This is a genomic window from uncultured Maribacter sp. (assembly GCF_947495965.1).
Classification (GTDB): Bacteria; Bacteroidota; Bacteroidia; order Flavobacteriales; family Flavobacteriaceae; genus Maribacter_B.
The window spans coordinates 1-115,343 of record NZ_CANMBB010000007.1 but is presented as its reverse complement, the minus strand read 5'-3'; the positions used below and the strand labels follow the sequence as shown (position 1 = coordinate 115,343).

Below are 115,343 nucleotides of genomic sequence, written 5' to 3'. Positions count from 1 at the left end.
AAAAAATTATATATAAACGGGGAGCTTGTAGATGCTTCTAATGGAGAATCTTTTAAACTAATTTCTCCAGCTACAGAAAAAGAGGTTGCAACAATTGCTTCAGGTACTTTAGAAGATACGGAAAGAGCCTTAAAAACAGCACAAGAAGGTTTTGAGTCTTGGTCAAAATTACCTTTAAAAGAAAGATTAGTTTGGATAGATAAACTTAGAAATAAGATAATAGAGAATAGTGATCTTCTTAGAAATAGTATAATGCACGAGATGGGTAAAACTTGGGAGGGCAGTGAAGAAGACCTTACTAGTATAACTAATTCATTACAATACTATTCAGAAGAAATTGTAAAACGTACAGATATAGAAATAGAAGATAAAGAAGGTACTCACGAACATAGAATGGTTTCACAACCTCTTGGTGTTGCAGTAGCTTTTTTAGCGTATAATTTTCCTTTATTAAATCTAGGTTTTAAACTAGGTCCTGCTTTAGCTGCCGGATGTAGTATAATTTTAAAAGCATCAGAGTTTTCTCCTCTTTCTGCACATATAATAGGAGAGTTGTGTCACGAGATTAATTTCCCGAAAGGTGTAGTTACTGTTATTTCAGGTAAAAGAGAAAATGTTGGTATTCCTCTGTGTGAGAGTAAAATTCCAAGATTAATTACTATGATAGGTTCTACAGAAACTGCACAAAAATTAATAGAACAAAGCAGTAGAACTTCTATTAAAAGATATAGTATGGAGTGTGGTGGTAATGCACCTTTTATTGTTAGTGCAGATGCAGATATGGAATTAGCTATAAACATTGGTGCTGCTTTAAAAATTGGAAACACAGGGCAAATATGTGTTGCACCTAATAGATTTTACATTCATGAATCTGTGATGGATGAATTTGTGGATGGTTTAAAAAATAAATTTGAAAATGCTAAGATTGGTTTTGGTAGAGAAAATAAACCAGATATGGGGCCTCTTGCTAACGCAGCATCTGTAATAAAAGTTGATGGTATAGTTAAAGAGGCGCAAAAGCAGGGAGGTAAAGTAATTACAGGTGGTTCTGTTATAGATAGAGTAGGGCATTATTATGAACCAACTTTAATAACGATGGATAATCCAAATGCAGAAATTTTACAACATGAGATTTTTGGACCTGTTGCAATAGTGGTTCCATTTAAAACAAAAGAAGAAGCACTAGAGTTATCTAACAATACAGATGCTGGTTTGGCTTCTTATGTATTCTCAAAAAACGAAGAAACGCTTAATTATTTTGCAACCAATTTAGAGTTTGGTGAAGTGCAACTAAATGGAGTTAAGTATGATATTTATTTGCCGCATGGAGGTGTAAAAAATAGTGGTATTGGGGTAGACTGTTCTACTTATGCATTAGATGATTATTTGGTAAAAAAGAGAGTTACCAAGGCTTTAGTATAAATGATTGATGAAGGTATTAGAATGAGAAAGAATAATTTAAAAGAAGCTTTAGCGCAGGGTAAAACCGTGGTTGGTCCGTTTTGTAAAATGCAAGACCCAGCAATAGTAGAATTAGCTGCATTAGCAGGTTTCGATTTTATAATAATAGACATGGAACATGGCCCTTTTAGTATAGAAGGGGCGCAGCAAATGGTTAGGGCGGCAGAAGCAAAAGGAATAACACCAGTTGTACGAGTTACTGAAAATAGAGAAACCTTAATATTAAGAACTTTAGATATTGGTGTACAATGTATACAAGTACCACAAGTAGGGAAGAAAGAAGATGCAGAAAAAGTTGTAAATGCTACATTATTTCATCCAAAGGGAGAACGAGGAATGTGTAGGTATGTTCGCGCTGCAGAGTATACTAATGTAGAAAAAACTCAGTATTTTGGAAGTTCTAATGACGCCATACTTTCTATTGTTCATATAGAGGGCTTAGAGGGAATTGAAAATCTTTCTGAAATAGTAAAGACGGATATTGATGTGATTTTTTTAGGACCTTATGATTTATCTCAATCTTGTGGAGTGCCTGGACAGGTACATCATGAAAAAGTTGTAAACCGTATGGAAGAAGCAGTGCTTTTAGCAAAGCAAAATGGTAAAGCAATTGGTACCTTTGTAGAAACTCCAGAAGATGCTAAAAAATGGTCAGACATAGGAGTGCAATATCTTTCGTATTCTGTAGATGTGGGTATTGTAATGAATGCTTTTAAAGATATTACTACGGCTTTAGAAACAAACTAAATGTATATTATGAAATTAAGCAAAGGATTCATTTTTGGTTTTATAATTTTAAGTGTTTTGTTTTTTAGTAATTGTGCTGAAAATAAAGAACAGGCAAGTGTTTCTAATAAAGAAGCAACTATCCTTTTTTTAGAAAATAACTTATTAAAAGTATCTGTGAATGATATTACTGGGTGTTTTAATGTGTTAGAAAAAACTACAGGACAAGTATGGGAATCAGATCCTTGGGAAAATGCAGCTGGTTTACTAGAAATTGTAAATTCAGAAGGAAAAAAAGAAACACTTAATATTTCTAATAGTAAAGAGGTAGGGGTAACTAAAAAGAATGATTCTGTAATTTCTATTTCTTTTAAATCTCCAGCTTTTTTAGATAACACGTATGCAGAGGGAGTTGTTGTTGATACGGAACTACGGTTAAGTTCTAAAACATCAAAATTAGATATAGAAGTTGTAAACCATCAAAAAGGAGAGTATAAAATTTCGAGCCTAAGATATCCTGCGCGCCAGTTTAGTTTAAAAACAGATGTGGATAAAGGAGCGGCGGTAATACCACAAAAACAGGGTGTTATATGTCCATCTTATATTTTTCCAATGAATGGAGGGCGTTTTTGTAAATGGGATGATGCTACTTATAATGGTAAGTCTTTTGGTGAATTAGAATTGTTTAATAACGGAACAGGATTAACCATGCCTTGGTGGGGAACTTATAATGAAAAATCTGCAGTAGTTGGTATTGTAGACGTTTCTGCTCGTCCAAGCATGTTGTACAATATTAATAATAACGGTCAATATCTTTTTAATTCAAAAGGTAAAATGTCTACTTATAATCGTGTTGTTTTTTTAGACCCTGTTTGGCAGCTAGATAAGGAGAAGGGTAAAATGCAAATTAGCTATCATTTTATACCTAATGGTACTTATGTAGATATGGCCAAAATATATAAAAAGGAAGCTATAAAAAGAGGTTATTTTGTAACGCTTAAAGATAAAGCTAAAAGAGACCCAAATGTAAATAAACTACCAGGCTCTATTTATATGGGAGTTTATGGTGGTTACCCTCATTATGTAAATATGCCTGGAATGGCCTTTACTTTTGATGAGTTGGCAGAAATAATTAGAGTAACACATGATGATTTAAAAGTAGATAATGCTTTTTTCCATGCATGGGGAACTTTTTCCAATTTTGTGCCTAATAACTGGCCAATAAGTGAAGATTTAGGAGGTGTTTCTAAACTGAAAGCTGCAGTAGATTTAACTAAAAAATATGGGTATTTATATTCTTCATACCATGCTTACTCACCTATGCTAGAAAACGACCCTGATTTTACTACAGATGTAATGGAATTAGATGATGATAATAAGTTATTAAGAACAGGGAGTAGGTGGGCAAGAGTAGACCCAAAATTACAACTAGGACTTGCTAAAAAAAGTATAGAGAAAGAAATTGCAGCTCTTGGCTTACAAGCAGATATTACGGATATAACTTTTGGTAGGTACCCAGAAACTGGAAATGAAGGACGACTTGCTCTAGCAAAATATATTGATTCTTTAAATGTTGTTAATGGAACAGAACATGGTCAAGAACAATGGATTCCTTATTTTGATATGTTTGAAGGGATGACGTATTTAGAGGACCGCCCTCTTTCTCAAATATCGCACCAAGCACCATTATTTAATTTGGTATATCATGAAGCTATTGCAAATTTCGGAAAAATTCAAGATCCAGATAATGAGGTAACTGCAAATGGTGACTTTAGGATTAAAGCCCTTCAAAGTATGCTTTATGGTAGAGGTATTACTATATTCTTTGCTCCATATGAGTTTAACGGTATGCATCCATTAATAAAAATGGCAAATGAGTTAGTTAGCCCAGTACATAGAGAAACTTTCTTTTCAGAATTAAAAAGTCATGAATATTTAAGTGCTGATTTTAAGGTGCAAAGAAGTCGTTTTTCTAGTGGTACAAATGTGCTTGTGAACTTAGGTCCTGTGTCCCAAAAAATTATGGATGGAACTGTAATTCCAGGCTATGGATTTAAGATTACAATGAAAAATGGAGAGGTTAAAAAAGGTAATTTTAATGTAAGCCTTAATTTAAACTAAGATAATTTATATAAATTTTATTTATGAGAAATTATATACTAACCCTATTATTTTTAGTAATAGGGTTAAATGGTATTTATGCCCAAAATGATTGGGAAAACGAGTTAATGTTTGAGCAAAATAAAATGCGTTCTCGTGTTCCTAGCTATTCATACTCTAACCATCAAGATGCATTAAAAGGAGATAGAGATGTATCTAGAATAAAATCTTTGAATGGAGATTGGAAATTTAACTTTGTGGAAAAATCTATAGAAAGACCTCAAGAATTTTTTGCTAAAGATTTTAAAGGGGCGTCTAAAAATTGGAAAAACATTCCAGTACCTTCAAATTGGGAACTAGAAGGGTATGGGCAACCAATTTACTCCAATATAATTTACCCTTTTACACCAGATATTGCTAACGGCGGTAAGCGTAATTTTAATTACATGGGGCCACATCCGCCACAGTTTCCATATATAGAAAAGTATAGAGATAACCCAGTAGGTAGTTATTATAAAGATTTTACAATTCCTGCTAATTGGGAAGAGCAGTCTGTGATACTGCATTTTGGTGGAGTATCATCGGCTTTTTATGTATGGGTAAATGGGAAAAAAGTAGGATATAGTCAAGGAAGTAGGTTAGCTGCAGAGTTTGATGTTACGGATTATCTTTCAGAGGGTAAAAATCGAGTAGCAATACAAGTTTTTAGATGGAGTGATGCCAGTTACCTAGAAGACCAAGATATGTGGCGTTTGAGTGGAATTCATAGAGAAGTTTTACTATTAGCACAGCCAAAAATAGCGTTGAATGATTTTTATGTAAGAACTAAATTTGATAAAGATTTAAAAGATGCAAAGCTAGAAATACGACCATTACTCTGGATGAAAGGAGATGAAGAGCAACTTAAAGGTTGGAAGATTAATGCAGAATTATATGATGCTGATAATAATAAGGTTTTAACCAAAGCAATGTCTTGCTCTATTGAAGATGTTCATTTTGAAAGATGGCCACAGAGAGATATAACAAAGTTTGCTTTTTTAGAAGCTAATATTAATAGTCCTAAAAAATGGTCAGCAGAGCACCCTTATTTGTATAGTCTTGTTTTTGATGTTACAGATCCAAGTGGTAATGTAGTTGAATCTAGAAGTCAAAAAGTAGGTTTTAGACACGTTTCTTTTAGTGAAAAAAATGAATTACTTATAAATGGGAAATCTGTAAAAATTAAAGGAGTAAATAGGCATGATCATAGTCCAACAAAAGGAAAAGCATTAACAAGGCAGGATTTAGAAGAAGATGTTAAGCTTTTAAAAAGATTTAATTTTAATTCTGTTAGAACTTCTCATTATCCAAACGACCCATATTTCTATGATTTGTGTAATAAATATGGTATTTATGTTATGGATGAAGCTAATATAGAAACCCATCATTTGGGAAGTTATGCACCACAACAACCAAGTTTAGCAATTCCTATTTTAAGTAGAATTATGCGTATGGTAGATCGTGATAAAAATCACCCTAGTATAATTTCTTGGTCTATGGGGAATGAAGCTGGTTCAGGACCTGCTTTTGCTGCTGCAGCTGGTTGGATTAAAGATTATGACCCATCTAGATTTATTCATTATGAAGGAGCGCAAGGAGATCCTACAGATCCTAATTATAAAGAAGGAGATGAAGGGCAAAAACTATTTAGAGGGACTGCACATGCTAATCCAGACGATCCAGATTATGTAGATGTTTTAAGTAGAATGTATCCAGAAATTTATCAACTAAAAGCCATGGCTAGCAGCAAGCATATTGATAGGCCTATTGTAATGTGTGAATATGCACATGCTATGGGTAATTCTATAGGAGGATTAGGGGAGTATTGGGACCTAATAAATGATAATACTAATCTTATTGGTGGTTTTATTTGGGATATGATAGATCAAGGTTTAGAGACAACCAATGATAAAGGTGAGAAATATTATGCTTATGGAGGAGATTTTGGCGATGTTCCTAATGATAAAAACTTTTGTATAAATGGCGTATTTGCCCCAGATAGAACACCAAATCCGCATGCGTGGGAGTGTAAGTATATATTTCAGCCTTTTAGTTTTAAAGATGCTGATATTAAAAACGGGAACATTACAGCTATAAACCATTTAAATTTTACCAACCTAAATGCATATGAGGTAAAGTGGACCCTTTCTGAAAATGGAAAACAATTACAATCTGGTATTTTAAAGGATATAGATGTTAGTTCAAATACCTCATCTATAATTAATATACCATTTAAGAAATTTCGTTATAAGGAAAATGCAGAGTATTGGATAAAAGTAAGTGTATATGAAAAAGAAGATCGTTTATGGGCTAAAAAAGGATATGAAGTTGCTAAAGACCAAATTTTATTAAATGGTAGAAAAAAGGCTATAGAGTTTGCATCTAAATCTAAAAATGAAATTTTATCTAAAGAAACTACAGATGCAATTCTAATTACTGGAGAACAATTTTCGGCAAAAATATCTAAAGAGAATGGGGAGCTATTTTCTTTTATGGTTAATAATTTAGAGCAGTTAGCTTCTCCTTTAAAACCTAACTTTTACAGACCACCGGTTGATAATGATATTCGAGGCGCTAGTAGTAAACTTTTTAAGAAATCTAAAGCATATTGGGAGGATTTGGAAAGTAAACTTAAAACGAATTCTGTAAAAATCATATCTGACAAAAAAAACGAGATCATAGTAAAATCAACCAGGAGTTACAAGGAGGATGTAAAATTAGAGGTTTTTTATAAATTTTTAAGTGATGGTAATTTAGTAGTAAGCATGGATATGGAAGCAGAGAAGTCTTTGCCTAGTCTTATTAAATTTGGGGTGACAATGGGGGTTCCAAGTAGCTATGTTAATACCTCTTTTTATGGCAACGGTCCTTGGGAAAATTATATAGATAGAAAGCGAGGAACTGAGGTGGATGAATTTAGCTTTAAAACTGATAATATGTATAATAATTATATTTTTCCTCAAGAAAACGGTAATAGAACAGAGGTAAGATGGTTGCAATTATCTACTGCTAACAACAACAAAATTAATATTACAGGATTGCCAGAGTTTGGGTTTAGCATTTGGCCTTATAGTGCAAAAGATATTGCAAAAGCAAAACATTCTTTTGATTTAAACATACAAGGTTTTTATACTTTAAACTTAAATTTAATTCAAATGAGTGTTGGTGGTACATTATCAGAAACGTTACCTAAATATGTTATCCCTTCAGGTTCATATAGTTTTACATTTGCTTTAAAAGCAAATTAAAAGGGTAATATAATGCTTGTTTATGATAAATAGAGATTATTTAAATATGGTTTAACTATCTAACTTGCATTAAATTAATTTCACAAAATGGATTACGTATTTAGTCATATTGGAATACCAACTACAGAAGAGAAGGATTGGGATGGTTTTTATGAGCCAGGTAAAATACATTATACAGAGTTTGATAAAGACGAATATAAAGTAGAATGGGTCAAATTTGATGAGGATAGTCCTATGCCGGAAATGATGAAGACACTACCGCATGTAGCTTATTTGGTTAACGATATTGAAGAGGCATTAGTTGGAAGGCAAATTTTAGTAGAAACTTTTTCTCCTGGAGAAGGGGTTAAGGTTGCTTTTATAGTACATAAAGGTTCTCCTGTAGAATTTATGGAAATTTCATAATAAAAATTTACTCACTCAAGCATTATTTTAAGTTTATTCACTAAAAGGTTTTTTACTATTGTAAAAGACCTTTTTTTTGTTTTAAGAACTTACTTTCTATATAATTTTATTAAAGTGTAAATAAGCTTATAAATATATCTAAATACTAGATTGTCTAGAATTTGTCTAGTTTGTATAGACTATATTGATATTTAATTATCTGTTAATGAGTGTTCTGTAATTTTTAAAGAATAAAAGCTATTTGGTTAAAATAATGTTAATGTAGGTTAAATTTTGCTAAGAGATACATTAGAAATTACGCTTTATTTGTAGAACTGCTAATTGTGACCTTGACAATTGTAGATATCAAAAATTTTATTTTAAATAATTAAAACACTTTTAAATGAGAAAATGATAATTAATAAAAAACAGGAAAGTACTGGACATACTTCCCTGTAGAAAATTGCAGAGCAAGAACTAACTAAAAATTCTAATAACTCTAACTTATTAAACTTATGAAAAAAAAATGTAAAATAAACGCTTATTCATCAAATTCTTTTGGCTATAGGAAGCCTAAAGGTTTTGTGTCTAGTGTTTTAAAAATGATTAGTTGTGCCCTAGTAATGGGTTTTTCAATTATATCTTACGCTAATGATGCGACAGCTTTAAATGCGTTAGCAATTAGCGTAAATCAAGGACAAACAATTAGTGGTAACGTTTCCGACGCAGAAGGGCCTTTGGCAGGTGTAACAGTAATGATTAAAGGAACTACTTCTGGGACTTCAACAGATTTTGATGGTAACTATTCTATTTCAGTAGATAGTAATGATACTGTATTGGTGTTCTCTTATATAGGGTATGCAACAAAAGAGGTGGTCGTTGGTAGTAATACAACTCTTAATGTAGTGTTAGAAGGGGATACTTCTAAATTAGACGAAGTTGTAGTGGTAGGTTATTCTACAAAGAAAAGAGGAGAACTTACAGGTTCTGTTAGTACTATTAGTAGTGAGGCTATTGCTCAAACATCAAGTAAAGATGTAGCTAAGTCTTTAGCAGGACGAGCTTCAGGACTTATTATTAATGACCGTGGTGGATATCCTGGTGCTGGTAATGGTGCAGGAGGAAATACAAATGATGATGCTACCACTATATTAATTAGAGGTAAATCTACATTAGGAAATAACTCTCCATTAATTTTAATTGATGGTATTCCTTCTGGTTCATTCTCACAATTAGCGCCACAAGATATTGCTTCTTTAACTATTCTTAAGGATGGTGCCGCAGCAATTTATGGTTCACGTGCTGCAAATGGTGTAATTTTAATTACTACGCAAAGAGGTAAATCTGGTAAGCCAAAAATTAACTTTAGTACTTCTTATAATATATCTAGCTTCACAAGACAGCCTAATTTAATGTCGTCAGAACAATGGACAACGTATCAAAACGAAATTGCTGGTTACGCAGGTAATCCATTGCCGTATTCTGATGAAGATATTGCTGCTTATGCAGCGGGTAATGACCCTATTAATTTCCCAAATACAAATTGGGCAGATTTAACTTTTGCAAACTCTTCTCCAGAATCTAGAAATTCTCTTTCAATTTCTGGTGGAAACGAAAAAGTTAAATATTTTGTTAGTGGAGATTTCTTAGACCAAAAAGGTATGTTTAAGTCAGGAGCACTTAAATTTAAACAATACCAAGTGCGTTCTAATATTGATGTAATGTTAACAGATAAAATTAAGTTGGGTGTTGATTTATCTGGAAGATTTGGAAATACACAACAGCCTGGAGTAACTTCTGGTAATATATATAAATTAATATTTAATACAGTTCCTATTGAGGTTGGTGTTTATCCTAATGGTTTACCTGCTAGAGGTTCAGACGAAGGTAACCCTGTGTTAACATCTAGTTTAGAATCTGGTTTTCAAAGAGCAAAAAATACTACTTTACAAAGTAAATTCTCATTTGATTGGGATTTAAGTAAAATTGCTGAAGGATTAAGCATAAAAAGTTATGTGGGTATTAGAAAGTTGAATAGAGATGATAAAGATTGGTATACGCCATGGACGCATTATCAATTAGTGGGAGATGAATATGTTCCTGGAATTGGGTCTAACCAAAGAGGAACTAATAGAATTTTACGTGAGACTTTTTGGAAGTTTGATGAGCAATTGTATAACATACGTTTACACTATGCAAAAGTTTTTGGAGATCATAGTTTAAATGCATTTGTAGGGCATGAAAGATTAAATTCTAATACGCGTGAATTTTTTGCTGAAAAAACAGGTGGTTTTCCTGATCCACGTTCTGGTGAATTATTTCAGGGAAATAATGACGATAGACAATTATCAAGCGGGACAAGTTCTGAATTTAAAAGACAAGATTATTTTGGGTCTTTATCATATGACTACAAGAAACGATATTTTGTAGATTTTACTATTCGTCATGATGGGTCTAGTAATTTTGGAACAGGAAAAAGATTTGGTACTTTTCCAAGTGTAGCAGTTTCATGGTCACTAGCTAATGAGAAGTTCATGGAAAATGTAGATTGGTTAGATGCTTTGAAATTTAGAGCTTCTTGGTCAGAAATGGGTAATGACCGTATTGGTCCAAATCAATTTTTATCCTTATATGATTACGGAAATAATAACTTAAACACAGCCTTTCCTAACTATTATGTAACTGGTGTAGGTGGTAATTTATCTAATTCATATACTTTAAACAGAATTGCAAACCCAGATGTAACTTGGGAAACTGCAGATATGAAAAACGTTGGGGTTAATTTCACCTTATTTAATAATAAATTAAGTGGTGATATTAACTATTTTAATCAAGAAAGATCTGGAATATTAGTAAATAGATCGGGTAATCTTCCAGATTTTATAGGACTTCAAAATTCACAAATTCCTGCTGAAAACATTGGTGCAACCAAAAGTACAGGATGGGAGTTTGAATTGTCTTGGGCAGATAAAATTGGTGAAGTTGGCTATAACATAGGAGCTAATTTCTCTAAAGCTGTTAACGAAGTAGTTTCTTTACCAGAAGGAGATAATATTTCTCCATTGCTAAGACAGCAAGGCTTACCAATAGATTCTTATGTAATGTATGCTACTAATGGTGTATTTAGAGATCAAGCACAAATAGATGCTACAGATGTAAAATGGGGTAATCCACAGCCAGGAGATATTAATTATATAGATTCTAACGAGGATGGTGTAATTGATGCAGAGGACAGAATACGTGTAGGTTCTTCAAATATTCCACAAATACAGTATGGTATTTATGGAGGTATAAATTATAAGGCTTTTAACTTAAACTTTTTGTTACAAGGACAGGCAGAGGCAGAGACTCTAGTTTATTTTGCAGAAAGTCAAGGTGCAGCGCCAGATTTTGTATTTAATCAAAGATGGACTCCTAATAATAGAAATGCAAGTTTCCCAAGAGCTTTTGGTCCTGGAGATGCACAAAACTCACCTATCAGTGAAGGGAATGTAAATACTAATAATAGTGGTTTCCAAGGAGCTGACCTTTGGTATCAAGATGCTTCTTTCGTAAGACTTAAAGAAGTAGAGCTAGGGTATACACTAACTAATGAAAAAACAAAAATTGGTGGTGATATTAAAATATTTGCTAGAGGGTTTAACCTTTTAACTATGTTCTCTGATATTTATGATTTAGGTCTAGATCCAGAGGCTACAGGTTACAATAGTTTTAGAAATGCAACTTATACTCCGTTAAAGACGTATACGATAGGTCTTAATTTTAGCTTTTAATAAAAAAAAATGAGAAATATGAAAAATTTTAAATTAACATATCTATTTGCAGTACTACTATTCTTTTCTGTGAGTAGTTGTGATGACGATTTGGATATTGATGTAACTGGTTCTTTTGCGAGTGATTTAGTTCTTAGTACTCCAGAACAAGTAGAACTGTTATTGTTAACCACATACAATAGTACAGAAAATTGGGGATTAGATAATTCCATTTGGTGGTCTAGAAGGTTTAATATTGAAAATGCTTCATTTGAGTCTAAGTTTAATTTTAATAATTTAGATTTACTACGTGTTAGAGCTGGTTGGACAGCTGGGAACCCTGGTTTTTTTAGAAATCAATGGTCTAAATATTACACTTACATAAGACAGGCTAACTTATTTTTTGATCAAATTCCGGAGTCGCCTGCAATGGAGCAAGACCCAGAAAAGGTCAATCTTCTTTTAGCAGAAATGAGATTTTTAAGAGCTAACTTATATAGCAAACTTATAAGATATTATGGAGGAGTTCCTATATTAGAAACAGCAGCTAGCTTAGATGATGATTTTAATATTCCTAGAAATACGTACGAAGAATGTGTTAATTTTATTGTAAGTGAGTTAGATGCTGCTGCGGCTGTATTACCAGATACTAGACCAGAGGACGAATTTGGAAGAGCAACTAAAATGGCAGCTTTGGCAGTTAAATCTAGAGTATTGTTGTATGCGGCAAGCGATTTGCATGACCCTGCTTTAGCGCCGCAAACAACTAATACAGATTTTTATACATATTCTAAGGCTACAAAATGGCAAGATGCATCAGATGCAGCTAAAGCAGTTATTGACATGGTTGGATCTCGTGATTTAATTTCTGTTGCTGATGCAAAAGGATATCAGGATTTATTTTTATCCGTAAACGAAGATATTATTTTTGCAAGACCATTTGGTAGTACCATATTTGCTTTTGGAACAGATGGTAATTCATTATGGGATAGAACTCAATCTCCAAATGGAGATGATGGATGGGCGTTATCTTCTCCTACGCATAACTATGCATTGCAGTATAATATGAATGATGGTACAACAACCGATGATGGTTTATTTGATCCAGCAGACCCTAATGCTAATAGAGAAATGCGTTATTATGCAAATCTTAATTTTCAAGGAGCAGAGTTTAGAGGGAATCCTATAAATTATGCATTATCCTTAAATCCAGATGAGTATCCTCATGGAGATGATTCTCCTGAAGGTTTAGGTAATGTAAGGCATTCATCTAAGACAGGGTATAATATCCGTAAATTTCAAAACGAATCTTTAGGGAATATTCAAGACCCTACACCTGGAAGACCGTATATACTATACAGGTTAGCTGAGATTTATTTAAACTATGCGGAAGCACAATATCATTTAGGAAATGAAGCAGAGGCTTTAACTTTTGTTAATAAATCTGTTGCAAGAGGACTTCAACCGGCTATTACTGCAGCTGGAACGGATTTGTTAGAAGCTATAAAAAGAGAAAGACGTATTGAGCTTGCTTTTGAAGGACATAATTTCTTTGATGAAAGGCGCTGGATGAATGAAGATCACCTTGGTATGGATATTAAAGGACTTACTTGGACAACGCAAGTAGATGGTACAGTAACCAATGAGGAGTATACTGTTGTTACAAGACCTTGGTTCCAAAGAATGTACTACTTACCAATTCCGCAAGCTGAAATTGATAAGACAGCATCTCTTATCCAAAATGATGGATATTAGTAGCATATAATTTTATTTAATTGAGATTTTTTTGAGTTAGTTAAACCGAGGGGGGAGCCTCTCGGTTTTTTTCTATAACAAAACCAGTAAAGTCTTGCTTTTGAGTAACAATAAAAAGAATATGAATAAAAAACGTTATAACATATTAGCTTTAATTTTTGGAACTGTTGTAGTTAATTATTTGGATCGTACCAATATTTCTGTAGCGGCTTCTGCTATGAGTGAATCTTTAGAACTTACTACTGTTCAAATGGGTTTAATTTTTTCGGCCTTTGGTTGGACGTACGTTGCTTTGCAAATTCCAGGAGGAATTATAGTAGATAAAATTAGATTACGATTCTTATATGCAGCAATGCTTTTTTTATGGTCTATAGCAACCTTATTACAAGGCTTTGTAAATTCTTTTGCTGTTTTATTAGGATTAAGAGCTAGTATAGGTGTTTTTGAAGCACCATCATATCCTGCAAATAATGCAATTGTTACCAAGTGGTTTCCAGAAGAAGAAAGAGCATCTGCAATTGCTATTTATACATCGGGGCAGTTTATAGGATTAGCATTTTTATTTCCAGTGCTAGCTTGGGTGCAAGATAAAGTAGGGTGGAGAGGCTTGTTAATAGTTTCCGGAGTTTTGGGAATAATATGGTCTATTGTTTGGTATTTATTTTATAGGGACCCTGACCAACATAAAACCGTTTCAAAAGAAGAATTAGAGAAAATAGGTGAAGGTGGTGCTTTAATAGTTGATGAAGAAAAACAAAAGCAACCAAAATTTAATTGGGCAGATTTATTAGAAGCTTTTAAGTACCGTAAACTTTGGGGTATATATTTAGGACAGTTTTGTTTAGGCTCTGTTTCTATCTTCTTTTTAACTTGGTTTCCAACATACCTGGTAGAGTATAGAGGTCTAGATTTTATTAAATCTGGATTTTTAGCTTCTATACCTTTTTTAGCTGCGTTTGTTGGGGTTTTATTATCAGGTTTTACATCAGATTATTTGATTAAAAAAGGATATTCCAAAGAGTTTTCCAGAAAAACACCAGTCTTGTGTGGTATGCTATTATCCGTAGCTATTATTGGGGCAAATTTTACAGATAGTACATTTTTTATCATTCTATTCTTAACTATAGCCTTTTTTGGTAATGGTCTGGCTTCTATAACTTGGGTGTTTGTTTCTTTAACAGCTCCTAAGCATATGATAGGCCTTGTTGGTGGGGTGTTTAATCTTATTGGAGGATTATCCGCAGTAGTGGTTCCTGTGGTAATTGGTGTATTAGTTAAAGAAGGAGATTTTAGTCCTGCTCTATATTTTATAGGTGCAATGACAATATTAGGCTTTTTGTCCTTCTTGTTTATAGTAGGTAAAGTAAAAAGGATAGAAATTAATTAAGAAAACAAATAATGAAAATAACAGATATAAAAACCTATCCAGTAAATATAGCAGGAAGAAGTCAGTTAAACATTAAAGTTGAGACTAATACGGGTGTTTATGGTTGGGGAGCTTCTGGAATAACAGGAAGAGAGTTTGCAGTAATAGGGGTAATTGAACATTATAAGCCTTTATTAATAGGGAAGGATCCAAGGCAAATTGGAGCAATATGGCAAGATTTATATAGAGGCCAATATTTTGAAGGTGGCAGAGTACTTACTGCCGCTATTTCTGCAATAGATATTGCATTGTATGATATAAAAGGAAAAGCATTAGGAGTTCCTGTTTATGAGCTTCTGGGCGGAAAACAAAGGGATTATATAGAGTGTTTTGCTTCTTTACGTTTTAGTAGTAAAGCAGAGCTTATAGAAAGAGCGCAAATTTTAATTAAGGAGGGTTGGAGAATGCTGCGACTTGCTCCTGCGGAATATGAAGAAGGTAAATATGCCTCTACTTTTGAGCCTAGAGAATCTATTGCTATTATAGCAGATTGGTTGGTAGAATTACGAAAAGTAATCGGATCGGCTCCAACCATTGGTATAGATTACCATCATAGACTTTCTGTTCCAGAAACAGTTTCTTTTATTCAGCGTATGCCTGTTGGTACATTAGATTTTATAGAAGAACCAATAAGAGACGAATCTCCAAAGGCATATGAAACATTAAGAAGTATGGTTAATGTGCCTTTTGCTATAGGAGAAGAATTTGCTAGTAAATGGCAATTTATGCCCTATTTAGAAAAAGGACTTACACAATTTGCAAGAATAGATGTTTGTAATGTTGGGGGTATTACAGAAGCTATGAAAGTAGCAAGTATGGCAGAGGCTCATTATATAGATTTGTTGCCTCATAACCCAATAGGTCCTATTTGTACAGCAGCAACAATTCATTTGGCGGCAGCATCACCAAATTTTACATGGCTAGAGGAAATGAATACACCTGTAGAAAACCCAGGATTAGATGATGAAAATTATTATACGAAACAGCCAAAGTTAATAGGTTCTCGCTATAAAGTAGATGACGTTCCAGGGTTAGGGGTAGAGTTTAATGAGGAATTAGCAATAAAAGAAGGTTTTAAGCCAGTTGAGACTCCTAGGTTAAAACGTAAAGATGGATCTTTTACAAATTGGTAAGAATATTTGAATAAATTAAATTCATATAGCATGAAAAATTTAAATAAAAGTAAGCTTAATATAAGGGAGATAAATGTTTTATTTATTCTATTATTTTTTTCTTTTGGGAGTAAGATTATTGCTCAAGAGAAAAAACCTAATATTATTATAATGATGACCGATGATCAAGGCTATGGAGATATTGGTGCTCATGGCAATCCGTATTTAAAAACACCGCATATAGAGAGTATTGGTAATGAAGGTATAGAGATGTCTACTTTTATTTCATATCCTAATTGTTCTGCTTCAAGGGCAGCATTATTAACAGGAAGGTATCCTTATAGAACAGGTGTTACGGCGGTAACGCAAGTAGATCATTTTATGAATAGTTCAGAAGTAACTATAGCAGAAATTTTAAAAGATAATGGATATAGAACTGGAATTTTTGGTAAATGGCATGTTGGCGACAATAATCCCATGAGGCCTTCAGATCAAGGGTTTCAAGAAGTTTTAGTGCATAAAGGGGGAGGAATTGGTCAAGCTGCAGGACCTGCTGGAAATACTTATTTTGACCCTATTTTGGAACATAATAATGTCTCTAAAAAATACGAAGGGTATTGTGATGATATTTTTACAGATGCAACATTAGAATTTATTAGTAAAAAAGGAGGTAAACCTTTTTTTGCATATCTAGCAACAAATTTGCCTCATTTTCCACTTCAGGTTCCAGATAAATTAGCAGAACCATATAGGAAAATGGGTTTACATGAAGATAATGCACTTACATATGGAATGATTTCTAGTATAGATTATAATGTAGGAAGAGTTTTAAAAAAGCTAAAAGACTTAGGGATAGAAGAAAACACTATAGTGTTATTCTTGTCAGATAATGGACCTAGAACTAGAAGGTCTAAGAATGATGTATATCCTGGACGCTGGGGGTCTAATTTACGAGGGACAAAAACAAGTGTTTATGAGGCGGGTATACGAGTGCCTTTTTATGTAAAATGGAAAAATAATTTACCCAAAAAAACAACTACAAATATTATGGGTTCTATGATTGATATTTTACCTACCATATTAGAGGCTGCCGATATAGATATTCCAAAGAAAGTTTCTTTAGATGGTAAGTCTTTATGGTCCTTATGGAAAAAAGGAGAAGATTCAGCCCTTGATGATAGGTCTTTTTATGTACAGATGCACTATGGGCCAACACCTTTTAAGTATATGCATTTTGGTGTACGTACTCAAAATTATAAACTAGTAGGCCCACACGATTTTCCGCATGGTATTGTGCATCAACCTACCGATCATGAATTAAAGAATGTTTTAAAAAATTTAGAACTATATGATGTAGAGAAAGATCCTAGTGAACGAATTAATTTAGCGCAAAAGCATCCAGATATAGTAGAGAAACTATTGTTAGATTATGAAAATTGGTTTGATGCGGTAACAGAAGAACGTAATGCTAAAGGCATTCAAAGAATACACCTAGGAACAAAAGAGCAGTTACATGTAAATTTGTCTCGTTTTGATTGGGGAGGACCACGAGTTATATCTCGTTTTGATTATGGAGGACCACACGTTATTGAAGATAATAAGTTGGGATTTTGGCGAGTAAAAACGGAGGCCGGAATTTACAACATTTCATATGACTTACCAGAGTTAAAAAAAGATGCTGTAGCATATTTTAAATATGCAGGTGTTCTATTACAACAGCCTGTTAAAAAGGGTCAAAATAAAGTAATATTTTCTAAAGTTAATTTACCCAAAGGAAAAGGAAATTTTCATGCTTATATAAAAGAAGAGCGTTTGCCAGTAGGACCTTTATTTGTAGATGTTTTAAGAGTAGATTTATAGTATTAAATATCTAATAAAAAGCCGTAATTATAGTCTAATTACGGCTTTTTTTTGGTGTTTATGTATATGTTAAGGTGTTTTTTGAGGTAAAATAGTGTTGATAGTTGGTAAAATTTGTAAAAAAAGTTTTTTAAATAAGTGTTTCTTTTGTTGGATGTTAAACCATTTTTATTTACAATAAATATCAATTTAGTTATATGAAATATATATGTTCTTTTTTGGTAGTAATACTCTTTCAATTTCAAAGTTTTGCACAAAAACAGCCGAATATTGTTTTTTTATTTTCAGATGATGCAGGGTATGCAGATTTTGGATTTCAAGGCAGTAAGGAAATGATAACTCCTAATTTGGATAAGTTAGCTAAGTCGGGAATTACCTTTACGCAAGGTTATGTTACTGATGCCACTTGTGGCCCTTCTAGAGCTGGTTTAATGACAGGGAAGTATCAACAGCGTTTTGGATATGAAGAGATAAACGTTCCTGGTTATATGAGTGAGAATTCAAAATTTCTAGGAGATGATATGGGCTTGCCTTTAGATCAGGTTACAATAGCGGATTATCTTAAAAAATTAGGGTACACATCTGCTATGTACGGTAAATGGCATTTAGGAGATGCGGATCGTTATCATCCTTTAAATAGAGGTTTTGATGAATTTTATGGATTCAGAGGAGGTGCACGTAGTTATTTTGGGTATGAAGAGTCTTCCTCTGCTCATAAAGATACTAGAATGGAAAGAGGCTTTGGTGTTTATGAAGAGCCTAAAGGATATGTTACCGATGTCTTAGCTGATGAAGCTGCTGGTTTTATTGAAAAAAATAAAGAAAAACCTTTCTTTATATATTTAGCTTTTAATGCTGTGCATACTCCAATGGAAGCTACGCAAGAAGATTTAGATAAATTTCCAAAGTTAAAAGGGAAACGTAAAGAATTGGCGGCAATGACATTGGCGTTAGATCGCGCTTGCGGAAGGGTGTTAAATAAACTAAAAGAATTAGGTTTAGATAAAAATACAATTGTAGTTTTTTCTAATGATAATGGAGGTCCTACAGATAAGAATGCATCTGTAAATCTTCCGTTAAGCGGAACAAAATCTAACCATTTAGAAGGGGGTATACGTGTGCCATATCTTATGAGTTGGCCAAATCAAATAAAAAAGAAGCAGAAATATGATTTTCCTGTTAGTACTATGGATTTGTTGCCAACCTTTTATGCTGCTGGCGGAGGTGATGTAAAAGATTTAAAAGAAGTGGATGGTGTAAATCTTCTGCCTTATGTTAAAGGGGATAATTTGGGAAGACCACATCAAACTATGTTTTGGAAAAAAGAAGTCCGTTTAGCCTATAGGAATGGGGATTGGAAGTTAATTCGTTTTGCAGATAGACCAGCAGAATTATATAATTTGGCAGAAGACCTTACGGAAGAAAATGATTTGGTAACAGAACATCCTGATAAAGTGAGAAAAATGTTTAAAGAGATGTTTGTGTGGGAGTCTACTTTGGAACGCCCTCTATGGATGTTAAAAAGAAATTTTGAAAATTACGATATAGAACGTATGGATACTTATAGACGTGGTCCAATTGAAAAAGAATAATAGAGAATAAATAAATAATAGTAAAATGAGAAAAATAATAGTAGGTGTTTTTTTACTTACAACGATGCAACTTGTAAAAGCGCAGAATAAAGGAATTATTAATAATGCAGATAGTGAACATGTTGCTTTTAAAAGTATAAATATAGGAGACTGCCAGTGGACAGATGGTTTTTGGGCAGATAAATTTAAAGTAGCCGAAGAAAGGATGATTCCTTATATGCGCTCTTTGCTTACAGGAGATACAGGGCATGCTTTAAATAACTTTAAGATTGCAGCAGGTTTAAAAGAAGGAGAGCATAAAGGTATGCGTTGGCATGATGGGGATTTTTATAAATTTATGGAGGCAGCTATGTATGTATATGCGCAAAATAAAGACCCAAAATTACTTGCAGAATTAGATGAATACATTTCTATTATAGGAAAGGCACAAGAAGCCGATGGGTATCTTCAAACACAGATACAGTTAAATGAAAATGTAGATCGCTACGACAATCGTAAGTATCATGAAATGTATAATTCTGGTCACTTATTAACGAGTGCTTGTATTCATAATAGAATTACAGGGCAAACTAATTTTTTAGATGTAGCAATAAAACATGCTAATTTATTGGTGTCTCTTTTTATGACAGATGATGAGAGATATGGTCGTTTTGGTTTTAATCAAACTCAAATAATGGGATTGGTAGAATTATATAGAACTACAAAGGAGAAAAAATACTTAGATTTAGCAGAGAAATTTATAAATAATAGAGGTGCTTATGAGGTAAAGGAAACTCCAGAAACAAAAGGATACCCAATTGGCGATATGGTGCAGGAAAGAACACCTATTCGTAAAGCAGATGAAGCTGTAGGTCATGCAGTTTTAGCTTTGTATTATTATGCAGGAGCTGCCGATGTAGCAGCAGAAACAGGAGAACAAGAGTTAATAGATGCATTAGATAGACTTTGGATGAATGTTGCTCTAAAAAAAATGTATGTAACTGGGGCAGTTGGGCAAACACATTACGGAGCATCAACTAATAGAGATAAAATAGAAGAAGGATTTATAGATGGGTATATGATGCCTAATTTAACAGCTTACAATGAAACCTGCGCTAATGTTTGTAATTCTATGTTTAGCTATCGTATGCTTGGTTTAAAAGGGGAGTCTAAATATGCAGATATTATGGAGTTGGTTCTTTATAATAGTGCTCTTTCGGGTATTAATTTAGATGGCGACAGGTATTATTATGCAAATCCGTTGCGCGTTTTACATGGTTCTAGAGATTATAAAAAAATGAATACAGAGTTTCCTACGCGTCAAGAATACTTAGATTGTTTTTGTTGTCCACCTAATTTAGTAAGAACTATAGCAAAAGTTTCTGGTTGGGCTTATAGTTTATCTGATAATGGTGTTGCAGTAAATTTATACGGTGGCAATACTTTGAACACAAAATTATTAGATGGTTCTTCTATCCAATTAAAACAAGAAACTGCTTATCCTTGGGATGGGGATGTTAAAATTACTATTCAGAAAAGTAAAAGAAAACCTTTTGATATTTTATTAAGAATTCCGGAATGGGCAGAAGGATCTAAAATATTAGTTAATGATCAAGATGCAGGCGTTAGTGTTAAAGCAGGAACTTTTGCTACAATTAATCGCAAATGGAAAAAAGGAGACGTTATCCGATTAGATATGCCAATGGATATAAATTTTGTGGAAGGTCACTCTCGTATAGAGGAAGTTCGTAATCAAGTTGCGGTTAAAAGAGGTCCTGTAGTTTATTGTGTAGAATCTGCAGATCTGCCAAAAGAAGCTAGCGTAATAGATGTTTATATTAAAGGAGATGCAAAAAAATTGACAGCAGAATATCGTTCTGATTTTTTAGGTGGTGTTTCTGCTATTACAGGAGAAGTTTTACTTCGTAAAACACAAGATGGGGAAAGCATGTATCATAAAGTAAATAGCCCTTCATGGGAAGCGTACAAAACAACTTTTGTGCCTTACTATGCTTGGTCGAACAGAAATGGCGGAAAAGAAAGTGAGATGACTGTTTTCTTACCTGTAATTTGGGAGTAATTTTTTTAGCCCCTAATTTATGTAAACTGTTATTTTCATTTTGTAGATTGGTAGGGAAAGAATAAATCACCAACTTAATTTTATAGTATGAGCTTACACAAAAAAAATGCATTTATTTATGCTACCATTGTTGCAATGGGAGGTTTTATTTTTGGGCTAGATGCTGCACTAATTTCAGGTACAGTTAATTTTATATCTCAAGAATTTTCTTTAAATGCAATACAATTAGGAATTGTTGTGGGAGCTCCTAGTGTTGGTGTTTTATTAGCTTTGTTTTTTGCAGGATATGCTTGTAATAAATTTGGAAGAAAAAGAACATTACAAATAGTAGCTGCACTTTACCTTATTTCGGCAATAGGTTCTGCTTTATCCCCCAATTATTGGTCTTTATTATCTTTTCGTTTTTTAGGAGGATTGGCATTTAGCTCTATTTCATTGGCTTCTATGTATATTGGTGAAATTGCTCCTCCGAAGCTTAGAGGAAAATTGGTAACTATGATTCAGATAAACATTGTTCTAGGGTTATCAGGAGCTTATTTTATAAACTATTTAATACTTCAGTTAGGAAGCTCAGATGTTTCTTGGGTTAGTAGTTTAGGGATTGATAAAAATACTTGGAGATGGATGTTAGGTTCTGAAATTCTTCCTGCATTATTGTGGTTGGCATTGTTGTATTTTGTTCCTCGTAGTCCGGCTTGGTTATTTTATAACCAAAAGAAAGAGGAAGCAAAGGAGACATTGTTAAAGTTATTGCCAGTTAAAGATGTTGATGCACAATTACTAGCAATGGGAAAAAGCCTTGAAAAAAGTACAGATAGTCGTTCTACTATTGCGCAAGTGAAAGAAATTTTTGGTAAATCTATGCGTGTTACTACAATTATAGCAATGACTTTAGCTATAGCACAACAGGCAACTGGTATAAATGCTATCTTGTTTTATGCTCCAACTGTTTTTGAGCAATTAGGAATGGGTACAGATGCTGCTTTTGTGCAAGCTATTTGGATAGGAGTAACAGCGCTAATTTTTACAATTTTGGGACTTTTGCTTGTAGATAAAATTGGTAGAAAACCATTAATAATTGGCGGAATGCTGTGGATTGTAATTAGTCTTGGAATTTCTTTTTATGGTTTTCAAACAGCACGTTATACGCTTACTGAAAATGCAATTTCAGAAATTGTTGATATATCTAATAAAGAACGTTTGCATAGTATTATTGATATTGAATATGATAGTGATTTAGCATTTAAAGGAGCACTTGTAAAATCTTTAGGAGAAGAAGATGCTAGAAATTATTCTAGCATATTAATTCAAAAATCTGCGGATATGAATGCAGTTTTAATTTTAATAGGAATATTAAGTTTTATTGCAGCTTTTCATTTTTCTATAGGGCCTATAATGTGGGTATTATTTTCAGAAATTTTTCCTATAGGAATACGAGGAATAGCTATTCCTTTTTTTACGCTTATTACGAGTACCGTTAGTTCCTTTGTTCAAATATTATTCCCAACACAGTTAGAAGCTATGGGTATTAGTTACACCTTGCTTTTTTATGCTATTACGGTATTTTTAGGAATGCTAATTCTATACCGTTACTTGGTGGAAACGAAGAATTTAAGTATCGAGCAAATTCAATTTGCACTTCAGGAAAAAAAGTAAGAATAAAAAAAGAAATTAAATAAACTAAATAGTTGTTAAAATTAATGAAAACTAAATATCATCATAAAAAAGCTATTACAAATACTTCAGAAAGTCCGTATGTAAAGTTAAAAAGTATAAATTTTGGGGATTGTAGATGGAGCAATGGATTTTGGGCAGATAAAGAAAACGCCGCAGCACAAATCATGGTGCCTTATATGGGGGATGTTTTATGTGGTGATATAGGGCATGGGTTAAACAATTTTAAAATAGCAGCAGGAGAAAAAGAAGGAGAACACAAAGGTTTTTACTGGCATGATGGAGATTTCTTTAAATACATGGAAGCATGTATGTATATTTATTCTTTAACTAAAGATGAAAAGTTATTACAAAAATTAGATGAATATATTGAGTGGATTGGAAAAGCTCAGGAAGAAGATGGATATATTCATACACACATTCAGATTACAGAAGGTGCTGAACGTTTTTCTAACAGAAAGTATCATGAGATGTACAACTACGGGCATTTGTTTATTGCTGCAAGTGTGCACTACCGTTTAACAGGTCAACATAACTTTTTAGATATTGCTATTAAACAAGCAGATTTGTTATGCGTATACTTTATGCCAGAGATGCAACACTACCAACGCTTTGGGTTTAACCAAACTCAGATAATGGGATTAGTTGAATTATATAGGACTGTTAGAGATGAAAAATATTTAAAATTAGCGGAGAAGTTTATTAATAGAAGAGGAACATTTAAAATAGAAGACCACTCTACAACAAAAGATTACCCAATTGGAGATATGGTGCAAGAACGCACACCATTAAGAGAATCTAAAGAAGCTGTAGGGCATGCGGTATTAGCTTTGTATTATTATGCGGGAGCAGCTGATGTATATGCCGAAACTGGGGAAAAGTCATTGATTGATGCATTGGATAGGTTGTGGGAAAATGTGACAGGTAAAAAAATGTATGTTACAGGAGCCGTAGGGCAAGCACATTATGGGGCGTCTACAAGTTTAGATATGATTGAAGAAGGCTTTATTGATGCGTATATGATGCCAAATATGACAGCTTATAACGAAACTTGCGCAAACCTATGTAATGCCATGTTTAGTAATAGAATGATGGCATTAAAAGAGGAATCTCGTTATGCAGATATAATAGAGTTAGTATTGTTTAATAGTGGTTTATCTGGTATTAGTGTAGATGGAACAGAGTACTTCTATTCTAATCCATTAAGAATGGTAAACGGCTCTAGAGATTATGAAGCTCATGCAGATGTTACAGAAAGTCCAGTAAGGCAAGCTTATTTAGAATGTTTTTGTTGTCCACCCAACTTAGTAAGAACAATTTGTAAGAGTTCGGGTTGGGCTTATACTTTGTCAGAAAATGGAGTTGCAGTAGTATTATTTGGGGGTAATACTTTAGATACAAATTTATTAGATGGATCTGCAATTAAGCTAACGCAAGATACGGATTACCCTTGGAAAGGAATTGTGAAAATTACTGTAGACGAGTGTAAAAACGAATCTTTTGATATAAAAGTAAGAATCCCAAAATGGGCAGAAGGGAGTGTGTTAAATGTTAATGGAGAAGATGCTGGTATTAAAGTTGTGCCAGGAACTTTTGCTGTTATTAATAGAGAGTGGAAGGCTGGTGATACAATTGTATTAGATATGCCAATGGAAATTAAATTAATTGAAGGAAATAATAGAATAGAGGAAGTAAGAAACCAAGTAGCTGTTAAAAGAGGGCCAATTGTTTACTGTATTGAGAGCCCAGACCTACCAGAAGACACTTCTATTTTAGATGTATACATTAAAGGAGATTCGAAATTAAAAGCAGAGCATAGAACAGAATTCTTGGGCGGAGTAACAGTTATAAATACAGAGTTGCTGTTGCGTAAAGATAAAGCTAACAATGAAATGTATGAAACGGTTACAAAACCTGTTTTGGAGACATATAAGACGCAACTGGTGCCGTATTTTGCATGGAGTAATAGGGGGCAAGCCGAAATGACTGTGTTTATGCCTGTTATTTGGTCTTAAAATTTTATGAAATTATAGTTATATGGTACTTCTATTAAAGTTTTTTCTTTTATAGAAGGAAATAGTATTGTTTTAACTTTAAAAGAATAGTATGGTTACTTTGCAAATTAATGGAGAAAAACATAGCGTAGATGTGGAATCAGATATGCCGTTGTTGTGGGTCTTACGAGATGTTATTGGTTATACTGGGACAAAATTTGGTTGTGGAAAAGGCCTTTGTGGAGCTTGTATGGTTTTAGTAGATGGTAATGCTGTAAATTCATGTTTATTGCAAGTCTCTTTAGTAGAAGGAAAAGATATTGTAACTATAGAAGGAACTACAGAAAACTTACGAAAATTACAAAATTCTTGGGAAAAATTAAATGTTCCACAATGTGGTTTTTGTCAATCAGGACAGTTAATTACGGCAACAGCACTTTTAAATACTAATGATGCACCATCCGAAGTAGATATTAATAATGCAATGGTAAGAAATATATGTAGGTGTGGAACATATACCAGAATTAAAGAAGCAATTAATAATACTCTAGAATCTTCAAAATAAATACGGTTATGGGAGATATAAAGAACATAAGCCGTAGAGGTTTTATAAAAGGAATTGGTTTGGCTTCTGGGGGTTTAGTGTTGGCGTCTACAACAGTAATTTTAGAGAGTTGTACATCAAAAGAAATAGTAGCCTTTAATCCTAATTTGTTTGTTCAGTTAAATTCAGATGGGAGTTTAATTTTGTTGGCTTCTCGTTCTGAAATGGGACAAGGAGTAAGAACTTCTTTAACTTCTGTAATTGCAGATGAAATGGAGGCAGATTGGAGTAGAGTAAGCGTAAAACAAGCTGTTGGTGATGTAAAGTATGGAGACCAAAATACGGATGGTTCAAAAAGTATAAGGTTAATGTATGAAACCATGCGCCAATTAGGTGCAGCGACCAAAGCAATGTTAATTTCGGCAGCGGCTCAAATATGGGAAGTGCCAGAATCGGAATGTGAAGCAGAAAATCATTTTGTGGTTCACTCTAGTGGAAAAAAGAAAGCTTTTGGATCTTTAGTAGAAATTGCAAAAACATTAGAAGTACCAAAAGAAGTATTATTAAAAGACCCCAAAGATTTTAAATATATAGGTAAAAAATTACCGAGTATAGATGTTCGGAATTTTACAAATGGAACAGCTGTTTTTGGCTTAGATTTTAGGCTTCCTAACATGAAATTTGCAGCAATAAAACGCTGTCCTGTAGCATTTGGGACAGTTGTTAAAATTGATAAGGAAGAAGCATTAAAGATAAAAGGAGTTATACGTGTTGTTGAGGTGCCTAGGGTAGAAGGACCTTTTGGAGCTTTAGGAGGTGTTGCTGTGGTTGCTGAAAATACTTGGGCAGCGTTTAAAGGTAGAGATGCTTTAAAGGTTACATGGGATAAAGGAGGTAATGAAATTTATAATTCAGATAAATTTATGTCTGCAATGACAGAAGCTGTTCATAAATCTGGAAAAGTTAGGAAAAGTATTGGTACTATTGATAATGCTTTTAATAAAGCAAGTAAAATAGTAGAAAGTACATATCAATTGCCACATTTAGCACATGCACCAATGGAAGTTCCTAACGCTGTGGCATGGTGTAATAAAGAGGGCTGCGAAATTTGGGCACCTACACAAGAACCACAAAGAACAAGAAAAGTAGTTTCTAATTTTCTTAAAATAGCTGAAGAGAATATAACGGTAAATGTTACTTTTTTAGGAGGAGGCTTTGGAAGAAAGTCTAAACCAGATTATATAATGGAAGCTGTGATTGTGTCTAAAGCAATAAATGAACCTGTTCAGGTTGTGTGGTCTAGAGAAGACGATGTGCAGCATGGGTATTATCATACGGTATCCGCGCAATACATGAAAGGTTCTTTAGATGAAAAAGGAAATGTTACGGGCTGGTTGCATAGGTTTGCATTACCATCTATAACATCTACTTTTCAACCAGGAGCAAAAGAACCAGCAAGATGGGAGGCAGCAAGTGCGGCTGATGTTCCTTTTGAGGTTCCTAATATGCAAATAGAAACGGCTGAAGCTGAGGCGCATGTAAGAATAGGATGGTTGCGTTCTGTAATTAATATTCCACATGGTTTTGCAATTAATGTATTTGCAGATGAGCTGGCTCATAAAGCTAGAAAAGATGCTTTGCAGTTTAGGTTAGATTTAATAGGTAGTGATAGAATAGAGGAAACTAAAAATCCTTATAAATATAATACTGCACGTTTAAAACATGTGTTAAAGTCTGTGGCGAAGAATGCAGGTTGGGGCCAGGATTTACCAGAAGGTCATGCATTAGGACTTGCGGTTCATTATAGTTTTCTGTCCTATGTAGCTTGTGTAGCAGAGGTTTCAGTGGCAGCAAATAAAGTTAAAGTTCATAATGTGTATATGGTTATAGATTGCGGTACAGCTGTAAATCAAGATACTATAAAAGCGCAGATGGAAGGTTCTGTTATTTTTGGAATGTCTCATACTTTTTATGGGAAAATAACTGCTAAAGATGGAGCTATAGAACAAAGCAATTTTCATGATTATAGTATGTTAAGAATGCCAGACGCGCCTAAAATTCATGTAGAAATAGTTCAAAATAACGAGAAACCAACTGGTGTTGGTGAGCCAGGGGTTCCCGTAGTAGCGCCAGCGATTGTAAATGCAATTTTTAAAGCGTCAGGCAAAAGATATAAAAGCTTGCCGTTGAAAGATTTTAACTTAGTATAGGGTTTTGTATATTAAGTTATTTATAGGTAATGCGTTTAAATTGGCTTATAAAAGTTATAGTTAAAATACTGTAATAATAAGGTAATTTTAATGAAGCCTAGATAAGCTAAAGTTTGGAAATTTGGGGGTGCTTGTTGCAAATTTTTTGTAATCAAATAAACATCAAAAGAAATTATAATCATGCATGATATATTGAGATTAAAATTTAGAGCGATACTACTTTTTTGTATGGTAGTTACAGTGATTGGGTGTAAAGAAACTAAAGAAGCGATAGAGGTAAAGAATAGTAGGTCTAATATTCTTTTTTTAGCTGTTGATGATTTAAGACCTGAAATTGGTGCATATGGTTCTGATATAGCCGTAACACCTAATTTAGATAAGTTAGCGGCAGATGGTTTGTTATTTAATAATGCATATTGTCAAGAACCTATTTGTAGTCCTTCACGAGCAAGTTTAATGACCGGAGCAAGGCCAGAAACTATAAACGTAATTGAAAATTTTACGTATTTCAGAGATAAAAATCCAGATATTTTAACCCTACCACAACATTTTTGGGCCAATGGTTACGAAACGGTTAGTACAGGAAAAATATACCATAACACTAAATTTGGAGATGCTAAACTTTCATGGAGCAGAAAACCTGCTTATGATAAGATGACCATAGAAAAAAGTAAGGCTCCAGGAGGATATGCACTTAAGGAAAATCAAGAATTTTCAAAAAAGAGTACAGCAGAGGTAATTGCAAAATACGGAGAAAATGCACCAAGAAACGGATTAGGGAAGGGTCCTGCTTATGAAAAAGCAGATGTTCCAGATTCATTTTATGAAGATGGGTATAATGCAGAATTAGCCATAGCAACCCTTAAAGATATGTTAGAAAAGAATCCAGATAAACCTTTCTTTTTGGGTATGGGGATGAAAAAACCACATTTAAACTGGATGGCTCCTAAAAAATATTGGGATATGTATGATGCATCTCAAATACCACTAGCAACACAAACCGAAGGGCCAAAAGATGGTGCAGCAATGGGTTTACACCCTTCTTTTGAATTACGTGCTAGATATGGAATTCCTAAAAAAGGCCCTATTGATGATGAAATGGCAAGAACCCTTAAACATGCGTATTTGGCCTGTGTAAGTTATATTGATGCGCAAATAGGTGTCATGATAGATGCTTTAGAGGATGCAGGTGTAAGAGATAACACTATTATAATTGTTTGGAGTGACCACGGATGGCATTTAGGAGATATGGGTATTTGGGGAAAGGCTACTAATTATGAAATAGGAACGCGAGTGCCATTAATGATTTGGACTCCAGATATGGCTAAAGAAAATAGAGGAAAAAAAACAAATGCTTTAGTAGAGCTGGTAGATATGTACCCTACATTATGTGATTTAGCGGGAATACAGTTGCCAAATCATTTAGAAGGACAAAGTTTTGCTCCATTATTAGAGAATCCAAAAATGAATTGGAAATCTGCAGTATTTACCCAATTCCCTACACCAGCACTTAGAGAGTGGGCTGCAAATCCATTGTCTCAGGGTATGCGAGAAACTTATTTTGGACCTTTAATTGAAGAGGTGGAGGCTAAAATTAAAGACCAACAAAAAGAGAAATGGGATAGGGATTTGTTTGAAAATAGACTTATGGGGTATGCTATGCGTACAGAACAGTATAGACTAATTGTTTGGAAGGATTATACACAACCAGAAAAAGAACCATTGTTTGTAGAATTATATGACCATAAAACAGACCCTAAAGAAACCGTTAATGTTGCCAAAGAAAATCCAGAATTAGTAAAAAAGTTATTAATTCAATTTAATAAAGGTTGGAAAGGTAATAAGGCAACAGGAACAAAATAACATGATAAGAATGAAGCTATTTAAAAATATTAACAGAGCTCTATTAATTGTAATATTACTAACTGTTAGTAGTTGTAAGGCACAATCAAGTTTTAAGAATGAAACTAAAAACCCAAATATTTTACTTGTTTTATGTGATGATTTAGGGTATGCAGATGTAGGTTTTAATGGATCTAAGGATATTACTACTCCAGAGCTAGATAATTTAGCAAATAATGGAATCGTATTTACATCGGCCTATGTTGCGCATCCTTTTTGTGGGCCAAGTAGGGCTTCTTTGCTAACAGGGCGTTATTCACAAGTGATAGGAACACCATTTAATTTACATAGTAATTCTAGTAAAAATAATGATGACAATATGGGAGTTCCCTTAAAGGAAATCTTTATGTCTAAAGTTTTACAGAATTCTGGTTACTATACAAGTGCAATAGGAAAATGGCATTTAGGAGCTGCTCCTAAGTTTCATCCTAATAACAGAGGTTTTGATAATTATTATGGTTTTTTAGGAGGAGGTCATAATTACTTTCCAGAGCAATATCAAAAAATATATGAGAAACAGCTTAAAGAAGGTAATAAAAATATTAGAGATTATTATTTGCCCTTAGAACATAATAACAAGGAAGTTAAGGAAACAGAATATATAACAGATGCTTTGTCTAGAGAAGCTGTAAATGATATAAAATTGGCAGCAAAAAAAGAAAAACCTTTTTTTATGTATTTGGCCTATAATGCGCCACATGTGCCATTAGAAGCCAAAGAGGAAGATTTAAAGAAGTTTGCTCATATAAAGGATAAGGACAGGAGAACCTATGCCGCTATGGTTTATGCTGTGGATAGAGGTATGGGAAATATTGTAAAAGCTTTAAAAGAAACAAATCAATATGATAATACACTAATTGTTTTCTTAAGTGATAACGGAGGTAATTTTGACCATGGAGCTAATAATTATCCGTTAAAAGGAACAAAAGGCGATGCTTGGGAAGGTGGTTATCGTGTACCAATGTTTTTTCATTGGCCAAATAAAATTGCAAAAGGAAAAAAGTTTGATTATCCAGTATCCTCTTTAGATTTATATCCAACCTTTGCAGCTTTGGCAAAATCAAAACTGCCAAATGGTAAAATACTTGATGGTAAAGATATTATGCCTAATGTTTTAGAAGATACGGAACCATATAAAGATGAAATGATTTATTGTTTGCGATACCGTCACGGGCATTGTGATGTAGGAGCTAGACAAGGCGATTGGAAAATTACACGTGTTGGTAATGAACCATGGAAATTAACCAATATTACTACAGATATTGGAGAGAAGAGAAATATGGGAGGTAGGTACCCTGAACGCCTTGAAGCTATGGTTTCTAAAACAAAAGAGTGGACACAAAGTTTTATTACCCCATTATGGTTTTATTCTGCTCAAGATGAAGAAATGTGGAATGATGGTAGAATGCCTAGTTACAACGAGACTTTTGAAATTTCTAAATTGATTCAAAAAGCATCTAAGCAATAAGTTTATACAATATAACATTTTAGTCTCTTCCAGAGAACTTGATCATGGTTTTTAAATCTGTTTAGCTATTTTTACAATTAATTGTAAGCAAATAGTTCGTTTATGTTTTTGGTAAAAAAAGCTTTTTTTTGTTTTATTTGGTTAGTGCTACTTAGTTTTAATTATGTAACACCTCAGGAAGAAACAAGTTTAAAGTTTGATAAAAATTACACCCTTACAGATGGTTTAGAACACAATGGTGTAACTTCTATTCTAGAAGATTCTAGGGGATACTTATGGTTTGGAACTTATGAGGGGCTTAATAAATTTGATGGTTATGCCTTTAAAGTATATAAAAATTCTGTAGGTCAAGAAGTTTTGGCTAGTAATAGAGTAAGAACTATTACAGAAGATGTAAATAAAAAGATTTGGATTGGTACAGATAATGGTATATCTGTATACAATTATTTGGAAGAAAAATTCACTACAATTTATTCTAATAGGAATATTAACAAAGGAGTTAAGGGACCTATTATTAGGAAAATATTAGTTAATAAAGAAGAAAAATTAGTTTATTGTTTAACTGAAGGGAGTGGCGTATTAGTTTTTACAGAGGATTATAAATTTTCTGGGCATTATAAAATACCTAAGGAAGATAAAAATATTAGGATAGACTTTTATGATGGATTAAAAATAAATAAAAGAACCTATTTACTTACAACTTCCAACGGCTTGTACTCCTTTAATATAAAAACTAATGTATTTACTAAGGTTTTAGAAAATAAAATAAAATATTGTAATTCAATAGTAAAAGTAAGTAGTAGTAATTTAATTGTTACCACTAACATAGGTGTAGTTCATTTAACTTTTGATAGAAATATAAAAGGAGAGGTTAGTTATAAATTTAAGAAGCGAAAATTTAAAAACGAAAACTTTAATAGTTCATCTTTAGACCCTTTAGGAAATTTGTGGTTAGGAACCTTAACTAACGGAATTATTCACATTACTAATGTAGAAAAGTTTCTAAATAATAAGCCATATAAGATAGCTACTTATAAAGAAAAGGATAACGTTATAAGAACAAGCGCAATAGCATCTAATATTAAAAGTGGTTGTTGGGTTAGTACATTTAATAATGGTATTTATAAATTTAATCTAAGAGAAACACCTTTTAAAAAATATCACACCAAGCTTAATTACCCTTTTGGGCCTTTATCTAATAACGTTACATCTATTGCAAAATTAGAGGATAATAAAGTATTGTTAACTGCTAATAGGGGAGGTATAGTTCTCTTTAATTTAGAAAAACAAGAATTTGAACCAACTCCTTTTTATATTCCTAAAAATTATTTATTAAAAACTTCACATGCTTATGTAGATTCTAAAAAAAATATATGGATTAAAATTGCTGGCACTGGTTTATTTAGAGTTGAAAATGGTAAACTAGTTAAGTTAAAAAGTAGTCTTATTGATAGTAATACATCTGGAAACATAAGGTTAATTAAAGAGGATGAAGAAGGTAATATTTGGATTGTAAACACAGAGAATATTTATAAAATACATCTGGATAGTAATAGAGATATCTTAAAAATTGAGTCCCTTTTTGAGAATCCTTTTTTTACTAAAAATAAACCCTCTCTCTTTAGAACATTATTTATAGATACGGTAGAAAATTTTTTGTGGATTGGCACAGATGCAGATGGTCTTTATAGAGTTCATTTTAAAAATGATAAAACCCTTAAAAATGCAGATGTAAAACAGTATATTAATGTAAAAGGAGATGAAAATTCTATCTCTAGTAATTTTGTTACTTCTATTTTAAGATTGCCAAATAAGGAATTATGGTTGGGAACAGAAGGTGGTGGCATATGTAGGTTAGAGAATGAAACAACGGATATAAAATTTATTCCTTTTACAGAAAAAGATGGCTTGTCTAATAATGTGGTAAAAGCACTAGTTGCAGATAATGAAAACTTATGGATAGCAACAAATAAAGGGCTCAATAAATTAGATGTAACTAATCGTGTGGTTAGAAATTTTAGCATGTCTGATGGTTTACCTTTTGAAGATTTTTGGTATGTAGCATCAAGTGTAAATAGTAATTCTCTATTCTTTTCAGGAGTAAACGGTTTTTGTTACTTTAATAAAGATGAGCTTCCTAAGAAAGAAAGCTTACCAATTTTACAATTAGAATCTTTAAAAGTTTTTAATAAAAAAATAATTCCAGGAGATACTATAAATGGTAGGATTTTATTAAATAAAAGATTAAATGAACAAGAGGAAATAAATTTAAATCATGATGAAAATGTTTTTTCTATAGAATTAGCAAGTCTACATTTTTTAAACCCTAAAAATCATCACTTAAAATATAAATTACTACCTACAAATAAGGAGTGGATAGAAACAACATCGGATCAAAAATCGTTATATTTTAATGGCCTTCAGCCAGGAGAGTATGAGCTTAGTGTAATGGCATCTAATTCTTTAAATGACTGGACAACTCCTAAGAATATTAAAATAAATATTGCGCCACCATTTTGGAAAACATTATGGGCGTATTTACTATATCTACTAGGGATACTTTTAGTTTCATATATAGTAGTATTAACTCTATTAAAAATACAATCTCTAAATCATAAAGTTGAAATTGAGCACTTAGAAATAGAGAATGTAAAAGAAATTAATAAAGCAAAACTTCGTTTTTTTTCTAATATTTCTCATGAATTAAAAACACCATTAACATTAATAGCTAGTCCTGTAAATATTTTATTAGAAAGGTATAAAGGGAATAAAGATGTTAGTGATAAACTTCAGCTAGTTTTAAGGCAATCTAGAAAGATTAGACAGTTGGTAACTCAAGTTCATGATTTTCAAAAATCTGAAGCTAATCTTTTAAAAATGAATTATTCTAGATTTAATTTTAATGAGTTTATAGAAAAATTAGCAGGAGATTTTAAGTTCATGGCAGATAGTGATAAAAAGAAGTTCACAATCATTAGTCCGGGCAATGAAATATTTATTTCTGCAGATAAAAACAAATTAGAAAAGGTTTTAAATAACCTACTTAGTAACGCATTTAAATATACAGAACCAAACGATTCTATAACCATAGATTTTAAAAGTGATGATAAAGATTTAATACTAAGTGTAAAAGATACCGGGAGAGGTATTGATAAAGAAGATTTAGGACACGTGTTTGAAAGATTTTATCAAACAAAAAGGCAAAAAAATATAAACCTCGGTGGATCTGGAATTGGTTTAGCTTTTACAAAGAGATTGGTAGAAATGCATTATGGTTATATATCTGTAGAAAGTGAAATAGATAAAGGAACAGACATGAAATTGGTTCTTCCAGTAGTTAAACAAGATGGTGGATTAGAACAAAAGGAAAAAGTAGAAATAATTTTATCCGAAGAAAAAAAATTTGAATTTAATAATCAACTAGTAAAAACCAATTCTCATGAAAAGGTTATTTTAAAAGAAGATTACTCTTCTGTTGTGGTTTATTTTGTAGAAGATAATTTAGATATGCGTGTTTTTGTAACCGATGTTTTAACTCCTTATTTTAAAGTAAAACCATTTAATAATGGAAAAGAATGTTTAAATGCAATGGAAGATGAGTGGCCAGATATTATTCTTAGTGATGTACATATGCCAGAAATGAATGGATTGCAACTTTGTAATAAGATAAAGTCGGATATGAAAACCAGTCATATTCCGGTAATTCTTTTAACAGCATTTACAAAAATAGAAGGTCATATACAAGGATTAAGAGATGGTGCAGATGCTTATATTACAAAACCTTTTAGTGTGCCATTTTTAATAACACAAATTGCAATGTTATTAGAAAATAGAAAGCAATTAAGAGAGCGTTACCAAATAGGAATTCCCTTAAATAAAGAGAATAATAAGAATAATAGAAATGACAATGCTTTTTTAGAAAAACTATATAACTTAATGGCAGAAAATTTAGATAATCAAAATTTAGATATTAATACTTTTGCTAAAGAGCTTTATCTTAATAGAACTCATTTTTTCCAGAAAGTAAAATCTTTAACAAACCAAACTCCTTTTGAATTATTAAAAGCCTACAGACTTAAAAAAGCTGGGGAATTAATATTGAATAAAAATGTTTCGATTAATGAAGTTTATGTAATGACGGGCTTTAAGAGTAGAACACATTTTAGTAAACTTTTTAAGGAAAAATACGGGGTTTCTCCAGGGAAATATTCCAGTTCTATTGCTATTAATTAAAAATAAGATATACTCTATTGCTTTATAAAAGGAGCTCGTAAATTCTTAGTCTATTTTATTTATAGAAGAGTTATTTTGTAAAAGAACGTATTTTAAACTATATATATGCTATATATGTACGGTTAGATACATAAACTGTACTGTTAAACACGCTTTTTACATTAAAAATTTGGTATTTTATGGTGGTATAAAATATCAAACTACACTAAATGAAAATATTTAATTTAAACCACCTTATTTTTTCACTTTTAATACTAGTTTTTTATAGTTGTGAAAATACATCGAAGCCAAATAAAATTGAAGAAAACACAGCATTAAAACCAAATGTAATTTTATTTGTTGCAGATGACCACGGAACAGATGCTCTTGGTTGTTATGGGAACACTGTAATAAAAACTCCTAATCTAGATAAGTTAGCTACAGAAGGAACACTTTTTAATAATGCCTATTGTACTAGCGCTAGCTGTGCTGCAAGTAGATCTGTTATTCTTTCAGGTAAATTTGGTCATGCAACAGGTTCTTATGGACATGTGCATGATTATCATCATTTTAGTACTTATGACACGGAGACTTCTTTGCCAGTAATAATGGAAAAGGCGGGTTATGAAACCGCTAGAATAGGAAAATACCATGTTGCTCCAGAAAAAGTGTACCACTTTAATACAGTTTTGGAAGCGGATCCTAGAAATACTGTAGAGATGGCAAATAAATGTAAAGATGTTTTAGCATCAGAAAAACCATTTTTCTTGTATTTCTGTACAGATGACCCACATAGAGGACATCCTTTTGAGCCAGAGCAATGGTATACTCCAAATAGTTTTGGCAATAAAAAAGAAGGGTATGTTGGGGTAGAAACTATAGAGTACAATCCTAAAGATGTTTTAGTTCCTAGTTTTTTGCCAGACACAAAAGAGAGTAGAGAAGAGATTGCTCAATACTACCAAAGTGTATCTAGAATAGATCAAGGTTTTGGTAAGTTAATGAAGATGCTAAAAGATACTGGTAAAGATAAAAATACAATAGTAATATATATATCGGATAACGGTATGGCTTTTCCTGGAGCAAAAACTACAGTTAGTGAACCAGGTATAAAATTGCCTTGTATTATAAAAAATCCAACCAATACTGCAAAAGGAATAAGTAACGAAGCAATGATCTCTTGGGTAGATTTAACTCCAACTATTTTAGATATGGCAAATATAAGTTTTGAAAAAGAACAATTTCATGGAAAATCTTTTAATGCAATTATAAACAAAACAAACCCAGAAGGTTGGAATGAGATTTATGCGTCTCATACATTTCATGAAATTACAATGTATTACCCAATGCGTGTTGTTCGTAGTGGCGATTATAAGTTAATATGGAATATTGCTTGGAGGTTAGAATATCCTTTTGCGTCAGACTTGTGGGCATCTTCTACATGGCAAGGAATTTACAGAAATAAGATAGAATATTTTGGACCAAGAAAAGTACAGGATTATTTATTTAGACCAGAGTTTGAGTTGTATGATTTATCTAAAGACCCAGAAGAAAGAAACAATTTAGTCGGAAATAAGGATTTTGAAGAAAAATTAGAATCTCTAAAAACCAAACTCAAAGGTTTTCAAACAAAAACAAAAGACCCATGGATGATAATGTGGAATCATGATTCTTCTATTCAGGGAACTGGGGTAAACCTTTAATATAATAATAGATAACAAAGTATGAAAATGAAAACGATAGCAACCTTATTTCTTATTCTTAGTAGTTCAATTAGTGTTTTTGCAACTGAAATTATTGAGATTAAACATGCCGAAGGAGATATGACAATGGTTGTGCGCAAAGCAATAAAAAATGCTAAAGAAAAAGATGTAAAAATAGTTTTTGAAAAAGGAAAATATACCTTTCTAACGGACTATGCCATTGGGAGGTATTTATATGTTACCAATCATGGAAACGGATTTAAAAAAATAATTTTTTCTTTAAAAGATTTTAATTCGGTAGAAATAGAAGGTAATGGTTCTGAGTTTATTTTTAGAGGGCAAACTGCTCCTTTTGTTTTTGAAGGTTGTAATAACATAAACATTCATAACCTAACCTTGGATTGGGATATTCCTTTTAGTTTTCAAGGAGATGTTATTGCAACAAATAAGAAAGAAGGATGGTATGATTTAAAGCCTTATACTAAAGGTTTTTCATGGAAATTATCTAACGGAGAGATTCTCTTTCCTGGAATTAATCATTTTAATTTTACTTCTTTAGGAAGTTCTTTATCACATAATAAAGAAACAAAAGCAGTAGATTATGGTGCTTGGGACGCATCATTAAAGCCAAATTATGTAGAAAAACTTTCTAATGGTAATCTTCGTTTTTACGATAAAAATTTAAAACATTTTCCAAGAGTAGGTTCTGTTTTACAATCTAAAGGAGACAAAAAGAATAATCGTTATGCTCCTGCTTTTTTAGTGCGTAATTCTAAAGATATAATTTTTGATAACGTTATAATTCATCATGCTTTAGGGATGGGTTTTTTATGTGAAAGGTCAGAAAATATTAAGATTCTAAATAGCGGAATATATATTAGAGAAGGGTCCGACAGGGTTATTTCTATTATTGCAGATGCTACCCATTTTGCAAATTGTAAAGGAGATATTTTAATAGAAAAATGTCGTTTTGAAGGAATGTATGATGATGGTACTAATGTACATGGCACCTATGTATTGGTAGATAAAATTATAGACTCTAAAACGGTACGTGTAAAATTAGGGCATGACCAGCAAATGGGTTTTGAGTTCGCTGGTGTAAAGGATGAAATTTGGTTTATAAAAAATCCGGACCCAAGGAGAAAAGAAACAAATGTAGTAGAGAAGGTTAAGGTAATTAACGATTATTACTCAGATTTAACTTTTGTACATGAAATCCCAAAGGACCTAAAGAAGGATGATATTTTAGAAAACAAAACATGGAACCCTAATTTTACTATGCGTAGCAATATTATTAGGGACCATAGGGCAAGAAATATAATCATAAAAACTCCAAAGAAAATCATAATTGAGGATAACGATTTGTCTTCTATGATGTCTTCAATCATGTTACGAGGCGAAACATTTTATTGGTTCGAGTCTGGTAATGTAGAAGATGTAATAATCCGAAACAATAGATTTAAGCATTGCGCTTACGGAGGAATGGAGCATGCTATATTAAAAGTGTCTCCAAGATTGGCTAAAACTTTTGATGTTACTATTCCTTATGATAGAAACATTGTTTTTGAAAATAATAGTATTGAAACTTTTGATAATAGAATTATCTGGGCAGATAGGTTAGATGGTTTAATTGTTAGAGGAAACACAATTAAACAAACAAACACAGAAAAACCGCAGTACCCTAACGCTTATATGTTCGATTTAATTAACTGTAAAAATATAGAGATAAGTAAAAATACTTATGAAGGTACTAATGAAAATGCTATTAAAGTAGATGAAGTTTCTGCAGAAACATTAAAAGTAAAAAGAAATAAAGGGTTTAATCAAAAATTTTAATAATGATAAATAAAGTTACTTTTATAGTAGTACTCGGATTTTTAATATTACAAAGTTGTAAGGTTAAAAAAGCACAAGTGCCTAATACAAAAGCAGACGTGCAAGTAGTATTGTTAGCAGGCCAATCTAATATGGCAGGTGCAGGAAATTATGAGGAGCTAAGTGAAGATGTAAAAGAAAGAATATCCAAAGTAGCACATAGAGTTAAGATTAGCCAATCTAATACATTGCAAAAACCATTAAGTTATTATAATAATAAACCTAGCGAAAAGTATAATTTTAAAAAGAGGTTTGGACCAGAATTATTTATTGGGCTAACCTTAGCAGAGGCTTACCCTAATCAAGAATTTTTATTAATAAAAGAAGCTAAAGGAGGTACTGCTCTATATGGAGCATGGAACCCAGATTGGAGTCTAGAAAATTCTAAATTAATTGAAAAAGGAGAAAAAAAACAAAGCTGGAACTTAAGTGAGGTACATATAAAAAGCACAAAAGAAAATTTAGAGATACTTACCAAAAAAAATAAAAACTACCAGTTTTTTGGAATGGCTTGGATGCAAGGAGAAAACGATGCTATTCTAGAAGTTGCTGTAAATAGTTATGCTGAAAATTTAAAAAAATTAATTCATAAGTATAGAAGTGTTTTTGAAACTAAAAAAATGCCTTTTGTGGCTGGTCAGATAAATTCTCATTATGGTAAACCCGGAGGAGCAAGTTTAATTAGAGAAGCTTTTTTAGAAGTTGAAACTACAGATAAGCAAGTTTTAGTAATAAAAACAAAAGAGAACGCTCCGTATTCAGATTATCCAAAACATACAGACAATGTGCATTATAATACTATTGGCCAATTACGATTAGGAACTGCTTTTGCTAAAAAACTGATAGAATTACAAAAATAAGAGAATAAAGAGTAAATAGAATGAAAAAAAAGATGTCGTTTTTATGCGTAGTAGTTTTCCTTATTATGCTTTTAGGATGTAAAACAAAAGAAAAAATTAAAGCCAAAAAGCCTAATATTCTTTGGATAATTGCAGAAGATTTATCTCCTTTTATGGGATGTTACGGCGATTCTATTAATACAGGGCATACACCCATAATAGATAAATTGGCAAAGGATGGAATTTTATTCACCAGAGCCTACGCCACAGCACCAGTTTGTTCCGCAAGTCGGTCGGCCTTAATTACGGGGGTAATGCAGACCACCACAGGCACGCATAATCATAGGTCTAGTAGAACCACAGATGGGGTTGTTGTACCAGAAGAACTTAGAATACACCTTCCTGAGGGTATAAAAACTATTCCAGAACTAATGAAAGATGCGGGGTATTTTGTTTTTAATTCTGGTAAAGACGATTATAATTTTCATTATAATCGCGAGGCTTTGTATGAAGTAGGAAATGAAAAAAATTATACACCCGGAATGAATGGTTGGCAGGGAAATAAAGCAGCTAATTATATGTCCGTTACTAATGGTGTTTGGAGCTCTAGAAAAAATAAAGACCAACCATGGTTTGGACAAGTACAAATAATGGGAGGAAAAAAAGATGCTAAATATGTTCGTGATGGTGAAAAGTTGGCAGATAATGATGTACCTCTACCACCTTATTTTCCAGACATTCCATCGCAAAGACAAGCTTGGACAGAGCATTATAATGCCAACAGGGGTTCTGATGTTACTGTAGAAAAGATTTTAAAACAACTTAAGGCAGATGGAGAGTTAGAGAATACTATTATATTTTTCTTCTCCGATCATGGAAGCAATTCTTCTTTACGCCATAAACAATTTTGTTATGAAGGCGGAATGCTAGTTCCTTTAATGATTAAAGGAAACCATCCTGCAATACAAGAAGGTACAGTAAGTAGTAATTTGGTTTCTCTTTTAGATGTTTCAGCAACTACCCTTGCTATGGGAGGTGTTCCATTACCAAAATATTTAGATGGGCAAGATTTGTTAGCAAACAACTATAAGGCTCCTAAATATATGGTAGGAGCTAGAGATAGATGCGATTATACAATTGATAGAATACGAACAGTAGTCTCTAAAGATTTTAGATACATACGTAACTATTTTCCAGAAAGACCAATGTTACAAGCGGGATATAGAGATAATAAACCAATTGTAAAAGATTTTAAAAAGTTACACGTAGAAGGAAAGCTAACTCCTTACCAAGAAGAACATTGGTTTGGTTTACGACCAAAAGAAGAACTTTATAATTTAAAAGAAGACCCGCACCAGATGCATAATTTGGCAGAAGATTCAGAATATGCTACTATTCTTTTAGAATACAGAAATGAATTAGAAAGTTGGATAGAGAGAACAGATGATAAAGGGCAATATAAAGAAGATGCAACGCAATTAAAAGCAACGTATGATTTATGGAAAGACAGGCCAAGATTCCGTGATGCCAAAATTAATCCAGAGTATAACCAATTTAAAAAGAAATAAGATTTAGTGTATGAAATATCTAATTTCCAAAAATCAATTTATATATTTTATTATAGGAGCAGTGATACTAACTTCTTGTAAAACAACTTCAAAACAAGTGAAAGTTGCGCAAGAAAAAAAACCAAATATTATATTTATTTTGGTAGATGATTTGGGATATGCAGATGTTGGTTTTAATGGTTCTACTTATTTTGAGACTCCTGCTTTAGATTCTTTAGCTAAAGAAAGTTTGGTGTTTAATAATGCCTATATGTACCCAACTTGTTCGCCTTCTAGAACTGCAATTTTTACAGGAAAGCAATCTTTTAGAACAGGAATTTATACGGTTCCTGTTTTAGAAAAAGGAAGCGCAGAGGAAAATATTTTTTCTCGTTGGACAGTAGAAAAAAAACACCCTATTTATGCAGAACCACTAGCCGAAGCCGGTTATAAAGCCATACATATTGGTAAATGGCATATTGTAGGGCCATACCCTAAAGAGGAATTAAAAATGGAATTTCCTTTAAAACAAAAATTAACACAACCAGATCCTGGAACTTATGATTGGGCAGCGGTGCATAAAACACCAGAAGTTCAAAAATATTATCCAGAAGGTCGTGGATTTATAAAAAATGTGGCCGGAACTTATAGAGGAGATCCTGCATTAGAGGTTGGTGGTTATAAAAGTGTAAGTGGTGGTTATTGGGCTCCTTTTAGTAATCCTTTTATAGAGCAAAAACCAACAGACAATTGGTTAACAGATAGGTTGACCGATGAAGCAATTGAATTTATAGATATACATAAAGAAGAACCCTTTTTTATTAACCTTAATTATTACGCAGTACACGCTCCTGTTAGAGCTCGTAGTGCAAAATTACTAGAGAAATATCTTAATAAACCTGTAGATTCTATAACAGGACAAGGTATAGCTACTAATGAAAAAAGAAGAGAACATTATGCTGGTTACGCCTCTATGGTAGAGTCTGTAGATGATAATATTAAGCGTATTGTTTCTTATTTAGATACAAACAATTTAAGGGAAAATACCATGATAATTGTAACATCGGATAATGGGTATAACGGCGGACAAAGTAAAAACGATTTATTAAGAGGTTCTAAAGGATATATTTATGAAGGAGGAATCCGAGTGCCAATGTTGGTTAACTGGCCTGGAAAAGTAAGAGCCAGAAGAACCAATACCGCTGTAAGTTGTTTAGATTTTTTTCCAACCTATTTGGATGTGAGTGGAATTAATGATTATGAAGGAACTTTAGACGGAAATTCTATTGCACCTTTATTTCAAGAAGATACTTCGGACTTAAACGCAAGGCCTTTATTTTGGCATATAGCTAGCCAATGGAAACACGGTACTTGTTCTGTAATTAGAAAAGGAGATTACAAGTTAATTCAGTTTTTAGCAACGGGTAAAGTAGAACTTTATAATCTGGTTAAGGATCCAAAGGAAGCTAGTAATTTAGCAGGACAAGAGGAAGAGGTTACAAAGAATATGTTAGATGAACTTTTAGCTTGGCGTGGTGAAAATGAAGTGCCGTTACCACCAAATTCTCCTTTAGACCAATAAGCTTTAGCATATTTAATTTTAGAGTAGTAGTGTTTAAAAGGTTTTAAGCATGTTAACTTTCTTTTTTTTGAAAAAGGGAAAGTTGTATATTTCTACATCAATATTGATTATTGGATTATATGAGTAAAAGTGTGAATTTTAAAAAAATGCAAAAAAAAAGACTTTTCGTATTTTTTTTCAAATTCGCACTTTTGTTTTTGTTGTATCCTATTACTGGCTCTGCACAATATAATTACACCTCTCTTTTTGAAACAACAGATTTACCTACTACAACAGTATCTAGAGTAAGACAAGATAAACAAGGATTTATATGGTTTACATCTGAAGACGGGTTATTTAAATTTGACGGTTATAAGTATGAGCAACATGCTTTTTTAAATAACAATCCAGATTTCCCACTCCGAGGTATAAAAAAAATAGAGTTTGATGATTATGGTAGAATTTGGCTAGTAACCAAAGACAATACTTTGCATTGTTATATTATAGCGAGTAAAAAGCTCCATAACATTACTTTTAAAGGGGATAATACAGCTTCTTTTGTTAATAGTATGACCATAAATAATTCTAAGTTATTTGTTGGTAGAGGAGCCCCTTTTTATTTTTCTGTTAAAAATCTGGACATTAATAATATTACACCAATACCAATAACTAATAAAAATGGCGGCTCTAGGTTGGGATATAGTAGATCTAATTTTATTTGGTTTGTGACGGGTGAGTACATGGTTTTTTTTGATTCTAAAGCAGAGAAACTCCTAAAAACTGTAGATATGCCAGTAAAGGCAACTAGCATATGTGTAGACCCAGAAAATAATGTTTGGATAGGAGATGGTAGAGATAAATTATATAAATATAATAATGAAACTAATGAATGGGAAGTTCCGTTTACCATAGAAGGAGGAGTTCGTTGGTTAGAGTATGATGAAAAAAGAGATAGAATTTGGGTAACCAGCCATCTTAAGTTAAGTTATATAGAATTAAGTTCTTCAGAAAAAGAAGTAATTAAACTACCAGTCTCAAGAAAATTTATACGTAATGCAGAATCCTTTGTAGATAAGCAAGGTAATTTATGGATGGTAACCTCAAATGATTTAATAAAAATAAACTTTAGAGGAAATTTAGCACACGATTCTAATTTTCAAGAATTATTTAATTCTAAAAATAAAAATACTATTTCTCAAGATTTTACTGGAGCGGTGTTATTAGGAACATCAGATTCTGGTTTAATTAGAAAGAATTTTGAAACTGGAGAAACCAAAACATATTTAAAAGAAAAAAATATTTTTTGTATTACTAGTGTAACAGATTCTCTTTTTTTAATAGGAGCAAATAAAGGCCTATATGAATTTAAATATAACAATTCATTAAAAGATTATACGTTAAAACAATTTCAATTAGATATTACAATTGGAGATGTGTTTTCTGTTGTTAAAAGTAAGGAGAATGTTTGTTGGATTGGGTATTATGGTGGGTTATCTAGAATAGATTATTCTACCAATACACCAAAGATAGAAAGAGTTGCTCGTTGGAGTAATGTTGGTTTTGTGATATATGATGAAGCTAATAATGCTATTGTTACTAATGCTATTAATAAAGGAATTTTTCAGGTTTTATTAGATAATAATCATGAGGTTGTAGATGTTAAAAATATAAATCAGTCTAAAAACTTAGGAAGTAACTCTGTGCAAATGATTTACAAAACTAAAGACAACTTATGGGCAGCAACAGCATTAGGGTTAAGTAAATTAAAGTTTAATAAAGAGAAGAGAGAATATATTGTTAGTAATAACTATACAACACATGATGGTTTGTCCAATAATTATGTGTCTAGTTTGGTTTCCGAAAATGATAGTGTTTTATGGATAGGTACACACAATGGATTAAATAAATTTAATCACATTAAAGAAAAGTTTACAAATTATTATAAAGGTTTTGGGTATTTTTCTAATCGGTTTTCAGATAAAATAGCCTATTATACTAAAGAGAAAAAAATGCTTTTTGGGGTAAATAAAGGAATAATTGCTTTTGATCCAGAAAAGTTTTCTCCAAGTAAAAACGAGTATACTGTTTTTATTAAAGATGTTCAAATTAATGGTATTTCTGGTAATACGGTAAATGAACTTAATTCTCTAAATCATTACCAAAATAATTTAACTTTTCAAGTTTCTGTTCCAAATTATATTTCTCCTAGTGCTATAAAATATCGTTATAAAATTCATGAAGAAGGCAGCAAATGGAATATTAAATTTGCTAAAGATAATTTGTTTACTCTAAATAATTTATCTCAAGGAGATTATAAAATTTGGTTGCAATGTACCAATGAAGATGGTAAGTGGAACTCAGAAATACAATCCATAAAATTCACTATTTACCCTCCTTTTTGGTTAACCTGGTGGTTTATTGCTTTTTGGACGGTAATTGGTATAGGGGCATTAATTTTATTTACACGATTTTCTATTATTAAACAAACTAGGAAAAAGACATTAAATCTGGAGTTAAGTTTAGAAAAGAAACTAAGAGAAACAGATTTAGAAAAAATTAAATTTTTTACAAATGTTTCTCATGATTTAAAAACACCTTTAACAATGGTGAAAGAGCCATTAGAAAAAATTTTAAAAACTACTTTACCAGAAGAGGAGAAGCAATTTTTGTTAGAAACGGCATCCAATAATGCTAATAGATTGGTTAAATTAATAAACCAAGTTCTTAATTTTAGTACCATACATACAGGAGAATTAACCTTAAATATTCAAAAAATTGAAAGTATTAGTTTTTTTAAATCACTTTTAGATAATTTTAAATACCAAGCTGAAGAAAAAAATATAAACTTAATTTTTTATTCAGATAGTTCCACTTTGCCATTATATATAGATAAAGAAAAAATAGAACGTGTTTTTTATAATATAGTATCCAATGCTTTTAAAAACACACCTAAAGGTGGTGAAATTATATTAAAAGTAATGCATGATGAGGAAAATCAACTAGTAAGAGTAAGTGTAAAAGATACTGGTAAAGGGATAAGTAAAGAAAAATTAAAGGATATATTTTCTAGATTTTTTCAATCAAATTCAGATACTAAAGGGCAAGGAATAGGTTTGTCTATTGTAAAAGAATACATAGAAGCACATGAAGGAACCGTTAAAATAGAAAGTGAATATAAAAAAGGAACTACAGTACTTTTAAACTTTCCGAGCGAAGAGGAAAAAATTGAAAATTCTATGGAAGAAAATACTGAAAAACAAGAGTTTGAATACAGTATATTAATTGCAGAAGATGATGATGAGCTTAGAAAATATTTAACCTACGAACTAGCATCAAAATACAAGCTTTTTGTTGCAAATAATGGAAAAAGAGCATTGGAAATAGTTTTAAATAAAATGCCAGATATTGTTTTAACAGATTTAATGATGCCAGAGTTAAATGGAATAGAACTTTGTAAAAAAATTAAAGAAGATATTAGAACATCGCACATTCCAACCATTATTATTACTGCATCTGGGAAAAAAGAAATTGAAGTTTTAGATAGTGGGGTTAATGATTATATCACAAAACCATTCAAGACGGAGAGTTTACTGTTAAAAATCAAAAATCAATTAACTATTATTAAACAAACTAAGGATTGGTTTCAAAGAGAAATTAATTTAAAACCTCAAGAGGAAAAAATAGAATCTTCTGGTACAATTTTTTTAAAGAATTTAATGCAAGTAATTGAAGAGAATTTTATTGAAAATAAATTAGATATTTCAGTACTTACTTCTAAAATGAACATGTCTAAAAGTTCTCTTTATAAGAAAACGTCTCAGCTAACAGGAATGTCAATTAATGAATTAATAACTTCTATTAAGTTAGCAAAAGCAGCCGAATTATTATGCAATAGTAGTTATTCTTTTAACGAAATAACATTTATGTTAGGGTATAATGATGTTAAATATTTTAGAGAATTATTTAAGAAGAAATACGAGCTTACCCCTACAGAATATCGTAAAAAACGTATGTAAATAGGCATTTTGTACTATACTCCCCTTAATGTTGGATAATTACCCCCCTATTAAATTATTAAGGAAAATTAACTTTGGAATATAGTTATAAATTTAAGCTTATTTATGAAAGTAACTTTTTATGTTGCATCCTTTTTTACTCTAGTTTTAGTAGGGTTGCTATTTATTCCAATGCAAATAAATGAAGAAGGTGGTGTTTTTGCATTTCTAGGTAATTTTCATCCTTTATTATTACATGTTCCAATAGGTACGCTTATAGTATTAGCTGTTTTAGAAATAGTAGATTATTTTAAGCCCAAACTAAAGATAACTAATGCAAGTCCTATTGTACTATGGTTTTCTATATTGAGTATTATTCCAACAGTGTATCTAGGTTTTTTTCTTGCTGCATCTGGAGGGTATAATGCAGATAAACTTTTTTTGCATAAGTGGTTGGGGTGGAGTACTGCTTTACTTAGTATATGGCTAGCGGTATATCAAACTTGGGTGCAAGAAAAATCCAAGCAATTTAAATTAAGCTATAAAGTATTTGTAATACTTGTTGTAACACTATTATCTGTTGCAGGACATTATGGAGGCTCTTTAACGCATGGTTCAGATTATTTAACTAAAGATATGCCAGTAGTAATGAAAAACTTCTTTGGTGTTAAAAAAACAGAATCTGAGATTATTCTCTCTCAAATAAAAGAACAAGCAAAAGATACCGTAAACCATACGGCTCTTGCTTTTGCAAATACGGTGCATCCTATAATGGATGCTAACTGTTTTGAATGTCATAATGCAGATAAACAAAAAGGAGATTTACGACTAGATAATATTAATTGGAAAGTTAGTACACCTGAAGATGTAGAAAAGTGGCAAACAATACTAGAAGAAGTTACAGAAGGTAATATGCCTCCAGAAGAAGAAGAACCACTAACCACAGAAGAACGTAATGGGCTATTAACATGGATAGAACAAACTTTGAGTAAACCAGAAGTTTTAGATAGTATAGTTAAAAAAATGCCAAAAAAGCAAATTGCTATGGCAATGCCAATAACAAATACATCTAACTTATCTCCAAAAGCATCAGAATATGTAAATAATATAAGACCTATTCTAAATAAATATTGTTTTAGCTGTCATGGCGAAAAAAAACAAAAGGGAAGTATGCGTTTAGATGTTCTTAATTGGGATATGGTTAATGGTAGTGATGCCCAAAAATGGCATTCTGCCTTAAATGAAATTAATGCAGGAGAAATGCCTCCTAAGAAAAAGCAACAACTTACTACTAGGGAGCGAAGAATGTTAGTAGATTGGCTTACAAATTCTTTAGAAGAGGCCTCGGAAGCAAAAAGAGGAGTAAACAAGAAAGTTACACGTAGGTTAACTAAATCTCAATATACCAATTCGTTAAATCAGCTTTTACAATTACCCGTTAACTTCGGGAGCGTATTACCAGATGATGGCAAATCTAAAATGGGTTTTACAAATAATGGAAATGTATTACAAATATCTTCTTTACATATAGACTATTATCAAAAAATAGCCAGAGAGGCCTTAGATAAGGCTATTGTGTTTGGAGCAAAGCCAGAACCAAAGAAGTACAAAGTTACTTTTGGAGAAAATATAGGAGTTAATAGTATAGCAGCAGAATTTGGAGGGTTCCAATCGGCACCAATTAAAAAAGATAATTTTTTAGTAGAAGTATTAACCCCTGATGGGCAAGTAAAAGAAAATGCAGAGAACATTAAAAAAAATATTGGAATTGGAATGCGTGGCTCTATGAGCGACCGTTATGAGGTAACAGAAGGGGGAATGCTCCTTTACTCTGCTTTACCGCATAAAGATGTACCTCCAAGATCTTGGCAAGGACCTTCTCCTAATTTAAAAATGTTAATTAAAAATGATTTTCCAACAGAGGGACCATTTATTTTTAGAGTAGAGGCGTCTAAAGGAAATGCAATTAAGAATAAAGAGGGACTTATTAGTCTTAGAGAAAATATACCTGCTGAGGTTTCTTCTAAAACAGTTATAGTAAAGGCAATAGAGAATGTAAAAGCTAATAGAACTATTGTTAAAGATGATAAATGGTTGCTGGCTGAAGCGGCAGATGCATATGCAAATGTAGAACTACAATTAGATATTCCTGAAGATGGTTTTTATCAAGTAGATTTTGTACATCCGTACTCTTCCGAAGAAAATATGCCTTCTTTTTTAATGCAGATAGGAAACTTTAAAAGATTACAAGAGCGATTAAAGTTAGGGAAAGAGTTAAAAGATAAAGAAGAAATAGTAACGCCAGTAACGTTGGCCTCTTTTAAAAAAGGAACGTATAACATCACTATTGGAGGAAAGTTTTTTGTAGGCTTTAGTGAAATAAGAGTTACGCCTCTTTCAGAGAATGACCCGCTGCCTGAGAAATTAAGAAAAGAAGTAGAGGTGAATCAAGAGAAATTTAAAAATTCAATTCCTTCAATTCGTGCTTTTATTGGCTCTAGAACAGATGATGGTTTAGATTATGATACCTATGATGTTAGTAAAGAAGTAAAATCGGAAATAGGGAACTTTTCTACCTATGAATTTCAAGGAAGATTAGAGAATTTACCACTTCCAGTGTATAATCCTAGTGAAAAATCGGAATTAGCAAGTACTATGATTGTGGGCCTTTGGAATGATAACCTAGTGAAGAGTAAAGGGGATACAGGACCTCCTTTATTAATTAAAACAATAGAGTTAGAGGCTCCGTATCATCCTGTATGGCCACCAAAAAGCCATACGAATATCTTTTTTGATTCCCCGAACAAGAATAATAAAGAAGTATACACTGCAGAAGTGCTTCGTAAGTTTATAGAAAATGCATTTAGAAGACCTCTTTTAGAAGGCGAGTTAGAAAGGTACTTAAGTTTTTGGAAAGAAACTAAAGATAATTTTGATAGATATGAAGATGGTGTAAAGGAAGTATTAGTTGCTATTTTGTGCTCACCAAATTTTTTATATTTATTAGAAACAGAAAAAGCTACTCCAGATACTAAAACAGATGAATATTACCTAGCATCTAAAATGTCTTACTTTTTGTGGAACTCTCCACCAGATGAAAAATTAGTAACACTTGCTGATCAAGGAAAGTTAAAAGAAGAATTATCTAAAGAGCTGCCTAGGATGGTTAAAAGTCCAAAAATTTGGAAAATGATAGAGGCGTTTACCTATGATTGGTTACGAATAGATAGGTTAAAGGGAATGAGCGCTAATATGTCTTTATATCCAGATTTTACAAGGTTTGTTAAAGAAGATATGGCGCAAGAAACCTATAGCTTTGTACATCATATTTTAGAAGATAATTTAAGTATATTAAACTTTGTAGATTCAGATTTTGCTATGTTAAATCAGAATTTGGCAGAATTTTATGGCATTAAAGGCATAAAAGGAAACGAATTTAGGGTAGTTGCATTACCTTCTAAAGAAAATAGAGGAGGCTTATTATCGCAAGGAGCATTTTTAACAGGACATTCAGATGGTGTGCATGCACACCCAATTAAAAGAGCTGTTTGGTTAAAGGAAAAAATTCTTGGTGATCCACCGCCACCGCCACCGCCAAATGTTCCTGAGTTGGATCCAGAAACTCCTGGGTTTGATAAGTTAACACTTAAAGAGCAATTAGATTTACATAGAAATAAAGCTTCTTGTATAGATTGTCATTTAAAAATAGACCCTTACGGAGTAGTATTTGAAAATTATGATGCTGTAGGTAGGTATCAAAAATTAGCAAAAAATAGGCCAATAGATTCTAAATCTATATTACCAGACGGTACAGAAGTAAATGGTGTAAAGGGTATTAAAGAATATATTCTAAATGAAAAGAAATTAGAATTCACAAAATCTTTGGTAGAGCATTTATATGCCTATGCTTTAGGCAGAGATATAGGTTTTTCAGATGAAAAAGAACTAGACGGGATTGTTCAAAATGTAATTGCGGAAGATTATAAATTTCAATCTGTTTTAGAACAAATTATAGTATCAGAATCGTTTTTAAAAAATTAATTGTTTAGAACTAAATAACAATATTATGAGTAGAAAACCATGGCATTTAGATCGTAGAACATTTATTAAAGGATTAGGAGCAGCTTGTATGCTTCCGTATATGGAAGCAATGGGCATGCCAAAACTTGTAGATTATGGAGGCAATAGTAACGCCCCTAAAAGACTCTGTTTTTTATATTTTCCAAATGGTGTGAGCATGCCTAGTATGAATAATATAAAAGAAAAAGACTGGAGTTGGTTTCCGCATGCAACAGGAAAAGATTATAAGTTTACTAAGCCATTGTCTGTTTTGGAACCTTACAAAAAGGAAATTTCTATTTTAGGAGGACTAAGTCATCCAAATAGTAGGAGTGTTTTAGGACACATGGCAGGAGATACCTTTTTAACAGGAGGAGATTTAAGAGGAGATAAGTACAATAATTCTATTTCTGCAGATCAAGTAGCGGCTCATAAATTAAGTAAACATACTCGTATTCCTTCATTAACTATTTCTACAGATGGTGGTGTTGGTTACAAGTCTAGAGCAAGTACACTTTCTTTTGATAATACAGGAAAAGCAATACCTTCAGAACATAGGCAAAGAGAAATTTTTGAAAGATATTTTTCTCCAAACGGAGGAGCTACAACTTTAGAAAGACGTAAAAGTCTACAGCAAGGAAAAAAAATTGTGGATTTAGTTTTAGAAGATAGTAAACGTTTAAAAAAGCGCCTTGGTTATAATGATAAGTCTAAGTTAGATGAATACATGACTTCTTTAAATAGGGTAGAAGAGCAAGTAACCCGTAATGAAAAATGGTTAGATGTTCCTATGAAAGAGTTTGATGCTTCTAGAATTAATTTAAGTGTAGATGCCACTATAGATCCAGAATCTTATTTAAGGTCTACTTTGGATTTAATGGTGCTAGGTTTTCAAACAGATTTAACTCGTGTTATGACGTATATGATGGCACGTGAAGACGGTATGGGATTTGGAGATGCATTTCCAAAACTTGCGTTAGGACTTAGTGGGCATCATGGAATGACACATGATAAAAGAGAAGGACACTTTGAAAGACAGGGCAAGTATGACCAATGGTTAACAAAACAATACGCTTACTTCTTAGAACAAATGAAAAATACGCAAGATGAGTATGGTTCTTTATTAGACAATACACTAGTACTATATGGAAGTGCTTGTAGCTCTACACATAATGCAACTAATTGCCCATTAGTATTAGCGGGAGGTTCCAATTTAGGAGCAAAACATGGTTCTTACACTGTTTTTGATGAAAAAAAAGAACACTTATCTAATTTATATGTAAGTATGCTTAATAAAGTAGGAGTGCCAGTAGAGAGTTTTGCAGATAGTACAGGGCCTTTATCATCCATTTTGTAATGCAAAAAATAATAAGCAACCAATAACAATTATAGATTAATAGTAAATGAACAAAGAAAACCAACCAGCCATTGTAAGCAAAAAATTACTTTTCCCTTTTATAATAATTACCTCCTTATTTGCTCTTTGGGGAATAGCTAATGATTTAACTAACCCAATGGTTTCTGCTTTTAAGAAAGTAATGCCAGAGTTATCTAATTTACAGGCATCCTTAGTACAATCTGCTTTTTATTTTGGTTACTTTTTTATGGCATTGCCAGCTGCTTTGTTTATTAGAAAATATAGTTATAAATCAGGAATAATTTTAGGACTTATTTTATATGCGATAGGAGCCTTTATGTTTTACCCTGCAGCAGCTTATGAAGATTTTATTTTTTTTTTAATCTCTTTGTGGGTAATTACCTGTGGGTTATCTTTTTTAGAAACTACAGCAAATCCATTAATACTTGCTCTAGGAGATAAAAGAACTTCTACACAAAGATTAAATTTAGCACAAGCTTTTAATCCTGTGGGCTCTTTAACGGGTATGGTTATTGCACAAGTATTTGTTTTAAGCGCAATTAGGTCTGATGATTATACAACGGAGGCTTATAATGCACTATCATCTGATGAATTGGCGGTTGTGCGTGAAAACGACTTAGGAATAATTAGTTTGCCATATATAGCGTTAGGCGTTTTGGTTTTAATAATTATGGCAATTATAATTTTTACAAAAATTCCTAAAACACCAGAAGAGGATAAGATGAGTCTATCAGAATCTTTTAAAAAATTATTTGCTAATAAAAATTATTTAGGAGGTGTTGTAGCACAAGCAGCTTGTGTTGGTTCACAAATTATGTGTTGGACATTTATTTTTCAATATGTAGATAATTTAAATGCTACATATAACATGAATATTACAGCTACTAACTTTAATATTGCTGCCATGTGTTTGTTCTTAACTGGGAGGTGGATAGGTACTGGTTTAATGAAAAAAATAAATCCGTCTAAAGTTTTAATGATATTTGGTTTTTCTGGAGCCATTTGTGCTATTGGAGCGGTTGTTTTACCTGGAATGTCTGGATTAATTTCTCTTGTGGCTATTTCTATATTCATGTCTATAATGTTTCCTACTATTTATGGTATTGCACTAAAAGATATGGGAGACGAAGCCAAAATTGGTTCTGCAGGTTTAGTAATGGCAATTGTTGGCGGAGCTTTTATGCCACCAATACAAGCGGCTATTTTAGATATAGGTGGCGATGGTTTTAATGATGTTTCTTTTTTAGGATATATACCAGAAGTTAATTTTTCTTTTCTATTGCCTATGCTATGTTTAGCGGTGGTGGGCTTTTACGGATTTAGAACAATGAAGAAAATAATTACTCTCTAGTAGTAAAAAACTCATTTAATACATAAGGTCTAAAAAAATAAAAATATGAATGCGCATATTTTAAAATGTTTACTACTGTTGTTTACTGCAACTAAAATTTTGTTTGCTCAAGACAATACGGAAGCTCTAATAAGTAGTTCTAATGAATGGCCCATGTCTGGAGGACCAAACGGCAATTATAAAATAAAAACTACTCAAAAAGTTCCTATAAAATGGTCTGTTAGGACAGGAGAAAATATTAAATGGAGAAAAACATTACCAGAAGGTGGGCAAAGTGGGATTGCAGTTTGGGGAGAGAAACTCTTTTTAACCATTAACCCTCCAAATGAAAATCCCAAACATGAAGACGTTCTTAAAAAATATGATGTAATAAAAAACAAGTACAAATTACTTTTTAAGAAGGAAGAAGAAAAACTAAGTAACAATAAGGATCTTACTTATATTCAACTAAAAGAAAATTTAGCAGAACCATTGAAGAAATGGCAGAATTCACTGAAGAATAATTCGCATTACCAAAAAGCATCGCATCTAGAAAAAAAAGATATTGAGAAAAACCTAATGCATAAAGATGAGATAGGTAAGAACTATGCTGTTTTTAATAATAAGCTTAAAGAATATATACATTCTAAATCAAAAAAGCTAAAAGAAGTTTATACTTCATTTTTAGAAATTGAAAAAGAAAAAAGTGGAGGTGCTATCAGTAAAGATATTGTATTGTTATGCTTAAATGCGGATACAGGTGAAACGTTTTGGGAGAAGACTGTAAAAGGAACTTTTAGTAGTCAGTATAATTATGGTTTTAGTGACGCTACCACACCTTGCCCTATAACAGATGGGAATAATGTATGGGCAATTAATGCAAGTGGAGGTATGGCTTGTTTCTCTATGAAAGGGGAATTAGTATGGCAAAGAACATGGGAGCCTAGCTCTGGAGGAAAACCTTTTAATAAACAGTTTGATTCTGTTCTTTTTGAAGATTTAATTTTAAATGTAGAACCACCTGAAGATAAAGATACCGAAAGAAATAAAGAATGGAATTATGTGCACGCTTTTAATAAAAATACCGGGAAAAGAGTATGGGTCACAAAAGAAGCTATTACACATTACAATACTCCAATTTTAGGAAAAACAAAAGAAGGAACACCAGCTTTGTTAATTGGTAGAGGCGGACCACATGGAGTACCAGAAAGACCAATAGGTCTTAGTTTAATAAGTTTAGAGAAAAATAACGCAGGTAATGCTTTATGGAACTGGGAGCCAAAAGAAAGTAATGCATTGGCAGGTTGGGGAGCACTTAGCACGCAACATTGGGATATGAATAAAGCATCTTGGTTTTATAAAGGAAATGAGCATATTACTGTAAATTCACAAACAGGTAAACTAATTTCAGAAAAAAAACTGAATACTGTGAACCAGTATAATTATGATATAAAAAAGGGTAAATATATACTATCTGAGTCTGTAAAAATAAAAGAACTTCAAAACCAAAGACACTGTAATATTTCAGATGGAGATTATTTATTTTATATGGTTCGTTATAATCCATTTATAGCTCGTCATAATGTAGTTGCAGGTAAAAATGAACATTTAGAAGTTCCTAGAGATTTAGATTCTCAGAATGACTTTATATGGAAAAATGAGCATACTAATGATGGACTAAATTCTAAAGGGCAATTAAATGCTTTTGATGCTAGGACTAGAGGAAATGGTTTTCAAAAATGTTTTTTAGGTTCCCCTACTATTATTAATAATTATGTGTTTTTTACAAATGCTGTTGGTATGGTGTATGTGATTGATGCCAATGCAAAGAATTTTGATGCATCTGCATTAGTAGCAGTTAATGATTTAGGAAAAAGCGGCGAAACTTGGACTGTTAATTCTTTAAGTTATGCCAATGGTAAAATTTACCATAGAACTATGAAAGAAGTTGTTTGTATTTCAGAATAAGTGAGTTTATTCCATTTTTAAACTGTAGCATACAAAGTATGTATTAATAGCAACATAAAAGACTGCAGTTTATACGAATTTTGTTCATGGAAAAACAATACGATGAGCAATAGAAGGAACTTTATTAAGAAAAGCGGTTTAGGATTAGTAGGAGCAGGGCTAGTAAGTTGCAGAACTTCTAAAATAGAAAAATCGGAAGATGGGTATAGTTCAGGGACAACTATAAACAGAAGTAGAACAGTTGAGCAAGTTTCTATAAAAGTAAAAACTCCATTATTTTGTCCATACCATAGTATTTCTACTCCAGAAGAAAAAGGAGGAGGGGCTCATTATTATAAAAGCCAAGCTTTTGTTCATAACCCCTTTACGATACAAGCTTCTGGTATGTCTGGCTCTCCTATAATAATAGATGCAAATGGGATTTTTGTTGGGTTTATGACTTCCTATGGTTTTGAAAATTCGACTTTTAATTTTGATGGAAAAGAAACCTTAACAGTTTCCGTACCCCAAGGGCAAGAGTTGTTTATAGATGAAAAAGGAAATGGAGACGAAGCATGGAAAGCCTATAATACGGTAATGATGCAAAGGCTTAATTTTAAGCCCATGACTACAACACCAGATTTTTGGTCAGATGTGGAATATTGTACTTGGGTAGAGCAAAAATATAGGTCTAAAGTGAGAAGAGGACACTTTAATTTATTAACGCATGATTTTGTTGCTTCTTATTTAGATAAAATTATAGAATATGGGTATCCAAAAGGTAAAATGACCTTAGATCATGGTTGGGGGCAATTTCCAGACGGAACAATTAATTCTGGGTTTGGAACTTGGCATGCAGATCCTAAGAAGTTTCCAGATTTTAAGAAGACCATGGATATGATTTCTGAAAAAGGGTTTACTCCAGGGCTGTGGATAGCGTTTCCTAAAATACACCATGCCAGTAGTATTGCCAAGAAGTATCCAGATTTATTGGGAGATTGGAAAGCTACAGGGAACGTAGATAAAAAAACAGCGGAAAGATGGTTAAATCCTAAGGCAGATATTTTTGAATACGCATCAGAAGTAATATATCGTTTTTATACAATTGGAGTAAGAAAGTTTAAGATTGATATGTCTTATAATACTAAATCTGATATGTTACATATTCATAAAGAACTGTACAGAGCAGCAAAGGCTATTAATCCGTATATTGAAATGGAATTTCATGTTCCAGATATTTTCTTTGCCAAATACACCGATGTAACAAGAACTAATGATGTTTGGTTAAATGATAACTATGATTGGCCAGCCAGAGTAAAAACACATTATGAGGTGGCTTATAAATCTTCTCCAGGAAGAGCCATTAATTTAGATCATATAGGAGGTAATGATTCTACAAGAGAGGCGCTTACAGAACAAAAATATTTAAAGCATTTAGAAATGTTTAAAGGAAAAACTGGTTACCCTTTGGTATCTGTATTGCCACATCATATAAGTCAAAAATGTGTAGATAAAACAGGGGAGTATTTATGGGAGTATGAAAAGGGGCCTAAAAATATTTTGTCGAGCTTTTACAATTAAATTAAGAAATAAGTTGCGTATAAATTATATGAAAATAGGAATAGAAAATAGAGCTATATATTTATTATTCTTGGTCTTTAGTGCTGTACTTTTTGTATCATGTCAAAATAATAATACCAAGAGAAATACTAAAATTAAAAAACCAAACATAATCTTTATTCTTGCCGATGATTTGGGGTATGGAGATTTAAGCTCCTACGGGCAAACTAAGTTTAAAACGCCAAATATAGACCAGCTTGTAGCCAATGGCATTAAATTTACAAATCATTATAGTGGTTCTACTGTTTGCGCACCATCTAGGTCTTCTTTAATGACAGGTGAGCATACGGGACATACTCCAATTAGAGGTAATAAAGAATTAAAAGATAAAGAAGGGCAAACCCCCATGCCTGCAAGTTCTGTTACTATTGCAGAAATATTAAAAGAAGGAGGGTATACCACGGGAGCTTTTGGTAAATGGGGGTTAGGGTTTATAGGTTCTGAAGGAGATGCTATAAATCAAGGTTTTGATACGTTTTATGGATATAACTGCCAAAGGCAGGCACATAGATATTATCCTACACATTTATGGAAAAATGATAAAAAAGTAATGTTAGAAGGTAATAATCTAAGTAGCACAGTTACCTATGCCCCAGATTTAATACAAAAAGAAACATTAAAGTTTATAGAGGAAAATAAAGAGGAGCCTTTTTTTGCATATGTTCCTTTAGTTTTACCTCACGCAGAATTAATATCTCCTAAAGATAGTTTGCTGCAAAAATATATAGGGAAATATGATGAGGTTCCTTATAAAGGTGGTTCAGATTATGGAGAAGCTATTATAGAATCTAAATATTGTAATACAGAAACTCCATATGCAGCTTTTGCTTCTATGGTAGATAGGATGGATGTTTATGTAGGTCAAATTGTAGCAAAAGTTAAAGAATTGGGTATTGCAGAAAATACAATAATAATGTTCGCAAGCGATAATGGACCACATGCTGCAGGTGGTGCTAATCCAGAGTATTTTAATAGTGCAGGAGGGTTAAGAGGAATAAAAAGAGATTTATATGAAGGAGGCATACGTTCTCCTTTTATTGCGGTTTGGCCTAATAAAATAAAGGCAGGAACAATCACTAATCATGTTTCTGCTTTTTGGGATATAATGCCAACTTTGGCTGCTGTTGCTGGAGCAAATACACCACTTAAAACAGATGGAATTTCTTTTTTACCAACTCTTTTGGGTAAAGGTGTACAAGAACAACATGCTTATTTATATTGGGAGTATAATCATAAAGGAGGTAGGCAAGCTGTAAGAAAAGGAAAGTGGAAAGGGGTTTTGTATAATACTGTTAAGAATCCTAATGCTAAAATAGAATTATACAATTTATATACAGATGGTATAGAATCTAAAAATGTAGCAGACGAAAACCCAGAAATTGTAGCAGAAATAAGGCAAATTATAAAAGAATCTCATGTAGAATCAAAAATATTTCCTTTTAAATAATTTTTTAGAGTAATAATCTATTTGATTTATAAAAATAAACATATGAGGTAGGGATTGGAATTTTAAATTCCGAATATGCATTACAGAGTTTATTTGACTTTATCACAAGTTTTAAATTAGAAACAAAACAAAAAAATGAATAAATTTTATTTTAACGAAGAACAAGAATCGTACGACGCTATAGTTGTAGGCACAGGAATAAGTGGCGGTTGGGCTGCAAAAGAATTATGTGAGCAAGGTCTAAAAACTTTAGTTTTAGAACGCGGTAGAATGGTAGAGCATATTACGGACTATAAGACTGCTAATTTAGATACTTGGGATTTTCCAAATGGAGGTAAGTTAACTAAAGAACAAAAAGCCAAACAACAAAAGCAAATAAGAACGAATAGAGTAAACAATGCTGATGTTAATGAATGGTTTGTAAATGATTTAGAGCACCCTTATAAAGAAACCAAACCTTTTGACTGGGTTAGAGGTTACCATGTTGGTGGACGTTCTATTATGTGGGGACGCCATAGTTACCGTTGGAGTGAAATAGATTTTGAGGCTAATAAAAAAGACGGACATGGTGTAGATTGGCCGGTACGTTATAAAGATATTGCTCCATGGTATGACAAAGTAGAGACATACATTGGAGTGTCCGGAGAAAAAATGAATCTGCCACAGTTGCCAGATGGTCAGTTTTTGCCAATGATGGAACACAATTGTGTAGAACAACATTTTAGAGATAAAGTTTATGAGAATTTAGATGGTAGAGTTGTTACTGCTGGTAGAATTGCTCATATTACTGGAGATAAACCTTTTGAGGGGCGTACAAAGTGTCAGTTTAGAAATAGGTGCACGCGTGGTTGTCCTTTTGGAGGGTATTTTAGTAGTAACTCATCTACATTACCTGCAGCAGAACGTACGGGAAATTTAACGTTAAGGCCAGACTCTATTGTTTCAGAGGTTATTTATGACCCAAATACTAAAAAGGCTTCAGGTGTTAAAGTTATAGATAGATTAACAAAAGAAGAGTTTGTTTTTAAAGCAAAAGTCATTTTCTTATGCGCATCTTCTATGGCTACTGCGTCTATTCTTTTGCAATCTAAATCGGATAGGTTCCCTAATGGATTAGGTAATGATTCTGATCAGGTGGGTAGAAATGTTATGGACCACCATTTAGGAACAGGTGCAAGCGGAAAGTTTGACGGTTTTCAAGATAAATATTATAAAGGAAGAAGACCAGGAGGTATCTATGTACCAAGGTTTAAAAATTTAGGAGGAAAATCTAACAGTAAAAATTATGTAAGAGGTTTTGGTTTTCAAGGTGGAGCAAGTCGTAAAAACTGGAAAGATGCTATTGCAGAGTTTGGTATGGGAGCTAAATTAAAAGATGAAATTTTAAAACCTGGAGGATGGACAATGGGTATTGGCGGTTTTGGAGAAATATTGCCTTATGAAGATAATAGAATGACATTAGATTATGATACTCTAGATGGTTGGGGCTTACCAACTATAAACTTCAATGCAGATATAAGAGATAATGAGCTTAAAATGAGAGAAGATATTGTTGTACATGCTGCCGAAATGTTAGAAAAGGCAGGTTTTAAAGATGTTAAAGCAAGAAACGGTAGTTACAATATGGGGCATGGTATTCATGAAATGGGAACAGCTCGTATGGGGAGAGACCCTAAAACATCTGTAGTAAATGGTCATAACCAAATACATGCAGTACAAAATGTATATATAACAGATGGTGCTTTTATGGCCTCTTCTAGTTGTGTAAACCCATCATTAACCTATATGGCTTTTACAGCAAGAGCAGCAAACCATGCTGCACAAGAACTTAAAAAAGGAAATATATAATGGATAGAAGAAAAGCATTATTAAAAATGGGAATGTCTATGGGGTATGTTGTTGCTGCTCCTACATTCTTAACTATATTACAAAGTTGTAAAGAAGAGAAAGTAGTATCATGGGTTCCTACTTTTTTTAGTGAAAAACAAGCGGTTGTTCTTATTAATGTTGTAGATGCAATATTGCCAAAAACAGATACGCCTTCTGCTTCTGAAGCAAATGTGCATGTTTTTTTAGACCAGTTTGTTAATGAGGTAATGGAGACTAAACAACAAAAGCAATTTAAAACTACCATAGACAAATTAGCGGAAATTGCTCTTAAATCATCAGGAAAGAATGAAATAAATGAGGTAACACCTGAAGATGTAACGCCTACATTAAAAGCGGCTTTAGAATCTCCAAATGAAAATAAAGAATTAGCATTTGTAAAAAATATTAGAGATTTAACTATCTGGGCGTATAAGTGTAATGAATATATAGGAGAAGAGGTTCTTGCTTATTTGCCAGTGCCTGGGCAATATGTACCATGCGATACAATAGAAAATTTAACTAACGGTAAGGCATGGTCTATTTAAATAAAAATTAGAACTAATGAAAAGAAGAAACTTTATTCAGAAAACAGCTTTATCTGCTGGCGCAGTTACTTTAACTTCAGGAGTAGCTTTTGGAGCTAGAAAAAAAGAGGAGCTTAAAAAGCATAGTTTTAATTTAAAATATGCGCCACATTTAGATATGTTTAAGCATCATGCAGGAGAAGATCCTATAGACCAGCTTAATTTTATGGCGGATCAAGGTTTTACTGCATTTGAAGATAATCTTATGCGAAGAAGAGACGTGGTTCTTCAAGAAAAAATGGCAAAAACAATGCAAAAAAGAGGCTTGGAAATGGGTGTTTTTGTTGCCGTATTTTTAAAAGAAGGGAATATAGCATCTGGAGACTTAAAAAGTAGAGAAGCTTTTTTAAACTATTGTAAAGAATCTGTTGAAGTTGCAAAAAGAGTAAATGCAAAATGGATGACTGTAGTTCCTGGTAATGTAGCAAAAAAGGTTAGAGGTGCTTACCAAACTGCAAATGTTATTGAAACTTTAAAACAGGCTTCTGCAATTTTTGAACCACATAACTTAACAATGGTTTTAGAACCATTAAATTTTTATAATCATCCTGGTGCTTTCTTAACAGAATCTCCACAAGCTTATGAAATATGTAAAGCTGTAGATTCTCCTTCCTGTAAGATTTTGTTTGATATTTATCATCAGCAAATACAAGAAGGAAATCTTATTCCAAATATGGATGCATGTTGGGATGAAATTGCCTATATCCAAATTGGAGATAATCCAGGCCGTAAAGAGCCTACCACAGGAGAAATTAATTATAATAATGTATTAAAGTTTATTCATTCAAAAGGATATAACGGAATATTAGGAATGGAGCACGGTAACTCTAAACCAAATAAAGAAGGAGAGCAAGCAGTAATAGATGCTTATAAAAAAGTAGATGATTTTATGTAATAGTGAGTGTTATTAGTATACTATGTTTTCATGAAAAACTGTACGGAAGAATATTTCTTTTGTGCAGTTTTTTTTATTTAATAAAAACTGAGGAATATTCAGTTTTATTAACTTATAGACACAAATTATTTATTTGCAAAGACGAATAAAAATCAATTCTTAAGGAAGTTTGGAAATAATATATTACAATTTAATTGTATAACTAAACAAAGGGTATTATGAAAAAAAAGTATGGTTATTTTTTACTTATGAGTTGCTTTATTTCTTGTTCTTCTAGTATGTCTAAAAATATAATAGAAGAAGAAGAAGCGAAAGAGAAGGTTGAAATTGAAGAAGAAGTAGAACAGGAGAAAGAAGGAATAGTGGTGTTAGATGAAAAAATATTCTACACAGAACCCAAAACTTTTGCAACAGTAAAGAATTTAAAGGAGGATTATAATATTGATAATGATTTTGATACAGATGATAGTATTATACTACAAAATGCTATTGATGAAATGGAAAGTTTAGGGGGTGGTAAACTTATAATTCCAGCAGGTAATTATTCTTTTGCAGAAGTCTTATTAAAATCTAACATTCATTTAGAAATAGATTCAGGTGTGGTTATTAGACCCGCAGATAGACCTAATAACAGGAATTATGTAATTTTTAAAGTAACAAATGACACCAGTGAAGAACCATTGAGAAACGTTAGTATATGTGGGGTTAACGGAAAGTTTAAAGTAGATTTAAGACACGCAAATAATTTGAATGTTAGAATAATTATGTCTTTTAATGTTTCTAATTTTAAATATTCTAATATGATAGTAGAAGATAAGTATTCTAGATTTTCTTCAGTTACTTTTAATGGGGTTAAAATAGGAGATAAAGTATTAGGGCCTAGAAACGGTGTAGTAAAAGATATTGATTTATATAATTCAGATTATGGTTACGGGGTGGTTCAATTTCAATTAGGAAAGCATATTTATTTTAAAAACTTATATGGAAAAGGAGGAGCTACTTTAAGAATAGAGACCCATAATAAAGTATTAAGAGAAATTGGTACTTATGATGTTGTTGATGAGATTTATGGTACAAATATTATATCTGAAGAAGGTAATGCTGCTCTAATGCTATCGCCACATTTTATAAATAATGGTACTGTAAATGTTAATGGTGTTACAGCAATTGGTAGTGGTTTTGCTGTTAGAATAGGGGCTGGCTTTGTAAATAAAGAAGAGGCAGCTTTAGGGTTAACAGCAGGAACGTTTAATAAGGAGACGGTAATAAAAAATGTAAAGGCAACTTACTCAGACAGTAAAGCGCAAATAAAGCCTAAACATTATAAGTACATGCCTTGTGAATTACGATCTTTAATAAGCAATACTCCAATAAACCCTTTTCCGCATGGAGATAGTTATAATGGCCCGTCTATAGGTGCTGTGGTGTATGATGCTAATTATACAGTGCATATAAAAGAAGAAGATATTACTATTGGAGAGGGTTTTAAAGAAGGGGTAAGCTTATTATTAAAAGAAGATGCAAAAACAGATACGGAATGCGGTTTATAAAATTAACTCTTTTTATTTTGGCTTTTATTTAGTCTATGAGTAAAACTTAAAATAATATACCTGCCAAGACTTTCAGAAGTAGTTTCTTCAAAAAAGTTAATGGTACTATTACGGTATATATCTACATTCTTATCTAGTAAATCTATAAGTACTAATTTAAGGATATCATTTTTTTTATCAGAAAAAGCATAAGATAAAGTAGCATTCCATAAAGGCAATTTTTGATCCGATGTAAATTTATTGTCTTTATAAACAATATAATCAAACTGTGTATTAAAATTTAGTTTTTTGGAAATATCATAATCTACCATTGAAAAATATTGTTGTTTAGAAAATTTTCTATCTAAGTCTTTTTCAATAGAAAAAGTAGTGTTATTAATGCTGTATATAGCTCCAGCTTTTATGTCTATAATTCTTTTGTTATTATTTTCTAATTGTGCTCTAAAGGTATAATCTTTCGTATTTACTTCATTAGACTGTAAGTTAATGATAGAATTAGATGTTGTGAAAAAGTTTCTATTTTTTAAGGTATAACGTAAGCCAATTTTTTTCATTTTTTTACTAAAATTTAATGAGGAAGTGAACTTGCTTTTTTTGCCATTATTGGCATAACTAGTAGTCTTTATAAAATCGTCATCTACTTCAACACTTCTTGTAATGCCGTTATTAGAGTTTTGGTATTGTATCTTACTATTAAAATTTATGCCAGATTTAAAGTTATGAGTAATACCAAGTAATGAGAAAAAATCTATTTTTTCTGGTTCTAAAAATGGGTTCCCTTTACGAATACTAAAAGGATTTAAATCGTTAATTACGGTAGAGCTTTCATAAGAATTAGGGCTGCGTACAGTTTTCTTGTAAGAAACTCTAAAACGTTTCCCTTTTTTTGGTTTGTATTGTAAAAATGTTATAGGGTTAAGGTAAAAGTTGTTTGCTGTAATAAAAGGCTCCTGTTTTACACCAAAGACTCTATCTATATTTTGTAATTCTAAACCTAAGTACGTGTTTAGTTTAGAAATGTTATAAGAGTGTGCTAATCTATTTTGGTAACTATTTAAGATGTGTTTATAGTTGTATTGTAAAATTTCTTCTTCTGGAGTTGTTTTAATTGTTGTTTTAAATTGATTTACATCTTCTTTTCTACGGTCATTTTTAATATAAGATTCAAATTTAAAGGAATGGTTTCCTCCTAAAGGTTCAGTGTACTTAATAGTAACATTGTTAGTAATGTTATTTGTGCTTTCATCTCTTAGGGTGTTTATTTCCCTGCTATTTATTTTATTAGTATTTAGTCCTCTTTCAATAAATGTATTTTGAGTGTTATTTAATTTAGAATTATTTAAAGCAGAATTAAAACCAATATTAAAGTTGCGACCATAATTATTTAGTTTTTGAAAGTAGTTTATGTTTACATCACTAAAAGTTTTATTTTTTTCTATGTTGTTTTTATTAAAATTTGTTGTTGCTAAAATATTCTCAGATAGAAAATATTTTCCATCCCTTTCTAGTTCTGAAATTACATTATCTGCTCTAAATCTTCCTTTAATAAAAAGTCTATAATTTTCATGAGATTTGTTTTTATAATTAAAATTTAAATTATGATTGTTTGTGGAATTACTGTAATTATTGTCTGCTATATAATCAAAGTTGTTGTTACTAGAAAAAGTAATTCTTTTAGATTTTGAGTTACCAATATTCTCAGAAAGGTTATAAAAATAATCTATATTAAAGTCTTCTTTTTTCTTAAACTCATGCCCTAGATTAAAACCAGCAACACCAGTTTTAAGAAAACCACTTAAACTTTTTGTTCTTTTCGCAGAATTAGAATCTTCTTCTTCAGATTCATCTATGCCATTCGTGTTTTTTAAGAAACCTTGAATATTAGAACCAGTAATATTAATATTATTAAATTTTCCAATAACTGCAAATTGGGTTTTACTTGTAAATTTATTGTAATTAAGATTTGTAAAATAACGCTTGTCTAAGCCTACTCCTGCAGATGCTTTTCCAAACCCTTTACTTTTTTTAGTCTTTTTTAGGGTAAAATTTATGACAACCTCTTTGTTACCATCTGCCACACCAGTAAGTTGTGTTTCTTCACTTTTTTGATCAATGATTTCAATTTTATATATATCATCGGCAGATAAATTTTTTAAAACTACAGCAGGGTCTCCACCAAAAAACTCTTTACCATCTACCATTATTTTAGCAACTTCATCTCCTTGCGCATTCACTTTTCCATCAGAATCTATATCTACACCAGGTAATTTATTAAGTAATTCTTCTAAATTGTCATCTGGATTAGTTTTAAAAGAACTAGCGTTAAAAGAAACTGTGTCTTGTTTAATTTGCATGGGAACAACAGCGGTTAAGGTAATCCCATCTAACTCCATTAAATCTTCTTCAAGAATAATGTTTTTTAAATTTATTTGCTCTTTGGTGTATGTAATTTCTTTGTAAATAGATTTATAACCAAGAGAAGATAATTGTAGTAAATAACTATTAGGTGTTAATTCTTCAAATTTAAATAAACCTTTACTATCTGTTATTGTGTATTTTATATAGGTAGAATCTTTAGGGTGTAATACTGTTATTGCAACAGCTTCTAGGGGGGCATTAGTAGTGTTAATTACTGTTCCAATAACAGCATCGGAAGAGAGTTGTGCATTAGAAAAATTAGTGTAAAATAAACAGCTAAAAAGTAATAAGCTAATCGTATGTTTTAATTTCATTTAAGTTTTAAAAAGAGTTTGTTTTATAGGTGTTAAAAATAATTACTCAATGCAGTTACTATGTATTAACTAATAAATAAGTTGTACTTGTTTGTAAAAGTATAGAGATAACATTTTTTAAACCCTAAAGCATTGCCTAAATAAGATAACATATGGTTTTAAGCCCTTTTTTAGCTTCTTTGAACTCATACATACATTTTCTATACCTATAGCCACATAGAACAAGCGTAAAAAAGGCATATTTGTATAAATAATTCTATGTAGAGTAGTAGCTTTTTTTCTCTGTATAGTAATTGTATATTAAAAACAATAGCGGTAATGATTAAATTAATGAGAGTAGCACTAGTTTTATTATTTATACTTATAGTTGGGTGTAAAGAAAAAACTAAAGAAAAAGAAATAATTGAGGAAAAGAAAAAACCAAATATTGTACTTCTTTTTATTGATGATTATGGATGGTCTGATATAGGGTATAGAAATCCAGTTTTTAATACTCCTAATTTAAATAAGTTAAAAGAAGACGGATTAGATTTTTCTAGAGCCTATGTGCCAACTCCTACCTGTAGTCCTAGTAGGCTTTCTATTTTAACAGGAATAGAGGCTATACGTCTTGGAATGCCAAGACACATTGCAATAGACCCCAAGGATCCAGATGCCGAATATAATTTATGGCCAACAGATCCAGTGCAAAGGCCATCTAGGAATTATTTGCCATTAGAAGAAGTTACTTATGCAGAGCGGTTAAAAGAATATGGTTATTATAATTATTTTGTAGGAAAATGGCATTTAGGGCATAAAGGTCGTTATCCTGTAAATCAAGGTTTCGATGCTGAGTTTGGAACCACAGATCATGGTCATCCTAAAAGTTATTATTTTCCATTTTTTAAAGAAGGGGACCCTAATGGTTTTATGAAAAACTATAAGGAAGGAGATTATTTGACCGATGTTCTTACTGATGGTGCAGTAGATTTTATTAAAGAATATGATAAGGACAATCCGTTTATGCTTTCTTTTTGGTATTACTCTGTTCATGGCCCTTCTATTGGAAGAAAAGATTTACTTAAAAAATATCAAGATGCTGGTTTAGAGGGTAAATACGCACATCATGCAGCTATGGTAGAGGCTATGGACGAATCTGTTGGGCGAATAAGAAAAGCTTTAAAAGAAAAAGGAATTGAAGATAATACTGTTATTCTTGCCATTTCGGACCAAGGTGGTGCTTATACAAATGCACCGTTAAGTGGCGGTAAAAAAGGAGGAAATACTTTAGGAGAAGGAGGGGCAAGAGTTCCTTTTATAGCTTACTATCCTGGAGTTACTAACGCTAATACAGTTTGTGAAACACCAATACAAACCATAGACGTTTACCCTACTTTAGTAGAAATAGCTTCAGGAGAAAAATGTAAAGACACTCAAATTAATGGGGTGAGTTTAATGCCTTTACTAAAAGGAGATACAATTAATAAAAGAAACCTTTATTTCTTTAGAAGTTATGAGGATCAATATGCAGCTATTATTTCTGGAGATTGGAAACTTATAAAATACCATAGCGGAAAATTTCAGCTTTTTAATGTGGCTAAAGACATTAGCGAAAAAGTAAATTTAATAGGAAAAGGCCTAACAATAGAAGAAAAGTTAAAACTAGATCTTTCTGCTTGGGAAAAAGAAGCTGTTCCGGAATATTAATAAAAGATTAAAAAGAAAATGTATAAAATAATTGCTCTATTACTTACTATTTGTTCCTTTCAACAAATAGTTGCTCAGAAAAAGAAAGAACAACAGCCCAATATAATATGGCTAATGGCAGAGGATATTAGCATAGATTTAGAGATTTATGGTATGCAAGCTGTAAAAACTCCAAACTTAAATAAAATGGCACAAGAGGGGGTGCGTTTTGATAATTGCTTTGTCACAAATCCTATTTGTTCGCCTAGCCGTTCTGCAATGTTAACAGGAACGCATCAAGTAAAAATTAATTCGCATCATCATAGAAGCAATAGAGATATACCTTTAGATGAAAATTTTAAACCTTTTACATATTGGCTAAGAAATGCAGGTTATACCTGTATTTTAGGGCATCATGGGGTATTTAATAAAGGAAGAAAAATTGATGCTAATTTTAAACATGAAGCAATAGGATCTTGGGATGGAAAAACTCAGTTTGGGTTGTTTGATAAGTATGATAATTTTGAGAAAGAAGACCAACCATTTTTTGCACAAATACAATTACAAGTCACTCATAGAGGAGACTGGTGGAATGATGTTCGTGAAAAATCAAAGCACCCAGTAGACCCAAACAAAGTTGTTCTTCCAAAGTATATGGCAGATCATCCTACTATTCGTTTAGATTGGGCAAAATATCTAGATCAAATGGAATATATGGATAATGAGGTTGGAATGATTTTTAAAGAGTTGGAAGAAAAAGGAATGGCAGATAATACCATTGTAATTTTTATAGGAGACAATGGTCGTTGTAATATTAAAGGAAAAGGGTATTTACATGATCCAGGATTACATATTCCATTAATTATATATGCTCCAGAAGGCTTACAAGGAGATAAAATTAGAAAAGATGTAGTAAGTGCTACAGATATTACGGCTACTGTTTTAGATTTTGCTAATGTAAAGGTGCCAAATCACATGACAGGGAGACCTATTTTTAGAAAGAATTTTAAAAGAGAATATGTATATGGAGCAAGAGACTTGTGGGATGAAATTGAAGAAAAGTCTAGAACAATAACTTCTAGCAATTGGAAGTATATTAGAAATGATATGCCAGAGGTACCTTTTGATGCGCACCAAGCATATTTAGAATTTTATAGGCCGGCAGTTCATGTAATGCGAACCCTAAATAAAGAGGGAAAACTTAATAAGGAGCAAAAGTTCTTTTTTGAACCTAATAAGCCAGCAGAAGAATTATATGATTTAACTAAAGACCCAATGGAGCTAACAAATTTAGCAGATAATCCATTGTATGCTACTATTTTGAAAAAGATGAGAAAGCAAACCTTAAAGTTTGACCAGGAAATGAAACCTGTTAGTAACGCATATGAACCAACAACTGTACATGGTAATGAGGTTATTAATTGGATTAAGGTTAATGATTCCGAAGCGTACAAACAAATGCTAAACGGTGTAGAAATAGGCTATAAAAAATATACAAAAGCATATAAAGAAAGTTTAAAAAAGTAATTATAGTTACTTAAAGCTTAAAATGTTATAACGCAATGGTAATCAGTGTTTTTAAAAGATTGTCTAGAGTTTAATTTACCAGTAAAGACATTTTATTTACTTTAAAACATAAAATTAGATTGGCTATACTAGATTTTTACTGCACATAATAAATTAGCAATATGAACAACTGGTTTAAGAAGAAAGAAAATAACTATAGAGAAAATGTAATAGTTTTTTTAACACTAATGGTATTTGCTGTAGGCATTAGTTGCAAAGCACAAGAAGATAACAAAGAGGTAGTTGTTTTTAATACATCTATTTCTAAAGATGCAACACCTAAAGTATTAGAGAGAATTTTAAATGCAGATGCAAGACCTATTTCGCAAATAAAATTTGAAAAAGGAACCTATCATTTTTATCCAGATAAAGGATTAGAAAAATTTGTTCATATATCTAATCATAATGATGTTATTATAAGAACAGCAATGCCCATTTTTAATTTTAACAATTTAACTATTGATGGCCAAGGGTCTACTTTTATTTACCATGGAAGAATGATTCCTTTTTTAATAGATAATTCTAATAATATAACCGTAAAAAATGTTACTGTAGATTGGGCAGAACCCTTTCATAGTGAAGGTAAAATAGTTGCTCATGACATAGAAAAGCATTCTTTTGATATGGAAATATCAGAAGAATACCCATATGAAATTAGAAATGAACAATTAATATTTGTTAAAGAGTATTACGAACATCATTTAGGACAGGCAATTTTATATGACCCTGAACGTAAAGCAATTGCTTTTAATACGGAGATTTATACCCCTCTAAATCAATTCTCTAAAGTAGAGGTAAGTAGAAATTTAGATAAAATATCCTATAAATACCCAGTTGATAAATTAGATTCTAGTCAAAGAATAATAGGAAGAGAGAACATTTTAAAAGTAGAAGAAATAAAGCCAGGATTGGTTCGTGTATTTAATCATAAAAAAGGATTACCACCTATAGGAACTATTTTAGTTTGTAAAGGGGAGCAAAACGAAAATAGATTAGCGCCAGCATTTAGGGTTACACATACCTATGGTTTTAATGCTGCCAATGTTAATGTACACCATGCAGGCGGAATGGGCTTAATTGCCGAGAATTCTGGAGATTTAACTTTAGATAGTTTTAATGTAACCCCTTCTAATGGAAGAATGGTTTCTACTACTGCAGATGCAACTCACTTTGTAGGCTGTAGGGGTAAAGTAGAATTAAAAAATTGCACGTTTAATAATCAGTTAGACGATGCTACAAATGTGCATGGAACCTACCAAATAGTACAAGATATAAAAGATGCATATACTATTGGTGCTAGAATGGGACACTTTCAACAACAAGGGTTTGTTATAGGAAAAGAAAAAGATACTATAGGACTAGTAAGACTTTCCAATTCTTTTTTCCCATATAATAAACTAACTATTAAGAGTATCCAAAAAATAAACAGTAGATATCAGCTAATAACATTTAATGAAAAATTGCCTAAAGATTTAAAAGAAGGTGATTTACTAGAAAATTTAGATGCGTACCCAGAATTACTGGTAGAAAACTGTACAATAAGTAATAATAGAGCAAGAGGTTTATTGCTATCTAGCCCTAAAAAAACAGTAATAAAAAATAATTTTTTTAGCACAGAGATGGAAGCAATATTAATACCAATAGAAAGTGGTCATTGGTATGAGTCTGGTAGTGTAGAGAATTTAGAAATATTGAATAATACATTTCAAGATTGCCAACATAGTGGTTTTGATAGGGGAGTAATACGTTTTGATACGGATGATGATAATAAAAATACAGCATTTAAAAATGTTGTAATTAGGGATAATGTCTTTAATCAATTTGATAATTTAATACTTCAGGTAACCAATTTAGATGGATTACTATTTGAGAATAACACCATAACTAATTCAGGAACTTTTCCACAATTACATAAAAAAAATCCTGCGATTAGAATACATCATTCTCAAAATATAAAATTTAAAAAGAATAGTTATAAAGGAAAAGCAAAAGTTATTTTAGAGAAAGATGCTTCTTTAAAGAAATTAAAATTTAAATAGATGATAGGAAAAAAAATACTATTTGTTTTAACAATTATTTTATTTTTTAGCTGTAAAGAAGTAAAAAAGGAAGCTGCAGTTACAGAAGTTGCAATTCCTAAAAACGCTCCAAACATTATATACATTTTAGCAGATGATTTAGGGTATGGAGATTTAAGTAGTTATGGGCAAAAGAAATTTATGACGCCTAATATTGATAAAATGGCTGCTAATGGAATAAAATTCACAAATCACTATAGTGGTGCAGCGGTATGCGCACCAGCTCGTTCATCTTTATTAACCGGACAGCATACAGGGCATACCCCTATTAGGGGAAATAAAGAGGCAATAGGTGGGGGGCAAACTCCATTGCCAAAGAATGCTATTACCATTGCAGAAATGCTTAAATCTGCGGGTTACGTTACTGGTGCTTTTGGTAAGTGGGGACTAGGTTATACAACAACTGAAGGAGATCCAAATGCCCAAGGGTTTGATACATTTTATGGTTATAATGACCAGAAAATGGCACATAGATATTACCCACCTTTTTTATGGAGAAATCAAGAAAAAGATTCTTTAAAGGGTAATGATTGGACAAATACAGTAACCTATGCACCAGATGTTATACAAGAAGAAACAATGCGTTTCTTAGAAAAAAATAAAGACAAACCTTTTTTTGCATATATACCATTAGTATTACCGCATGCTGAACTTATTTCTCCTAAAGATTCTATTTTAAAAAAGTATGAAGGTAAGTTTACAGAAAAACCACATCTAGTGAGTTCAGATAACTATACTTCAGATTATGGTCCAGATATGGAATATTATAAATACTGTTCTCAATTGACGCCTAATGCAGTATATGCATCTATGGTAGATAGGATGGATGTTTATGTAGGACAGATTATTGATAAAGTGAATGATTTAGGGATTGCAGATAATACGATTATTATGTTTGCTAGTGATAATGGTCCTCATGGAGAAGGAGGAGCAGATGTTGAGTTCTTTAATAGTAGTGGAGATTTACGTGGTAAAAAAAGAGATTTGTATGAAGGAGGTATCCGTTCTCCATTTATAGCTCTATGGCCAGGAAAAATTAAAAAAGGCTCTACTTCTGAGCATATTTCTGCTTTTTGGGATGTAATGCCAACAGTAGCAGAAATAGCAGGAATAACTTCTGGTGTAGAAACAGATGGTATTTCATTTTTACCAACGTTATTAAATGCTAAAAACCAAAAAGAACATAAATATTTATACTGGGAATTTGGCATTAGAGGAGGTAGACAAGCAATACGTATTGGAAATTGGAAAGGAGTAGTTTATGATGCTTTAAAAGGTGGGGATTGCACTTTAGAGTTGTATAATCTAGAAGAAGATAGTAAAGAGGAAAAAAATATAGCAAATATGCACCCCGAAATAGTAAAAGAAATGAAAGAACTTTTAGTTTCTGCAAGAACAGAATCTAAAGTTTTCCCTTTATATGAGAAGGGAAAATAAAATACTAAGCTGTTTCGAGTCAGCATTAGTAGGTTTTTTAAGTTAATTCATAAATCGGTCTTTTTAAAGACCGATTTATTTTTAATCTTATACCAGTAAGTTTGCTGGTTTAAATGCAGTTTCTGGATCAGCCAATTTCTCTTTATTAACTATATTGTTTCCTTTTATAAATTTAGTGCCTATAACATATGCTTTTGCGTTATTAACAGCATCTACAGCTAATAAAACAGTATTTTTAAAATACCAGACAGAAAAACTGTCTCCGTATCTACCTTCACCAGATTCTTTTCGTAGTATTATTTCATTATACCCTGTAGAGAGCCCTACCATTTGTAATTTTATATGATATTGATCAGACCAAAACCATGGAATAGTATCATATGTAACTTCTTTTCCGCAAATAGTAGCTGCAGCTACTTTAGATTGGTCTATTGCATTCTGTACAGACTCTAATCGTAGATAGGTGTCGTAGTGCGGATTATGGTGGTAAGAACAGTCGCCAATAGCAAAAATATGCGCATCATTTGTTTTGGTAGTTTCATCTACACAAATGCCATTAGTACATAAAATACCAGCTGCTTCGGCAAGTTCCTTATTTACATAAATGCCAACGCCAACAATTACGATATCAGCATCATATACAGAGCCATCTGCACAATTAATATAATTTTTATTGTCTTTATATTCTATAGCAGTAACGTTCTTAGAGGTAAGAATTTTAACACCATTCTCATGATGAAGTTGCTTAAAAAATGCAGACATCTCCGGAGCAGTTACTCTAGCAAGTATTCGTTCTTCTCTTTCAAGAACTGTTACAGTAGCCCCTAATTTTTTTAAAGAAGCTGCTGTTTCTAGCCCAATATATCCTCCGCCAATAATAACAATTTTTTTAGTGTCGCTCTTAGATAAGGCTATGCGTATATTGCTAATATTACCAGCAGTTCGAATAGGAAATAGGTTTTTTGCGTTTTCTATTCCCGGAATAGGGGGTATAATTGGTCTTGCTCCAGATGCTATTACTAATTTATCGTAAGGTTGTATAGAACCATCACCAAGTAGAATACTTTTTTCTTCACGATTAATAGTCTTTACAGTAACCCCTAAATGCAGTGAAATATTTTCTTTAGTGTAGCTATCTGCAGAACGTAATTGATTTTTCTCTATACTGTCGCCACTAGTTAAATAAGCTTTTGAAAGTGGCGGACGGTGGTACGGTAATTCTGGATCAGAATCATACAAATGTATACTACCTTCCCAACCTTCTTTACGTAAGTTAAAAGCAAGATTAACACCAGCATGGCTAGCACCAATTATGACACAAGTTTTAGTATTAGTAGACATTACTTAGCAACTTTCAAAACAATACCATCTATTGCATCACTAATTTCTAATTGGCAACAAAGTCTGCTATATTCATCAGTATTGTCATCTAGCTCTAACATATCAGTTTCTATTTCACTAGCCTTCCCAGTTTTGGCTAAATCTTCTGGAGCTACATGAACGTGGCATGTTGCACAAGAACATACACCACCGCAGTCACCATCTATTCCTTTAATGTTGTTTTCAACAGCAAGTGCCATTACAGAACCAGAAGTTCCTTCTAAAGTTATTTTTTCGTCGTCGCTTGTAATAAAAGTTATTTTTGCCATAATTTTTTAAACAGTTTTTGTATTAAATTTTACTTGAATACTATCGTAACCAACCTTACGCTTAAATTCATCTAAGTTTTCAATATTTTCTTTATAATCTAAAATTTCTATAGACTGTATTTTTTCAGATAAGGTCTTTAGTAGTATTCTCATTATTTGACGCGCATGTGTAGCCCCTAAACAATTATGATGACTAAAACCAAAACCAACGTGAGGATTAACCTTACGGTCTAATATAATTTCGTTTGGATTTTCAAAAACTTTTTCATCTCTATTTGCAGAAGCCCAACATAAAGAAACACGTGTGTTTGCTTTAGCAGCGTGCTCACAAACATGAGTGTCCTCTGTAACAACACGTCCCATATGGGTTAGTGGAGAAAAGTAACGTACTAACTCTTCTACTGCATTATTTATTATTTCCGGTTCTTTTTGTAATCTTTTTAAAGATTCCGGGTGTTCTGCTAAATAAGCTATAGAGTTTGTAATTGTATTAATAACAGTGTCTCTTCCGCCAGCAAAAGTTAAAATCATAATACCTTTAACTTCTTCTTTGTTTAATTTTCTACCATTAAATTCGGAGTCTAATAATTTAGAATATAAATTTTCGGAAGGGTTTTTTATGGCTTCTTCTATTTGTTCTTCAATATAGTTGTAAAGGATATTAGCCTTGTCGCCATCTAAAGCTTCTCCCTCACTTCTAAAAACATGAGTACCCCAAGAAATCCAAGTTTCAGATTCAGAAAAAGGAGTGTTTAATAAAAGGGTTAATGCTCTAGATTGTAATGGTAAAGAAAAAGAATTCACTACTTCCAAAGTGCCAGTTTTAATAGCTTCATTTACAGAATTTGTAATTATTTCTGTTAATTTTGCTTCATATTCTGGTTGTAAAGGTCTTCTAAACCAAGGTTCTACTATAGCTCTATAATCTTTATGTTCTGGCGGGTCTACTTCAAAAGGTATTTGGCGAGTATCTCTAATATTTACTTCCGAAGGGACTACTATACGCCCTGGTTCTGCACCAGATTGGAAAGTTTTCCAGTTGTGTGCAGTTTTTCTAACATCTTTATGCCTTAAAAGCATAGTTACAGGATCATCTTGGTCGTTCATTTTACCTAATCCACTCTCTAAACGAGCTTTTTCAAAAGGATCTGGAAGACTACTTTTTTTCATAAGGATAGTATATTAAATAAAGTAAGGTTTTTTATTGCTAGTTGCGTTCTTACAAAAATTGAGATTCTTTAGTGTTTATTTATATGCTATTTTGATTAATTAGTGTCTTATTTTGTGCTTTATTATAATAATTAATGTTATTTTGGTTAGGATAGATTATGTTTTGTGGAATTTGTTAGTGAAAATAATGACTTCTACGTACTGCAAAGTTTATTGCTTAAGTCTTAATACAAAAAGTAGTAGAGTGCTTAAAAATTGTAGGACTTTGTAGATTAAAAAATAGATGTTTTAAGATTTATCATTAACAGTAGCGAATTTACAACAGTCAGAGGTACTCATAAAAGTTTAAAAAAATTGCTTTTACAAGTTTTATATAAGAAAAAGAGAGAAGTTAAATGGAAAGTATTTTTAGAAGTGACCTGGCTGGGGCTCGAACCCAGGACCCTCTCCTTAAAAGGGAGATGCTCTACCAACTGAGCTACCAGGTCAAAATATAAAGAACATATGTGATTTTTATAATAATAAACAGAGCACATATTTAAATAAAAAAACCTCTTTAAATAAAGAGGTTTTTAAGTATCTGTGACCTGGCTGGGGCTCGAACCCAGGACCCTCTCCTTAAAAGGGAGATGCTCTACCAACTGAGCTACCAGGTCAAAATATAAAGAACTAAAATCCTTATTGCGGGTGCAAATATAGTACGTTTAATTAATTTCGCAAGCAGATTTTAAAGAAATTTTAAAATTCTTTGAATTGATTATTAATTAGCTCAATTTTGTAAAAAAAAATACTGCATGAAAATTGTTTTAGTAGGCTATATGGGGAGTGGTAAAACTACTGTAGGTAAGTTACTTGCGAAAAAGATGAACCTTTCTTTTTTAGATTTGGATAATTATATAGAAGATTCTGAAAAAAAAACAATCCCAGAAATTTTTAAAGAAAAAGGGGAAATTTATTTTAGAAAAAAGGAACTTTTTTATTTAGAAGAAATTTTAAATAAAGAAAAAAATATAGTTCTTTCTACGGGAGGCGGTACTCCTTGTTATGGTGTAAACATGAACACAATACTTTCTGCAACTAAAAATGTATTTTATATAAAGGTGGGCATTAATGAGTTAGTAAAACGTCTTTCTTTAGAGAAAGAGCATAGACCGCTAATTAAAAATATTAAGGATGAGGAAATGCCAGAATTTATTGGAAAGCATATGTTCGAAAGGAGTTTCTTTTATTCCAAAGCACATCATACCTTACATACAGATAATGCAACTCCAGAACAAACCGTAGAAACTATTAAGCCATTATTAGTCTAAAAAAACACTATCATTATTAGCTTCTAGGGTAACATTTACATGTTCTTGTAAAGAGGTAGATAAAGAAATTCCTTTGTAATCTGCCTTTACAGGATATTTTTTGTGGTTCCTATTCACTAAAACAGCTGTTTTTAACTGTTTTAAAGGAGTTTTTAAAAAATGGTGTACACCATAAATTAAAGTTGTTCCTGAATTTAAAACATCATCTACTAATACTACAGATTTGTTTAGGTATTTATCTTCCGGTATAGAAGTAGTTACACCACTTTTTAAAGGGTTTGTTTTGTCCATCGTAACTTTGCATAACGTAATTTCTGCATCCGTTATTTTTCGTAATATAGTCTGAATTTTTTTCGCAAACTTTAGACCAACACCATCAATACCAGCAATAATTATTTCTTTTTCATCCACATTTGCCTCAAAAATTTGATAAGAAATACGCTTTATTTTATGTTGTATTTGTTTATGAGATAATATTGTGTTTTTCATAGTCTGCTATAATTTACTTCTCAAAGATAAAAAAGAGTTCTTTACCTGCTCTAGGTAAAATAGAATTTGATGCTTTTTCGAGTATTTTAATTGTAAGTAAATTACTAAATAATTTTACATATTCATTTTTACTACCACCAAATGGAGGTCCTTTTTCTGTTTTTGGAAAGTTAAAAAGAAGACCAACTAATTTCCCTTTTTTAGCTAATAAGCTATGCATTTTTGATACATAATTTGGACGTAATTTAGGAGAAATTGCACAAAAAAAAGTTTGTTCTAAAATTAAATCAAACCCATTTAATTCTAGATTAAAAAAATCTTCTTGTAATAATCTTTCTTTTGGAAAATTAGGAGATTTTTTAAGGATCAAATCTAACGGTTGCTTAGCTATATCTACAACAAAAACATTTTTAAAACCTTGTTCATGTAAATAAATAGGTTCATACCCTTTTCCAGCTCCAGGAATTAATATTTTAATATTCTTATTATCTAACTGGTCTATATAAGTTTTTAAGGGTGTAGAAATATAACCTATATCCCAACCAGTATCCTTGTTCTCATATTTATTTTCCCAAAATTCTTTATTCAGATTCATCTAAGTAATCTTCAATTTCTCTTCTATCTTTTTTGGTAGGTCTTCCCGTTCCTTTTTTTCTATAATAATCTTTTGCATGTTGCAAAATCTCGTCATGAATAAACGCTTCTTTAGGAGTAGTGTCTTTTCTGTAAATATCAACCAATTTGGCTCCTACACGACTTTTAGGAGTGTCTAGCACCGTGAGTTCGTAGTTAATTTGATTTTTACGAACAATTAATTTGTCCATAGGGTATACTTCCCTAGAAGGTTTTACTACTTGGTCATTTACTTTAATATGCCCTTTTTTACATGCAGTGGTTGCAATGTTTCTGGTTTTAAAGTATCGTATACTCCATAAGTATTTGTCTACCCGCATTTTTGAATTAAAATTCTTTGTTAACGTACTCCACAAAAATAAGGGAAAATTGTATCTTCGGCGTTTAAATTATTTTTTAATGAAAATGAATAGGTTTTTAATATTAGTAGTATTAGTAGTTTTTGTATGGTCTTGTAAAAATGACGATAATAATGCAGTTGATCCACCAAGATTACTAAGCGAAGTCGCTATTGAAGATGACGCTGAAATTGTAGAATACTTAAAGACACACTTTTATAACTATGAAGAATTTGAGAATAAACCCGATGGTTTTGATTACCAAATAAAAATTGGTGTAATAGAAGGTGATAACGCTGGTAAAACTTCGTTATTTGATTCTCCAGAATTAAAGAGCGAAACTATTAAGGTAAGTTCGGAAGATTTTAATTTACCTGGAAATGAAATAGACATTGAGCATACGTTGTATTATATAGTTGCTAATGAAGGGGATGGAGATCAAGGAGTGCAACCAACTGCTATGGATTCTACTTTTGTAACGTATGAAGGAAGACGTATAGACAATACTATTTTTGATAGTGCAGATGCACCAGTTTGGTTTGATATGGTTGCAACTGTAAGGGGTTTTGGAAAAGGTGTTGCAGGTTTAAAAGCAGGTGGCGAGGTAGAAGAGAACGGTGATGGAACTTTCACTATTCTAGATCCAGGTGCGGGAATTATTTTTATACCTTCTGGATTGGCTTATTTTGCAGGAAATCAGCCTGGTGTTGCTTATGCGCCAATAATTTTTAAAGTGAATTTATTTCGTGTAGAAGAATCTGACCATGATAGGGATGGGGTGCCAACATGGAAAGAAGATATTAGTAAAGATGGAAACCCAAGAAATGATGATACCGATAATGATGGAGGGCCAGATTATTTAGATACGGATGATGATGGGGATTTTGTACCAACAAACGAGGAAATAAGAAATGATGCTGGAGAGATTATAGATGCCCCTTATCCAGGGGGGAATACAAATCCAAATTATTTAAACCCAGACGTAAATTAATACGTATAAATATTAGATGCAAAAGCCAGAAAGTAATTTACTTTCTGGCTTTTTTGGTTTTAATAGTCACTAGGGTTAGAAAATTAAAAGTTTACTTCTTATGTACTAAGAACTACAAAAAGGTATCCATTTATATTCTAACAGATACAATTCATAAACTACTACAGACAAAAAAACTTAATGTATTTGTTTTCTTAGCAAAAAGAAAATATATACAAATGAAAATTAAGAATCTAGCAGCACTAATGTTTTTTGCTTTGGCAAGTTGTGTTAGTAGTCAGCAAAAAGAAACAAAAAAACCAAATGTTCTTTTAATCATGGTAGATGATATGAATGATTGGGTAGGGGCATTTGGTGGTCACCCACAAGCTATAACTCCTAATATAGATGCGTTGGCAAGTAAGAGTGTTATTTTTAAAAATGCCTATTGTTCTGCACCTTTATGCAATCCTTCTAGAACTAGTTTATTAACAGGGTATTTGCCTTCTAGAACTGGTGTTTACGGAAATATAGAAAGATTTAGAGAAAGTAAAGGTTTTAAAAATGCAGTAACCTTACCACAATATTTTGAACAAAATGGGTACACTACCGTAGCAGCGGGTAAAATATTCCATAGTCCAAGAGGAAAAGGTGTTAAACCAAAACCAGGGAGTGACCCTGGCTCTTTTCAAAAAGAAGATAAAGGAGCTTTAGGTGTACAATATCCAGAAGATAGGTTTACTCATGGTATAGATTTTAAAAGGGCTGGTGTAAAGGGAAGTAAAACAAGGTCTTTTGATTGGGGAGGGGTACATATTGCAGATCAAGAAACACACGATTGGAAATCTGCAGATTATATAGTTTCTTATTTGAAAGAAGAGCATGATAAACCTTTTTTTGCAGCCTGTGGTATTTTTAGACCTCATTTACCATTATATGCGCCACAGAAATATTTTGATTTGTTTAAGGAGGAAGATATAATCTTGCCTAAGGTTTTAGAGAACGATTTACAGGATGTTGGAAAAATTGCTGGTAATTGGGCAGGTTCTAATTTGCATAATGAAATACTAAGAAATGATAAATGGAAATCTGCAGTAAAAGCATATTTAGCAAATTTAGCATATGCAGATGCTTGTGTAGGACACCTTTTAGATAATCTAGAAAAAAGTAGTTATAAGCATAATACCATCATTGTCTTAATGGGAGATCATGGTTGGCATTTAGGTGAAAAAGAGCATTGGTCTAAGCAAACTTTATGGGAAGAGTCTGCAAAAACTCCTTTGTTAGTATTTGATCCAAGAAGTAAAGAAAAAGGTGCTAGCGTAAGAACAGTTTCTTTACTAGATGTATATCCTACTTTGATTAATTTGTGTGAACTTCCGGAAAAAAAGGATCTAGATGGGCATAGTTTTAAAAAACTGTTAAGAAACCCAGATGGAGAATGGAAACATGCTGCGTTGACAACAAAACAAGAAGGAAATCATTCTTTAAGAAATGAAACCTATAGATACACAAGATATTCGAATGGTTTTGAAGAATTATATGATCATAGAATAGATCCAATGGAATGGACCAATATAGCAGGAAACCCGATAAATAAAGAAGTTATTCTACAGTTTAGAGAGGAGTTAAAAGAAATTTTAAAATAATTAATCTACATATGAAAAAAATAATAGCCCTAGTTTTTTTAGTTGTAACGGCTTGTGGTCCATCGGTTAATACGGATATTTATAAACCGTTCTACGGAGAGGGAAAATATATTTTAACTCCAAAAGAAGAACCTAAAGCAAAAATAAATGGACCAAGTGTTTTTGGTGTTCGTCCAGGTTCCCCTTTTTTATATACAATTCCTGCTACAGGAAACCGACCAATAGAATTTAATGCAGAAAATCTTCCAAAGGGCTTATCCATTAATAAAGAAACTGGTGTTATAAGTGGTGTTATTTTAGATAATACTAAAAAGGAGTATAACCTATTATTTGTAGCTAAAAATGAATTAGGAGAAAGTAAAAAAGAGTTTAAAATAGTAGTGGGAGAAACCATATGCTTAACTCCACCTTTAGGATGGAATAGTTGGAACTGCTGGGGACCAAAAGTAACTCAGGAAAATGTAGTAGCATCTGCAAAAGCAATGGTAGATAAAGGATTAAAAAACTATGGTTGGTCTTATATAAATATTGATGATGCTTGGCAATCGCATAGAGGAGGAGAATTTAATGCTATACTTTCCGATTCTATAAAATTTCCCAATATGGAATCTATGTGTAATGAAATTCATGATATGGGTTTAAAGGTAGGTATATACTCTTCTCCATGGGTTACTACATATGCAGGGTATATTGGTGGTTCTAGTGATTCGGAAAGTGGGTATTGGGACCAATCTATGAACGATAAAAAACTCAGAAATAAAAGAACTTTTACTAGAGTTGCAGAGCATACTTTTGATGAAGAAGATGCTGCCCAATGGGCAAAATGGGGTATAGATTATTTAAAATATGATTGGAATCCTAATGAGCCTGCTAGCACGTTAAGAATGGCAAAGGCTTTAAAAAATAGCGGTAGAGATATAGTATATTCTTTATCTAATACAGCTCCAATAGAACATGCTGCTCTTTTTGGTAGAGAGGTTAATTGTTTTAGAACGTATGGAGATTTAAAAGACCGTTGGGATGGTAAAGGAAGTCATAAAAGTATTAGGGATGAGTGGGTAGCACATAGAGAATGGATGGAAAACGGATTTGCTGGAGGGCCTGGACATTTTCCGGATCCAGATATGCTTGTTGTTGGTGATGTAAATGGCGCAGGAAAATTACAACCATCTCGTTTAACGGCGAATGAGCAATATTCACATGTTTCACTTTGGGCACTTTGGGCAGCTCCAATGCTTATAGGTTGCCCTATAGAAACATTGGATGATTTTACCCTGAATTTACTAACCAATTCAGAAGTTTTAATGGTACATCAAGACCAGATAGCAATTCCAGGGAAAACAATTTTTCATGATGAGAATTTGGAAATTATAGTAAAAGAACTTTCTAATGGAGAAAAAGCGGTTGGTTTATTTAATCTTAAAAAAGAAGACCAAATAATAACTCTAGATTGGAAAAAGGCAGGTCTTGAAGGGATTAAGAATATATATGATGTTTGGCGAAAAAAAGATATAGGATTATATCAAGATAAATTTTCGGCAAATGTTCCATCTCATGGAGTAGTACTAATAAAAATCACATCAAAATAAAAAATATGAAAATTAATATTACAGCTATATTTTGTATTGGGGTATTAGTCTTAAATACTAATTGTGCAGCTCAAAAAACAAGTAAAAAGAGCACTAAACCAAATTTGATAATTATTCATACTGATGAGCACAACTTTAGAACGTTAAGTTGTTATCAAGAATTATTGTCAGAAGAGCAGGCTTTTGTATGGGGAAAGGGAAATAATTCTACAACACCCAATATAGATAAGTTAGCAAAAGAAGGAGCAATTTGTACTAGTTATTATGCTTCTTCTCCGGTATGTACACCATCACGCGCATCTTTGGTTACTGGTTTGTATCCGCAGGCAACTGGTGCTCCAAAAAACGGACTTCATATTCGGGAAGATATTCCAACTTTTGCTACTATTTTAAGAGATCAAGGGTATGCAACTTCTTATGTTGGAAAATGGCATTTAGCAGGGCATGAGAAATATTCTTTTAATATACCCTACAAAGCAGGCTTTGAGGATAATAGGTATATGATGCGTGGTGGTCATGCACCTTATTTTCAATTAACAAAAAATGGGGTAAAAGGTATAAACGAAAAAGTTGCAGCAAAACTGCCTAAAGAAGAGGTTATTCATTTAACCGATTATTTCACAGATAAAACCTTGGAAATTTTAGAAAGAGACAAAACAAAGCCATTTGCGATAATGCTTTCTATTCCGGATCCACATACGCCAGATTATGCAAAACCACCTTATAATACCATGTATGAAAATATGGATGTTAAAGCTCCAAAAACAATGGCTCCAGAATACACAGCAATTAAACCATTATGGGCTAAAGGCAACGAAAAAGACAAGAATGAAGGTAAAAAGTTTAATAACATTGCTTTGCGTCAGTATTTTGGAATGGTAAGCCATATAGACGATAGTGTTGGACGTATTCTAGAATTTTTAGAAAAAAACAATTTAACAGAGAATACTATTGTTGTTTTTACATCGGATCACGGCGATATGTTTTTTGAACATAACAGGCGCAATAAAGGAGTGCCTTATGAGGCTTCATCCAGAATTCCTTTTGTAATTCGTTATCCAGATAAAATTAAACCAAAAAAAGTAATTAATACTGCATATACTAATGTAGATTTTACACCTACTATTCTTAGTATTATGGATGTAAAGAGTAATGCTAATTTTCATGGTTTAGATACTTCAGAAGATTTTTTAAATAGTAAAATGAATATCACTTCAGATAGGATTACGTATTTCGCTAAGTCTGGAGGTTGGTGGGTTTCTGCTGTTAATAATAGATATAAGTTGGTTTTAGATAAAAAGGAAAAGCCTTATTTGTTTGATTTGGAAGTAGATCCAGATGAGTTAGTGAACTTTTATAACCATAAAGAATACAAAGAGATAGCTAAGATGATGCAGACAGAATTATTGAAACAATTAGAAAAGTATGACGAGCCTGGTTTAAAAAATAAGCAAGGTTATATCACTAAGTAAAAATTTGAAGTAAAAGAGAATTATATGAGTTGGAGTAGGGTTAAATATGTGAATTGTTTTCTGTTATTGTTTTTGTCGATAATGGTAAAAGCGCAAGATTTTGTTACAGAAGGTAACGGATTAAGAAATGGAGTTAGTGCATTAGTTAACGGAGAAAGTATTCTATATCTATCAGAATTAGATGGAGCACTTTCGGCATATACCATAACTGGGAAAAAACTTTGGAGTAAAGAAAGTTCCACTCCCGCAGTTATGTTTAAAATTGTTGCGGCAGATATAAATGGGGACGATAATCAGGATTTATTAGCGGCAAGTGGCGATGGACATATTTATGCCTATGACGCTTCTGGAAAATTATTGTGGAAATTTAATCCTGGCCATAAGCTAAGGTTTAATGAGGTTGCTGTAGTTAAAAATAAAGGTGAGATTCAAATTTTTGCAGGCGGTAATGATTATAAATTGTACGAGCTAAATACAAAAGGGGAGTTAGTCTCAGAAACAAAAATTAATGGAGTAGTTAGGAAAATAGAATCTGGTAATTTTATTAAAAAAGGAGAACAATGCTTGTTTGTTATGACCTACGCGCATGATAAATTTAGATGGGAATTTATGGGTTTTGTTAATCCAGATTCTAAAGAAGTAATTAGCAAAGTTTCTATAAGAGAAAAAAGTCTAACACATTTATCTAAGGCAATGATTACAGAAATTAATGTTGCGGATATTAACAAAGATGGAAAAGACGATATTCTGTTTTTTGGAGATGTTTCTTGGAAAGGTTTTTTTATGGGATTAGATGGTAATTTTAATGTTTTAGCAAAATATATAGCAGATAATAAGGATACGCAGAGGTATGCCCATGCCCAAGGAACAAGCTTATTACCATATAAAGAGGAGATTGTTTTTAGAATTGGGAGTATATTATACATATGCGATTTAAAAGGTAATTTAATTAAGAAAATTGGGCAAAAATATAAGTCAGCTACTTATAGTGATTTAGTACTAGACTCTAAGAATAGCAAACTGTATACTGTTGGTAGTTTAGGAGGGGGTAATGATGTTTATACTTTCTCTCTTAAAAATCCAAATTGGTACACTAAGCACCCTAAGAGAATTGGTAGAATGGAGAAAGTAAGTTCTAATATTAACGAGCTGTACCAAGATGCACTTAATTTTAAAATGCCTTCCTATCAAAAAAAAACAGATAAACCTTGGATGATGATTACTGGGAATAAAATTCCAGAAGAGGTAAAAGAGCTTAATGGTAATACAATTGTTTTTATTGAAAATAAAGGCGCATGGTCAGAAAATACGAGTAGAGATGATTTGGTGAAAATAATGGGAGAAGTAGCCTTAAAAAAAGACAAGCGAAAAAAATATAACCTTTCTAGACAAGAAATTATAGAAAAAGCCAAACAAAAAGAAGCTAAAAACGAACCATTTGTTCTTTGGGCAGGTCATGGAAATGATCCTTTTTATACTAGAATAGAAACTTTAGAAGAAGTGCTAAAAGTTGCACCTAATACATGTTATGGTTTTATATATGCAGAAATGGATAATGTAGAGGACCCAAGAGTGATTCATTTTATAAAAGATTATATGCCGCGTTTAGCAATAGCGCTTCGAAAAAACGGGAAGGCAAAACTTTATTTTAGATACAAAAATATGTTTTGGGCATTAACCAGTCATTTATCTCCTTGGAAAGAAATGTTCTTCTCTGGCGATTATAAAGATATTTTAGTTCCGGCATCTGAAGACACAAGTTCAAGAACGCAAGATGTAAATTTAGCAGGGAGAGTAGGTATGCATTCTGCGGGTTATATAGATGATTTTGCCATGCGATTAATAGATGACAATCCAACAAGTTGGAGGCCATATAGTCCTGGAGGGCAGCGTTCTGTTTCTCCTTTTTTAAGGCAAGGTGTTCTTATGGCAGCTTATGGAGCAAGAGTTGGAATAAATTTTAGCGGATTATTTCTGGAAGAGCCAGGTATGAATGTGTTATATGCTTTAATGAAATCGGGAGTTTTACCAGTAGTAGAGAAAGAAGATATTTTATCTATAGGATCATGGCATTTAATAAAAAATGCAGATGAAAAACTGATTCATTCCGTAGACAACCATCATAATTTAAAGCAATATAAAAATGGGGATGATAATGCTGTGTTTTCTGTAACCCAAATGCATTGGGCAGGTACAAGTATTCCGGCACATGATTATTCTAGTACTGCATTAGGAGTAGCGTATAGATGGACAAATTATTTGCCGATAATGCCCAATGGTATGGTCCCAATTACTCCTATAGAATATAGCAAACAGTTAAAAAAAGAACAAATACCTTTTACTATAAGTGATGGTAAATATGGTTATGTAAATCAAGAGAAAAAGTCAGCTTTAGAATATGGTACTATTATAAAAAATACGGTAGAAAAAGGAGCGTCTAAACTTCCGATACTAGTTTCTGGAGCAGCTTGGAGTGCTATTAAGTTAGATAAAAAACATACTAGAATTATTCTTTTAGACCCAGGCTATTTAGATCCTCAGGAAAGAGAAGTAACTATTACTTTTCAAAATAAGAAACCCAATACTGTAAAAGATATTTTAAAGAATAAAAACATAATCATAACAGGGAATAAAGTAAAGGTAAAAGTACCAGCAGGTTCCATGAGATTTATTGATGTAGCTTATTAATAAAAATTCAATTAAAAAATTAGAAATGAAAAGAGTCATAAGTTTAGCTTTAGTCGCTATTGTTTTTTTTGGAAAAGTATATAGTTTTCAAACAAAAGAATCAAAACCAATACTACAATTGGAAACTGGCTTAACCATTTCAAAGGTTCGTACCGCACAAAATAATGGAAAAAACTATATTATAGGAAGTAGTTATGAAGGAACCATTATTGCTGTTTCTTATGAAGGTAAACGACTATGGGAGAATAAATTATCAGGTTTTATGAACCATGATATTTGGTGTGCAGATGTTACGAATGACGGAAACGATGAAATTTTTGCAGCCAATGCAGATGGTACTATTTACTGTATGAATACTAAGGGAAGGTTACTTTGGGAATTTAGAAAAAACAATGCACCAATGTATGCTGTTACAACTATTAGCAAAGGAACAAACACTTATGTTGTTTGTGGCGGATATGATAAAAATATTTACTATTTATCTAGCATAGGTAGTCTCGTGAAAACTATATCATCTTATGATTATTCTAAGGAAAAACCTTGGGGGGCTTATCCTAAAGAAGTTCCAAAAGGTAATTGTCATATTTCAAATTTTATACGAACGGTTAAAAAAGCAAATGGAAAAGAGATTTTAGCGGTGCAAGGTATTAATCATAGCATGGCTATCCAGGCTAGGGGATCTTTGTATTTATTTAATCCTTTAGAGGATATGCCTTTTAAAACAATAGACTTACAAGGGAAAAGATTGTTAGGAGAATTAAAAGTGGTGGATGTAGAGAAAGATGGAAATCAAGAAATTATTGCAGGCTCTAGTACTATGATTCAGGAATCCAGCGTCTTACATGTTAATTTAGATAAAGAGGAACAAAGGTTGTTTGATATTAATGCTGTTAAAAAAAAGATAGACAGATTTGGTTATCGGGTAACACAACCAGAAATAGTATTAGATAATGGACATAAAAGTTTCTTTGTTCTTTTTGGTTCAAGAATTTTAATGGTTCCATTAGATTTTAGTCTAGAAAAAACAGAGGTTTTAGTTTCTAATTATTCTTTTAATGATATGTGGAAGGATAATGAAGGGAATATTGTATTAGCGAGTATTCAAAGTGGCGGAAGTGAGATATATGTTATAAACTTGAAGGATAAAAATTGGAAACAGGCCTATGAAAATTTAGAACCAAAAGGAAAAGTAAAAAAGATACTAGCGAATACCAAAGAAGTAAGAGAGCAATTAAAAGATTTTAAAAGTCCAGAAGAAGAACGAAGTCCTTTGCCAGTTTATTTAATGTCTGAGAGTATTCCAGAACCTATAAAAGGATTGGTAAATAATATTAAGAAAAACTACAATAGCCCAGTATTTTTAAATAGAGCAAATAGCAATAAAGAAAAATGGGATCGTTCTTCTATTAAAAATGAAAGGTATAGGGAACGTAGAGATAGGAGAATGAAATACATTCTTTCTCAAGATCAGATTGTAAAAAAAATAACTTCTAAATATAAAGGAGCTCCTGGTATTGCTTATTGGGGCGGGCATGGGAATGATCCATACATGTATCAATTAAGTACCACAAAGAAAGTATTGAATGCTGCTCAAGGAAAAAAAACCGTTCTTGTTTTTCCAGAGTTAGAGGATCATTCCGATAACTTTAATTATGTAATGGAAGATTATTTTTATCCTTTAGCAAAACATGCAAGAGAAACAAATGGGAATATTTATGTGCGAACAAAACATGCTTTTTGGTATGCAAATGTTTATTTGCCAACATGGTCTAAATTGGTTTCTGGAGAATTTTCAGATGTTTTTATTCCAGCAATGGAAGAGACAACAGATAAATCTATGGATTTAAGTATAGCGGGTCGTTTAGGAATTTGGGCAAGTGGCGCAACAGATAGTTGGGGTTCTAGATGTGCAAGAGATAACCCTAGTTTAGATCGTTTAAGGCAACATTCGCACCAAATGTTACCTAACCATTTTCTGCGAAATATGATTTATCATGTATCAAATGGCGCTCAGTATTTAGATAATTTTAATGTAGATCAAGAGTATATGAGTCTTTTATGGGAACTAATAGCAAAAGGAGTTTTGTATGTTCCTGAGCGTTCCGAGATTGTAAGTTTTTCTCCAGTACATTTAAGCATGTTGCCACCAGATGATTATTTCCTAGAAGAAAGTAGTAATACCAAATGGACTACTTTTTATAATGAAGAAAAGGAGAAGAATAACCCTTTAGTTTTTAGTCATTTAAATGGTTCTTGGCCAGGTGCGCCAGTTACAGATTGGGATTTTTCAAAATATGCAGGCGGAGTAAAAGACCGTAGACTTAATTTTTTACCAACCTATACTAACGGATTGGTTTTATTAACCCCACCACAAGAAGGAGTTTTTGCAGATAAAAAAGCAAAAAGAGGAAAGTTAACCTCGCATTTACATCCTATTTATAAAAATATAATGAAGGAGTTTTATACCGATGGAAGAAATTATTATTCTGCCGATGGAAAACAAACTTTTAAGGCTAATGAGTATTACAGTATAGTAGAAAATGAGATTAAAAAGAATGCAACCAAAATTCCTATTACTGTTTCTGGAGAGGTTGCTTGGGTTGCGGCACAATCATCGTCCAAAAAATTACGATTAACTCTTATTGATGGAGGGTATTTAAATCCAGATGATAGGGAAGTTGTTATTCAATTTAATGACATAAGACCAATAAAAGTAACAGACTTATTAAGTGGAGAAGAGTTTAAACCTGATGCTTCAGGACAACTAAAATTAAAGGTTTCTTGCGGTCTTTTCCGTTTTATGAATATTGAGTTTGCAGGATTTAAATAACCAATATAAAAATATAACGCATAATTTGGTTAACAAGTAATTGTATAGAATGTTAGTTAATGTATCAAAAAAGAGCATTGTAGTTCTTAAAACCAATACAAATGGTTTTTGAGCTTTGACGTGTGTTAAATAGTATTTAATTTAGAAAATAGCAATTAAACCAATTAAAAAATTATTCTATGCAACTTGTATTTACGATTCTAAAGCAAACATTTTTTGTAATATTAATAGGAATGTCGAATGTATTATTCGCTCAAAATGCTCCACAATTTAAAAAAGGAGAAGATCCAAAACCCGATGGAACTAAATGGAAATTAATAAAAGAAATGTCTGATGAGTTTAATGGCAAAAAAGTAGACGAAAAAAAATGGCAAATATCTGGTCAAGGATGGATAGGTAGAGCTCCAGGTTTATTTCTTCCTGAAAATGTAAAGGTTAAAAACGGTGCATTAGAAATTACAACTACCAAAATGGAAAAAGATGTTGTTAAAAATGGAAAAACATTTACACATGGTGGTGGCTATGTTGGTTCTAGAAACGGTATGAAGTATGGGTATTATGAGTGCGAAATGAAAGCAAATAAAACATTTATGTCTTCAACATTTTGGTTAATTAATGAAGGTAAAGGTCTAGAGGGGTGCGACAAAAGAACAACAGAATTAGATATTCAAGAATGTGTAGGTCAAATTGTAAATAAAGCCGAATGGATGAAAAAATTTGACGAATCAATGAATTCAAATACCCATAGTAGAAATATTCCAGAAGGTTGTAATTACAAAAAAGGTTCTAATAAAGGAGGAGGAGATGCCGGAGGTAAAGTTTATGACGATTTTCATGTATATGGAGTTTGGTGGAAAAATAAAGAGGAGATATTATTTTTCTTAGATGGAAAACTAATGAAGAAAGTGACTCCACCAGCAGATTTTAATATACCAATGCATTTAAGAATGGTTGTAGAAACATATGATTGGAATCCAGTACCAGCTGATGGAGGAATGTCAGGCTCTAAAGCAGATAGAACAACAACCTATAATTGGGTGCGTTCTTGGGAATTAATAGAATAATCTACATTACTTAAAAAAATAAAATTGAAAAACCTTTATTGTGATAAAACATAACAAATAAAGGTTTTTCAATTTTTTCGAAGTTAAAAATAGATAAGATGAGTAAGTACAAAAGTATCTTTTTGGTATTCGTAATTTTCTTAACAATTCAAACCATTATTGCACAAGTAGAGAAACCAAATATATTACTAATATGTGTAGATGATTTACGTCCAGAATTAGCTTCTTTTGGAGCTTCCTATATAAAATCACCTAATATAGATAAACTAGCAAAAGCGGGCAGAGCTTTTCAAAACCATTATGTTAATGCACCAAGCTGTGGCCCTTCTAGGTATACGTTATTAACGGGAATATATGGTCCTCCAAAAAATAATGCTCTTTTTTTAAGAGCAGAAAAAGGAAGAGGTAGTAATATAACCATAAAGCCAAGTATGCCAGAATGGTTTAAAAAAAATGGATATACTACAGTATCAGTTGGTAAAGTGTCTCACCATCCAGGTGGAAGAGGAGGAAAAAATTGGAATGATGATAATGTAATAGAAATGCCTAATGCGTGGGATAAACATATAATGCCTATAGCAGAGTGGCAACATCCTAGAGGAGCTATGCATGGTTTAGCCAACGGTGAGATTAGAAAAAATGCAGGAGATATGGATTTGTTTCAAACTATGGAAGGGCCAGATACTATATATCCAGACGGACATATTACAAAGGAAGCAATTAATCAGTTAGATACGTTAACGAGTAAAAACAAGAAACCATTTTTTCTTGCTGTAGGATTAATAAAACCACATTTACCTTTTGGAGCTCCCAAAAAATATATGGATTTATATGATGGAGTTACGCTACCAAAAATATTAAATACGGAGAAACCAAACGGAATTTCTACATGGCATAAATCTGGAGAATTTATGAAATATAATCGTTGGGGTAAAGACCCTAATGTAGATAAACAATTTGCCTTGGAGGTTAGAAAGCATTATGCGGCCTGTGTTAGTTATGCAGATGCACAAGTAGGCAAAATTTTGAACAAATTAAATGAAATAGGAGCAGATAAAAATACGATTATAGTTTTGTGGGGAGATCATGGTTGGAATTTAGGAGAGCATGCTATTTGGGGTAAACATAATTTATTTGAAGAAGGGTTACGCTCTCCATTAATAATATCATATCCAGGATTAAAAAAGAAAGGTATAAGTACTAATGCTATAGTAGAAACTATAGATGTATTTCCTACATTATGTGATTTAACAGCTGTAGAAACTCCTCCATTTGTTAAAGGGAGGTCTTTAAAATCGATACTTGAAAATTATAGTAAAAAGGGGCATACTGCTATTGGTTATAATTCTACAGGAAATACAATACGTACCCAAAAGTATAGACTTGTAGTTCATAAAAAAGGTGGTTATGAGTTATATGATCATGTATTAGATCCACTAGAAAAGAATAATATAGCAAAAGAGAATTTAGAGATAGTTACCAAGTTAAAAAGAGAATTAGAAAAGCGATTATAATTTTTTGGAACTTAAATATTACGTTATTAATAAAGATAAATTAAGAATGAAAAATAACATAGTAACAGTAATATTTTTAATAACTCTTTTTTTCTCCTGTAAACATGTTCCTGAAAATGGAATAAAAGACAAACAAAAACCAAATGTTGTTTTCTTTTTGGTTGATGATTTAGGGTATTCAGATATTTCTTGCTTTGGGAGTGATTTTTACCAAACGCCTAATATAGACAAGTTAGCAACATTAGGAGTAAAATTTATTAATGGTTATGCTGCATGTACGGTATGTTCCCCAACAAGAGCAAGTATAATGACCGGGAAATATCCTGCAAGAATTAGATGTACCGATTGGATAGAAGGGTTTAAAGCACCGTATAAAAAGCTTAAGTCTCCAGAGTGGACTATGTATATGGATACCACAGAGTATACAATAGCAGAAGCTTTTAAAGATGCTGGTTATGTTACGGGGCATTTTGGAAAATGGCATTTAGGAGAAAAAGAAAAATACTGGCCAGAAAATAATGGGTTTAATGTTAACGTTGGAGGCTGGGCAAAGGGTTCTCCAAATAGAAATAAAAAGTTAGGCTTTAATGGTTATTTTTCTCCTTATGGTAATCCCAGATTAGAAGATGGTATTCCTGGAGAACATTTAACAGAAAGGTTAACCCAAGAAGCCTGTTCTTTTATAGATAATAATAAGAATACTCCTTTTTTCTTGAATTTTTGGTTTTACAATGTACACAAACCTATACAAGCAAAAAAAGAGAAAATAAAAAAGTACAAAACTCTAGTAGATCCTAATAAAAAGCAAACAAATCCTGAATACGCCGCTATGGTAGAGCATATGGATGATGCAGTTGGTAAAGTAATGCAGCAATTAAAAGAAAATGATTTGTTAAAAAATACAATTATAGTTTTTACTTCGGATAACGGAGGTTTAGTAGGGAAAGAAGCTATTAAAATAACAAATAATTATCCTTTAAGAGGTGGTAAAGGGCAGATATATGAAGGTGGTGTAAGAGTGCCAAATATTATAGTAGCTCCGGGTGTTACTAAAGCTAATACAGTTAGTGAAGTTCCTATGATTTCGTTAGACTATTACCCAACTTTATTGCATTTAACAGGGGTTAAAATACCAGATATAATTAAAAAAGATTTAGAAGGGGAGAATCTTGTGGCTCTCATGAAGAATGATGAAAACATAAAAAGAGAAGCCATATATTGGCATTACCCACATTATCATAAACAAGGAGCTAGCCCTTATAGTGCTATTCGTAAAGGGGATTGGAAGCTAATTCACCTTTATGAGAATAATATCTATGAACTGTATAACCTTAGGCAAGATATTGGTGAAAATAACAATTTATGCACGTTATATATAGATAAGAAAGAAGAGCTACAGCTGGCTTTAGAAAATTGGTTGCATAAAGTTAATGCGCAAATGCCAATTTTAAACCCTAATTACCAAAAATAGATTCTAGACTGCTATCGTAATGTATTAAAACAAGCATAAAAAAAATGTTTGTTCTTAAATGCTCCTGTTAAATGTTAATTATTGTTAATTTTTATTTCCTCTACATACTTTCTAGTATTCTTTTTTATTGTTTTTCAACAGTAAGACATATTTATTTAAAATGCTTATAATCAGAATTTTGCATTCTATTTAGGGCTATTATTTACTACTAAATACATTTTATTTACTAGTGTATACAATTTTATTTTATAAAAACTCAAATTTTATAAAGTGAAATTTATGTTAAAAAATCATCAGTAGATAAATACATTTTGTTTCAACATAGAGACAGAATGTAATAGCATATTTTCTATAAAAAAATAAACTAAACTTAAACTAATGAGAAACATTGTAATGAAAGAAAGGAGTAACAAAAAGTACCTTAAAAAATAGCACTACTTCCTAACAAACATAGGATAATTAAAGGAGTAAAGTAGTCTATTGTTTTACTAAAACAAATAACAATAAAAACTAACTAAATGAAAATAAAAAAGAATATGAATAGCTTGGTAACAAGGCATAAAGGAGCATTGTTACTTATTATACTTCTTTTATTAGGAGTAAATAATTTACAGGCGCAAGAAACTATTATTAATGGTACTGTTTTAAGTGCCGAAGACGGGTTGCCACTTCCAGGGGCTAATGTTGTTGAAAAAGGAACCAATAATGGAGTGGTAACAGATTTTGATGGGAATTATAGTATAAAAGTGTCTAATACTTCAGGTAGCCTAAACTTTTCTTATATAGGATACAAGAGAAAAACGGTTGCAATAAACGGTAAGACAACTATAAACGTAAACATAGAGGTTGATGCTTCAGAATTGGAAGAGGTAGTTGTAATTGGATATGGTACTGTAAAGAAAAAAGAATTAACAGGTGCTGTTGCTCAGGTAAAAGCAGAAGCTATAGAAAATTTTGTAAGTTCAGATTTAGCATCTACATTACAAGGACAAATTGCTGGTGTTAGTGTTGTTTCTGGTAGTGGTGCTCCTGGAGAATCATCAAGTATACAAATTAGAGGTATTACTTCTTTAAGTGGTACAAATACACCATTATTTGTTGTAGATGGTATTCCACAAAATGGAGATCCTAGGTTAAGTCCTAATGAAATTGAAACAATAGATGTATTAAAAGATGCTGCTTCTACAGCTGTATACGGTACTCGTGGTGCGGCAGGTGTAATATTAATTACAACTAAAAAAGGAAAAGAAGGGAAAGTCTCTGTTACTTTTGATACTTCTTATGGAATACAAAGATTAGGGGAAGGAGTTCCTTTAATGAATACCCAGGATCAATTATTTTTTAATTTAAATGTATTTGACTATACAGTTAATAATTTTGATCCAGGGCCAGTAAACAATCCAGAGTGGTTAAATAATGATAATAAATTTGATGATTATGTTTTAGTGGATAATGCAGCTACTACACAGCATAATTTAAATATAACAGGAGGTTCAAAAGACTTTTCTTATAATGCTGTTGTTGGTTATTTTAATCAAGAAGGAACTCTAATAAATTCAGGGTTTAAGAGGTATAATGCTCGTGCTAGTACAAGTTATACTTCTGATCATTGGAGAATTAATGGGAGTATTGCGTTTTCTTTAGAAGATCGTAGGGTAACTAGTGAAGGCTTAATTGTAAATGCGCAAAGGTATGCTCCGTATTTTCCAGAAGTAGATCCAGATTCAGATGTCGTTTTTACTAACGGTAGTGGAGGTGTTACAACGCCTTTAAATATTTTAGCATCAGCACTTAAGAAAAAAGATAATAGAAATAGTGATCGTATTAACGGTAGTTTAAGTGTTAGTAGAGACTTAACAGAATCTTTGAGTTTTACGTCAAGAGTTGGTACTGCAATTGTGCATAACATAAGGAATGAGTTTGTTCCTAGGTATGAAGTAATTGATATTACAGACAATTCTAGTGAAGTAGACCCTACCAAAAGTTGGGTGCTAAATAATACAACAAGAACTACTAAGTTTTCTTGGGATGGTAGTCTTAACTATAGCAAAAAGTTTGGTAATCATAATGTAAATGCACTTACAACTTTGTCTTTAGATGAAGATAGTTTTGAAAACTTTACTGCATATAAGCAAGGTGTTGCTAATAATAATATAGAGATATTAAATGGTACAACTGTAAATCCAGATGCATATAATGAATTAGATAACTACAAAAGATCATTAATTGGTATGTTAGGAAGAGTTAGGTATGATTATAAAGGAAAGTATCTTTTACAAGGTGTAATTCGTAGAGATGGATCTTCAAAATTTGCACCAGGTAATAGATGGGGTGTTTTTCCTTCTGTTTCTGCAGGTTGGAATGTATCTGATGAAAAATTTTGGGAGTCTTTAGACCCTATTTTTAACGCCTTTAAAATTAGAGCTAGTTATGGAGAAATAGGAAATGATAGTTTTCCTGATTATGAGTATGCAAGTACTATAGAACAAAGTAGAGATTATATTTTTGATGAAAACGATGGAAACGTAAACTTTGGTACAGCAGTTTTATCCTATGCAAACTCAAATGTTAAATGGGAAACATCTGTATCTAAAAACATTGGGGTTGATCTAGGGTTCTTTAATAACAAATTAACTATAACCGCAGATTATTATGATACCCAGAAAGAGGATATGTTATTTCCGGTTACTTTACCTGGTTCTTCAGGAGCGTATTATGATAATAACTTAACCTTAAATGTTGGAGATATGCAAAATAGAGGCTTTGAACTTGCAGCAACATATAGAACAGATATTGGTAAGAGTAAATTAAGTATGAACGCTACATTTTCTAAAAATGAAAATGAAATTACAAAAATGGCTGGAGCAGACTTAATATATAACTCTAATTCTACACTAATTTCTGGAGATGGAGCATCGGCAGTAAGTGTTTTGGCAGAAGGTTATGAAGTAGGTTCTTTCTTTTTATATGAAACAAATGGAGTTATACAGGACCAGGAAACTTTAGATGAGTATAGACAGTTTAATTCTAGATCTAATGCCCAATTAGGAGATTTAATTTATGTAGATACAAATGGAGATGGCGATATTTCCGTAGCAGATAGAAGCTATAAAGGAAGTGCTTTACCAGATTTTGAAATTGGGTTTAATTTAAACTGGATGTACAAAAACTTTGATATGTCTATGAATTGGTTTGGTACTGTTGGTTCAGAAATTTTAAATGGAACAAGAGCTGCAACATATAGTAACGGTAGGCATCAAGATTTGGTTAATATGTGGACTCCAAATAATCCAACATCTAATATTCCATTATATCAAGGGAATTCTAAAAGTGGTTCTAATAATTATGTTGGTACTACAGATTACTGGTTAGAAAAAGGAGACTATTTGCGTCTAAAGTTAATCACTTTAGGGTATACGCTTCCACAGGATGTTTCTGATAAAATTGGTATTTCTAGATTACGCTTATATGTAACTGGGCAAAACCCAATTACAATTACTAATTATAAAGGGTATGATCCAGAAGTAGGAGGTAGCAATGTAGCAAGGAGAGGGCTAGATGTATCTAGATACCCAGTATCTGCACTTTACACTTTTGGAGTTAAACTTACATTTTAATAAAAAAACGTAAACATGAAAAAAAATATATTACAAATTATTAGTATGGTTGTTTTGCTTATTTCTGCGCAATCATGTTCTGATTCTTTAGAGGAGACAAACCCTAATAGCGTTTCTACAGATGTTTATTGGTCTACCCTAACAGAATCTAATGACAACCTTACCTCTGTGTACGGAGCAATGTTAAATCATTTTATATGGTTTTTTGATGTAGATGCTTTTACGAGCGATATGGCTTTTCCTTCAGACAGGAGAAATCCAAGAGGTAGTTATACGCCCTTTTACCAACAAAGGTTTTCTAATACCAATAAAGAGCTTACGCAAAGGTGGGATGCTTTATATCAAGTAGTTTTTAGATCTAATCAAGTTATAGATGGCCTTAACGGTATGAATGATGATTTAAAAAGTCAGCCAGGATGGACAGAACAAATGGCACAAGCACGTTATTTTAGAGGGTTAGCACATTTTTATCTTCATTCTACATATAACGAGGGGAAAATAATTATTAGAGATTTTATTCCAGCAAGTTCAGAAGAATTTTCTTTAGCTACTTCTAGTTCAGATGATGTCATCGCTTTTTTTAGAGAAGATTTAGAGTATGCTTATGATAATTTGCCAGCTTCTTGGGAACAAAAAACTAGAGTTTCTGCTGGTAATGCCGCATTTAACCTTGGAAAAAGTTATTTGTATAATAAGGAGTATGATAAAGCAATTCCATTTTTAAAAGATGTAATTGAAAATTCTGAGTATGGCTATAGATTATTAGATGGGGAAGATATTAATCTTTTATTTACAGAAGCAGGAGATTATAATGACGAATCTATTTTTGAGCTAAATTATTCTGATAAACAACAAACAGAAGAAAGCCAGTGGGATGAAGAAAGTTTTAATAATAGATGGGGAAGATATTTTGGTCCACAATCTGGTTTAAAAATTGGAGGAGGTAATTCTTGGGTTATTCCTTCTGCCTGGCTTACAAATGAGTATTTACAAGAGCCTTTAGACATTGATGATGCTAGAAATTATGTAGATAATGGTTCTGGAGGTCTTGCACTTCGAAGTGTATCTCTTAGATGCTCTCAATTAGTAGCTGTAGTTAATGACGAAGACACAGAATATTATTTACAGCCAAAAGCAAATTCTTTTTATGGTTTTGGAAATACTAAATTTTCAAATTTTAAGAAGTATTCTAATCACGATAAAAGTGTATCGGAAAATGAAGTCTTAGGCATTAACTGGAAATCTGGTAAAAATGTGATTGTAGATAGAATTGCGGATGCGTATTTAATGCTTGCAGAATGTATTCTTCAAGATAGTGGAGATGTTAGTGCTGCTTTAAATTATATAAACCCAATACGTAAGAGATGGGGGGTAGTACAGTTAGAAGCAGCGGATTACGATGCAACTACTTTAATGGAGCACATTATGTATAAAGAAAGACCATTAGAATTAGCGGTAGAAGGGTATAGTACACGTAACATAGATTTAAGAAGATGGGGTATTACTAAGACTCGTTTAGAAGAACTGGCAGCACAAGACTGGAATTTAGTAGAGTATGTATCTCCAGATGGCACAAAATTTCCTAAAAGTTTAATTCAAGAAGGATTAAGCCCAGATCCATCAGACAATACTATTACTATTAAAGAATATGTAGATGCGGCAAATAATTATCAAGATAATTTACATGCGTATTGGGAATTACCATTAAGCGAGGTTCTTAATAATCAACAATCGTCTAATTAATTTTAAAATATATAAAATGAAAAAAATAATAACCGGTTCAATATTATTGCTAGCTTTTGTGATAGCAGTGAGTTGTGAAGAAGAGGACTACGAAGCTCCTTACAATGATTATTCTAGCTTTTCATGGTATTCAAGTAATGAGTTTGATGAAGCGGATAAGGTGTTAAATATTAATGATTACATTTCTTATGTAGATTTATCAAGAAATGCCGTAAGTCATAAATGGACAATACCTGCATCTGCTAAATTTTTAAATAAAGAATTTACACCTAATGATTCTATTTATGAACCATTTATTCTTAACAACGCAAATACCTCAGAGGAATATGGAATAAATGTTCTTTTTCAACAGTCAGGCCTACAGGAGGTTAAATTGTATAATACCTATAAAGACTCTGTTGCAGAATCTGTGAAAAGTGGAGATGTATGGGTTGTAGATAAAACTTTTGTGGTAGATGTTTATGCCGATTTAAATCCAGAATGTAAAATTATACATAATGGTGTAGAAGTATTACGTTTAAATGCATCTGATATGCCATCAATAGATAATCAAGCCTCTTGGCCTGAATATGCTATAGAAGCGGGAGATGAATTACAATATATAGATTTATCTACTATTGGAAGACCTACAGGAGTTAAATTTTATTTAGATGGAGGAGCACCAGATACAGGTAATAGAGATACACTTTCAGTAAAGTATAATAAACTTGGAGATTTTACTTCTTGGATGGAGTCTATTAGAGCAGGAGATTCAGTTCCTAAGAAAACTATAGAAAAGCTAATACCCTTGAATATTAAAGTAATTCCATCTACAAAACCTTTTGTATTTAATGGAGACTTTATTGATCGTGTTAGTGAAACAGTTCTATCTTTTCCAGTAACTGGAGAAGTAGCATCTGTTATAGGGCAAGCAGATAATTTTACGGTTCATGTAACGAATGCAGATGCCGGGTATGATCAAGATATTGCTGTACAATCTGTAGCGATAAATTCTGATGATGCTACAAAAATTGAGCTTACATTAGCAGAACGTATATATAATTCGGATGAAGTTGAGGTATCCTTTGCTTCAGGAAACATAACATCTGTAGATGAGAGAGTTTTAGAAGATTTTGGACCAGTACAACTAAAAACTACTTTTGAAGGTGTAATGGATGCAGAGTTTTCTGGTTACGAAAAACCTTATGTGTCTGGAAATTTATATAAGCTAGCAAATACTAGTGGACACTTTGCGCAACATAATGGAAACTCAGCAGCAGGGCCATTATATTACTGGAGAGATGAAAGTTTTAAGCAATCTGGAAATAGTTCTATGAAGTTTGAAACTCCAGTCACAGGTATTACAGTTCTTGCAAGATTGCAAGGGGCTGGTTTTGGGACATTACCAGCAATTTCGGCAGGAACCTATAGACCATCTGTTTGGGTATATTTAGAACCTGGTAATACAATGACATCCTTAGATTATAATTTTACTTCTATACCAGAGATTTTTACATTTAATTTAGATGGAGTTACAAGAGGTGTTTGGACAAGATTAACATTAGAACCTGTTATACTTTCAGAAGAATTAAGTGGAGGAAGGTTAGATATAAATATTAGAAATACAGGGCAAGAAGATGCTATAGTTCAAAAACTTTGGTTAGATAATTTTGATATGCTAGAAGTAGAAGTAAGATAACTATAATCTTATTTATAATTTTTACTAAATAATAAAACGCCTGTTATAACAATTTATAACAGGCGTTTTTATTTATGAAGTATAGGGTGTGGTCAGAGCTTAATAGATAAATTAAGAATTATTTGATCTGGTCTTACATCTATTCTACTGGCTTGTAATGTAGTAATGTTTGTATTAATAAAACTAGCTTCATTACTACTTAAGCCTCTTTCATACCTCACATCTATCCCTAACTTTCCTAAATTTACTCCCGCACCAATGTGTAAGCCAACAGAAAAGTCATTCTCTACATCATTTATGGTAATGCCATCAAATTCTGTATCTAATATATATTGAAAAGCAGGCCCTGCAAAAATATGTAGAGGACCAATTATTTTTGTGCCAACAAGAACAGGAGCATCTAGTTTACTCATGTTAAACTTGTCCCCATCATAATCAGATTTTGTTCTGGTATATAATAATTCTGGTCTTACATAAAAGCGTTTTCCAACTTTACCATAAATACCAATATGATACCCTATGTTTCTATCAGGGTTTTCAGCTGCATTAGAGGCAGATTCAAAATAATCACCATTAGCACTATAATTAAGTCCGCCAGTGATACCAAAACCGGCTTCTTTTTGAGAAAATACAGAAATGCTAAACAAAGCACATACTGCTACTAAAAGAATTCTTTTCATAATTTCATTTTTTATAATTCAACAGCAGCAATAATGATACCATTGTTATTTTTCGTCTCTACTACCAGAACGCAAGGCATTGTTCTTTATTGTTAAAATAAAAAGGAGCAAAAATATTTAACATTTTAAAATAACAAATTAACGGTACTAGATTTAATCTTTATCCTTTTCTTAAGTTTTTTATGCGCTATAGTTGATTATATTTGTGTTCTTAAATAAAGATTTGAAATTTACATTATACCATACCGATCCTCTAAGTAAAGCTAGAGCAGGAACAATGGTCACCGATCACGGGACTATAGAAACTCCAATATTTATGCCTGTAGGTACAGTAGCATCTGTAAAAGGAGTACATCAGAAAGAATTAAGAGAAGAAATTAAACCAGACATTATTCTTGGGAATACCTATCATTTATTCTTAAGACCTAAAACGCCAATTTTGCATAAAGCAGGAGGCTTACACAAATTTATGGGTTGGGATGGTAATATTTTAACCGATAGTGGTGGGTATCAAGTATATTCTCTTTCATCTAACAGAAAAATAAAAGAAGAAGGCGTTAAGTTTAAATCGCATATAGACGGTTCTTACCATATGTTTACGCCAGAAAATGTAATGGAAATACAAAGAACCATTGGTGCAGATATTATCATGGCTTTTGATGAGTGTACGCCATACCCATGCGATTATAAATATGCAAAACGATCTATGCATATGACACATAGATGGTTGGATCGTTGTATAACACATTTAGATAAGACGCCTTTTGTGTATGACTATTCGCAAACCTTTTTCCCAATTGTTCAAGGGTCTACTTATAAAGATCTAAGAAGACAATCTGCAGAATATATTGCTAATGCTGGAGCAGAGGGTAATGCCATAGGCGGATTATCTGTAGGAGAACCAGCAGAAGAAATGTATGGTATGACCGAGGTTGTTTGTGAAGTACTTCCAGAAGACAAACCAAGATATTTAATGGGAGTAGGAACCCCAATAAATATTTTAGAAAATATAGCGTTAGGTATAGATATGTTCGATTGTGTTATGCCAACACGTAATGCAAGAAATGGAATGTTATTTACTTCTCATGGTACCATTAATATTAAAAATAAAAAATGGGAAGATGATTTTTCTATGCTAGATCCAGAAGGGACTACGTTTGTAGATAGGGAGTATACCAAAGCATATTTAAGACATTTATTTGCAGCTAATGAGTATTTAGGAAAACAAATAGCAACCATACACAATTTAGGGTTTTATATATGGCTTGTAAGAGAAGCTAGAAAACATATTTTGGCAGGTGATTTTAGAATTTGGAAAGATACTATGGTGAAACAAATGGATAAAAGATTGTAAATGCTTACCATACTAGATAGATATATTTTAAAAAGATATTTAGCAACTTTCTCTGTAATGTTGCTGCTTTTTATTCCTATTGGTATCATGGTTAATTTTGCGGAGCAGAATGGAAAAATGTCTGCAAATAACGCTCCTGTCAATGAGATACTTATATATTATATGCATTTTACAATATATATAGGTAGTTTATTGTTCCCTATATTTCTATTTCTATCGGTTATTTATTTTACCTCTAAACTTGCTAATGATACCGAAATTGTAGCAATTCTTAGTTCTGGAGTTTCCTATAATAGGTTTTTAAGACCTTATATTATAGGAGCAACTTTAGTTGCTATTCTTATGTTTGTTATGGGAATGTTTTTAGTACCTAAAGCAAGTGTAGGTTTTAATGAGTTTAAATATAAATATCTAAAAAAGGGAAAGCAAGATCGTGTAACAAATAATATATACAATCAGCTTAATGAAACCGATTTTATTTATATAAGTAGTTTTGAGCCAGCAAGGCAAAATGGAAAAAATTTTACTTTTGAGCGTTTTGATGAAAAAAATAATTTAAAATTTAAAATAGCAGCAAGTAATATTAGATGGGTAGAAAAAGATAGCTTGTATAGACTTACATCTTATAGGAAAAGAACTATTGTAGGAGACTCTGCAATTTTAGAAAGTAAAAGAAGATTAGATACTTTATTTACTTTTAAAATAGATGATCTAACTCCAGTTTCCTATGTAGCAGAAACCAAAAATTTATTCCAACTTAATAAATTTATAGAGGAGCAAAAAAGAAAAGGTGCGTCTAATATTAATACTTACATTTTAGTAAAATATAAACGTTGGGCTTTGCCGTTAACAGCATTTATATTAACAATAATTGCCGTTGCAGTATCTTCTGTAAAAAGAAGAGGTGGTATGGGGGTAAATCTTGCTTTTGGTATTCTCGTAGCTTTTGTATTCGTTTTTTTTGATAAAGTATTTGGAACCTTAGCAGAACAATCCGGTTTTTCACCATTACTAGCAGTAATTATACCAAACGTACTTTTTAGTGCGCTTGCATTTTATTTGTTGCAAAATGCAAAACGATAAATTAAAAAATTTAGTCCATCTACATTTTATAGTTTTTGTATGGGGTTTTACCGCAATTTTAGGTAAGCTAATAACTATAGATGCATTGCCACTTGTTTGGTATAGAATGGGTATAGCATCTATCTTAATTATCTTATACACCTTAGTAAAGAAAATTAGGGTTAAAGTACCCAAAAAAACGCTTTTAACAATGATTTTAGGCGGTATAGTTGTAGCACTCCATTGGGTTACTTTTTTTATGGCGATAAAAGTTTCTAATGTATCTATAGCTTTAGCAACTTTATCTATTGGAGCTTTTTTTACGGCTATTTTAGAGCCAATTTGGTATAAGAGAAAAATAATTAAATATGAGATTCTTTTTGGATTACTAGTTGTTATAGGTTTATATTTTATTTTTAGGGTAGACACCTCTTATTTATATGGAATGATTTTAGCAGCTATTTCCGCTTTTTTAGCAGCAACCTTTTCTATAATTAATGGGAAACTAGTGCAAAAAGAGAAGCCGTCTATAATAGCAATGGTAGAGCTTAGTACAGGTGTCGCATTTTTATCTATATATTTTCTTTTTACAAATACATTTACAGCAGATTTTTTTCAAATATCAGTAAAAGACTGGTTTTACTTATTTATATTATCTTCTATATGTACTGCCTATGCGTTTATTGCTGCAGTAAAAGTGATGCGTTTTTTAACACCATATACCGTAATGCTTACTACAAATTTAGAACCAGTGTATGGTATATTAATGGCATTGGTATTATTAAGAGAAAGTAAAGAGATCAATTCTATGTTTTACGTAGGCGCGCTGATTATACTTACAACTGTAGTTGCTAACGGAATTCTTAAAAATAGAAAGAAATTAAAGAAGTAGTAGCACAATCGTTACCATTAAAGCTTTATATTTGTTCTCTAAACTAACAAAAATTACTTTTTTATGGAGTATTTGGATTTTGAACTTCCAATTAAAGAACTAGAAGAGCAGTTAACCAAGTGTGTTATTATTGGAGAAGAGAGTGATGTTGATGTAACACAAACTTGTAAAAAAATTGAAAAAAAGCTTTTAGAGACTCGTAAAGAAATTTACAAAAATCTAACTTCTTGGCAGCGAGTACAGTTATCAAGACACCCTAATAGACCATATACACTAGATTATATTAATGCTTTATGCGGAGATACTTTCTTAGAACTTCATGGGGATAGAAACGTTGCAGATGATAAAGCTATGATTGGTGGTTTAGGAAAAATAAACGACCAAAGTTTTATGTTCATTGGCCAACAAAAAGGATACAATACTAAGACAAGACAGTACCGTAATTTTGGAATGGCAAATCCAGAAGGATATCGTAAAGCATTGCGTTTAATGAAATCTGCAGAGAAATTTAATGTACCTGTAGTGTGTTTTATAGATACCCCAGGAGCATATGCAGGAATAGAAGCAGAAGAACGCGGACAAGGAGAGGCAATCGCGCGTAATATCTTAGAAATGACAAGACTTAAAGTCCCAATCATTGTAGTTATTATTGGTGAAGGAGCTTCAGGTGGCGCATTAGGAATAGGAGTAGGAGATAAGGTTTTAATGTTAGAAAATACTTGGTATTCTGTAATTTCACCAGAATCTTGTTCTTCTATTTTATGGAGAAGTTGGGAATTTAAAGAGCAAGCTGCCGATGCTTTAAAATTAACAGCTCCTGACATGAAGAAAATGAAAATAGTAGACGAAATAGTTAAAGAACCTATTGGAGGAGCACATTCTGATAGAGAAAATACTTTTGAAGCTGTAAAGTCTAAAATATTTGAACATTTTCAAGAATTAGAAAAGTTATCACCAAAAGATTTAGTAAATAAACGTATGGACAAATATGCAAATATGGGCGTCTTTAATGGCTAACCGCATATTTTAAATACTTTCTTATAATCCGGAAAATTTAAATTCCGGATTTTTTTTGTTATCAACATAATTTTGTAACTTATTAACAGTCAATTGTTAGTGAAATGTGAATATCGTAAGCACAGAAATTCATGTTAACTAAAGGTTAATTGCATACTTTCGTACTCATGGAAAAACCGAACCCAGTTATTGGTCGTAAGATAGATAAATCTACCCTTATTAGTTTAGAAAAAGGGAAGATACCGCCTCAAGCAGTTGATTTAGAGGAGGTTGTTATTGGTGCTATGATGATTGATAAAAAAGGGGTGGATGAGGTTATAGATATTTTGCATCCAGATGTTTTTTATAAAGATGCGCATAAGTACATTTTTGAAGCAATTTTTAAATTGTTTGAAACATCGGAGCCAATAGATTTATTAACCGTTTCTACACAATTAAAGAAAGATGGTAAGTTAGAAAGTGTTGGGGGCGACTTTTACCTAATAAAACTTACTCAAAAAATAGCTTCTTCTGCACATATTGAATTTCATGCACGTATAATTCTTCAAAAATTTATACAACGTAGTTTAATCAAAATATCAGGAGAAATTATAGAATCTGCTTATGACGAATCTACCGATGTGTTTGATTTATTAGACACCGCAGAATCTAAATTATATGATGTTACACAAGGAAATCTTAAGCGTTCTGCAGAAACCGCGCAGAATTTAGTTATTCAAGCTAAAAAACGTATTGAGGAAATTGCAGGAAAAGAGGGGATGAGTGGTGTGGCATCTGGTTTTGATAAGCTTGATAAGTTAACCTCTGGTTGGCAACCGAGTGATTTAATTATTGTTGCAGCCCGTCCTGGTATGGGTAAAACTGCACTAACATTATCTATGGCAAGGAATATTGCAGTTGAATCCAAAACTGCAGTTGCATTCTTTTCTTTGGAGATGTCATCTGTACAGCTTATTACCAGATTAATTTCTTCGGAAACAGGATTATCTTCCGAAAAATTAAGAACTGGTAAATTAGAAAAGCATGAGTGGGAACAATTAAATGTAAAGGTTAAGTCTTTAGAAGCAGCTCCTTTATTTATTGATGATACACCGTCATTATCTATTTTTGACCTTAGAGCAAAGTGTCGTAGACTAGCTTCCCAGCATGATATAAAAATGATTATGATTGATTATTTGCAGTTAATGACTGCTGGTGGTAGTCAAAAAGGAGGAAACAGGGAACAAGAAATATCTACAATTTCTAGAAACTTAAAAGCATTAGCAAAGGAACTTAATGTTCCTGTTATTGCATTATCACAGTTATCTCGTGCTGTAGAAACTCGTGGTGGTAGTAAACGTCCAGTACTTTCAGATTTAAGGGAATCTGGTGCCATTGAGCAAGATGCCGATATTGTATCTTTTATTTATAGACCAGAATATTATAAGATTGATGAGTGGGATGACGAAGAACAAAGTCCTACCGCTGGCCAAGCAGAATTTATTGTTGCCAAACATAGAAATGGAGGCCTAGAAAATATACGTCTTAAATTTATTGGTAACCAAGGTAAGTTTGATAATTTAGATGATTTTGATTCTCCGTTTGAGTTTCAATCTAAAATGAATGAAGACGATGATAACCCTTTTATTACAAAGAATTTACCTAATGCCAATGAAGCATTTGGTAGTTCTATGAATGATGGTGTTCCAGAGGATAATGATGTTCCGTTTTAGATTTTAGAATAAGGTTAAGTTTCTAACTTTTATATAAACTTCTTTTTAAGTTATCTTTGGGTATAGATGATATAAAGTGTATATGAAAAAGGTAGTACTGTTTTTACTATTTGTAGTTTTTGTTTCTAAAGTAACAGCCTCTGCTATTTTAATTCCCATGGATGCAGAATTTCAAAAAAATCATCTTAAGGCATACGGGATTACTTATTGGGTTTTATCAAAACAACAAAAAGTACAGTGGTTGCTAAACTACAGAGGGGGGGCTTTTTTATTACCAGATGGCGAAGCAATACGTAAAGAATGTAAAATAAGAGGTGTTTCTTTTGAGATCTTATCTGACGGAGAAGCAAATGGAATTTTAGATGGCATAAGTAGCCCTTCTAAAAATCAAGAATCAGTAATTCTAGAAAAAGCTCCAAAAATAGCAGTATATTCTCCTAAAGGAAAACAACCTTGGGATGACGCTGTTACTATGGTTTTAACCTACGCAGAAATACCGTATGTAACTATTTATGATGAAGAGGTTTTAGAAGATAAATTAGCTTTGTATGATTGGCTACACTTACATCATGAGGATTTTACAGGGCAATATGGTAAATTTTATGGCGCTTACCGTGCAGCACCTTGGTATATGCAACAAAAAAAAGATGCAGAAGCCTTAGCCACTAAACTTGGTTTTGGTAAAGTATCTGAAGCAAAAAGAGCGGTAGCTTTAAAAATTAGAAACTATGTAATTGGAGGCGGATTTATGTTTGCCATGTGCTCTGCAACAGATAGTTTTGATATTGCATTGGCAGCAAACGGATTAGATATTTGTGAACCAATGTTTGATGGAGACCCTTCCGAAGCTAATTACCAGAGTAAATTAGAATATAGTAAATCTTTTGCTTTTACAGATTATATTTTAGAAAGAAACCCTTTGCAGTATGAGTTTTCTTCGATAGATATGACCAGTAAAAGAAGAAAAATTCAAAAAGAAACCGATTATTTTTCTTTAATGGATTTTTCGGCTAAATGGGATCCAATACCAACGATGCTCTGTCAAAACCATACTTCTTTAGTAAAAGGTTTTATGGGGCAAACAACGGCATTTAATAGAGAGCAAATAAAACCTACAGTACTAATTTTAGGGGAAAATAAAATTAATAGCGAAGCTCGTTATATTCATGGTATAAAAGGAAAAGGGTTTTTTACTTTTTATGGTGGTCATGACCCTGAGGATTACCAACATAGAGTAGGAGACCCTAAAACAGAATTAGAGTTACATCCAACTTCTCCAGGGTATAGACTAATTTTAAATAATATATTATTTCCTGCAGCCAGAAAAAAGAAACAAAAAACGTAATAGCAGTCCATTTTAATTTATTTTCTGTTTTGTCTCTAAACACTAATTAAAAGTTTACTGTCCTTTATTCTCAATAGAATATAGCCTTTCATGATTTTTTTTGGTAGGAATTACTGATAACAAATAGCCAGAAGCAAATTGTGTTCCATTCAAATTTTTAAATTCAAAAGAAAAATGTTATTCTCATTATTTTAAGTTTTCGTATAGCTTTAAAAGTAGATGAATATATAATTTACTATTTATTTTATCTAATAGGATGTTTAAATCTACTATTTTAAAACATATAACTAAGCATAGAATGCAGAAGACAAAAGAGTTAATTAAAAAAAAAGAATATAAAATTTCTGAAATATCTTATATGGTAGACTATAAAAACCCTCAACATTTTACGGTAGCATTTAAAAAGTTTTATGGGGTTTTGCCTAGTTCGGTTATTTAGTTTAGAAGTTTTTCTAATATTCTTTCTACACCATAATCATCATTACTAGTAGTACTAAAATTTGCAACTTTTTTTACATTTTCATGAGCATTTTCCATTGCAAAACTATATTTAGACATGGCTAGCATTTCTAAATCATTATTGTAATCACCAAAAACCATTGTTTCTTCTGGTAGAATATTAATTAATTCCTGAACTTTTTGTAATGCATAACCTTTGTGCGCATTAAAGTCCGATAAGTCTAGCCAATTTTGCCCGGATACTTTTACCTTTAATTTTTTTTCTAAATGTTTTACAGCTGGGTAAATATATTTCTCTGAACTTTCAAAATGATAAATTGCAATTTTTAAAACTTCTCCAGAGTAATCTTCTAGACTGTTTAACATCTCATATTCGGAATAAAATTCTTTTAATTTATTAGCAAATTTTGTTGAAGAATTTAATAAGTAAGCTTTTTCTTTTGTGCAAAGAACAGGGTGTACATCTTTTATATTGGTAATGATTTTTAATATTTCATCTTTTATTTCAGGTTTTAGAGGGGTAGATAATAACTCTTTATTTTTTTGTTTTATAAAACCACCATTTTCTGCAATTACAATGATATCCTCTTTAATAGAGGAGAGTTTATCAATAATACTATGGTATTGTCTTCCGCTTGCTGCAACAAATTGAATGTTTTTATCTTTTAATTGTTGGTGTAATTCAAAAAAAAGGTCGCTAACTTGATGGTTAGAGTTTAGTAACGTACCATCCATATCGGTAACTACCATTTTTATTTTAGATAAATCCATTTCAATATTTTTATGCAAAGGTATTTCATTGAATTTAATTATATCTTAGTTCTTGTAAATTCATTTTTTAAAATATGAAATCTTATCAAAGAGAAATCCTGTTACCTAAATTTAAAAGAGGTTTTCATTTAATTACGGAAAGTGTTCTTGGAGCTATTCCAGAAATTAAAAATATTTCTATAGGAAACCTTCAAGTTTTTATTAAGCATACATCCGCAAGTTTAACTATTAATGAGAATGCAGATAGTACTGTGAGAGAGGATTTTGAAAGCCATATTAATGTAATGGTTCCTGAAAATGCATCCTATTATAAACATACATATGAAGGTCCTGATGATATGCCTGCTCACATAAAGGCTTCTTTAATGGGAAGCTCTATACAGATACCAATAACTAAAGGAGAGTTAAACCTAGGAATTTGGCAAGGTATTTATCTTTGCGAACATAGAGATTATGCTTCCGGAAGGTCTATTGTAATTACTGTATTTGGTAATTAAATAAAAGAATATAGTAATAGTACCATTGTTAAGACTAGTGTGTTTGCCATTCCATTCTATATTACTTGTATAATTTGCATACCATCTAACTTGACTATGAGACCAACACTAATGCTAGCAATAAGAAGAGAAATAAATGCTTGAATTTTAAAGTAAATAACTAAAACTAATAAAATTGCAATACCTATAATTACGGATAATAATAAAGTGAAGTCATTAATTTAAGCTATGCATTACTATAATCTTAATGTATAAAAGTCTAATACAATTTATTAAACAGTATTAAATAGACTCCTATTATATCTGTAATTTCTTTTTAATATCATTTATAATAACCTCAGGAGAGGTGTCAATAGAATAGTGTAGGCCATATTCAGGAACTTCTAAAGTGTTAAACTGAGATTTTAGTAGGGTAGAAGGCATAAAATGACCTTCTCTTGCTTGCATACGTTTGTTAATTAACTCTATAGATCCATTTAAGAATACCCAAGTAGTTTTGTCTGAAATATTTTTACTTAATAGTAAACGATAAGATTCTTTTAAAGCAGAACAGGCAATAATTGCTCCTTTTTCATTTGTTTTTTTTGATGCTAATTTATTTAAGGTCTGTAGCCAACCTAAACGATCGTCATCATTTAAAGGGGTCCCAGATTTCATTTTAACTACATTTGCTTCAGGGTGAAAATCATCTGCATCAAAAAATGGGATATTTGTATTTTCGGATAACAATTTGGCAATAGTAGATTTACCAGAGCCAGAAACGCCAATTACATATATTATAGGGTTGATATAGCTATATTTTAAAGTTAAGACCTAAATATACTAATATTAAATAAAAAAAATCCGATTCGTTAGAATCGGATTTTCCTTATAGTGAGATAATATTCTTAATTTATTTAACTTGCTCTACAATTGCTTTAAAAGCATCTGGGTTGTTCATTGCTAAGTCTGCTAAAACTTTTCTATTAAGTTCTATATTGTTAGCTTTTACTTTTCCCATGAACTGAGAGTAAGACATTCCATGTAATCTAGCACCAGCGTTAATTCTGGTAATCCACAAGGCGCGGAATGTTCTCTTTTTATTTCTACGATCTCTATAAGCATATAACATTGCTTTTTCAACCGCATTTTTGGCTACTGTCCAAACGTTTTTACGTCTTCCAAAGTAACCTTTGGCTTGCTTCATTACCTTTTTTCTTCGGGCTCTAGAAGCTACTGCATTTACTGATCTTGGCATAATTTAAATTGTTTTTGTAGAAGGCGATCAATTTTAATATTGATTCTTTTAATGGCCTAGCTCCAGGGTTAATAATTGTTTACCGAAAAGAATATTACTTTAAACGTAATTGTTCTTTTATACTGTTAACATCAGCTTGGTGTACCAACGCTGAGTGTGTTAACGCAAGCTTACGCTTTTTAGATTTTTTAGTCAAAATATGACTCTTAAAAGCGTGCTTTCTCTTGATTTTACCAGAACCTGTAAGCTTAAAACGCTTTTTAGCACTGGATTTTGTTTTCTGTTTAGGCATTTTCTCCTATGTATTAAATTATCTCACTTTTTTATGCTGAAACTGCCTATAAAAATATAGGCAGATATTCAGTATTCTATATAAATCTTTTAAAACCCTGATGAAGGAATTTAAAAATTATTTTTTTGTCTTAGGAGCAATAAACATTGTCATCCTTTTACCTTCTAACTTAGGCATTTGTTCTACTTTTCCTAATTCTTCTAACTCAGAGGCTAATCTAAGTAAAAGAATTTCTCCTTGATCTTTATAAACAATAGACCTTCCTTTAAAAAACACATAAGCTTTTAATTTAGCTCCTTCTTTTAAGAACTTTTCAGCATGCTTCTTTTTAAATTCATAATCATGATCGTCTGTATTAGGACCAAAACGTATTTCCTTAACCACAACTTTGGAGGCCTTCGCCTTCATAACCTTTTCTCGCTTCTTCTGCTCGTAAAGGAATTTTTTATAGTCAATAATTTTACAAACCGGTGGATCAGCTTTGGGAGAAATTTCTACCAAATCTAAACCAAGTTCTTCTGATTTTGCCATTGCTTGTTGCAATGTATATACACCAACCTCCACGTTATCACCAACTAACCTAACGTTAGGGGAAATAACGTTCTCGTTAATTTTGTGTGGGTTTTTATTTTCCCTTCTAGGTTGTGGCCTAAATCTCTTTCTAATTGCTATGACTAATATATTTTAATTAAACTTAATTATTTTTTTTAAAACGACTTTAAGGTACTATTTATTTCATTATTTACCAAGTCTGTAAACTTTTCAATGCTTATTGCTCCTATATCCTCTCCACCGTGTCTACGAACAGAAATTGTATTTCCTTCAATGTCATTGTCTCCAACAATCAGCATAAATGGTGTTTTGCTCATTTCTGCTTCTCGTATTTTTTTTCCAATAGTTTCATTTCTATTGTCTACAAGGGCGCGAATTTCGTTATTTTCTAATGAATTTAAAACTTTTTTAGCATAAATTTCATGTTTTTCGCTAACTGGTAAAATTATGGCTTGTTCAGGAATAAGCCAAAGAGGAAAATTACCACCAGTATGTTCTAGTAATAAGGCTATAAAACGTTCCATGCTTCCAAAAGGAGCGCGGTGTATCATTATAGGTCTGTGTAACTCATTATCACTTCCTTTATAAGAGAGTTCAAACCTTTCTGGAAGGTTGTAATCTACCTGAATTGTACCTAATTGCCAACTTCTGCCCAGGGCATCTTTAATCATAAAGTCTAATTTTGGGCCATAAAAAGCAGCTTCTCCACTTTCTACGATAAAATCTAACCCTTTTTCTTTAGCAGCATTTATAATTGCATTTTCAGCTTTTTCCCAATTTTCTACTTCGCCAATGTATTTTTCTGGCTTTGTTAAATCACGGACAGATACTTGTGCAGTAAAATTTTCAAAGCCTAAAGAACTTAATACATATAAGGATAGGTCAATAACATTTTTAAATTCTTGGTCCAATTGTTCTGGAGTGCAAAATATATGAGCATCATCTTGAGTAAAACCTCTAACTCTTGTTAACCCATGTAGTTCCCCACTTTGTTCGTATCTATATACAGTTCCAAATTCTGCAAACCTTTTTGGTAGTTCTTTATAGCTGTAGGGTTTGTGGTTGTATATTTCACAGTGATGGGGACAATTCATGGGTTTTAATAAAAACTCTTCATCTTCTTTTGGAGTATTTATTGGTTGAAAGCTGTCTTCGCCATATTTCGCATAATGCCCAGAAGTAACATAAAGCTCTTTTTGTCCAATATGAGGTGTAACCACCATCTCATAACCGGCTTTTTTTTGAGCTTTCTTAAGAAAATCTTCTAGACGCTCTCTAAGAGCTGCTCCTTTAGGTAGCCATAGAGGGAGTCCTTGCCCTACTTTTTGTGAAAAAGTAAAGAGCTCTAATTCTTTTCCTAGTTTTCTGTGGTCTCTCTTTTTTGCTTCTTCTAGTAAATGAAGATATTCGGTAAGCTCTTTCTGTTTAGGGAAAGAAATACCATAAATTCTAGTTAATTGTGTATTGTTTTCATCACCTCTCCAATAAGCTCCTGCAACACTTAAAATTTTTATAGCTTTTACAATGCCGGTATTAGGTATGTGTCCGCCTCTACATAAATCCGTAAAAGTATCGTGATCGCAAAAAGTAATAGTACCATCGTCTAGATTTTCTATTAACTCTACTTTATATTCATTGCCTTGTTCCTTATATAAGGTAAGCGCTTCGTTTTTAGAAACAGAACGCATTTTAAAAGCATGTTTGCCTCTGGCAATTTCAATAGCTCTTTTTTCAATAGTACTAAAATCTTTTTCAGAAAGAGTTTTTTCGCCAAAATCTACATCATAATAAAAGCCATTATCTATAGCAGGACCAATAGTTAATTTAGCTCCAGGGTAAAGTTCTTCAATTGCTTGTGCAACTATATGTGAACTAGAATGCCAAAAAGCTTTTTTTCCTTCCGCATCATTCCAGGTATAAAGTACTAATGTTCCATCTTCGTTTAAAGGAGAAACGGTTTCTAATATAGTATCATTGAATTTTGCTGAAATTATATTTCTAGCGAGACCTTCGCTTATACTTTTTGCAATATCATAAGGAGTTGTTCCTTTAGGGAACCCCTTAATTGAACCATCTGGTAAAGTAATTTTAATCATTCCTAGTTTTTAGCTAATAAAGGAACAAATATAATATGTAGTATTCAGGCGGGCAATATAGTTTGGTTCTTTTTGATAACTATCTATAATATTATAGGTAAGTGTTAAGTGAATTAGTTATTTGATGGTATGTATGTATGTATGTATGTATGTATGTATGTATGTATGTATGTATGTATGTATGTATGTATGTATGTATGTATGTATGTATGTATGTATGTATGTATGTATGTATGTATGTATGTATGTATGTATGTATGTATGTATGTATGTATGTATGTATGTATGTATGTATGTATGTATGTATG

General features: G+C 32.1%; 76 protein-coding genes and 2 tRNA genes (2 of these 78 only partly in view). 61 read left to right on the top strand and 17 right to left on the bottom strand.

All coding sequences use genetic code 11. The features are described from left to right. Window positions 1–2: a 2-nt sliver of a mandelate racemase/muconate lactonizing enzyme family protein gene (locus Q0820_RS13445; RefSeq protein ID WP_298488208.1), read on the top strand. Its footprint begins 1,150 nt before the window's first position; a 2-nt sliver of its 1,152-nt coding sequence is all that appears in the window; its start codon lies off the left edge, out of view; only part of the stop codon is in view: it crosses the left edge, with 2 bases visible at window positions 1–2. Then, window positions 1–1,422: the 3' portion of an aldehyde dehydrogenase family protein gene (locus tag Q0820_RS13440; protein WP_298488206.1), read on the top strand. The gene continues 15 nt to the left of window position 1, outside the view; only the last 1,422 of its 1,437 coding nucleotides appear in the window; the start codon falls outside the window, past its left edge; the stop codon is at window positions 1,420–1,422. The genes Q0820_RS13445 and Q0820_RS13440 overlap by 17 nt, the downstream gene beginning before the upstream one ends. Window positions 1,423–1,443: 21 nt before the next feature. Next, a complete protein-coding gene (locus Q0820_RS13435; protein WP_298488204.1) occupies window positions 1,444–2,208 on the top strand; it encodes an aldolase/citrate lyase family protein in 765 nt (254 codons plus the stop codon). 9 nt (window positions 2,209–2,217) lie between these two features. After that, complete coding sequence (locus Q0820_RS13430) at window positions 2,218–4,308, top strand: hypothetical protein (protein ID WP_298488202.1); 2,091 nt, start codon at window positions 2,218–2,220, stop codon at window positions 4,306–4,308. 23 nt (window positions 4,309–4,331) lie between these two features. Continuing rightward, entirely contained in the window at window positions 4,332–7,574 is a 3,243-nt protein-coding gene (locus tag Q0820_RS13425; protein ID WP_298488201.1) for a glycoside hydrolase family 2 TIM barrel-domain containing protein, read from the top strand. An 87-nt stretch (window positions 7,575–7,661) separates the two neighbouring features. Next, a complete protein-coding gene (locus Q0820_RS13420) occupies window positions 7,662–7,979 on the top strand; it encodes a hypothetical protein (protein WP_298488199.1) in 318 nt (105 codons plus the stop codon). Window positions 7,980–8,473: 494 nt separating this feature from the next. Then, window positions 8,474–11,731 carry a TonB-dependent receptor gene (locus Q0820_RS13415; RefSeq protein WP_298488197.1) on the top strand — a complete coding sequence of 1,086 codons (3,258 nt, stop codon included), beginning with the start codon at window positions 8,474–8,476 and terminating at the stop codon, window positions 11,729–11,731. Window positions 11,732–11,749: 18 nt separating this feature from the next. After that, a complete protein-coding gene (locus Q0820_RS13410; protein ID WP_298488195.1) occupies window positions 11,750–13,465 on the top strand; it encodes a RagB/SusD family nutrient uptake outer membrane protein in 1,716 nt (571 codons plus the stop codon). A gap of 121 nt (window positions 13,466–13,586) precedes the next feature. Continuing rightward, window positions 13,587–14,852, top strand: a complete 1,266-nt coding sequence (locus Q0820_RS13405) for an MFS transporter (RefSeq protein ID WP_298488194.1) — start codon at window positions 13,587–13,589, stop codon at window positions 14,850–14,852. Window positions 14,853–14,863: 11 nt separating this feature from the next. After that, on the top strand, window positions 14,864–16,024 hold the full coding sequence (locus tag Q0820_RS13400; protein WP_298488192.1) for a mandelate racemase/muconate lactonizing enzyme family protein: 1,161 nt from the start codon (window positions 14,864–14,866) through the stop codon (window positions 16,022–16,024). A gap of 30 nt (window positions 16,025–16,054) precedes the next feature. Beyond that, window positions 16,055–17,863: an arylsulfatase gene (locus Q0820_RS13395; RefSeq protein ID WP_298488190.1), complete on the top strand. Its 1,809-nt coding sequence runs from the start codon at window positions 16,055–16,057 to the stop codon at window positions 17,861–17,863. Between the two features lie 197 nt (window positions 17,864–18,060). Next, entirely contained in the window at window positions 18,061–19,455 is a 1,395-nt protein-coding gene (locus Q0820_RS13390) for a sulfatase (protein ID WP_298488188.1), read from the top strand. 25 nt (window positions 19,456–19,480) lie between these two features. After that, window positions 19,481–21,514 carry a beta-L-arabinofuranosidase domain-containing protein gene (locus tag Q0820_RS13385; RefSeq protein WP_298488186.1) on the top strand — a complete coding sequence of 678 codons (2,034 nt, stop codon included), beginning with the start codon at window positions 19,481–19,483 and terminating at the stop codon, window positions 21,512–21,514. 87 nt (window positions 21,515–21,601) lie between these two features. Next, entirely contained in the window at window positions 21,602–23,170 is a 1,569-nt protein-coding gene (locus tag Q0820_RS13380; protein WP_298488184.1) for a sugar porter family MFS transporter, read from the top strand. A gap of 44 nt (window positions 23,171–23,214) precedes the next feature. Then, the gene (locus Q0820_RS13375) at window positions 23,215–25,203 is read left to right on the top strand and encodes a beta-L-arabinofuranosidase domain-containing protein (RefSeq protein WP_298488182.1); all 1,989 of its coding nucleotides are present in this window, start codon (window positions 23,215–23,217) and stop codon (window positions 25,201–25,203) included. A 91-nt stretch (window positions 25,204–25,294) separates the two neighbouring features. Next, a complete protein-coding gene (locus Q0820_RS13370) occupies window positions 25,295–25,747 on the top strand; it encodes a (2Fe-2S)-binding protein (RefSeq protein WP_298488180.1) in 453 nt (150 codons plus the stop codon). 8 nt (window positions 25,748–25,755) lie between these two features. Next, on the top strand, window positions 25,756–27,936 hold the full coding sequence (locus tag Q0820_RS13365; RefSeq protein ID WP_298488179.1) for a molybdopterin cofactor-binding domain-containing protein: 2,181 nt from the start codon (window positions 25,756–25,758) through the stop codon (window positions 27,934–27,936). 228 nt (window positions 27,937–28,164) lie between these two features. Then, window positions 28,165–29,799: a sulfatase gene (locus Q0820_RS13360; protein ID WP_298488178.1), complete on the top strand. Its 1,635-nt coding sequence runs from the start codon at window positions 28,165–28,167 to the stop codon at window positions 29,797–29,799. A 10-nt stretch (window positions 29,800–29,809) separates the two neighbouring features. After that, complete coding sequence (locus Q0820_RS13355; protein WP_298488177.1) at window positions 29,810–31,306, top strand: sulfatase-like hydrolase/transferase; 1,497 nt, start codon at window positions 29,810–29,812, stop codon at window positions 31,304–31,306. Window positions 31,307–31,408: 102 nt separating this feature from the next. Beyond that, window positions 31,409–35,539 (top strand): ATP-binding protein, encoded by a 4,131-nt coding sequence (locus Q0820_RS13350; protein WP_298488176.1) that lies wholly within the window; start codon window positions 31,409–31,411, stop codon window positions 35,537–35,539. Between the two features lie 209 nt (window positions 35,540–35,748). Continuing rightward, window positions 35,749–37,221, top strand: a complete 1,473-nt coding sequence (locus Q0820_RS13345) for a sulfatase (protein ID WP_298488175.1) — start codon at window positions 35,749–35,751, stop codon at window positions 37,219–37,221. A 27-nt stretch (window positions 37,222–37,248) separates the two neighbouring features. Beyond that, a complete protein-coding gene (locus Q0820_RS13340; RefSeq protein WP_298488174.1) occupies window positions 37,249–39,057 on the top strand; it encodes a right-handed parallel beta-helix repeat-containing protein in 1,809 nt (602 codons plus the stop codon). A gap of 2 nt (window positions 39,058–39,059) precedes the next feature. After that, complete coding sequence (locus Q0820_RS13335) at window positions 39,060–39,956, top strand: sialate O-acetylesterase (RefSeq protein ID WP_298488173.1); 897 nt, start codon at window positions 39,060–39,062, stop codon at window positions 39,954–39,956. Between the two features lie 20 nt (window positions 39,957–39,976). Further along, window positions 39,977–41,503, top strand: coding sequence for a sulfatase (locus tag Q0820_RS13330; RefSeq protein ID WP_298488171.1), 1,527 nt, complete (start codon window positions 39,977–39,979; stop codon window positions 41,501–41,503). 10 nt (window positions 41,504–41,513) lie between these two features. After that, on the top strand, window positions 41,514–43,064 hold the full coding sequence (locus Q0820_RS13325) for a sulfatase (protein ID WP_298488169.1): 1,551 nt from the start codon (window positions 41,514–41,516) through the stop codon (window positions 43,062–43,064). Window positions 43,065–43,210: 146 nt separating this feature from the next. Beyond that, complete coding sequence (locus Q0820_RS13320) at window positions 43,211–47,059, top strand: hybrid sensor histidine kinase/response regulator transcription factor (RefSeq protein ID WP_298488167.1); 3,849 nt, start codon at window positions 43,211–43,213, stop codon at window positions 47,057–47,059. A gap of 105 nt (window positions 47,060–47,164) precedes the next feature. Next, complete coding sequence (locus tag Q0820_RS13315; RefSeq protein WP_298488165.1) at window positions 47,165–51,079, top strand: DUF1592 domain-containing protein; 3,915 nt, start codon at window positions 47,165–47,167, stop codon at window positions 51,077–51,079. Window positions 51,080–51,104: 25 nt separating this feature from the next. Beyond that, complete coding sequence (locus tag Q0820_RS13310) at window positions 51,105–52,454, top strand: DUF1552 domain-containing protein (protein WP_298488163.1); 1,350 nt, start codon at window positions 51,105–51,107, stop codon at window positions 52,452–52,454. A gap of 46 nt (window positions 52,455–52,500) precedes the next feature. After that, complete coding sequence (fucP, locus tag Q0820_RS13305) at window positions 52,501–53,826, top strand: L-fucose:H+ symporter permease (RefSeq protein WP_298488161.1); 1,326 nt, start codon at window positions 52,501–52,503, stop codon at window positions 53,824–53,826. A 45-nt stretch (window positions 53,827–53,871) separates the two neighbouring features. Beyond that, window positions 53,872–55,773 (top strand): PQQ-binding-like beta-propeller repeat protein, encoded by a 1,902-nt coding sequence (locus Q0820_RS13300; RefSeq protein ID WP_298488159.1) that lies wholly within the window; start codon window positions 53,872–53,874, stop codon window positions 55,771–55,773. 102 nt (window positions 55,774–55,875) lie between these two features. Further along, window positions 55,876–57,333 (top strand): alpha-galactosidase, encoded by a 1,458-nt coding sequence (locus tag Q0820_RS13295; protein WP_298488157.1) that lies wholly within the window; start codon window positions 55,876–55,878, stop codon window positions 57,331–57,333. A 28-nt stretch (window positions 57,334–57,361) separates the two neighbouring features. Further along, window positions 57,362–58,819: an arylsulfatase gene (locus Q0820_RS13290; protein ID WP_298488156.1), complete on the top strand. Its 1,458-nt coding sequence runs from the start codon at window positions 57,362–57,364 to the stop codon at window positions 58,817–58,819. A 135-nt stretch (window positions 58,820–58,954) separates the two neighbouring features. After that, a complete protein-coding gene (locus Q0820_RS13285; RefSeq protein WP_298488154.1) occupies window positions 58,955–60,667 on the top strand; it encodes a GMC family oxidoreductase in 1,713 nt (570 codons plus the stop codon). Beyond that, window positions 60,667–61,233: a gluconate 2-dehydrogenase subunit 3 family protein gene (locus Q0820_RS13280; RefSeq protein ID WP_298488153.1), complete on the top strand. Its 567-nt coding sequence runs from the start codon at window positions 60,667–60,669 to the stop codon at window positions 61,231–61,233. Before Q0820_RS13285 ends, Q0820_RS13280 begins: the two co-directional genes overlap by 1 nt. Before the next feature lie 16 nt (window positions 61,234–61,249). Next, on the top strand, window positions 61,250–62,167 hold the full coding sequence (locus Q0820_RS13275) for a TIM barrel protein (RefSeq protein WP_298488152.1): 918 nt from the start codon (window positions 61,250–61,252) through the stop codon (window positions 62,165–62,167). A gap of 218 nt (window positions 62,168–62,385) precedes the next feature. Continuing rightward, a complete protein-coding gene (locus Q0820_RS13270; RefSeq protein ID WP_298488150.1) occupies window positions 62,386–63,717 on the top strand; it encodes a glycosyl hydrolase family 28-related protein in 1,332 nt (443 codons plus the stop codon). Window positions 63,718–63,719: 2 nt separating this feature from the next. Here the strand turns inward: Q0820_RS13270 and Q0820_RS13265 are convergent, their stop codons facing one another. Next, complete coding sequence (locus Q0820_RS13265; RefSeq protein WP_298488148.1) at window positions 63,720–66,449, bottom strand: outer membrane beta-barrel protein; 2,730 nt, start codon at window positions 66,447–66,449, stop codon at window positions 63,720–63,722. A 318-nt stretch (window positions 66,450–66,767) separates the two neighbouring features. Between Q0820_RS13265 and Q0820_RS13260 the strand changes: the two genes are divergently transcribed. The 4 genes from Q0820_RS13260 (at window position 66,768) to Q0820_RS13245 (ending at window position 73,195) form a co-directional block, all read left to right on the top strand. Further along, a complete protein-coding gene (locus Q0820_RS13260) occupies window positions 66,768–68,135 on the top strand; it encodes a sulfatase (RefSeq protein ID WP_298488146.1) in 1,368 nt (455 codons plus the stop codon). A gap of 18 nt (window positions 68,136–68,153) precedes the next feature. Continuing rightward, window positions 68,154–69,641, top strand: coding sequence for a sulfatase (locus tag Q0820_RS13255; RefSeq protein WP_298488144.1), 1,488 nt, complete (start codon window positions 68,154–68,156; stop codon window positions 69,639–69,641). Between the two features lie 161 nt (window positions 69,642–69,802). Further along, window positions 69,803–71,719: a right-handed parallel beta-helix repeat-containing protein gene (locus Q0820_RS13250; RefSeq protein WP_298488142.1), complete on the top strand. Its 1,917-nt coding sequence runs from the start codon at window positions 69,803–69,805 to the stop codon at window positions 71,717–71,719. Further along, window positions 71,720–73,195: an arylsulfatase gene (locus tag Q0820_RS13245; protein WP_298488139.1), complete on the top strand. Its 1,476-nt coding sequence runs from the start codon at window positions 71,720–71,722 to the stop codon at window positions 73,193–73,195. A gap of 87 nt (window positions 73,196–73,282) precedes the next feature. On the opposite strand, the gene Q0820_RS13240 is transcribed toward Q0820_RS13245, so the two are convergent. From Q0820_RS13240 to Q0820_RS13220, 5 genes are all read right to left on the bottom strand, one after another. Continuing rightward, on the bottom strand, window positions 73,283–74,536 hold the full coding sequence (locus tag Q0820_RS13240) for an FAD-dependent oxidoreductase (protein WP_298488137.1): 1,254 nt from the start codon (window positions 74,534–74,536) through the stop codon (window positions 73,283–73,285). Next, the gene (locus tag Q0820_RS13235) at window positions 74,536–74,844 is read right to left on the bottom strand and encodes a 2Fe-2S iron-sulfur cluster-binding protein (RefSeq protein ID WP_298488135.1); all 309 of its coding nucleotides are present in this window, start codon (window positions 74,842–74,844) and stop codon (window positions 74,536–74,538) included. The genes Q0820_RS13240 and Q0820_RS13235 overlap by 1 nt, the downstream gene beginning before the upstream one ends. A 6-nt stretch (window positions 74,845–74,850) precedes the next feature. Beyond that, a complete protein-coding gene (locus Q0820_RS13230; protein WP_298488133.1) occupies window positions 74,851–76,014 on the bottom strand; it encodes a cytochrome P450 in 1,164 nt (387 codons plus the stop codon). Window positions 76,015–76,429: 415 nt separating this feature from the next. Next, window positions 76,430–76,502, bottom strand: a tRNA-Lys gene (locus Q0820_RS13225). Window positions 76,503–76,597: 95 nt separating this feature from the next. After that, a tRNA-Lys gene (locus tag Q0820_RS13220) sits at window positions 76,598–76,670 on the bottom strand. Window positions 76,671–76,808: 138 nt separating this feature from the next. Here Q0820_RS13220 and Q0820_RS13215 point away from each other — a divergent pair. Further along, the gene (locus Q0820_RS13215; RefSeq protein WP_298488131.1) at window positions 76,809–77,324 is read left to right on the top strand and encodes a shikimate kinase; all 516 of its coding nucleotides are present in this window, start codon (window positions 76,809–76,811) and stop codon (window positions 77,322–77,324) included. On the opposite strand, the gene Q0820_RS13210 is transcribed toward Q0820_RS13215, so the two are convergent. Genes Q0820_RS13210 through Q0820_RS13200 form a run of 3 tightly spaced genes read right to left on the bottom strand, consistent with a single transcriptional unit; the run spans window position 77,316 to window position 78,766 of the window. Continuing rightward, a complete protein-coding gene (locus Q0820_RS13210) occupies window positions 77,316–77,813 on the bottom strand; it encodes a phosphoribosyltransferase family protein (RefSeq protein WP_298488129.1) in 498 nt (165 codons plus the stop codon). The two genes, Q0820_RS13215 and Q0820_RS13210, sit on opposite strands and share 9 nt — an antisense overlap. 13 nt (window positions 77,814–77,826) lie before the next feature. Beyond that, window positions 77,827–78,408, bottom strand: coding sequence for a methyltransferase domain-containing protein (locus Q0820_RS13205; RefSeq protein ID WP_298488127.1), 582 nt, complete (start codon window positions 78,406–78,408; stop codon window positions 77,827–77,829). Next, window positions 78,395–78,766 (bottom strand): S4 domain-containing protein, encoded by a 372-nt coding sequence (locus tag Q0820_RS13200; protein WP_298488125.1) that lies wholly within the window; start codon window positions 78,764–78,766, stop codon window positions 78,395–78,397. The genes Q0820_RS13205 and Q0820_RS13200 overlap by 14 nt, the downstream gene beginning before the upstream one ends. Window positions 78,767–78,845: 79 nt before the next feature. On the opposite strand from Q0820_RS13200, the gene Q0820_RS13195 reads away from it, so the two are divergent. The 12 genes from Q0820_RS13195 to Q0820_RS13140 all read left to right on the top strand — a co-directional run bounded on the left by Q0820_RS13195 (window position 78,846) and on the right by Q0820_RS13140 (window position 101,069). Further along, the gene (locus Q0820_RS13195; protein WP_298488123.1) at window positions 78,846–79,775 is read left to right on the top strand and encodes a hypothetical protein; all 930 of its coding nucleotides are present in this window, start codon (window positions 78,846–78,848) and stop codon (window positions 79,773–79,775) included. A 218-nt stretch (window positions 79,776–79,993) separates the two neighbouring features. Further along, window positions 79,994–81,403 (top strand): sulfatase, encoded by a 1,410-nt coding sequence (locus tag Q0820_RS13190; protein ID WP_298488121.1) that lies wholly within the window; start codon window positions 79,994–79,996, stop codon window positions 81,401–81,403. 11 nt (window positions 81,404–81,414) lie between these two features. Beyond that, window positions 81,415–82,992, top strand: coding sequence for a putative Ig domain-containing protein (locus Q0820_RS13185; protein ID WP_298488119.1), 1,578 nt, complete (start codon window positions 81,415–81,417; stop codon window positions 82,990–82,992). A 5-nt stretch (window positions 82,993–82,997) separates the two neighbouring features. Further along, window positions 82,998–84,464 carry a sulfatase gene (locus Q0820_RS13180; RefSeq protein WP_298488116.1) on the top strand — a complete coding sequence of 489 codons (1,467 nt, stop codon included), beginning with the start codon at window positions 82,998–83,000 and terminating at the stop codon, window positions 84,462–84,464. A 24-nt stretch (window positions 84,465–84,488) separates the two neighbouring features. Next, window positions 84,489–87,152 (top strand): hypothetical protein, encoded by a 2,664-nt coding sequence (locus Q0820_RS13175; protein WP_298488115.1) that lies wholly within the window; start codon window positions 84,489–84,491, stop codon window positions 87,150–87,152. A 25-nt stretch (window positions 87,153–87,177) separates the two neighbouring features. After that, window positions 87,178–89,982, top strand: coding sequence for a WD40 repeat domain-containing protein (locus Q0820_RS13170; RefSeq protein ID WP_298488113.1), 2,805 nt, complete (start codon window positions 87,178–87,180; stop codon window positions 89,980–89,982). Window positions 89,983–90,161: 179 nt separating this feature from the next. Continuing rightward, complete coding sequence (locus Q0820_RS13165; protein WP_298488111.1) at window positions 90,162–91,046, top strand: family 16 glycosylhydrolase; 885 nt, start codon at window positions 90,162–90,164, stop codon at window positions 91,044–91,046. A 98-nt stretch (window positions 91,047–91,144) separates the two neighbouring features. Beyond that, complete coding sequence (locus tag Q0820_RS13160; RefSeq protein ID WP_298488109.1) at window positions 91,145–92,560, top strand: sulfatase; 1,416 nt, start codon at window positions 91,145–91,147, stop codon at window positions 92,558–92,560. A gap of 46 nt (window positions 92,561–92,606) precedes the next feature. After that, on the top strand, window positions 92,607–94,031 hold the full coding sequence (locus Q0820_RS13155) for a sulfatase (RefSeq protein WP_298488108.1): 1,425 nt from the start codon (window positions 92,607–92,609) through the stop codon (window positions 94,029–94,031). Window positions 94,032–94,549: 518 nt separating this feature from the next. After that, a complete protein-coding gene (locus Q0820_RS13150) occupies window positions 94,550–97,648 on the top strand; it encodes a TonB-dependent receptor (RefSeq protein WP_298488107.1) in 3,099 nt (1,032 codons plus the stop codon). A gap of 15 nt (window positions 97,649–97,663) precedes the next feature. Beyond that, complete coding sequence (locus Q0820_RS13145) at window positions 97,664–99,391, top strand: RagB/SusD family nutrient uptake outer membrane protein (protein ID WP_298488105.1); 1,728 nt, start codon at window positions 97,664–97,666, stop codon at window positions 99,389–99,391. A gap of 16 nt (window positions 99,392–99,407) precedes the next feature. After that, window positions 99,408–101,069, top strand: coding sequence for a hypothetical protein (locus tag Q0820_RS13140; protein WP_298488103.1), 1,662 nt, complete (start codon window positions 99,408–99,410; stop codon window positions 101,067–101,069). A gap of 92 nt (window positions 101,070–101,161) precedes the next feature. On the opposite strand, the gene Q0820_RS13135 is transcribed toward Q0820_RS13140, so the two are convergent. Further along, entirely contained in the window at window positions 101,162–101,749 is a 588-nt protein-coding gene (locus Q0820_RS13135) for a porin family protein (protein ID WP_298488101.1), read from the bottom strand. 223 nt (window positions 101,750–101,972) lie between these two features. Between Q0820_RS13135 and tgt the strand changes: the two genes are divergently transcribed. The 7 genes from tgt (at window position 101,973) to Q0820_RS13100 (ending at window position 109,570) form a co-directional block, all read left to right on the top strand. Next, window positions 101,973–103,103, top strand: coding sequence for a tRNA guanosine(34) transglycosylase Tgt (gene tgt, locus Q0820_RS13130; RefSeq protein ID WP_298488100.1), 1,131 nt, complete (start codon window positions 101,973–101,975; stop codon window positions 103,101–103,103). Then, window positions 103,104–104,186: an LptF/LptG family permease gene (locus Q0820_RS13125; RefSeq protein ID WP_298488099.1), complete on the top strand. Its 1,083-nt coding sequence runs from the start codon at window positions 103,104–103,106 to the stop codon at window positions 104,184–104,186. Further along, window positions 104,173–105,057: a DMT family transporter gene (locus Q0820_RS13120; RefSeq protein ID WP_298488098.1), complete on the top strand. Its 885-nt coding sequence runs from the start codon at window positions 104,173–104,175 to the stop codon at window positions 105,055–105,057. Before Q0820_RS13125 ends, Q0820_RS13120 begins: the two co-directional genes overlap by 14 nt. Before the next feature lie 63 nt (window positions 105,058–105,120). After that, window positions 105,121–106,074 (top strand): acetyl-CoA carboxylase carboxyltransferase subunit alpha, encoded by a 954-nt coding sequence (locus Q0820_RS13115; RefSeq protein ID WP_298488097.1) that lies wholly within the window; start codon window positions 105,121–105,123, stop codon window positions 106,072–106,074. Between the two features lie 167 nt (window positions 106,075–106,241). Next, window positions 106,242–107,786 (top strand): replicative DNA helicase, encoded by a 1,545-nt coding sequence (gene dnaB, locus Q0820_RS13110; protein WP_298488096.1) that lies wholly within the window; start codon window positions 106,242–106,244, stop codon window positions 107,784–107,786. 82 nt (window positions 107,787–107,868) lie between these two features. Next, entirely contained in the window at window positions 107,869–109,131 is a 1,263-nt protein-coding gene (locus tag Q0820_RS13105) for an asparagine synthetase B (RefSeq protein ID WP_298488095.1), read from the top strand. Window positions 109,132–109,387: 256 nt separating this feature from the next. Then, a complete protein-coding gene (locus Q0820_RS13100; protein WP_298488094.1) occupies window positions 109,388–109,570 on the top strand; it encodes a helix-turn-helix domain-containing protein in 183 nt (60 codons plus the stop codon). Here Q0820_RS13100 and Q0820_RS13095 read toward each other — a convergent pair. Then, entirely contained in the window at window positions 109,567–110,361 is a 795-nt protein-coding gene (locus Q0820_RS13095; RefSeq protein WP_298488093.1) for an HAD family hydrolase, read from the bottom strand. The two genes, Q0820_RS13100 and Q0820_RS13095, sit on opposite strands and share 4 nt — an antisense overlap. 74 nt (window positions 110,362–110,435) lie before the next feature. Here Q0820_RS13095 and Q0820_RS13090 point away from each other — a divergent pair, with 74 nt between their 5' ends. Beyond that, window positions 110,436–110,858 carry a secondary thiamine-phosphate synthase enzyme YjbQ gene (locus Q0820_RS13090; RefSeq protein WP_298488092.1) on the top strand — a complete coding sequence of 141 codons (423 nt, stop codon included), beginning with the start codon at window positions 110,436–110,438 and terminating at the stop codon, window positions 110,856–110,858. 56 nt (window positions 110,859–110,914) lie between these two features. Here Q0820_RS13090 and Q0820_RS16985 read toward each other — a convergent pair whose 3' ends face one another. The 6 genes from Q0820_RS16985 to thrS all read right to left on the bottom strand — a co-directional run bounded on the left by Q0820_RS16985 (window position 110,915) and on the right by thrS (window position 115,035). Beyond that, window positions 110,915–111,079, bottom strand: a complete 165-nt coding sequence (locus Q0820_RS16985; protein ID WP_366941661.1) for a hypothetical protein — start codon at window positions 111,077–111,079, stop codon at window positions 110,915–110,917. 76 nt (window positions 111,080–111,155) lie between these two features. Further along, a complete protein-coding gene (locus tag Q0820_RS13085; RefSeq protein ID WP_366941660.1) occupies window positions 111,156–111,626 on the bottom strand; it encodes a gluconokinase in 471 nt (156 codons plus the stop codon). A gap of 124 nt (window positions 111,627–111,750) precedes the next feature. Then, a complete protein-coding gene (gene rplT / locus Q0820_RS13080) occupies window positions 111,751–112,095 on the bottom strand; it encodes a 50S ribosomal protein L20 (protein ID WP_121067905.1) in 345 nt (114 codons plus the stop codon). A gap of 94 nt (window positions 112,096–112,189) precedes the next feature. Further along, on the bottom strand, window positions 112,190–112,387 hold the full coding sequence (gene rpmI / locus Q0820_RS13075) for a 50S ribosomal protein L35 (RefSeq protein ID WP_121067903.1): 198 nt from the start codon (window positions 112,385–112,387) through the stop codon (window positions 112,190–112,192). A 117-nt stretch (window positions 112,388–112,504) separates the two neighbouring features. Further along, window positions 112,505–113,053 carry a translation initiation factor IF-3 gene (gene infC / locus Q0820_RS13070; RefSeq protein ID WP_262697348.1) on the bottom strand — a complete coding sequence of 183 codons (549 nt, stop codon included), beginning with the start codon at window positions 113,051–113,053 and terminating at the stop codon, window positions 112,505–112,507. A gap of 41 nt (window positions 113,054–113,094) precedes the next feature. Then, window positions 113,095–115,035, bottom strand: coding sequence for a threonine--tRNA ligase (thrS, locus tag Q0820_RS13065; protein WP_298488091.1), 1,941 nt, complete (start codon window positions 115,033–115,035; stop codon window positions 113,095–113,097). Window positions 115,036–115,343 lie beyond the last annotated feature (308 nt).

Coding starts and splice junctions, on each gene's coding strand:
- Q0820_RS13255 (WP_298488144.1), top strand. CDS start 68,154: ATGTATAAAATAATTGCTCTATTACTTACTATTTGTTCCTTTCAACAA.
- Q0820_RS13230 (WP_298488133.1), bottom strand. CDS start 76,014: ATGAAAAAAAGTAGTCTTCCAGATCCTTTTGAAAAAGCTCGTTTAGAG.
- Q0820_RS13270 (WP_298488150.1), top strand. CDS start 62,386: ATGAAAAAAAAGTATGGTTATTTTTTACTTATGAGTTGCTTTATTTCT.
- Q0820_RS13365 (WP_298488179.1), top strand. CDS start 25,756: ATGGGAGATATAAAGAACATAAGCCGTAGAGGTTTTATAAAAGGAATT.
- Q0820_RS13310 (WP_298488163.1), top strand. CDS start 51,105: ATGAGTAGAAAACCATGGCATTTAGATCGTAGAACATTTATTAAAGGA.
- Q0820_RS13100 (WP_298488094.1), top strand. CDS start 109,388: ATGTTTAAATCTACTATTTTAAAACATATAACTAAGCATAGAATGCAG.
- Q0820_RS13170 (WP_298488113.1), top strand. CDS start 87,178: ATGAAAAGAGTCATAAGTTTAGCTTTAGTCGCTATTGTTTTTTTTGGA.
- Q0820_RS13420 (WP_298488199.1), top strand. CDS start 7,662: ATGGATTACGTATTTAGTCATATTGGAATACCAACTACAGAAGAGAAG.
- Q0820_RS13235 (WP_298488135.1), bottom strand. CDS start 74,844: ATGGCAAAAATAACTTTTATTACAAGCGACGACGAAAAAATAACTTTA.
- Q0820_RS13165 (WP_298488111.1), top strand. CDS start 90,162: ATGCAACTTGTATTTACGATTCTAAAGCAAACATTTTTTGTAATATTA.
- dnaB (WP_298488096.1), top strand. CDS start 106,242: ATGGAAAAACCGAACCCAGTTATTGGTCGTAAGATAGATAAATCTACC.
- Q0820_RS13375 (WP_298488182.1), top strand. CDS start 23,215: ATGAAAACTAAATATCATCATAAAAAAGCTATTACAAATACTTCAGAA.
- Q0820_RS13185 (WP_298488119.1), top strand. CDS start 81,415: ATGAAAAAAATAATAGCCCTAGTTTTTTTAGTTGTAACGGCTTGTGGT.
- Q0820_RS13290 (WP_298488156.1), top strand. CDS start 57,362: ATGAAAATAGGAATAGAAAATAGAGCTATATATTTATTATTCTTGGTC.
- Q0820_RS13340 (WP_298488174.1), top strand. CDS start 37,249: ATGAAAACGATAGCAACCTTATTTCTTATTCTTAGTAGTTCAATTAGT.
- Q0820_RS13210 (WP_298488129.1), bottom strand. CDS start 77,813: ATGAAAAACACAATATTATCTCATAAACAAATACAACATAAAATAAAG.
- Q0820_RS13120 (WP_298488098.1), top strand. CDS start 104,173: ATGCAAAACGATAAATTAAAAAATTTAGTCCATCTACATTTTATAGTT.
- Q0820_RS13355 (WP_298488177.1), top strand. CDS start 29,810: ATGAAGCTATTTAAAAATATTAACAGAGCTCTATTAATTGTAATATTA.
- Q0820_RS13115 (WP_298488097.1), top strand. CDS start 105,121: ATGGAGTATTTGGATTTTGAACTTCCAATTAAAGAACTAGAAGAGCAG.
- Q0820_RS13320 (WP_298488167.1), top strand. CDS start 43,211: ATGCAAAAAAAAAGACTTTTCGTATTTTTTTTCAAATTCGCACTTTTG.
- Q0820_RS13370 (WP_298488180.1), top strand. CDS start 25,295: ATGGTTACTTTGCAAATTAATGGAGAAAAACATAGCGTAGATGTGGAA.
- Q0820_RS13350 (WP_298488176.1), top strand. CDS start 31,409: ATGTTTTTGGTAAAAAAAGCTTTTTTTTGTTTTATTTGGTTAGTGCTA.
- Q0820_RS13150 (WP_298488107.1), top strand. CDS start 94,550: ATGAAAATAAAAAAGAATATGAATAGCTTGGTAACAAGGCATAAAGGA.
- Q0820_RS13175 (WP_298488115.1), top strand. CDS start 84,489: ATGAGTTGGAGTAGGGTTAAATATGTGAATTGTTTTCTGTTATTGTTT.
- Q0820_RS13385 (WP_298488186.1), top strand. CDS start 19,481: ATGAGAAAAATAATAGTAGGTGTTTTTTTACTTACAACGATGCAACTT.
- Q0820_RS13125 (WP_298488099.1), top strand. CDS start 103,104: ATGCTTACCATACTAGATAGATATATTTTAAAAAGATATTTAGCAACT.
- Q0820_RS13410 (WP_298488195.1), top strand. CDS start 11,750: ATGAAAAATTTTAAATTAACATATCTATTTGCAGTACTACTATTCTTT.
- Q0820_RS13105 (WP_298488095.1), top strand. CDS start 107,869: ATGAAAAAGGTAGTACTGTTTTTACTATTTGTAGTTTTTGTTTCTAAA.
- Q0820_RS13315 (WP_298488165.1), top strand. CDS start 47,165: ATGAAAGTAACTTTTTATGTTGCATCCTTTTTTACTCTAGTTTTAGTA.
- Q0820_RS13240 (WP_298488137.1), bottom strand. CDS start 74,536: ATGTCTACTAATACTAAAACTTGTGTCATAATTGGTGCTAGCCATGCT.
- Q0820_RS13360 (WP_298488178.1), top strand. CDS start 28,165: ATGGTAGTTACAGTGATTGGGTGTAAAGAAACTAAAGAAGCGATAGAG.
- Q0820_RS13380 (WP_298488184.1), top strand. CDS start 21,602: ATGAGCTTACACAAAAAAAATGCATTTATTTATGCTACCATTGTTGCA.
- Q0820_RS13285 (WP_298488154.1), top strand. CDS start 58,955: ATGAATAAATTTTATTTTAACGAAGAACAAGAATCGTACGACGCTATA.
- Q0820_RS13425 (WP_298488201.1), top strand. CDS start 4,332: ATGAGAAATTATATACTAACCCTATTATTTTTAGTAATAGGGTTAAAT.
- Q0820_RS13405 (WP_298488194.1), top strand. CDS start 13,587: ATGAATAAAAAACGTTATAACATATTAGCTTTAATTTTTGGAACTGTT.
- Q0820_RS13275 (WP_298488152.1), top strand. CDS start 61,250: ATGAAAAGAAGAAACTTTATTCAGAAAACAGCTTTATCTGCTGGCGCA.
- Q0820_RS13135 (WP_298488101.1), bottom strand. CDS start 101,749: ATGAAAAGAATTCTTTTAGTAGCAGTATGTGCTTTGTTTAGCATTTCT.
- Q0820_RS13250 (WP_298488142.1), top strand. CDS start 69,803: ATGAACAACTGGTTTAAGAAGAAAGAAAATAACTATAGAGAAAATGTA.
- Q0820_RS13345 (WP_298488175.1), top strand. CDS start 35,749: ATGAAAATATTTAATTTAAACCACCTTATTTTTTCACTTTTAATACTA.
- Q0820_RS13415 (WP_298488197.1), top strand. CDS start 8,474: ATGAAAAAAAAATGTAAAATAAACGCTTATTCATCAAATTCTTTTGGC.
- Q0820_RS13335 (WP_298488173.1), top strand. CDS start 39,060: ATGATAAATAAAGTTACTTTTATAGTAGTACTCGGATTTTTAATATTA.
- Q0820_RS13155 (WP_298488108.1), top strand. CDS start 92,607: ATGAAAAATAACATAGTAACAGTAATATTTTTAATAACTCTTTTTTTC.
- Q0820_RS13200 (WP_298488125.1), bottom strand. CDS start 78,766: ATGCGGGTAGACAAATACTTATGGAGTATACGATACTTTAAAACCAGA.
- Q0820_RS13245 (WP_298488139.1), top strand. CDS start 71,720: ATGATAGGAAAAAAAATACTATTTGTTTTAACAATTATTTTATTTTTT.
- Q0820_RS13400 (WP_298488192.1), top strand. CDS start 14,864: ATGAAAATAACAGATATAAAAACCTATCCAGTAAATATAGCAGGAAGA.
- Q0820_RS13265 (WP_298488148.1), bottom strand. CDS start 66,449: ATGAAATTAAAACATACGATTAGCTTATTACTTTTTAGCTGTTTATTT.
- thrS (WP_298488091.1), bottom strand. CDS start 115,035: ATGATTAAAATTACTTTACCAGATGGTTCAATTAAGGGGTTCCCTAAA.
- Q0820_RS13195 (WP_298488123.1), top strand. CDS start 78,846: ATGAAAATGAATAGGTTTTTAATATTAGTAGTATTAGTAGTTTTTGTA.
- Q0820_RS13430 (WP_298488202.1), top strand. CDS start 2,218: ATGAAATTAAGCAAAGGATTCATTTTTGGTTTTATAATTTTAAGTGTT.
- Q0820_RS13395 (WP_298488190.1), top strand. CDS start 16,055: ATGAAAAATTTAAATAAAAGTAAGCTTAATATAAGGGAGATAAATGTT.
- Q0820_RS13330 (WP_298488171.1), top strand. CDS start 39,977: ATGAAAAAAAAGATGTCGTTTTTATGCGTAGTAGTTTTCCTTATTATG.
- Q0820_RS13280 (WP_298488153.1), top strand. CDS start 60,667: ATGGATAGAAGAAAAGCATTATTAAAAATGGGAATGTCTATGGGGTAT.
- fucP (WP_298488161.1), top strand. CDS start 52,501: ATGAACAAAGAAAACCAACCAGCCATTGTAAGCAAAAAATTACTTTTC.
- Q0820_RS13190 (WP_298488121.1), top strand. CDS start 79,994: ATGAAAATTAAGAATCTAGCAGCACTAATGTTTTTTGCTTTGGCAAGT.
- Q0820_RS13390 (WP_298488188.1), top strand. CDS start 18,061: ATGAAATATATATGTTCTTTTTTGGTAGTAATACTCTTTCAATTTCAA.
- rplT (WP_121067905.1), bottom strand. CDS start 112,095: ATGCCAAGATCAGTAAATGCAGTAGCTTCTAGAGCCCGAAGAAAAAAG.
- Q0820_RS13205 (WP_298488127.1), bottom strand. CDS start 78,408: ATGAATCTGAATAAAGAATTTTGGGAAAATAAATATGAGAACAAGGAT.
- Q0820_RS13435 (WP_298488204.1), top strand. CDS start 1,444: ATGAGAAAGAATAATTTAAAAGAAGCTTTAGCGCAGGGTAAAACCGTG.
- Q0820_RS13090 (WP_298488092.1), top strand. CDS start 110,436: ATGAAATCTTATCAAAGAGAAATCCTGTTACCTAAATTTAAAAGAGGT.
- Q0820_RS13325 (WP_298488169.1), top strand. CDS start 41,514: ATGAAATATCTAATTTCCAAAAATCAATTTATATATTTTATTATAGGA.
- rpmI (WP_121067903.1), bottom strand. CDS start 112,387: ATGCCTAAACAGAAAACAAAATCCAGTGCTAAAAAGCGTTTTAAGCTT.
- Q0820_RS13295 (WP_298488157.1), top strand. CDS start 55,876: ATGAGCAATAGAAGGAACTTTATTAAGAAAAGCGGTTTAGGATTAGTA.
- Q0820_RS13160 (WP_298488109.1), top strand. CDS start 91,145: ATGAGTAAGTACAAAAGTATCTTTTTGGTATTCGTAATTTTCTTAACA.
- Q0820_RS13095 (WP_298488093.1), bottom strand. CDS start 110,361: ATGGATTTATCTAAAATAAAAATGGTAGTTACCGATATGGATGGTACG.
- Q0820_RS13260 (WP_298488146.1), top strand. CDS start 66,768: ATGATTAAATTAATGAGAGTAGCACTAGTTTTATTATTTATACTTATA.
- Q0820_RS13180 (WP_298488116.1), top strand. CDS start 82,998: ATGAAAATTAATATTACAGCTATATTTTGTATTGGGGTATTAGTCTTA.
- Q0820_RS13300 (WP_298488159.1), top strand. CDS start 53,872: ATGAATGCGCATATTTTAAAATGTTTACTACTGTTGTTTACTGCAACT.
- Q0820_RS13145 (WP_298488105.1), top strand. CDS start 97,664: ATGAAAAAAAATATATTACAAATTATTAGTATGGTTGTTTTGCTTATT.
- Q0820_RS13140 (WP_298488103.1), top strand. CDS start 99,408: ATGAAAAAAATAATAACCGGTTCAATATTATTGCTAGCTTTTGTGATA.
- Q0820_RS13215 (WP_298488131.1), top strand. CDS start 76,809: ATGAAAATTGTTTTAGTAGGCTATATGGGGAGTGGTAAAACTACTGTA.